This window comes from Dactylosporangium sp. NPDC049140 (genome assembly GCF_040648435.1).
This window is the reverse complement of sequence record NZ_JBEZDS010000003.1, coordinates 107486-218940: the sequence shown is the minus strand read 5'-3', so window position 1 is coordinate 218940 and position 111455 is coordinate 107486. Positions and strand designations below refer to the sequence as shown.

General features: G+C 73.1%; 105 protein-coding genes and 1 pseudogene (1 of these 106 cut by a window edge). 56 read left to right on the top strand and 50 right to left on the bottom strand.

All coding sequences use genetic code 11. The features are described 5' to 3' along the window. Nucleotides 1-368: the 5' portion of an EAL domain-containing protein gene (locus AB0B76_RS07280; RefSeq protein ID WP_360370811.1), read on the bottom strand. 286 nt of this gene lie to the left of the window's left edge; only the first 368 of its 654 coding nucleotides appear in the window; the start codon lies at nucleotides 366-368; the stop codon falls past the left edge of the window. A gap of 215 nt (nucleotides 369-583) precedes the next feature. Here AB0B76_RS07280 and AB0B76_RS07275 point away from each other — a divergent pair, with 215 nt between their 5' ends. Both AB0B76_RS07275 and AB0B76_RS07270 read left to right on the top strand, forming a co-directional pair. Then, complete coding sequence (locus AB0B76_RS07275; RefSeq protein ID WP_360370808.1) at nucleotides 584-1633, top strand: glycoside hydrolase family 11 protein; 1050 nt, start codon at nucleotides 584-586, stop codon at nucleotides 1631-1633. 113 nt (nucleotides 1634-1746) lie between these two features. Then, entirely contained in the window at nucleotides 1747-3312 is a 1566-nt protein-coding gene (locus tag AB0B76_RS07270; protein WP_360370805.1) for a DUF4118 domain-containing protein, read from the top strand. Between the two features lie 6 nt (nucleotides 3313-3318). Here the strand turns inward: AB0B76_RS07270 and AB0B76_RS07265 are convergent, their stop codons facing one another. After that, nucleotides 3319-3663 (bottom strand): STAS domain-containing protein, encoded by a 345-nt coding sequence (locus tag AB0B76_RS07265; protein WP_360370802.1) that lies wholly within the window; start codon nucleotides 3661-3663, stop codon nucleotides 3319-3321. A 285-nt stretch (nucleotides 3664-3948) separates the two neighbouring features. Here AB0B76_RS07265 and AB0B76_RS07260 point away from each other — a divergent pair, with 285 nt between their 5' ends. Beyond that, complete coding sequence (locus AB0B76_RS07260; RefSeq protein ID WP_360370799.1) at nucleotides 3949-4683, top strand: GNAT family N-acetyltransferase; 735 nt, start codon at nucleotides 3949-3951, stop codon at nucleotides 4681-4683. Next, nucleotides 4683-4907, top strand: a complete 225-nt coding sequence (infA, locus tag AB0B76_RS07255; protein ID WP_360370796.1) for a translation initiation factor IF-1 — start codon at nucleotides 4683-4685, stop codon at nucleotides 4905-4907. Before AB0B76_RS07260 ends, infA begins: the two co-directional genes overlap by 1 nt. Before the next feature lie 252 nt (nucleotides 4908-5159). Here infA and AB0B76_RS07250 read toward each other — a convergent pair whose 3' ends face one another. After that, nucleotides 5160-5624 (bottom strand): DIP1984 family protein, encoded by a 465-nt coding sequence (locus tag AB0B76_RS07250; protein ID WP_360370793.1) that lies wholly within the window; start codon nucleotides 5622-5624, stop codon nucleotides 5160-5162. Nucleotides 5625-5730: 106 nt separating this feature from the next. Here AB0B76_RS07250 and AB0B76_RS07245 point away from each other — a divergent pair, with 106 nt between their 5' ends. Continuing rightward, nucleotides 5731-6186, top strand: a complete 456-nt coding sequence (locus tag AB0B76_RS07245) for a pyridoxamine 5'-phosphate oxidase family protein (RefSeq protein ID WP_360370790.1) — start codon at nucleotides 5731-5733, stop codon at nucleotides 6184-6186. A gap of 15 nt (nucleotides 6187-6201) precedes the next feature. Here the strand turns inward: AB0B76_RS07245 and AB0B76_RS07240 are convergent, their stop codons facing one another. Continuing rightward, nucleotides 6202-6780 carry a TIGR03086 family metal-binding protein gene (locus tag AB0B76_RS07240; RefSeq protein ID WP_360370787.1) on the bottom strand — a complete coding sequence of 193 codons (579 nt, stop codon included), beginning with the start codon at nucleotides 6778-6780 and terminating at the stop codon, nucleotides 6202-6204. Nucleotides 6781-6830: 50 nt separating this feature from the next. Between AB0B76_RS07240 and AB0B76_RS07235 the strand changes: the two genes are divergently transcribed. Next, the gene (locus tag AB0B76_RS07235) at nucleotides 6831-7400 is read left to right on the top strand and encodes a TetR/AcrR family transcriptional regulator (RefSeq protein ID WP_360370784.1); all 570 of its coding nucleotides are present in this window, start codon (nucleotides 6831-6833) and stop codon (nucleotides 7398-7400) included. A 175-nt stretch (nucleotides 7401-7575) separates the two neighbouring features. Further along, complete coding sequence (locus AB0B76_RS07230; RefSeq protein ID WP_360370781.1) at nucleotides 7576-10659, top strand: ExeM/NucH family extracellular endonuclease; 3084 nt, start codon at nucleotides 7576-7578, stop codon at nucleotides 10657-10659. Between the two features lie 8 nt (nucleotides 10660-10667). Here AB0B76_RS07230 and AB0B76_RS07225 read toward each other — a convergent pair whose 3' ends face one another. The 3 genes from AB0B76_RS07225 to AB0B76_RS07215 form a co-directional block, all read right to left on the bottom strand. After that, the gene (locus AB0B76_RS07225) at nucleotides 10668-11090 is read right to left on the bottom strand and encodes a hypothetical protein (RefSeq protein WP_360370778.1); all 423 of its coding nucleotides are present in this window, start codon (nucleotides 11088-11090) and stop codon (nucleotides 10668-10670) included. Nucleotides 11091-11181: 91 nt separating this feature from the next. Next, on the bottom strand, nucleotides 11182-11823 hold the full coding sequence (locus AB0B76_RS07220) for a class I SAM-dependent methyltransferase (protein ID WP_360370775.1): 642 nt from the start codon (nucleotides 11821-11823) through the stop codon (nucleotides 11182-11184). Next, nucleotides 11820-12356 carry a GNAT family protein gene (locus AB0B76_RS07215; RefSeq protein WP_360370772.1) on the bottom strand — a complete coding sequence of 179 codons (537 nt, stop codon included), beginning with the start codon at nucleotides 12354-12356 and terminating at the stop codon, nucleotides 11820-11822. Before AB0B76_RS07215 ends, AB0B76_RS07220 begins: the two co-directional genes overlap by 4 nt. 98 nt (nucleotides 12357-12454) lie before the next feature. Here AB0B76_RS07215 and AB0B76_RS07210 point away from each other — a divergent pair, with 98 nt between their 5' ends. The 3 genes from AB0B76_RS07210 to AB0B76_RS07200 all read left to right on the top strand — a co-directional run bounded on the left by AB0B76_RS07210 (nucleotide 12455) and on the right by AB0B76_RS07200 (nucleotide 14827). Beyond that, nucleotides 12455-12973: an RNA polymerase sigma factor gene (locus AB0B76_RS07210; protein ID WP_360370769.1), complete on the top strand. Its 519-nt coding sequence runs from the start codon at nucleotides 12455-12457 to the stop codon at nucleotides 12971-12973. Continuing rightward, nucleotides 12970-13962, top strand: coding sequence for a hypothetical protein (locus AB0B76_RS07205; RefSeq protein ID WP_360370766.1), 993 nt, complete (start codon nucleotides 12970-12972; stop codon nucleotides 13960-13962). Before AB0B76_RS07210 ends, AB0B76_RS07205 begins: the two co-directional genes overlap by 4 nt. Before the next feature lie 133 nt (nucleotides 13963-14095). Continuing rightward, complete coding sequence (locus tag AB0B76_RS07200) at nucleotides 14096-14827, top strand: alpha/beta hydrolase (protein WP_360370763.1); 732 nt, start codon at nucleotides 14096-14098, stop codon at nucleotides 14825-14827. A gap of 163 nt (nucleotides 14828-14990) precedes the next feature. On the opposite strand, the gene AB0B76_RS07195 is transcribed toward AB0B76_RS07200, so the two are convergent. Beyond that, nucleotides 14991-16037: a YbhN family protein gene (locus AB0B76_RS07195; protein WP_360370760.1), complete on the bottom strand. Its 1047-nt coding sequence runs from the start codon at nucleotides 16035-16037 to the stop codon at nucleotides 14991-14993. A gap of 331 nt (nucleotides 16038-16368) precedes the next feature. On the opposite strand from AB0B76_RS07195, the gene AB0B76_RS07190 reads away from it, so the two are divergent. Further along, nucleotides 16369-17787, top strand: a complete 1419-nt coding sequence (locus tag AB0B76_RS07190) for a serine/threonine-protein kinase (protein ID WP_360370757.1) — start codon at nucleotides 16369-16371, stop codon at nucleotides 17785-17787. Between the two features lie 82 nt (nucleotides 17788-17869). On the opposite strand, the gene AB0B76_RS07185 is transcribed toward AB0B76_RS07190, so the two are convergent. From AB0B76_RS07185 to AB0B76_RS07170, 4 genes are all read right to left on the bottom strand, one after another. After that, nucleotides 17870-18439: a hypothetical protein gene (locus AB0B76_RS07185; protein WP_360370754.1), complete on the bottom strand. Its 570-nt coding sequence runs from the start codon at nucleotides 18437-18439 to the stop codon at nucleotides 17870-17872. Nucleotides 18440-18475: 36 nt separating this feature from the next. Continuing rightward, a complete protein-coding gene (locus AB0B76_RS07180; protein ID WP_360370751.1) occupies nucleotides 18476-19780 on the bottom strand; it encodes an NAD(P)/FAD-dependent oxidoreductase in 1305 nt (434 codons plus the stop codon). 1 nt (nucleotide 19781) lies between these two features. Next, on the bottom strand, nucleotides 19782-20216 hold the full coding sequence (locus AB0B76_RS07175) for a DUF6582 domain-containing protein (RefSeq protein ID WP_360370748.1): 435 nt from the start codon (nucleotides 20214-20216) through the stop codon (nucleotides 19782-19784). Between the two features lie 522 nt (nucleotides 20217-20738). Beyond that, nucleotides 20739-21194 carry a hypothetical protein gene (locus AB0B76_RS07170; protein WP_360370746.1) on the bottom strand — a complete coding sequence of 152 codons (456 nt, stop codon included), beginning with the start codon at nucleotides 21192-21194 and terminating at the stop codon, nucleotides 20739-20741. A gap of 50 nt (nucleotides 21195-21244) precedes the next feature. Between AB0B76_RS07170 and AB0B76_RS07165 the strand changes: the two genes are divergently transcribed. Together AB0B76_RS07165 and AB0B76_RS07160 are read left to right on the top strand one after the other, a co-directional pair. Then, nucleotides 21245-22216 (top strand): WYL domain-containing protein, encoded by a 972-nt coding sequence (locus tag AB0B76_RS07165; protein ID WP_360370743.1) that lies wholly within the window; start codon nucleotides 21245-21247, stop codon nucleotides 22214-22216. Between the two features lie 39 nt (nucleotides 22217-22255). Further along, nucleotides 22256-23071: an MBL fold metallo-hydrolase gene (locus tag AB0B76_RS07160; protein WP_360370740.1), complete on the top strand. Its 816-nt coding sequence runs from the start codon at nucleotides 22256-22258 to the stop codon at nucleotides 23069-23071. A 10-nt stretch (nucleotides 23072-23081) separates the two neighbouring features. Here AB0B76_RS07160 and AB0B76_RS07155 read toward each other — a convergent pair whose 3' ends face one another. Then, nucleotides 23082-23516, bottom strand: coding sequence for a MarR family transcriptional regulator (locus AB0B76_RS07155; RefSeq protein WP_360370737.1), 435 nt, complete (start codon nucleotides 23514-23516; stop codon nucleotides 23082-23084). A 140-nt stretch (nucleotides 23517-23656) separates the two neighbouring features. Between AB0B76_RS07155 and AB0B76_RS07150 the strand changes: the two genes are divergently transcribed. Continuing rightward, nucleotides 23657-24652, top strand: a complete 996-nt coding sequence (locus AB0B76_RS07150) for a LacI family DNA-binding transcriptional regulator (RefSeq protein WP_360370734.1) — start codon at nucleotides 23657-23659, stop codon at nucleotides 24650-24652. On the opposite strand, the gene gap is transcribed toward AB0B76_RS07150, so the two are convergent. Together gap and AB0B76_RS07140 are read right to left on the bottom strand one after the other, a co-directional pair. Continuing rightward, nucleotides 24649-25659, bottom strand: a complete 1011-nt coding sequence (gene gap, locus AB0B76_RS07145) for a type I glyceraldehyde-3-phosphate dehydrogenase (RefSeq protein WP_360370731.1) — start codon at nucleotides 25657-25659, stop codon at nucleotides 24649-24651. The genes AB0B76_RS07150 and gap overlap by 4 nt on opposite strands. A gap of 25 nt (nucleotides 25660-25684) precedes the next feature. Beyond that, entirely contained in the window at nucleotides 25685-26677 is a 993-nt protein-coding gene (locus AB0B76_RS07140) for a helix-turn-helix domain-containing protein (protein WP_360370728.1), read from the bottom strand. Nucleotides 26678-26905: 228 nt separating this feature from the next. Between AB0B76_RS07140 and AB0B76_RS07135 the strand changes: the two genes are divergently transcribed. From AB0B76_RS07135 to AB0B76_RS07120, 4 genes are all read left to right on the top strand, one after another. Then, nucleotides 26906-29122: a ricin-type beta-trefoil lectin domain protein gene (locus AB0B76_RS07135; protein WP_360370725.1), complete on the top strand. Its 2217-nt coding sequence runs from the start codon at nucleotides 26906-26908 to the stop codon at nucleotides 29120-29122. A gap of 65 nt (nucleotides 29123-29187) precedes the next feature. Beyond that, nucleotides 29188-29637 (top strand): YkvA family protein, encoded by a 450-nt coding sequence (locus tag AB0B76_RS07130; RefSeq protein WP_360370722.1) that lies wholly within the window; start codon nucleotides 29188-29190, stop codon nucleotides 29635-29637. Between the two features lie 141 nt (nucleotides 29638-29778). Then, a complete protein-coding gene (locus tag AB0B76_RS07125) occupies nucleotides 29779-30699 on the top strand; it encodes a DNA-processing protein DprA (protein ID WP_360370719.1) in 921 nt (306 codons plus the stop codon). A 16-nt stretch (nucleotides 30700-30715) separates the two neighbouring features. Next, on the top strand, nucleotides 30716-31474 hold the full coding sequence (locus tag AB0B76_RS07120; protein ID WP_360370716.1) for a hypothetical protein: 759 nt from the start codon (nucleotides 30716-30718) through the stop codon (nucleotides 31472-31474). Nucleotides 31475-31535: 61 nt separating this feature from the next. Here AB0B76_RS07120 and AB0B76_RS07115 read toward each other — a convergent pair whose 3' ends face one another. The 8 genes from AB0B76_RS07115 to AB0B76_RS07080 all read right to left on the bottom strand — a co-directional run bounded on the left by AB0B76_RS07115 (nucleotide 31536) and on the right by AB0B76_RS07080 (nucleotide 43040). Then, on the bottom strand, nucleotides 31536-33140 hold the full coding sequence (locus AB0B76_RS07115) for a glycoside hydrolase family 13 protein (RefSeq protein WP_360370713.1): 1605 nt from the start codon (nucleotides 33138-33140) through the stop codon (nucleotides 31536-31538). A gap of 26 nt (nucleotides 33141-33166) precedes the next feature. Then, a complete protein-coding gene (locus AB0B76_RS07110) occupies nucleotides 33167-35986 on the bottom strand; it encodes a carbohydrate-binding protein (protein ID WP_360370710.1) in 2820 nt (939 codons plus the stop codon). Nucleotides 35987-36004: 18 nt separating this feature from the next. Continuing rightward, nucleotides 36005-38296 (bottom strand): choice-of-anchor D domain-containing protein, encoded by a 2292-nt coding sequence (locus tag AB0B76_RS07105; protein WP_360370707.1) that lies wholly within the window; start codon nucleotides 38294-38296, stop codon nucleotides 36005-36007. A 50-nt stretch (nucleotides 38297-38346) separates the two neighbouring features. Further along, nucleotides 38347-39228 (bottom strand): carbohydrate ABC transporter permease, encoded by an 882-nt coding sequence (locus AB0B76_RS07100; RefSeq protein ID WP_360370704.1) that lies wholly within the window; start codon nucleotides 39226-39228, stop codon nucleotides 38347-38349. A 10-nt stretch (nucleotides 39229-39238) separates the two neighbouring features. After that, on the bottom strand, nucleotides 39239-40147 hold the full coding sequence (locus AB0B76_RS07095; protein WP_360371639.1) for a sugar ABC transporter permease: 909 nt from the start codon (nucleotides 40145-40147) through the stop codon (nucleotides 39239-39241). A gap of 30 nt (nucleotides 40148-40177) precedes the next feature. Further along, nucleotides 40178-41545 (bottom strand): extracellular solute-binding protein, encoded by a 1368-nt coding sequence (locus tag AB0B76_RS07090; protein ID WP_360370701.1) that lies wholly within the window; start codon nucleotides 41543-41545, stop codon nucleotides 40178-40180. A gap of 321 nt (nucleotides 41546-41866) precedes the next feature. Beyond that, the gene (locus AB0B76_RS07085) at nucleotides 41867-42139 is read right to left on the bottom strand and encodes a DUF4235 domain-containing protein (RefSeq protein ID WP_360370698.1); all 273 of its coding nucleotides are present in this window, start codon (nucleotides 42137-42139) and stop codon (nucleotides 41867-41869) included. A 67-nt stretch (nucleotides 42140-42206) separates the two neighbouring features. Beyond that, nucleotides 42207-43040 carry an SDR family oxidoreductase gene (locus AB0B76_RS07080; protein WP_360370695.1) on the bottom strand — a complete coding sequence of 278 codons (834 nt, stop codon included), beginning with the start codon at nucleotides 43038-43040 and terminating at the stop codon, nucleotides 42207-42209. A gap of 254 nt (nucleotides 43041-43294) precedes the next feature. Between AB0B76_RS07080 and AB0B76_RS07075 the strand changes: the two genes are divergently transcribed. After that, the gene (locus AB0B76_RS07075) at nucleotides 43295-43741 is read left to right on the top strand and encodes a hemerythrin domain-containing protein (protein ID WP_360370693.1); all 447 of its coding nucleotides are present in this window, start codon (nucleotides 43295-43297) and stop codon (nucleotides 43739-43741) included. Between the two features lie 64 nt (nucleotides 43742-43805). On the opposite strand, the gene AB0B76_RS07070 is transcribed toward AB0B76_RS07075, so the two are convergent. Continuing rightward, nucleotides 43806-44270 (bottom strand): SRPBCC family protein, encoded by a 465-nt coding sequence (locus tag AB0B76_RS07070; RefSeq protein WP_360370690.1) that lies wholly within the window; start codon nucleotides 44268-44270, stop codon nucleotides 43806-43808. A 113-nt stretch (nucleotides 44271-44383) separates the two neighbouring features. Between AB0B76_RS07070 and AB0B76_RS07065 the strand changes: the two genes are divergently transcribed. Then, nucleotides 44384-45583 (top strand): sugar efflux transporter, encoded by a 1200-nt coding sequence (locus AB0B76_RS07065; RefSeq protein WP_360370688.1) that lies wholly within the window; start codon nucleotides 44384-44386, stop codon nucleotides 45581-45583. Between the two features lie 10 nt (nucleotides 45584-45593). Here AB0B76_RS07065 and AB0B76_RS07060 read toward each other — a convergent pair whose 3' ends face one another. Then, nucleotides 45594-46637, bottom strand: a complete 1044-nt coding sequence (locus AB0B76_RS07060) for an NAD(P)-dependent alcohol dehydrogenase (RefSeq protein WP_360370685.1) — start codon at nucleotides 46635-46637, stop codon at nucleotides 45594-45596. Between the two features lie 101 nt (nucleotides 46638-46738). Here AB0B76_RS07060 and AB0B76_RS07055 point away from each other — a divergent pair, with 101 nt between their 5' ends. Continuing rightward, complete coding sequence (locus AB0B76_RS07055) at nucleotides 46739-47617, top strand: helix-turn-helix transcriptional regulator (protein WP_360370682.1); 879 nt, start codon at nucleotides 46739-46741, stop codon at nucleotides 47615-47617. A gap of 12 nt (nucleotides 47618-47629) precedes the next feature. On the opposite strand, the gene AB0B76_RS07050 is transcribed toward AB0B76_RS07055, so the two are convergent. The 3 genes from AB0B76_RS07050 to AB0B76_RS07040 form a co-directional block, all read right to left on the bottom strand. After that, nucleotides 47630-48424, bottom strand: coding sequence for a 5'/3'-nucleotidase SurE (locus tag AB0B76_RS07050; protein WP_360370679.1), 795 nt, complete (start codon nucleotides 48422-48424; stop codon nucleotides 47630-47632). A gap of 2 nt (nucleotides 48425-48426) precedes the next feature. Further along, on the bottom strand, nucleotides 48427-49359 hold the full coding sequence (locus tag AB0B76_RS07045; RefSeq protein ID WP_360370677.1) for a PfkB family carbohydrate kinase: 933 nt from the start codon (nucleotides 49357-49359) through the stop codon (nucleotides 48427-48429). A gap of 107 nt (nucleotides 49360-49466) precedes the next feature. Then, on the bottom strand, nucleotides 49467-50894 hold the full coding sequence (locus tag AB0B76_RS07040; protein ID WP_360370674.1) for an FAD-dependent monooxygenase: 1428 nt from the start codon (nucleotides 50892-50894) through the stop codon (nucleotides 49467-49469). 21 nt (nucleotides 50895-50915) lie between these two features. Here AB0B76_RS07040 and AB0B76_RS07035 point away from each other — a divergent pair, with 21 nt between their 5' ends. Together AB0B76_RS07035 and AB0B76_RS07030 are read left to right on the top strand one after the other, a co-directional pair. Next, nucleotides 50916-51509: a helix-turn-helix domain-containing protein gene (locus tag AB0B76_RS07035; protein ID WP_360370671.1), complete on the top strand. Its 594-nt coding sequence runs from the start codon at nucleotides 50916-50918 to the stop codon at nucleotides 51507-51509. Next, nucleotides 51506-52735: an MFS transporter gene (locus AB0B76_RS07030; RefSeq protein ID WP_360370668.1), complete on the top strand. Its 1230-nt coding sequence runs from the start codon at nucleotides 51506-51508 to the stop codon at nucleotides 52733-52735. The genes AB0B76_RS07035 and AB0B76_RS07030 overlap by 4 nt, the downstream gene beginning before the upstream one ends. Before the next feature lie 12 nt (nucleotides 52736-52747). On the opposite strand, the gene AB0B76_RS07025 is transcribed toward AB0B76_RS07030, so the two are convergent. The 3 genes from AB0B76_RS07025 to AB0B76_RS07015 form a co-directional block, all read right to left on the bottom strand. Continuing rightward, nucleotides 52748-54220 carry a class II fumarate hydratase gene (locus tag AB0B76_RS07025; protein ID WP_360370665.1) on the bottom strand — a complete coding sequence of 491 codons (1473 nt, stop codon included), beginning with the start codon at nucleotides 54218-54220 and terminating at the stop codon, nucleotides 52748-52750. Between the two features lie 5 nt (nucleotides 54221-54225). Next, nucleotides 54226-55923 carry an NAD-dependent malic enzyme gene (locus AB0B76_RS07020; protein WP_360370662.1) on the bottom strand — a complete coding sequence of 566 codons (1698 nt, stop codon included), beginning with the start codon at nucleotides 55921-55923 and terminating at the stop codon, nucleotides 54226-54228. A gap of 94 nt (nucleotides 55924-56017) precedes the next feature. After that, nucleotides 56018-57034 (bottom strand): hypothetical protein, encoded by a 1017-nt coding sequence (locus AB0B76_RS07015; protein WP_360370659.1) that lies wholly within the window; start codon nucleotides 57032-57034, stop codon nucleotides 56018-56020. Between the two features lie 142 nt (nucleotides 57035-57176). Here AB0B76_RS07015 and AB0B76_RS07010 point away from each other — a divergent pair, with 142 nt between their 5' ends. The 11 genes and pseudogenes from AB0B76_RS07010 to AB0B76_RS06960 all read left to right on the top strand — a co-directional run bounded on the left by AB0B76_RS07010 (nucleotide 57177) and on the right by AB0B76_RS06960 (nucleotide 66945). Next, on the top strand, nucleotides 57177-57419 hold the full coding sequence (locus AB0B76_RS07010) for a chemotaxis protein CheB (protein ID WP_360370656.1): 243 nt from the start codon (nucleotides 57177-57179) through the stop codon (nucleotides 57417-57419). Further along, nucleotides 57416-58156 (top strand): STAS domain-containing protein, encoded by a 741-nt coding sequence (locus AB0B76_RS07005; RefSeq protein ID WP_360370653.1) that lies wholly within the window; start codon nucleotides 57416-57418, stop codon nucleotides 58154-58156. Before AB0B76_RS07010 ends, AB0B76_RS07005 begins: the two co-directional genes overlap by 4 nt. Nucleotides 58157-58165: 9 nt before the next feature. Next, a complete protein-coding gene (locus AB0B76_RS07000; RefSeq protein ID WP_360370650.1) occupies nucleotides 58166-58633 on the top strand; it encodes a CheR family methyltransferase in 468 nt (155 codons plus the stop codon). Nucleotides 58634-58717: 84 nt separating this feature from the next. Then, nucleotides 58718-59851, top strand: coding sequence for a SigB/SigF/SigG family RNA polymerase sigma factor (locus AB0B76_RS06995; protein WP_360370647.1), 1134 nt, complete (start codon nucleotides 58718-58720; stop codon nucleotides 59849-59851). A 150-nt stretch (nucleotides 59852-60001) separates the two neighbouring features. After that, nucleotides 60002-61645, top strand: coding sequence for an HAD-IIIA family hydrolase (locus AB0B76_RS06990; protein ID WP_360370644.1), 1644 nt, complete (start codon nucleotides 60002-60004; stop codon nucleotides 61643-61645). A 43-nt stretch (nucleotides 61646-61688) separates the two neighbouring features. Further along, nucleotides 61689-62537 (top strand): annotated as a pseudogene (locus AB0B76_RS06985) (glycosyltransferase family 9 protein); the annotation flags it as partial. 135 nt (nucleotides 62538-62672) lie between these two features. Next, a complete protein-coding gene (locus AB0B76_RS06980; RefSeq protein WP_360371690.1) occupies nucleotides 62673-63374 on the top strand; it encodes a hypothetical protein in 702 nt (233 codons plus the stop codon). A gap of 198 nt (nucleotides 63375-63572) precedes the next feature. After that, nucleotides 63573-64442, top strand: a complete 870-nt coding sequence (locus tag AB0B76_RS06975) for a DUF72 domain-containing protein (RefSeq protein ID WP_360370641.1) — start codon at nucleotides 63573-63575, stop codon at nucleotides 64440-64442. A gap of 102 nt (nucleotides 64443-64544) precedes the next feature. Then, the gene (locus tag AB0B76_RS06970) at nucleotides 64545-66056 is read left to right on the top strand and encodes a hypothetical protein (RefSeq protein WP_360370638.1); all 1512 of its coding nucleotides are present in this window, start codon (nucleotides 64545-64547) and stop codon (nucleotides 66054-66056) included. After that, nucleotides 66053-66355, top strand: coding sequence for a hypothetical protein (locus AB0B76_RS06965; protein ID WP_360370635.1), 303 nt, complete (start codon nucleotides 66053-66055; stop codon nucleotides 66353-66355). The genes AB0B76_RS06970 and AB0B76_RS06965 overlap by 4 nt, the downstream gene beginning before the upstream one ends. Next, nucleotides 66352-66945 carry a vWA domain-containing protein gene (locus tag AB0B76_RS06960; protein WP_360370632.1) on the top strand — a complete coding sequence of 198 codons (594 nt, stop codon included), beginning with the start codon at nucleotides 66352-66354 and terminating at the stop codon, nucleotides 66943-66945. The genes AB0B76_RS06965 and AB0B76_RS06960 overlap by 4 nt, the downstream gene beginning before the upstream one ends. Here the strand turns inward: AB0B76_RS06960 and AB0B76_RS06955 are convergent. Further along, nucleotides 66928-68124, bottom strand: coding sequence for a hypothetical protein (locus tag AB0B76_RS06955; protein WP_360370629.1), 1197 nt, complete (start codon nucleotides 68122-68124; stop codon nucleotides 66928-66930). The genes AB0B76_RS06960 and AB0B76_RS06955 overlap by 18 nt on opposite strands. Nucleotides 68125-68215: 91 nt before the next feature. On the opposite strand from AB0B76_RS06955, the gene AB0B76_RS06950 reads away from it, so the two are divergent. The 5 genes from AB0B76_RS06950 to AB0B76_RS06930 are packed head-to-tail and all read left to right on the top strand — an operon-like array spanning nucleotide 68216 to nucleotide 74091. Beyond that, a complete protein-coding gene (locus AB0B76_RS06950; protein ID WP_360370626.1) occupies nucleotides 68216-68932 on the top strand; it encodes a VWA domain-containing protein in 717 nt (238 codons plus the stop codon). Then, nucleotides 68919-69965 carry a protein phosphatase 2C domain-containing protein gene (locus AB0B76_RS06945; RefSeq protein ID WP_360370623.1) on the top strand — a complete coding sequence of 349 codons (1047 nt, stop codon included), beginning with the start codon at nucleotides 68919-68921 and terminating at the stop codon, nucleotides 69963-69965. Before AB0B76_RS06950 ends, AB0B76_RS06945 begins: the two co-directional genes overlap by 14 nt. Then, the gene (locus AB0B76_RS06940) at nucleotides 69962-71095 is read left to right on the top strand and encodes a hypothetical protein (protein ID WP_360370620.1); all 1134 of its coding nucleotides are present in this window, start codon (nucleotides 69962-69964) and stop codon (nucleotides 71093-71095) included. The genes AB0B76_RS06945 and AB0B76_RS06940 overlap by 4 nt, the downstream gene beginning before the upstream one ends. Continuing rightward, nucleotides 71088-73688, top strand: a complete 2601-nt coding sequence (locus tag AB0B76_RS06935) for a hypothetical protein (protein WP_360370618.1) — start codon at nucleotides 71088-71090, stop codon at nucleotides 73686-73688. The genes AB0B76_RS06940 and AB0B76_RS06935 overlap by 8 nt, the downstream gene beginning before the upstream one ends. A gap of 13 nt (nucleotides 73689-73701) precedes the next feature. Beyond that, complete coding sequence (locus AB0B76_RS06930; RefSeq protein WP_360370615.1) at nucleotides 73702-74091, top strand: hypothetical protein; 390 nt, start codon at nucleotides 73702-73704, stop codon at nucleotides 74089-74091. A gap of 726 nt (nucleotides 74092-74817) precedes the next feature. Here the strand turns inward: AB0B76_RS06930 and AB0B76_RS06925 are convergent. Together AB0B76_RS06925 and AB0B76_RS06920 are read right to left on the bottom strand one after the other, a co-directional pair. Continuing rightward, the gene (locus AB0B76_RS06925) at nucleotides 74818-75969 is read right to left on the bottom strand and encodes a molybdopterin molybdotransferase MoeA (RefSeq protein WP_360370612.1); all 1152 of its coding nucleotides are present in this window, start codon (nucleotides 75967-75969) and stop codon (nucleotides 74818-74820) included. Between the two features lie 81 nt (nucleotides 75970-76050). Continuing rightward, nucleotides 76051-76767: an SDR family NAD(P)-dependent oxidoreductase gene (locus AB0B76_RS06920; RefSeq protein WP_360370609.1), complete on the bottom strand. Its 717-nt coding sequence runs from the start codon at nucleotides 76765-76767 to the stop codon at nucleotides 76051-76053. A 32-nt stretch (nucleotides 76768-76799) separates the two neighbouring features. Between AB0B76_RS06920 and AB0B76_RS06915 the strand changes: the two genes are divergently transcribed. From AB0B76_RS06915 to AB0B76_RS06900, 4 genes are all read left to right on the top strand, one after another. Continuing rightward, nucleotides 76800-77438 carry a helix-turn-helix domain-containing protein gene (locus AB0B76_RS06915; RefSeq protein WP_360370606.1) on the top strand — a complete coding sequence of 213 codons (639 nt, stop codon included), beginning with the start codon at nucleotides 76800-76802 and terminating at the stop codon, nucleotides 77436-77438. Beyond that, complete coding sequence (locus tag AB0B76_RS06910) at nucleotides 77438-78430, top strand: aldo/keto reductase family protein (RefSeq protein ID WP_360370603.1); 993 nt, start codon at nucleotides 77438-77440, stop codon at nucleotides 78428-78430. Before AB0B76_RS06915 ends, AB0B76_RS06910 begins: the two co-directional genes overlap by 1 nt. Before the next feature lie 77 nt (nucleotides 78431-78507). Further along, a complete protein-coding gene (locus AB0B76_RS06905) occupies nucleotides 78508-78699 on the top strand; it encodes a CsbD family protein (protein WP_360370600.1) in 192 nt (63 codons plus the stop codon). 61 nt (nucleotides 78700-78760) lie between these two features. Then, a complete protein-coding gene (locus AB0B76_RS06900) occupies nucleotides 78761-80389 on the top strand; it encodes a copper resistance protein CopC (protein WP_360370597.1) in 1629 nt (542 codons plus the stop codon). Between the two features lie 43 nt (nucleotides 80390-80432). On the opposite strand, the gene AB0B76_RS06895 is transcribed toward AB0B76_RS06900, so the two are convergent. The 7 genes from AB0B76_RS06895 to AB0B76_RS06865 form a co-directional block, all read right to left on the bottom strand. Continuing rightward, nucleotides 80433-80570, bottom strand: a complete 138-nt coding sequence (locus AB0B76_RS06895) for a hypothetical protein (RefSeq protein ID WP_360370594.1) — start codon at nucleotides 80568-80570, stop codon at nucleotides 80433-80435. Between the two features lie 64 nt (nucleotides 80571-80634). Continuing rightward, on the bottom strand, nucleotides 80635-81843 hold the full coding sequence (gene manD / locus AB0B76_RS06890; protein ID WP_360370591.1) for a D-mannonate dehydratase ManD: 1209 nt from the start codon (nucleotides 81841-81843) through the stop codon (nucleotides 80635-80637). 1 nt (nucleotide 81844) lies between these two features. Next, nucleotides 81845-82678, bottom strand: a complete 834-nt coding sequence (locus tag AB0B76_RS06885; protein WP_360370588.1) for an ABC transporter permease subunit — start codon at nucleotides 82676-82678, stop codon at nucleotides 81845-81847. After that, nucleotides 82675-83547: an ABC transporter permease subunit gene (locus AB0B76_RS06880; RefSeq protein ID WP_360370585.1), complete on the bottom strand. Its 873-nt coding sequence runs from the start codon at nucleotides 83545-83547 to the stop codon at nucleotides 82675-82677. The genes AB0B76_RS06885 and AB0B76_RS06880 overlap by 4 nt, the downstream gene beginning before the upstream one ends. After that, nucleotides 83547-84584, bottom strand: coding sequence for an ABC transporter ATP-binding protein (locus AB0B76_RS06875; protein ID WP_360370582.1), 1038 nt, complete (start codon nucleotides 84582-84584; stop codon nucleotides 83547-83549). Before AB0B76_RS06875 ends, AB0B76_RS06880 begins: the two co-directional genes overlap by 1 nt. Further along, entirely contained in the window at nucleotides 84581-85792 is a 1212-nt protein-coding gene (locus AB0B76_RS06870; protein ID WP_360370579.1) for an extracellular solute-binding protein, read from the bottom strand. The genes AB0B76_RS06875 and AB0B76_RS06870 overlap by 4 nt, the downstream gene beginning before the upstream one ends. Nucleotides 85793-85811: 19 nt before the next feature. Continuing rightward, nucleotides 85812-86795 carry a LacI family DNA-binding transcriptional regulator gene (locus tag AB0B76_RS06865; RefSeq protein WP_360370576.1) on the bottom strand — a complete coding sequence of 328 codons (984 nt, stop codon included), beginning with the start codon at nucleotides 86793-86795 and terminating at the stop codon, nucleotides 85812-85814. Between the two features lie 225 nt (nucleotides 86796-87020). Between AB0B76_RS06865 and AB0B76_RS06860 the strand changes: the two genes are divergently transcribed. From AB0B76_RS06860 to AB0B76_RS06840, 5 genes are all read left to right on the top strand, one after another. Continuing rightward, nucleotides 87021-88448 carry an MFS transporter gene (locus AB0B76_RS06860; RefSeq protein WP_360370574.1) on the top strand — a complete coding sequence of 476 codons (1428 nt, stop codon included), beginning with the start codon at nucleotides 87021-87023 and terminating at the stop codon, nucleotides 88446-88448. Next, the gene (locus AB0B76_RS06855) at nucleotides 88445-88873 is read left to right on the top strand and encodes a MarR family transcriptional regulator (protein WP_360370571.1); all 429 of its coding nucleotides are present in this window, start codon (nucleotides 88445-88447) and stop codon (nucleotides 88871-88873) included. The genes AB0B76_RS06860 and AB0B76_RS06855 overlap by 4 nt, the downstream gene beginning before the upstream one ends. Before the next feature lie 14 nt (nucleotides 88874-88887). Next, a complete protein-coding gene (locus tag AB0B76_RS06850; protein WP_360370568.1) occupies nucleotides 88888-89451 on the top strand; it encodes a YbhB/YbcL family Raf kinase inhibitor-like protein in 564 nt (187 codons plus the stop codon). Between the two features lie 185 nt (nucleotides 89452-89636). After that, nucleotides 89637-93677, top strand: coding sequence for a hypothetical protein (locus AB0B76_RS06845; RefSeq protein ID WP_360370565.1), 4041 nt, complete (start codon nucleotides 89637-89639; stop codon nucleotides 93675-93677). Nucleotides 93678-93902: 225 nt separating this feature from the next. After that, a complete protein-coding gene (locus AB0B76_RS06840) occupies nucleotides 93903-94127 on the top strand; it encodes a hypothetical protein (RefSeq protein ID WP_360370562.1) in 225 nt (74 codons plus the stop codon). Here AB0B76_RS06840 and AB0B76_RS06835 read toward each other — a convergent pair. The 3 genes from AB0B76_RS06835 to AB0B76_RS06825 form a co-directional block, all read right to left on the bottom strand. Further along, nucleotides 94058-94753 (bottom strand): hypothetical protein, encoded by a 696-nt coding sequence (locus tag AB0B76_RS06835; protein WP_360370559.1) that lies wholly within the window; start codon nucleotides 94751-94753, stop codon nucleotides 94058-94060. The genes AB0B76_RS06840 and AB0B76_RS06835 overlap by 70 nt on opposite strands. A gap of 160 nt (nucleotides 94754-94913) precedes the next feature. Next, nucleotides 94914-95249, bottom strand: coding sequence for an STAS domain-containing protein (locus AB0B76_RS06830; RefSeq protein WP_360370556.1), 336 nt, complete (start codon nucleotides 95247-95249; stop codon nucleotides 94914-94916). A 47-nt stretch (nucleotides 95250-95296) separates the two neighbouring features. Beyond that, a complete protein-coding gene (locus AB0B76_RS06825) occupies nucleotides 95297-96157 on the bottom strand; it encodes an oxidoreductase (protein ID WP_360370553.1) in 861 nt (286 codons plus the stop codon). Nucleotides 96158-96259: 102 nt separating this feature from the next. Between AB0B76_RS06825 and AB0B76_RS06820 the strand changes: the two genes are divergently transcribed. The 4 genes from AB0B76_RS06820 (at nucleotide 96260) to AB0B76_RS06805 (ending at nucleotide 99774) form a co-directional block, all read left to right on the top strand. Further along, the gene (locus AB0B76_RS06820) at nucleotides 96260-97099 is read left to right on the top strand and encodes a helix-turn-helix transcriptional regulator (RefSeq protein ID WP_360370550.1); all 840 of its coding nucleotides are present in this window, start codon (nucleotides 96260-96262) and stop codon (nucleotides 97097-97099) included. 111 nt (nucleotides 97100-97210) lie between these two features. Further along, on the top strand, nucleotides 97211-98152 hold the full coding sequence (locus AB0B76_RS06815; RefSeq protein ID WP_360370547.1) for an LLM class F420-dependent oxidoreductase: 942 nt from the start codon (nucleotides 97211-97213) through the stop codon (nucleotides 98150-98152). Next, nucleotides 98149-98898, top strand: a complete 750-nt coding sequence (locus tag AB0B76_RS06810) for an NAD-dependent deacylase (protein WP_360370544.1) — start codon at nucleotides 98149-98151, stop codon at nucleotides 98896-98898. The genes AB0B76_RS06815 and AB0B76_RS06810 overlap by 4 nt, the downstream gene beginning before the upstream one ends. Nucleotides 98899-98925: 27 nt before the next feature. Beyond that, nucleotides 98926-99774, top strand: coding sequence for an alpha/beta hydrolase (locus AB0B76_RS06805; RefSeq protein ID WP_360370541.1), 849 nt, complete (start codon nucleotides 98926-98928; stop codon nucleotides 99772-99774). Between the two features lie 316 nt (nucleotides 99775-100090). Here the strand turns inward: AB0B76_RS06805 and AB0B76_RS06800 are convergent, their stop codons facing one another. After that, nucleotides 100091-101233 carry a glutathione-independent formaldehyde dehydrogenase gene (locus tag AB0B76_RS06800; RefSeq protein ID WP_360370538.1) on the bottom strand — a complete coding sequence of 381 codons (1143 nt, stop codon included), beginning with the start codon at nucleotides 101231-101233 and terminating at the stop codon, nucleotides 100091-100093. 50 nt (nucleotides 101234-101283) lie between these two features. Between AB0B76_RS06800 and AB0B76_RS06795 the strand changes: the two genes are divergently transcribed. Together AB0B76_RS06795 and AB0B76_RS06790 are read left to right on the top strand one after the other, a co-directional pair. After that, complete coding sequence (locus tag AB0B76_RS06795; protein WP_360370535.1) at nucleotides 101284-101736, top strand: SRPBCC family protein; 453 nt, start codon at nucleotides 101284-101286, stop codon at nucleotides 101734-101736. Nucleotides 101737-101746: 10 nt separating this feature from the next. Beyond that, the gene (locus tag AB0B76_RS06790; protein WP_360370532.1) at nucleotides 101747-102520 is read left to right on the top strand and encodes a GntR family transcriptional regulator; all 774 of its coding nucleotides are present in this window, start codon (nucleotides 101747-101749) and stop codon (nucleotides 102518-102520) included. 76 nt (nucleotides 102521-102596) lie between these two features. Here the strand turns inward: AB0B76_RS06790 and AB0B76_RS06785 are convergent, their stop codons facing one another. Genes AB0B76_RS06785 through AB0B76_RS06775 form a run of 3 tightly spaced genes read right to left on the bottom strand, consistent with a single transcriptional unit; the run spans nucleotide 102597 to nucleotide 105855 of the window. Then, nucleotides 102597-103475 carry an NAD(P)H-binding protein gene (locus tag AB0B76_RS06785; RefSeq protein WP_360370529.1) on the bottom strand — a complete coding sequence of 293 codons (879 nt, stop codon included), beginning with the start codon at nucleotides 103473-103475 and terminating at the stop codon, nucleotides 102597-102599. A 52-nt stretch (nucleotides 103476-103527) separates the two neighbouring features. Next, nucleotides 103528-104766, bottom strand: a complete 1239-nt coding sequence (locus tag AB0B76_RS06780) for an MFS transporter (RefSeq protein WP_360370526.1) — start codon at nucleotides 104764-104766, stop codon at nucleotides 103528-103530. Between the two features lie 54 nt (nucleotides 104767-104820). Continuing rightward, entirely contained in the window at nucleotides 104821-105855 is a 1035-nt protein-coding gene (locus tag AB0B76_RS06775; protein WP_360370523.1) for a LysR family transcriptional regulator, read from the bottom strand. 395 nt (nucleotides 105856-106250) lie between these two features. On the opposite strand from AB0B76_RS06775, the gene AB0B76_RS06770 reads away from it, so the two are divergent. Both AB0B76_RS06770 and AB0B76_RS06765 read left to right on the top strand, forming a co-directional pair. Next, the gene (locus AB0B76_RS06770; protein ID WP_360370520.1) at nucleotides 106251-108425 is read left to right on the top strand and encodes a P-loop NTPase fold protein; all 2175 of its coding nucleotides are present in this window, start codon (nucleotides 106251-106253) and stop codon (nucleotides 108423-108425) included. Between the two features lie 26 nt (nucleotides 108426-108451). Then, nucleotides 108452-109468: a proline racemase family protein gene (locus tag AB0B76_RS06765; RefSeq protein WP_360371636.1), complete on the top strand. Its 1017-nt coding sequence runs from the start codon at nucleotides 108452-108454 to the stop codon at nucleotides 109466-109468. Between the two features lie 21 nt (nucleotides 109469-109489). Here AB0B76_RS06765 and AB0B76_RS06760 read toward each other — a convergent pair whose 3' ends face one another. Next, complete coding sequence (locus AB0B76_RS06760; protein ID WP_360370517.1) at nucleotides 109490-110680, bottom strand: right-handed parallel beta-helix repeat-containing protein; 1191 nt, start codon at nucleotides 110678-110680, stop codon at nucleotides 109490-109492. A 74-nt stretch (nucleotides 110681-110754) separates the two neighbouring features. Further along, nucleotides 110755-111183: a carboxymuconolactone decarboxylase family protein gene (locus AB0B76_RS06755; protein ID WP_360370514.1), complete on the bottom strand. Its 429-nt coding sequence runs from the start codon at nucleotides 111181-111183 to the stop codon at nucleotides 110755-110757. Between the last annotated feature and the right edge of the window lie 272 nt (nucleotides 111184-111455).

The window sequence follows — 111455 nt, the reverse complement described above, 5'->3', positions numbered from 1 at the left end:
GGGAAGGCGCGCAGCAGGCTCAGCGACGACTCGCCGGTGCCGAAGTCGTCCAGCGGCAGGACCGACGTGTCCCGGAAGCCGGCGACGGCCAGGATCGTGTACCCGGCGCCGACGGCGGCGAACGCGACGAACATGAGCCGCCAGAACCGGCGGGCCGGGCGGGAGAGCGGGGCGCGGCGCAGCAGGTCGAACACGGCGGCCGCGGCGACGGCGGCGCCGAGCGGCAGCACGAGGAACGACACGGCGGCCGGCCCCACGCCGGTGAGCAGCCAGAACACGAACCAGAGCGCGCCGGCGGCCGCGATCCCGAGCGCGGCCACGACGTAGCGCAGGGGGGCGCGGCGCCCGGCGGTCACGGTTCGTTTCATCGGCCGTCGTACCGCCGCATGAAGGCTTTCGTCGCAGGTCACAGCGATTCGAAAGTTTCACGACCGTTCCGCAATTTTCGGTGCCGTTCGCGCACGCCGAGACGCAAATCGCCTGTTCATACCCGGTGGCATCGTTCCGGAACGGATTGACAGTTTCGCGACCGGGAGCCGACACTGCCGCCATCGACGAGCGTCGACCCCGAAAGGACGCACGCATGAAGGCAAGGCTGCTCATCGGCGGCGTGTGTGCCGTCGCGCTGGCCGCGACCTCACTCGCTATGACCGGAATCGCCCACGCCGAGGCCGACCGGACGGTCACCTCGAACACGACCGGCACGCACAACGGCTACTTCTTCTCGTACTGGAAGGACAACGGCAACGTCACGATGAACCTGGGCGCCGGCGGCTCGTACAGCGTCCAGTGGAGCAACATGAACAACGCGGTGGTCGGCAAGGGCTGGAAGCCGGGCTCGAACCACACCGTCAACTACTCGGGCACCTTCAACGTCAACGGCAACGGGTACCTCGCGTTGTACGGCTGGACCACGAACCCGCTGATCGAGTACTACATCGTGGAGAACTTCGGCAGCTACAACCCGAGCACCGGCACGACGCGGCTCGGCTCGGTGACGACCGACGGCAGCACGTACGACATCTACCGCACCCAGCGGGTGAACCAGCCCTCGATCATCGGCACCGCGACGTTCTACCAGTACTGGAGCGTGCGGCAGCAGCACCGCACGGGCGGCACCATCACCACGGCGAACCACTTCAACGCCTGGGCGGCCCTGGGGCTGAACCTCGGCTCCCACGACTACCAGATCCTCGCCACCGAGGGCTACCAGAGCAGCGGCAGCTCGAGCATCACGGTCACCGAAGGCCCCGGCCCCGGCCCGACCACCACGTCGCCGCGCCCGCCCACGTCGAGCCCGCCCCCGAACAACGGCGGCTCGGGCGGCTGCCAGGTGACGAACTCGGTCAACGCCTGGAACACCGGCCTCACCGACAACATCACCATCAAGAACACCGGCAGCACCGCCATCAACGGCTGGGCGCTGAAGTTCAACCTCGCCTCCGGCCAGAACATCACCTCGGGCTGGAGCGCGACGTACTCGCCGACGAGCGGCACGGTGACGGCCACCAACGTGAACTACAACGGCTCGATCCCGCCGGGCGGCTCGACGACGATCGGCTTCCAGGCGAACCACACCGGTAACAGCGCCGCCCCGAGCGGCTTCTCCCTGAATGGCACGGCCTGCAGCTGACCGCGCCCCGCCGGGCCCTCTCACAGGGGCCCGGCGGTTCAGGTCACCCGCACCGGGTGATGATCACGCCGGACGGGCGGGCGAACGGTCGACGTGTGGACGGAGGGGACGGCGTGAGCACGGCGGTTCGCCGCCGGTTGACCGGCTGGCTGCTGCCGGAGCACCCGCCGGCCGCCCCGGTCGGCATCCTCGTCGCGTTGGCGATCATCGCCGCGGAGACCGCGACGCTGGCCCTGCTGCACGCCACCGCCCCGACGAGCACGCCCCGCGCCGCCATCTACCTGCTCGGCGTGCTGGTGGTCGCGGGCGTGTGGGGCGTACCGCTGGGGCTCGCCACCGCCGTGACCAGCGCGGCCGCCTTCAACTACTTCCACCTGCCGCCGCCCGGCCTGCACCTGAACCCGCACGAGGACATCCCGCTCACTCTGATCTTCGTCACGTCGGCGCTGCTCGCCAGCGGGCTGGCGAGCCTGGCCCGGTCCAACGCCGCGGAGGCCCGGCTCCGGGCCGAGGAGGCCGAGTCGCTGCTGGCCGAGCAGGCGGCGCTGCGCCGGGTGGCGACGATGGTCGCCGCCGGCGGGCCGCCGGCCCAGGTGTTCGCCGCCGTGACCGCCGAGCTGCACCACCTGTTCCGGGGGTTCAGCACGGCCCTGATCCGGTACGAGCGCGACGGCACCGTCATCGCCGTATCGGAGCGCGACGAGCACGGCACACTGTTCCCGGACCGCCCGAACCTTCCGATCACCGGCGAGAACGTCGTCGGCAGAATCCTGCGCACCCGCCGCCCCGCCCACATCGACTACGACAGCGCGAGCGGCCCGATCGCGGACCGGGTGCGCGCCGTCGGCGTCCACCGCGGCTTGGGCGTGCCGATCATCGTCGCCGGCGACCTGTGGGGCGTGGCGCTGGTGATGTCGTCGCGGCGGGATCCGGTGCCGCCGGACGCCGAGGCCCGCCTGAGCGCCTTCACCGGCCTCGTCGCCACCGCCATCGCCAACGCCGAGAACGGCGCCGAGCTCGTCGCCTCGCGGTCCCGCCTGGTGGCCGCCGCCGACGAGGCCCGGCGGCGCATCGAGCGCGACCTGCACGACGGCGCGCAGCAGCGCATCATCGCGCTGGCGCTGAAGCTCCGGCTCGTCGACGACGGCGCGCTGGAGGACCCGGCGGCGGTACAGCACCTGCTGTCCGACACCGTGCACAGCCTTACCGAGATCCACCAGTGCCTGTCCGACCTCGCCCGGGGCATCCACCCGGCGCTGCTCATCCAGGGCGGGATCTGCCCGATGCTGCGCACCCTGGCCCGGCGCAGCACCGTGCCCGTCGACCTCGACCTGTGCGTGGACCGGCGGCTGCCGGAGCGGGTGGAGGTGGCGGCGTACTACGTGGTGTCGGAGGCGCTCACGAACATCGCCAAGCACGCCAACGCGACCCTCGCGCGGGTCGGGATGACCGCGGACGACCGGTGCGTATGGCTGACCGTCCGCGACGACGGCACCGGCGGCGCGGACCCCGCGGGCGGCACCGGGCTCATCGGCCTGCGCGACCGCGTGGCGGCGCTGGGGGGCCGCCTGAGCGTTACCAGTTCCCCGGCCGACGGCACCACGCTGACCGCCGCGATCCCGCTCGTCGAGCCCGCGGTGGACGCCGCGACGATTTCCACCCCGACCGCGGCCGCCTAGCGGGGCTCAGGCGGCCGCCGGGCCGGCCGGCAGCGCCGAGACGATGGTGAAGACCTGGTCGAGGGCGGTCAGGCGGAACGTGCGCCGCAGCCGCTCGTGCGGGCTGACGAGCGTGAGCCGCTGGCCCCGGCCCGCCAGCCGCTGGTACACGCTGACGAGCACGCCCAGGGCGCTCGAGTCGATGAACTGCACGGCGGCCACGTCGACGTACAGCGCGGCCGCGTACTCGTCGAGCACGGCGTGCAGGTAGCGACGCAGCTCGGGCGAGGTGGCGATGTCGAGGTCGCCCACGGCGGTGACCAACGTCGCGCCCGTCCCGGGCCGCACCGACAACTCCACGAACATCCCCATCCGCATGACCGGCCCGGCTCGGACCGTGCCAGCGATCGTAGCCCCCGCGCGCCCGGAAGTCCGTAACCGGCACGACACGGTCAGCTATCGGCGCCGCGGCGGTTAATCGGTGGACGGGTGACCGGCGGCGGCGGTACCTTCCTCCCCGACCGTGGTCCGGCCCGAGGAGGTGAGCACCGTGAACGATGCAGCGAAGTGGGTGCTCCCCACCCCCGTCACGGTCGGGCGTCGGCGCTAGGTGCCGCCCGGGAGCCTCCCTCTGGGATCTCCCGAAAGGTGACACCGATGGACACACTCCTCATCACGCAGGTCGCCGAGCGGCAGTGGCATGCCCTCGCCGACGACCTCGTGGTCGGCCGCGGCGATGCGTCGCCCCGGCCCGACGGCCGCCTCTTCCTCAGCATCGACGCCTGGCACGACCCGGTCTTCGAGCGGCTCGCCGCGGTCATGCTGGCCGCACTGCCCCGGCCGCTGCACACGGTCGTGGACGAGGCCGACCTCGACCTGACCGCCCGCTGGCGGCAGGCCGGCCTGACCGTCCGGCGCCGGGAGTGGGAGTACGTCATGGCGTCCGGCGCCGCCCCCGTCCCTTCGCCGCGGGGCGTGACGACGCTGCCACCCGGCACCGCGCAGGTGCGCCCGCTGCGCCGCCTCGACCGCGCGATCCGCGCCGAGATCGAGTCCTCCGTGGGCTGGGATCAGATGCCGGCGGCGGTACTGTCGCGGCCGCTCGACCCGGCCCGGTACGTGGTCGCCACCGAGGCCGGCGCCTATGCGGGCCTGGCCCGCCTGGCGCTGCTGCCGAGGCACACCCGGATCGGCCTCATCGCCGTACGGGCCGGCCATCGCCGCCGCGGCATCGCCCGGGCGCTGCTCGCGGAGGTGCGGCGGGCGACGCACGAGCGCGGGGTGGCGACGGTCTCGGCGGAGGTCCACGAGGCCAACGCCGCCGCGATCGCCCTCGTCGAGGGGGCCGGCGCCCACCGGCAGGGCAGCAACCTCGAGCTGGTGATCCGCTGATGGCCAGGTCGACCGACGGCATCCAGGTCGAGGGCACCGTGGTGGAGTGCCTGCGCAACGCCAACTTCCGCGTCGAGCTGACCAACGGCCACGTGGTCCTGGCCCACATCAGCGGCAAGATCCGCAAGAACTACATCAAGATCCTGCCGTTCGACCGGGTGCTGGTGGAGCTCAGCCAGTACGACCTGACCAGGGGCCGGATCCTCTTCCGGTACCGCAACTGACCGCACGGCCGCCGGCCGTCGCGCCTCTCGTCTGGATCACGGAGTACCCCGTACCCGCCCTCGCCGTCGTGGATCTGCACCCGGTGGTGTGCCGTACTCCGTGCTCCGTCACTTGTGCGCCGTGCTGGGCGTGCGATGTCAGCCGGGGAGTCGAACCCCGCACCCGCCCCCGGGCGCGCCAAGAAAGGGGCCGGAATGCCCGCCGGCCTCGGGTTCGTGCACGCCTCCACGTCGGCTACCCGCTCCGCGTCCTCAGTCCAGCAGGTCGGCCTCCCAGTTCGTGCGCTGGATCAGCGTGTCGACCTCGCGCAGCTGCCGGGCCAGGTCGTCGGCCTCGCGGCGCAGCTCGGCGACCGGCAGCGCGGCGACCATCTTGAGCTCGGAGCGCAGCTGCCGGTAGCCGCGCTGCCCGTCGCCGGCCGCCGCCGCGGCCGCGGCGGTCACGATCGTGTGGCGCAGGCGCAGCACGTCGCGGCGGGCGAGGGCGTCGGTGAGCGTGCCGCCCTCGACCCGGACGGCGGCGTTGGTGCGGTTGATCCGCCGGATGAGCGTCTCGAGCTCGCCGAGCACCGCGCGGGCCTCGGCGAGCAGGGCCGCGGCGTCCTCGGCGGGCGTCTCGCCCTCCTGGTAGCGGGCCGTCGCGGTGACGCGGGCCCGGAGCTGTTCGACGCGGCGCGCCGCATCGGCACGCAGCGCGAGAGCCTCGGCAAGTTTCATGCCCGCCAGTGTCCCCGCCGAAGATCATCCCCGCACCCGGGTTTCCGGCGCCGCGGCACGGGCCGCGGCGCTGACTTTCGGCCGGCGCGGATGGAATCATGTGCGCATGACGGCATGGCAGGACGTCGAGTCGGCGGAGCCGGAGTTCGCGCGGCGCGTGCGGGCGCTGTTCGAGGCGCACCGGCACAAGACCATCGCGACCGTGCGCGCCGACGGGGCGCCGCGCATTTCCGGCATCGAGGCGTCGTTCGAGGACGGCGAGCTCGTGTTCGGCTCGATGGCCAACGCCCGCAAGGGCGCCGACCTGCGCCGCGACCCGCGGTTCGCGCTGCACAGCGCCACCGTCGACCCGATCGAGGGCGCCGAGGCCCAGTGGCCCGGCGAGGCGAAGATCGCCGGGCGGGCGGTGCCGGCCGCCGCGGCCGGCGAGCAGGCCGAGGGCGACCGGTTCCACGCCGATGTCACCGAGGTCGTGCACACCCACCTCGACCCCGAGGCGACCGTGCTGGTCGTCGAGTGGTGGACGCCGCAGCACGGCCTGCGCCGCGCCGAACGCGCCTGAGACACGCTCCCCGAGCTACGCCCGGCGGGCTGCCGCGAGCAGGTCGCGGCCCAGGTAGGCCAGCAGGCGGCGATGCGCCGGGGCGTCGGCGGGGCAGGGCCGCTCGGCGCCGAACATGCCCGTCCGGCGGAACGCGGCCATCCCCACCTCCTCCATCGTGGCCAGCAGCCACGCGCACTGCTCCTCATCCAGGTGACGCTCCTGGCCCGTGGACACGGCCAGGTCGGCGCCGTGAACGACAACCTCGGTGAGGTGGACGACCGCCGCCGCCGGCGCCGGCAGCACCCCGAAGCCCAGGCGCACCGTCCCGTCCAGGGCGCCCGGACGGCGCCAGGCCGCGCGGTCCAGCGCGGCGGCCGCGGCGTAGGCGGCCTCCGCGTCGGCGCCGAGCCAGTCGGACTCGTGCTCGCCGCCGGCGTCAGTGCCGGACAGCTCCGCGGCGAAGATGCGCATGCCGCCGACGAGGTGGTTGAGCTCGTCGCGCAGCGTCCACCCCGGGCACGGCGAGGGCGACGCCAGGGCCGGCACCACTCCGGCCACGACGGTGCCGGTCGTGACGATGGCGGTTTCGATGCGGTCGACGATCGTGGTCATCGGGCCCCCTCGGTCTTAACGCAGTCCCGTACTGCGTTAATATTATAGGCATGAAGGTTCGGCGCACCGGAGGGCGCAGCGCACGGGTGCGGGACGCGGTGCACCGGGCGGTCGCCGAGCTCGTCGCGGAGCGCGGTCACGGCGCCTTCTCCGTGGCCGACGTCGCCGCACGCGCCGGCGTGGCCGACACCAGCATCTACCGCCGCTGGGGCGGCCTCGAGGCGCTCGTCACCGACGTGGCCATGACCCGGCTGTCCGCGGACTTCCCGATGCCCGACACCGGCAGCCTCGCCGGCGACCTGCGCGCCTACGCCGAGGGCGTGGCCCGCGACGTGCGCGGCCCCGACGGGCTCGCGGTGCTGCGCCTGGTCGTGGCGCTGTCCACCGCCGGGCCGGAGGGGCTCGCGGCGCGGGACCGGTTCGTCGCCGAGCGCGGCCGGCAGTTCGAGGCCATGCTCGAGCGCGCCCGCGAGCGGGGCGAGCCGGCGCCCGAGGCCCTCGACATCGTCGATCACATCCTCGCGCCGCTGTACGTCCGCGCGCTGTTCGGCCTCGGTGACCTCACGCCCGGGCACGCCGCGGAACTGGCCGACCGGCTCGTCGCGCAGTCGCGTTCCTGACCCGTCGAGGGCCCCTACCACCAGCCCTATCATCACGTTCAGCGTCGTGGATCTGCCATAGGGTTTACACGCCGTTCAGGCTTCGTCTGCCGACCGTCGTACCGGGGCGCCTAACGTCCCGAGGTCGGCCTGCGGGCCGTCGGAAATGCAAACCGACCACTGGAGGTCCGGGTCTATGTCCCGTGCGCTCGTCCGGCGGGTCTCCGTCGCGTTATCCCTGTCCACGGCCGGGTTGGCGGTACCGCTGCTCGCCGTTCCCGCGTTCGCCAGCCCGGCGGGCACGGATCTGGTGATCAGTGAGGCCTATGTCAACGGCGGCTCGTCGGGTGCGAGCTATCTGAACAAGTTCATCGAGTTGTACAACCCGACCGCGAGCCCGATCGCGCTGAGTGGGGACACGCTGCAGTACCGGGCGCCCACCAGCACCGTCGTGCCCAGCGGATCTCAGGTGTTCGCGCTGTCCGGGACGGTGGCCGCACACGGTCACTTCCTGATTCAGCTGCCCAGCAACGGGGCGAGCACCAACCCCGGTGCGCCGCTGCCCGCGGCGGACCTCAACACCGGCACCAGCATCAACCCGGGCGCGGGCGGCGGCACGCTCTACGTCGCCGCGAGCGCCGCGGGTGTGCTGCCGACCGACAGCTCGGTCATCGACAAGATCGGCTGGGGTACCAGCAACTCCCCCGAGGGGTCCGTGACGTCCGGGAACTCGCTGGTGCTGAGCTACCAGCGGAACGCGGCCGGGGCGGACACCGACAACAACGCCGCCGATTTCCACACGGCGACGCCGGAGCCGCAGAACGCGGCCTCGGACGGGGGCACCAGCACGCTCGCGGTGACCAACCCCGGTGCGCAGAGCGCCACCGTGGGCACCGCGATCGCGCCGCTGGCCCTGGCGGCCTCGGGGGGCACCGCGCCGTACACCTGGACGGCCGACGGTCTGCCCGCCGGGCTTTCGATCTCGTCGGAGGGGGTCGTCACCGGCACGCCCAGCGCGGCCGGCTCGTCGTCGGTCTCGGTCACCGCGACCGACGCCGCCGGCGGCAGCGCCTCGGCGACGTTCACCTTCACGGTGAACGCCGCGGCCGAGGTGCTGGCGATCGCCGCGATCCAGGGCACGGACACGGACACGTCGCCGTACGCGGGCAAGCCCGTGACGACCGAGGGCGTTGTGACGGCGGTGTACACCACCGGCGGTTTCAACGGCTTCTTCGTGCAGACCGGGGGCGCCGACACGACGCCGGGGGCGTCGGACGCCGTGTTCGTGTTCGGCTCGATCTCGGCCGGGCAGGTGAGCATCGGCGACAGCGTGCGGGTCAGCGGTACCGTCCAGGAGTTCCAGGGCGAGACCGAGATCTCCTCGCCGTCGGTGACCAAGCTCGCGACCGCGCTGCCGGCGGTCGTGCCGGGCTCGATCCCGTGGACGAGCCTCGACACGGACGCGGAGAAGGAGGCGCACGAGGGTGAGCTGATCGCGCCGCAGGGCACGTTCACCGTCGCGGACAACTACGACGCGAACTGGTACGGCTCCTTCACCCTCGCCGCCGGGGACACCCCGCTGCGCCAGCCCACCGACGCGGGCAAGGCGGGCAGTCCCGAGGCCCAGGCCGTGGTCGCCGACAACGCGGCCCGGACGGTGACCCTCGACGACGGTGCGAGCGTCAACTACAGCTCCGCCGCCAACGCCGGCACGCCGCTGCCGTGGCTGACGCCGACCAACCCGGTCAGCATCGGCTCGAAGGTCGCGTTCCACCAGCCGGTGATCCTGGAGTACCGCTTCTCGCTCTGGAACTTCCAGCCGACGCGCCAGGTCACCGACGACGGCCACGCGGTCGCGACCTTCAGCGACACCCGCACGGCCAACGCGCAGCCCGCCAACGTCGGCGGCAACCTGCGCCTGGCCACGTTCAACGTCGAGAACTTCTTCCCGATGACGGGCGAGCGGTACGTCGCGGCGGGCCTGGGCACCTGCACCTACTACGACGACCGGGCCGGCAACCACATCGCCGTGCGCACCTGCACCGGTCCGAACAACAGCGCCGGCCCGCGCGGGGCCGCGAACGACGCCAGCTTCCAGCGGCAGCAGGCGAAGATCGTGACCGGCATCAACCGGCTCGGCGCGAGCATCGTTTCGCTCGAAGAGGTCGAGAACTCGGCGAAGTTCGGGGAGAGCCGCGACGCGGCCCTGGCCCAGCTCGTCGACGCGCTCAACGCGGCGGCCGGCGCGAACGTGTGGGCGTACGTGCCCTCGCCGAGCGCCGACAAGCTGCCGGCTCTGGCCGACGAGGACGTGATCCGCTCGGCGTTCATCTACAAGCCGGCGGACGTGGCGCTGGTCGGCGACGCGACGATCCTGTTGACGTCGTCGGGCCCGGGCCAGCCGTTCTCGATCGCGCGGGAGCCGCTCGCGCAGGGCTTCAAGAAGGCGGGCGCCCAGAACGCGGACGCGTTCCTGGTCGTCACGAACCACTGGAAGTCCAAGGGCGCCGGCGACCCGCTGTACGACGGTGACGCCGAGGACACCTCGTCCCCCGCGGTGGACCAGGGCGCGTACAACGCGACCCGGGTCCGGGAGGCGCAGGACACCGTGGCGTTCGCCTCGTCGGCGGCGTCGGTCATCGGCACGAACCGGATCTTCCTGGTGGGCGACCTCAACTCGTACACCCAGGAAGACCCGCTGCAGGTGCTGTACCAGGCCGGGTACACCGACCTGGGCTCGACCCTCGACCCGTCGGAGGCGACGTACTCCTTCAACGGGCTGCAGGGCTCGCTGGACCACGTGATGGCCAACGCGGGCGCACGCGCCCTCGTGACCGGCGCGGACGTCTGGCAGATCAACGCGCAGGAGGCGATCGCGTACGCCTACAGCCGGTACAACTACAACGCCACGCTGCTGTTCAACGGCTCCGACCCGTTCGCGGCCTCGGACCACGATCCGGTCGTCGTCGGGCTCAACGCCCCGGTGACGCCGCTCGTGCCGGCCTGGAACCCGTCGAAGGTGTACAACAATGGCGACACGGTGTCGTACAACGGCTCCGAGTGGAAAGCGCTGTGGTGGACGCAGAACCAGGTGCCGGGCGACCCCTACGGCCCGTGGCAGCAGATGGCCACGACGCCGGACGGAACCGCCCTGTGGACGCCGTCGCGCGTCTTCAACACCGGTGACGTCGTCGTGTACCAGGGCAAGAAGTACGTCGCCAAGTGGTGGACGCGCAACCAGACCCCGGGCGACCCGTGGGGCCCCTGGAAGCTCGTCTGACCGCGTAGTTAAGGGGTCGTCCTCTTCGGACTTCGAGGAGGGCGGCCCCGCCACGCGGCCACCGCCGCGAACCCGGCCAGCGCCGCGCCCGCGGCCATCGCCAGGCCCACCCCGGGCGCCGGGAACGAGCCCGCGTCGATGATGTCGTGGCGGCCCGAGGCCAGCCGGGCCAGGTCCCGCCCGGCCAGGACGGCCGCGCCGAGCCCGGCCAGCGCCGCGGCGACCGCGCACCAGGCCCACCCGCGGAAATGTGCGGCGGCGAGCAGCCCCGCCGCGAGCAGCGCCAGGGGCAGCGTCACCGCCCCGCCGTGCTCCAGCCCCGACACGTCATGCGCGCCGGCGATCGTGATGGCGCTCTCCCAGGGCAGCGCCGACGCGATCGCGAGCACGGCCGCGGCCCCGACGCCACCGGCACTCAACCTGGCCGTCACTGACCACCCCCCGCGCCGCTCACACGAGAACCCCGGTCAGGCAATCATAGGTGTTGGTAGTTCGTGCGGACCGGTGGCGGCGAGGTGAACCTCAACCGGCGGCCGGCTTGCGGGCGTGCACGCGCTCGACGGTGCCCGCCTTGCGCCGCTCCGCCTCGACGACCTCGAACCCGGCGGCCCGCACGAGCGGCAGCTGCCGCCGGGTGAAATGCTCGCCGGCGGCCCGGATGGTGAACCGCTCGACCAGCCACTGCGCGGCGCGGATCGGCGGCCAGTGGCTGCCGATGTGGTCGAGCAGGAGCAGCCGCCCGCCAGGCCTGAGCACGCGGCGCATCTCGCCGACGGCGGCGCCCGGCCGCGGAATGGTGCACAGCGACAGCGCACACACGACCGTGTCGAAGCTGTCGTCCGCGAACGGCAGCGCCTCGGCGTCGCCCCGCAGCAGGTGTACCGCACCGCCGAGCCCGGCCGCCCGCTCCCGCGCGATCGCGAGCATCGCGGGGCTCAGCTCGACCCCGGTCACGGCGACCCCGGCCGGGTAGTGCGGCAGGTTCAGCCCGGTCCCGACGGCGACCTCGAGCACTCGCCCCTGCGCGCGGGCGCCGAGCCACTCCCGCCCGCCGCCGAACCAGTGGCGCTCGAAGAACGCCAGCTGCCGGTCGTACTGCGCGGCCTGCTGGTTCCAGGCCCGCAGCACCTTCGCGGTCTCGCCGTCGCGGGGCGGAACCGTCATGCGGTGAGCTCGCCGGGCAGCAGGCTGTACACCACCGTGTCGCGGCGGGAGTCCTTGAAGAGCATGTGCGAGCGCAGCACGCCCTCGCGCGTGAAGCCGCAGCGCTCGGCGACGCGGGCCGAGGCGGGGTTGTCCGGGCCGCAGGTGAGCTCGAGCCGCTCCAGGCCGAGCGCCGCGAACGTCCAGCCGGCCAGCAGGCGCAGCGAGCGCGTGGCCACGCCGCGGCCGCGCGCCCACGGGGCGACCCAGTAGCCGATGGCCGCGCGGTGCTGGGCGTCGCTGAGGTCGTACACCGACATCGCACCCCAGATCCGGTCGGGCCGCGCCGCGTCGGCGATCGCGAGGTTCAGGTCGTCGCCCGGCCGCGCGAACGCCTCGTCGACCTCGGCCCGGGTCGGGGGCTCGACGCGTGGCCACGAGTGGCGCTGGCACAGCTCGTCGGCGAAGCCCTCGTACCGCTGCGGCAGGTCGCCGGCGCGCCACGGGCGCAGCAGCACGAACCCGTCGGCGAGGGATTCCGGAAGGGGCGGCACGGGCGCCATTCTAGGCGGAGCCCAGGAGTCGGGAACCATCCGGCGGCCGGCGGGAACACGGGCCGGGGGTGCGGGCAGTCATCGGTATGTTGCACTACATGGCCGACCCGCGGGAGAGTCCGCCCGACGTGGCCGACCTCTTCGACCGGTACGGCGCCGAGCTGCGGCACTACTGCGCGGGCCGGGTCGGGGCGCACCTCGCCGAGGACATCGTCGCCGAGACGTTCCTCATCGCGTACCAGCGCCGGGACCGGCTGCTCGACGGGCCGGTCCGGGCGTGGCTGTACGGCATCGCCTCGAACCTGCTGCGCCGCCACCGCCGCACCGAGACCCGCGCGCTGCGGACGCTCGCCCGGACCGGCCGGGATCCGTTCGTACCCGACGTCGCCGACCGCGCCGTGGACCGCGCGCACGCGGCCGCGGTGAGCCGGAACCTGGCCGCGGTGCTCGCCCGGCTGCCGGCCCGCCAGCGCGACGTCCTGCTGCTGTACGCCCTGGCCGACCTCGACTACGACACCATCGCGCGCACGCTCGGCATCCCGCTCGGGTCCGTGCAGTCGGCGCTGTTCCGCGCGCGCAGGAAGCTGCGCGCCGCATTGCCCGAGGGGGAGCTGTGAGCACCGACGACCGGTCCGACCTCAACGCGGTGCGCGCGCTGGCCGCGCCCCGCACCGTCACCTCCCCGGAGGAGCTCGCGCGGCTGCGGTACCGCGTCATGCGCGGCGACGCCCCGGCCCGCCGGCGCTCCTGGCTCGCGCCCGCCACCGCCGCCCTCGTCGCGCTCGCCGTGCTCGCGGGCATCGGCGTCGCGCTCAACCGCAAGGTCAGCGAGCAGCCCGGCCTGGGCCCGGCGCCGGCCGGCCACGTCGAGATCGGCGCGCCGATCCCGGAGCCGTGGCCGGACCTGCAGCACGCGGCCCAGGGCACGCAGCCGGTCCCGGCGAGCGGCGAGGACCAGCTGCACGTGCGCGCCACCATGCTCGTGCCCGCCGGCGGCCCCGGCGGCGGCCTGGTTCCGCAGGTGCGCGACACCTGGTACGAGGTGCAGGGCATGATCACCGTCCGCGAGCTCTACGACGGCCGGCCGGCCGGCCCCGGCCCGAAGGGCGAGGACGTGACCGAGCTCGACCGGCAGAGCTTCGCCGAGGATGGGCCCGGCCTGCGGCACCCCACGCCGGAGTGGCTGGCCGGGCTGCCCGGCGAGACGATGCTCCTGCTGCAGGATCTCGGCCTGGTGCGGCCGGCGGGTCCCGATCCCGGGCCGGCGGTCTGGAACACCTGCACCGGCCTCATCGAGCGGGTCGACCCGCTGCTGTCCAGCCGGGCCCGGGTCGCGCTGCTGGCGACGCTGGGCCTGCTGCCGGACCTGGTCTACCGGGACGTGACGATCGACGGCCGGCACGTGTTCGGCATCGGCCGGCAGGAGGGCCAGGACGTCGCCATGTTGCTCTTCGACCGGCAGACCGCGCACGTCCTCGGCCGGCTGCAGCTGATCGCCGGCGGCGGCCCGGCACCCACCCCGGGCGTCGTCGACACGCGGCCCTCCGCGGGCACGATGCGGATCGGACAGCAGCTCCTGTACGACTACGAGGTCGTCCATCCGTGATAGGTTCGGCGGCGCCGTGCACCACTGCGACTTCGGGAGGTGAGACCCATCAACGCTGTGACCGATGATCGGGGCTCCCTCCCTCGCATGGTCTGAGGGAGCGCCCGAGCAGGCATCCGAAAGGCCTGAACGCATGCGCTTCACCTCATCGACGTCGTCCGACGGCGTCGCCGAACAGTCCTTCACCCTCGACGGGATCCCGGGCGTGCTGTGGACGCCGGAGGGTGCCACCGGCCCGCGGCCCCTCGTCGTGCTCGGGCACGGCGGCGGGCAGCACAAACGCGCCCCCGGCGTCGCCGGCCCGGCGCGCCGGTTCGTGACCGGGGGCGGCTTCGCGGTCGTCGCCGTGGACGCGCCCGGCCACGGCGACCGGCCGCAGGACGAGACCGTCGCCCGGATGGCGGCCGAGAACCGGGCCGCGATGGCCTCCGGGGACGAGGTCGCCCCGCGGCTGGCGGCCCTGCACACGTACCTGGCCCGGCAGGCGGTGCCCGAGTGGAGCGCCGTCGTGACGGCGGTACAGGAGCTCGACCACGTCGGCGCGGGCCCGGTCGGCTACCGGGGGCTGTCGATGGGCTGCGGCCTCGGCCTGCCCTTCGTCGCCGCCGAGCCCCGCGTCCGCGCGGCGGTGCTGGGCCTGTGCGGGCCGCTCGGCCTGGCCGGCGCGGCGAGCCGGATCACGGCCCCCGTGCTGTTCCTGCTGCAGTGGGACGACGCGCTCGTACCGCGGGAAGCCGCCCTCGCGCTCTTCGACGCCCTCGCCTCGCCGGCCAGGACGCTGCACGCCAACCCGGGCAACCACGGTGACGTGCCGCGCTTCGAGACCGACTCGGCGCTGCACTTCTTCGGGCGCCACCTCGTCTGATCCCTCGCGGCGGCCTAGGCTCGGGTGCTGATCACCTGCGTCGTCGAGTACGTCATCGACCCGGCGAAGATCGAGGCGTTCGAGGCCTTCGCCGGGTCGTGGATGGAGCTGGTCGACCGGCACGGCGGGCACTTCCTGCCGTTCGAGGGCGCCAGTGAGGCCTCTACCCTGCGGCTTTCTCGCGCTGTCGTCGCAGGATCACGGCCGCGATGCCCCCGATCGGGATGAGGGCCCAGCAGGAGAGCACCCGGTACACGAGGACGGCGGCGGTGGCGCCGGCGGCGGTGGCGCCCGCGGTCGTCAGGCCGGCGACGAGGGCGGTCTCGACCACGCCGACGCCGCCCGGGGTCAGCGGGACCTGGCGGACGATCTGCACGGTCAGGTACACGGTCGCCATCGTGGCCACGCCGACCGGCAGGTGCAGCGCCTCGGCCACCGCGATCAGGCAGAAGAGGTCGGCGAGCCACTTCACGGTGGCGTACACCAGCGCGAACACCCAGTCGAGGGCCCGCAGCCCGGCCCCGGCCCGCCACGCGTCGCCGGCCGCGCGCAGCAGCGACTGCAGCACGCGGGTCACGCGGTTGCCGGCGACCGGGCCCACCCCCGGCTCCGGCGGCGGGCGGCGGGCGAAGCGGCGGCCGGCCACGACCAGCGCCGTGGTGAGCGCGGCCATGGCCACGACGACCAGGAGCGGCTGCCAGCTCAGCAGGCCGTCGGGGTGGCGGGCGAGGACGGCGAGGGCCAGACCCGCGTACAGCAGCGCGAGGCCGCCGATGGAGGCCAGGCCGGACACGATCGCGGACGCGGCGGAGGCCTCGCGGGTCGCGCCGCCGCGCTGGTACTCCCGGATCGTGAACGCGGTCGACACGGCCGGCCCGGCGGGCATGGAGATGGACAGCGCCGTGCCCGCGAGCGTGATCGCCATCACGTGGCCGCGGGTCAGGCGGGCGCCGAGGCTGTTGAGCAGCCGGCGCTGCTGGAGCGCGAACGACTCGATGGAGGCCACCTGCAGCACGACGGCAAGAGCGATCCAGGTGTACTTCGCGCCGCCCAGCGCGTCCAGGACGTCCCCCGGCGCGGGGAGCCGCCCGCGCAGCCCGATCGCGGCGAGCACGAGCGCGATGACGCCGAGGACCGCGAGCCGCACCCACGGCCGACGGCGCCGCGGCGGGGCCGGGGGCGCAAGCTGGGGCGTGGTGGTCGCGGACACGGTCCGATTATCCCCAACCCCACCCGCACCTTCGCGTCCTGGCGGCGTGGGCAGGATCTCAGGCCGTCCCACCACGGATTACCGATTATTGAATTACCGGTAATCGTAATGCCGGTAATTCGGCGCCGGTGACGCAGCGTGATCGGCGGCGACGATCACGGGCCGGGCTGAGCGCCGCGCACCGGGGGCCACAGGTGGTGATGCCGGCGATGCCGGCAATCCGGGCCGGGACGCCGCCGCTGTAGCGGTCAGCATGCTCGCGAACACCCACGGTGAGTTCACGATCGGGGCGGATCGCGAAGATCAGGTATCGATGTGTACCGTGCTGCCGATGGACGGCGAGCCCCGGGTGCTGGGTGGGCGGTACCGATTGGACGACATCCTCGGCGTCGGGGGGATGTCGGTCGTCTGGCTCGGCCATGATGCCGTGCTCGGGCGGGCCGTCGCGGTGAAGCTGCTCTCCGGGCGGTACGCCGCCGACGAGCGCTCCCGGCGGCGCATCCGGGACGAGGCCCGGGCCGCGGCCACGCTGTCGCATCCGAACATCGCCCAGGTGTACGACTTCGGTGAGGCCGAGGCCGGGGCGGAGGCCGAGGCGGCCGGGGACGGCGGGCCCGTGCCGTACATCGTGATGGAGCTGGTGCCCGGCCCGACCCTGGCCGAGCGGGCGGCGGAAGGGCCGCTGGCGGCCGAGGAGGCGCTGCGGATCTGCGCCGAGGTCGCCGCCGGGCTGGCCGCCGCGCACGCCGACGGGCTCGTGCACCGCGACGTGAAGCCGGCGAACGTGATCCTGTCCCCCTCGGGCGCCAAGCTCGTCGACTTCGGCATCGCGGCCGTCGCCGGGCCGGCCGCGCTCACCGACACCGACGCGAGCGGGCGTCCCGTGTTCGGCACCCCGCAGTACCTGGCGCCGGAGCGTCTCGCGGCCGGGCCGGTCACCGCGGCCTCCGACGTGTACTCGCTCGGCGTGATGCTCTACAAGCTGCTCGCCGGCACTCTGCCCTGGCCCGACGCGGACGGGGCCGGGTCGTTCGACGCCCACCGGCACCGGGTGGCGGCGCCGCTGCCCGAGCTGCCCGGCGTGCCACCCGCCGTCGCCGGGCTCTGCCGACGCTGCCTGGCCAAGTACCCGGCGTCGCGGCCCAGCGCCGAGGAGGTCGCCGCGGTCCTGCGCGCTCCGGCCGCGCCCCCGCGGTCGGGCCTGCGCCACACGGCGGGGCTGGTGCTGGCGGCGGCTGCGGGCGGTACCGCCGCCGTCGTTCTGGCTTGGATTCTGGCCTCGGCCGCGAACCGTGCGACGCCCGCGGAGGCCCAGCCCCGCACCGCCGACCCGATCGCCTCCCTCGTCGTGCAGCCGCCGTCGTCCGCCGGGGCCGCAACCACCTCGGCCGCCGGCGCCCCGGCCACCACGCCGTCGGGCGGGACGACCGTGGGCGGGACGCCGCCGCCGGGCGGGGTGGTGCCGGGCCCGACCGCCGGCGCGACCGCGACCGGGACCCCGCCTCCGACGCCCGCGGCGACCACCGGCGCGCCGCCGGCCACCTTCACCTCGGCGGGCGGCTCGGTGACGGCCGAGTGCCGCGACGGCCGGGCGATGATCACGGCGTCGACGCCGACCAAGCCGTACAGGCTCGACGAGGAGCATCCGGGGCCGGCCGCCGCGGCGAGCGTGCGGTTCCGCCACGGCAACGACGTCGTCATGATGACGGTGACGTGCGCGGGCGGTACACCCGCGGTCGAGGTCGATTAGTCCCGGCGCAACGGCCGGCCGCCGGACGACTCGGCGCAACGGCCGGCCGCCGGACGACTCGGCCGGCGGCCGTCACGCCGGCTCAGCCGTGGCCGGTGGCCGGGCGGCCGCCGCGGCCCGCGTCGCCCAGCAGGTCGGCGAAGAGCGCGCGGTAGTGCATCAGGGCCTGGCGCAGCTGCTCGGTCGAGGCGAGGCCGCGCTCGTTGTACTCGCTGATCTCGTGCGCCTCGCGGTAGTGGCCGATGGTCTCGGCGTGCTCGACGCTCAGGTCCTCCACCTTGGTGTTGAAGTCCTTCACCGGGTACCCGCGGTCGGACATCACCCTGGTCACGAGCTCGTCGGCCTCCCGGGTCGCGGCCTGCGGCTCCTCGGCGAAGTGGGCCTGGGTGCGCTGCCACTGCTCGGAGTACAACTGCCGCTGTCCCGGGTCGAGATCGTGCAACTCCAGGTTGTCGTGGCGCTGCTCCCGGTGTTGCAGGTTGCGCTCGGCGGCGCGGCGCGACGGCTGGTCCGCGACCGCGCGGTCGTACTCGGGGCCGAACCGGCTCCGCAGCTCCTGGGTGCGGCGGTGCCGGCTCACGCCCGCGACCACCGCGGCGACGACGATGAGCACCAGCACGATGACGGCGAGAGTGGTGGCGGTCGTTGACATACCGTCGACGCTAATCCGGCCCGGGTGGGCCCGGCCTCACCCGGGATGGTGGGCGGGCTCGGGCGCGCCCGTGTCCAGCGGTACGGCCGATCCGGGCACGAGCCCGAGCTGGATGCCCGGGCGCGATGAGGCCGCGGTGAACAGCCAGTCGGCCGCGGTGCGCAGCCGGTTCGCGGGCAGCGCGGAGAGGTGGTAGGCGCGGGTGACCGCCCGCGCGATCGGTCCGGACAGCGGGATGTGCAATGGGTTGGCCACGGCCTGCCAGCCACCGAGGTCGACGACGAAACCGAGGTCGCGGTGGCGGTACCGCCGCAGCCGCCCGATCCCGTAGGAAGCGGCGATGTTGTCCGCCACGAACTTGCCCTGGCGCACGGCGTGCTGGGCGGTCGTCGGCGTGTAACGGCCCGGGTTGTACAGGTCCGGGACCGCGGCACCGTCGCCGCACGCGTACACGTCGGGGAAGCCCAGCACCCGCAGGTGCGCGTCGACGCAGACGCGGCCGTGCTCGGTGGGCAGCCCGGCGTCCTCGACGAGCGGGTCGGGCCGCACGCCCACGCACCAGACGAGCGTGCGCGAGCACACGTCGCGCCCGTCGGTGAGCGTCACGCCCTCGGCCGTCGCCTCCCGGACCGAGGTACCGAGCCGCACGTCGATGCCGCGGCGGCGCAGCACCCGCTCGGCGGAGGACGCCATGCCCACGTCCATGCCGGGCAGTACCTGCGGGGCGGTGTCCAGCAGCAGCCAGCACGGCGGCGTGTCGCGCACCCGCGGGTGCCGCCCCGCGATGTCGGCGGTGAGCAGCTGCCCCTGGGCGGCGACCTCGACACCGGTGTACCCGGCGCCGACGACCACGAACGTCATCCGCGCCTGCCGCTCGGCCTGGTCCTCGGCGGCGTCGGCGAGCTCGACCTGGCGGATGAGGTGGTCGCGCAGGTACAGCGCCTCGGGGATGCCGCGGAAGCCGTGCGCGTGGTCGGCGACGCCCGGGATGGGCAGCAGCTTCGTGACGCTGCCGGCGGCGAGGACGAGCCGGTGGTACCCGAGCGTGCCCCCGTCGCCCTCCGGGCCGGTGTAGTGGATCGTGCGCGCGTGCGGGTCGATACCGTCGGCCTGGCCGAGCACCAGCCGCACGCCGGGGAGAGTGTCCTGCAGCGGTACGCTCACGTCCCGCGGGTCGAGGGCGCCGCCGGCCACCTCGGGCAACAACGGCAGGTACAGGAAGTAGTCGGTCGGGTTGACCACCACGACCTCGGCCGCGTCACCGGCCCGGCGCAGCAACGTCCGGGCCGCGTGGTACCCGGCGAACCCCGCCCCGACGACGACGATGCGGGGGCGCGCCACGTCAGCGGCCCCCGAGCGCCTGGGCCAGCTCCGCCTTGTTCATCGCCGAGCGCCCCTTGATGTCGCGGCGCTGGGCCTCGGCGTAGAGCTCGTCGCGCGAGCGCTCGGCCCGCGGCTGGTTGCGCACCGACTTGGTCGCGGTGCGCGGCTTGTTGGAGGACTTCATGGTCCGGGTCGGCTTGCCCAGCTCCTGCCAGCTCGTCTCGGTCATCTCCACGCCGTGACGCTTCGCGGCCCGCTTGATGCGCTTGAACGCCTCGGCACGCTCCTCGTCACTGGCGTCGCGCACCTGGTCGAACCGCGCGATCGCGTTGCGCACGTGGGAGGCGTCGTTGAGCGGCTCCTTGCGCAGCCGCGGAAACGCGAACGTGCTGTCGGACATCGAGTTCCGCTCACCGGCGTCAAGCTGGCCGGAACGCTTCCTGTTTGCAGCCATGCGTATCGCTTACCCGCGTTGCGCCCGACTATTCGGCCGCACCACCGTGCACGGTCCGTGCATTGTCATGCGCACACCGTGCACTCGTACGCGCGAGCCGAACACTCCGGTGCGCGAGCAGTGCAGCCCCGCGCGCGCTTGTGCGCGACCCCGTGCAGTCTCGTGCGCGACCTGTGCGGACTCGTGTGCGACCTGCGCAGCATTGTGTCCGAGCACGCAGCGTTGTGTCCGAGCCGCGCAGTTTTGCCGCCGCGGGGTGTGTGTTGGCCGGCGGCGGCGAACGGCCGCCTGGGCCTAGCGGTGTGTGTGCACCGTTTCGGCCCGGCTCGGCGCGTTCGAGTCGCCGGCCTTGTTCTACCAAGGGGTTGAGGTCAGGTTTCCCGGTGGCCGGGGTGGCCGTCGTGAGGCTTGTCCGCCTCGGACGCGGGCTGCTTCGGGTGCGGATCGGACGGCGGCGCCGAGCCGGGGCGGCGTGGCTGCTGAGGTCCCATGACTGGGCCGACTACCCCGTTGTCGATATCGTCAAGCATTCTGCCGGCTGAACTCCATCACCCAGTTTGACTCCCAGGTCGCCCCGCCGTCGGCCGAGAACTCCTGCTCCCACCGGGCCGAGTCCGGCGTGATGTCCGACCAGATGAAGTGGGCGCGGATCGGCCGGCCCTCGTGGGTGTCGTCGCCGTAGAAGTCGCCCCGGCCGTCCTTGAAGGTGCCGACAACCGGCGGGAACAGCGTGCCCGTGCGGCTGCTCGCCCAGTATATCGACCACGTCTTGCGCTCCACGTCGAACAGGCGCAGCGTCAGGCCGCTGCTGCCCAGCGTCGGGAACGCGATCTCGTCGATGTTGCCGCCGTGGTCCAGGGCCGGGCGGCACGTCGCAACGCCGGGGAACTCGTGCCAGTCGTCGGCGCCGGCGAACAGGGTGCCCAGGCGGCGGTTGGTGACGTGCCAGGAGCCGAAGAGGAAGTCGAAGTCGTTCATGACGTCATCCTCGCCGCGTACCCCTGACATCTTCTGTCAGACTCTGCTGCGTGCGCGCGAGCCGGCTCGTCTCCCTGTTGTTGCTGCTGCAGAACCGCGGCCGGATGAGCGCCACCCGGCTCGCCGCCGAGCTCGGGGTCACGCCCCGGACCGTGTACCGCGACGTCGACGCGCTGGCCGCGGCCGGCGTGCCGATCTACGCCGAGCACGGGCCCGACGGCGGGTACGCGCTCATGGACGGGTACCGCACCCGCCTCACGGGTCTGACCGCCGACGAGGCCGAGTCGCTGTTCCTGACGGGCATGCGCGGGCCGGCGGCCGAGCTCGGCCTGGGCGCACAGGTCGCCGCGGCCGAGCTCAAGCTCATGGCGGCGCTGCCCACACCGTACCGCGACGCCTCCCTGCGCATCCGCCAGCGTTTCCATCTCGACGCGCCCGGGTGGTACCGCGAGCCCGACGCCGTACCGCACCTCACGGCGGTCGCGGAGGCGCTGTGGCAGGACCGGCGCATCGAGATCCGGTACCGCCGCTGGAGCCCCGAGCCGGCCGAGGTGACCCGCCGCCTGCGCCCGCTCGGCCTGGTACTCAAGGCCGGCGTCTGGTACCTGGTCGCGATCAGTAAGAGGCCGCAGACGTACCGTGTCGCCTCGATCCGTTCCCTGCGCACGCTGCCGGACACGTTCACCCGCCCCGACGGCTTCGAACTCGCCGAGTTCTGGCGCACGCACGTCGAGCGCTACGAGCGCGCCGACGCCGCCGACGCGGCCGTGGTGCGCCTCTCCCCCGCCGGCCTCGCGGCCCTGCCCGAGGTCCTCGGCCCGCGCGCCACCCGTCAGGCCCGCGCAAGCCTGGGCGCGCCGGGCCCGGACGGCTGGCGGGAGGCGACGGTACCGCTGGAAAGCCTCGCCCACGCCGCCGCCGGCCTGCTGCGGCTGGGCCCCGAGGCACGGGTCGTGGGGCCGCCGGAGCTGGTCGAGCACATGGCCGGGACCATCGCCGCGATGGCCGAGCTGTACCGCTGAGGCCCGTTTCGGCGCGGTCGAGGGGGTACTGGACGGGCCATGGAGACTTCCGCGACGTTCATCGGCACCGCGACCGTCCTGCTCCGGCTCGGCTCGTTCACGCTGCTCACCGACCCCAACTTCCTGCACCGGGGGCAGCGCGCCTATCTCGGGCACGGGCTGTGGAGCCGCCGGCTGACCGAGCCCGCGCTCGGCCCCGGCGACCTGCCCCCGCTGGACGGCATCGTGCTGTCGCACCTGCACGGCGACCACTTCGACCGTGTCGCCCGGCGGCGGCTCCCCCGCGACGTGCCGGTGCTGACCACGGTCGCGGCCGCGCGGCAACTGCGCCGGTGGCACTTCGACGACGCCGTCGGGCTGAGCCCGTGGACCGACGTGGTGCTGCACCGCGGCGATGAGACGCTGCGCATCACCGCGGTCCCGGCCCGCCACGGGCCGACGGGCCTGCACCTGGCGCTGCCGCCGACCATCGGCACCATCCTGGACTGGGAGGTCGGCGGGGCGCGCCGGCTGCGGCTGTACGTCAGCGGCGACACCCGCTTCAACCGGCGCGTCCTGCGCGACATCCCCCGCCGCTTCCCCGGCGTCGACACGGCGCTGCTGCACCTGGGCGGCACCCGCATCCTGGGCGCGCTGGTCACCATGGACGCCCGCGACGGCGTGGCGCTGGCGAACCTGATCCAGCCCGACCGCGTTATCCCGATCCACTACGACGACTACGGCGTGTTCCGCGACCCGCTGTCGAACTTCCTGCAGCCGACCGTCACGGCGCACATGGCGGCCACGGTGACCCCGATCCTGCGCGGCGAGACGGTGAGCCTCGCCCCGGCCGAGGCCCTGACCCACATCAGCTGATCAGAAGACCTCAGCGACGGTCGCGGGCCAGACGCTCGAGCGCCGGCAGCGCGGCGGCGATCAGCGCCTCGTCGTCCGCGCTCATGTCGCTCATCAGGGCCGCCAGGTGCCCGGCCCGCACCGCGCGGCGGTTCTCGAGCAGGGCGACGCCGGCCGGCGTGACCTCGATCAGCACGACGCGGCGGTCGGTCGGCTCGGCGGCCCGCACGACCATGCCCTCCCGCTCTAGGCGCTGGACGAGCTGGGTCATGGCGGGCTGGCTCACTCCCTCGGCGGCGGCGAGGTCGGTCAGCTTGCGCGGGCCCTCCTGCTGCAGCCGCCAGATGGTGGAGGCGGCGGTCAGGCTGATGTCGTTGGGCGGGTTGCCCTGCCGCAGCACGCTGAAGACGCGCTCGACGGCCACCGTCAAACGCGCGGGGTCGAGGCCGGTTCGCGACGCCATCATCCCCACATTGGAACACGCCGAGGTCAGGCCGGTTCGCGAAGCTCCCGCACGGCGCGCTCGGAGCCGGCGGTACTCCCGCAAAGCGCGCAAGTTCTTGCGCCGCCAGCGACGGTTCTTGCTGGACCAGGTACGCTGAGCCCGTGGCGACGAGGCTCTCCGAGGTGGCGAAGTACGCGGGGTACAGCGAGGCGACGGTCAGCCGCGTGCTGCGCGACGTGCCGGGCATCGGGGCGGACACGCGCAACGCGGTGCTCACCGCGCTCGACGTGCTGGGCTACCAGCGCCCGACCCGGCACCGGCGGGAGCTGGGCAGCCTGGTCGGCATGGTGCTGCCCGACCTGCACAACCCGATCTTCCCGGCCTACGCGGAGGCGATGGCCGGGGCCCTGGTCCGCCAGAAGCTGATCCCCGTGTTGTGTACCCGTACCGCCGACGGCGTGTCCGAGGCGCACTACATCGAGATGCTGCTGGCCCGCAAGGTCGCCGGGATCATCTTCGTCGGGGCCAGCTACGTCGACGCCGGGCTCGAGCAGACCAAGGCGCTGCGGGCCCGCCGGCTGCCGATCGTGCTCATCAACGAGGCCGACGAGAACCTCGGGGTACCGCGGGTCGCCGTCGACGACGCGGTCGCGGTCGACCTCGCCGTGACCCACCTGCGCGACCTGGGCCACCAGCGGATCGGGCTGATCGTCGGGCCGCGCGGCCACGTGCCGTCGGAGCGCAAGCTCGCCGAGTTCCGCCGGCTGGCCGGGGACGGCGGCCTCGTGTCGCACACCATGTTCTCCATCGCCGGCGGCCAGACCGCGGTCGCCCCGCTGCTCGAGGCCGGCGCCACCGCCGTGGTCTGCGCCAGCGACACCCTCGCGCTCGGCGCCATCCGCGGCGCCCGCAAGCAGGGGCTGAAGGTGCCCGGGCAGCTGTCCGTGGTCGGGTTCGACGACTCGGTGTACATGCCGATGATGGACCCGCCGCTGACCACCGTCCGCCAACCGATCGGCGCGATCGGCGTGGCGGCGGTGAACTCCCTGGTCGCGCAGATCGAGCGCCGGCCCGTGCCCCTCGACGAGGAGCTGTTCGAGCCCGAGCTGATCGTCCGGTCGTCCACCGCCGCCGCCCCGCAACCGCTTGCGATCTAGACGATCTTTTTTGCGCTCATCAGGGTCAGCGTGTCGACGACCCGGTTGGCGAAGCCCCACTCGTTGTCGTACCAGCCGACGACCTTCACATGCCGCCCGTCGACCCTGGTCAGCGCCGAGTCGAAGATGCACGACGCCGGATCGCCGACGATGTCGCTGCTGACGATCGGCTCGGAACAGTACGACAGGATGCCCTTCAGCGGTCCCTCGGCCGCCTCCCGGTAGGCGTCGAGCACCGCGTCGCGCGTCACCTCGAGCTCGACGGTCGCGTTGAGCTCGACCAGCGAGCCGACCGGCACCGGCACCCGGATCGAGTCGCCGGAGAGCCGCCCGGCCAGGCCCGGCAGGACGAGGCCGATCGCCTTCGCGGCGCCGGTCGTGGTCGGCACGATGTTGACCCCGGCGGCGCGGGCCCGGCGCGGGTCGCGGTGCGGGCCGTCCTGCAGGTTCTGTTCCTGGGTGTACGCGTGCACGGTGGTCATGAACCCGTGTTCGATCCCGGCCAGCCCGTCGAGCACGGCGGCCAGCGGGGCGAGCGCGTTGGTGGTGCAGGAGGCGTTCGAGACGATCGTGTGGCGGTACGGGTCGTACGTCTCGGTGTTCACGCCGTACGCGAGGGTCACGTCCGCCCCGGCCGACGGCGCCCCCACGAGGACCCGCTCGGCGCCGGCGTCCAGGTGCGCGCGCGCCGCGTCGGCGGCGGTGAACCGGCCGGTGGACTCGAGCACGATGTCGACCCCGAGCTCGGCCCAGGGCAGCTTGCCCGGCTCGCGCTCGGCGAGCGCCCGGATGCGCCGGCCGTCGACGACCAGCTCGTCCCCCTCGGCCGCGACGGGGCGCCCGAGCCGCCCGAGAGTGGTGTCGTACTTCAGCAGCTGCGCGAGGGCCGCCGGCGCGGCGAGGTCGTTGACGGCGACGACCTCGAGCTCGCTGCCCCGCTCGACGATCGCGCGCAGCACGCTCCGCCCGATGCGACCGAACCCGTTAATGGCAATTCGTCCAGACATGCGACAATCGTCCCCGTTCGCCCGATCAGGCGACAGCGGACGGCTCGCCAGTCTCCGCAAGCATCGCGCCATTCGGGCGGGCGAACGTCTTGCGGTACTCGCTCGGCGACGTGCCCAGGATCCGCTGGAAGTGCAGCCGCAGGTTCGACCCGGTGCCGAGCCCGACCTGCGCCGCGACCTGCTCGACGCCGAGCCCGCTGCGCTCGAGCAGCTCCCGCGCCCGGTCGACGCGGGCGCGCAGGATCCACTGCGTCGGGGTGTACCCGGTCTCCTCCACGAACCGCCGCGAGAGCGTCCGCGCCGACACGTTCGCGTTGCGGGCCAGGTCCTCGAGCGCGAGCGGCTCGCCGAGGCGTTCGAGGGCCCACTGGCGGGTGGCCGCGAAGTGCTCGCCGACCGCCTCGGGCACGCTGCGCGGGATGTACTGCACCTGGCCCCCGCTGCGGTACGGCGCCGCGACGAGCCGCCGGGCCACGACGTTGGCGAGCGCCACCCCGTGGTCGCGGCGCACCAGGTGCAGGCAGAGGTCGATCCCGCTGGCGGCCCCGGCCGACGTGAGCACCTCCCCCTCGTCCACGAAGAGCACGTCCTCGTCGACGAGGATCGCGGGATGGCGGCGGGCCAGCTCCCGCGTGTAGTGCCAGTGCGTCGTGGCCCGCTGCCCGTCGAGCAGCCCGGTCGCGGCGAGCGCGAACGCCCCGGTCGAGATCGCGGCGAGCCGGACCCCGCGCGCGTGGGCCGCGCGCAGGGCGGCCACCACCTCGCCCGGCGGCTCCTCGCGGTCGGGATGGCGGTACCCCGGAATGAAGATCGTGTCGGCGGCGTCGAACGCGTCGAGCCCCTCGGCCACGTGGTACGCGAGCCCGTCCCCGCCGGCCACGAGCCCGGGCGCGGCGCCGCAGACATGCACCTCGTACGGCATGCCCGGCCGGTTGGTGAACACCTGCGCCGGAATGCCGACATCGAGCGGCTTGGCCCCGTCGAGCACGAGCACCACGACGCGGTGGATCCCTCTCACCGGTGCAGCGTCACACGGCCCGTGGCCGCTCCGGAAGTGGCGGGAAAGCCACGGACCGCAAGTTTCTCGCCACGGCCTGCCGTTCCATCGACACACGTCAGCGGAAAGCGCTCTCCCAGGGCGGCCCTTGACGACTGTTCACATCGAAGTAACACTGCTTCTACTTGCTGAGAGCGCTCTCACCGCCCTCGATGCGCCCGGCGAGATCACCCCGAAGGCAGGCAGCCCATGCGCTTAACACCACGTACCGTCCGTCGCCTACTCCCGGCCGCGACGGCATTGACCGTCGTCGCGTTCGGCCTGGCGGGACCCCTCGGGTCGGCCAACGCCGCCGTCACCGGCAACCCGATCACCGGCCCCGGTGGCAAATGCGTCGACATCTCGGGTGACGACACCGGCGTCAACGGCACCGCCGCCCAGTTGTGGGACTGCCAGGCCGCGGCCGCGGACCAGCACTGGACCTGGAGCGGCACCGCGCTGACCACGATCGGCCGGTGTCTCGACGTCACCAGCGGCGGCACCGCGAACGGCACCAAGCTGCAGTTGTGGGACTGCAACGGCACCGGCGCCCAGCAGTGGGCGGCGCAGGCCGACGGCTCGATCAAGAACCCGCAGTCCGGCCGGTGTATCGACTCGCCGAGCGGCGCCACCGCCAACGGGACCCGCCTGCAGATCTGGGACTGCAACGGCACCGGCGCCCAGAAGTTCTCGATCACCACGACGACGCCGCCCACGACGCCGCCCGCGGGGACCTGCCCGACGTACTCGGACACCCCGGACTTCGGCGCGAACGTGCACATCTACGACCACTCGATGAGCGACGCGGCCATCCAGGCGTCGCTGGACTCGGTCTTCAACGCGCAGAAGGACACCCAGACCGCCCAGTTCGCGACCCGCCGCGACGCCCTGGTGTTCAAGCCGAGCACCACTCCGTACGCGGTCGGCGCGAACATCGGCTTCAACACCTCGATCCTCGGCCTCGGCCAGAACCCCGACGATGTGCGCATCAACGGCGCCGTCACGGTCGACGCCTTCAACGCGAGCGACGCCGGCAACGCCACCCAGAACTTCTGGCGCTCCGCCGAGAACCTGTCGGTCAACACCCTCGGCGGCACCAACCGCTGGGCCGTCGCGCAGGCCGCCCCGTACCGGCGCATCCACGTCATCGGCGGGCTCAACCTGTTCCCGGCCAGCTACGGCTGGGCCAGCGGCGGCTACATCTCCGACTCCAAGGTGGACGGCAACGTCGAGTCCGCGTCCCAGCAGCAGTGGTACACCAAGGACAGCACCCTGGGCAGTTGGAGCGGGTCCAACTGGAACATGGTCTTCTCCGGCACCAACGGCGCCCCGGCGAACAACTTCAACACCGCCGCGGCCGGCCCGCGCTTCACGACGCTCGGCACGACACCCGTCTCCCGCGACGTGCCCTACCTCTACATCGACGGCGCCGGCAAGTACCGCGTGTTCCTGCCCTCCCTGCGCACGAACGCCTCCGGGCCGAGCTGGGCCGGCGGGTCGACGCCGGGCACCTCGCTGCCGATGAGCACCTTCTACGTCGCCAAGCCCGGTGACTCCGCCGCGACCATCAACACCGCCCTCGCGAACGGCTGCAACGTCTTCTTCACCCCGGGCGTCTACCACGTCAGCCAGACGCTGCACGTGACCAAGGCCAACACGGTCGTGCTCGGCATCGGCTACCCGACGATCATCCCCGACGGCGGCGTCAACGCGATGGACGTCGCCGACGTCGACGGCGTGCGGCTCAAGGGCCTGCTCTTCGACGCCGGTACCACCAACAGTGACACGCTGCTCAAGGTCGGCCCGGCGAAGACGGCGGTGGCCCACGCGAGCAACCCGACCACGGTCCAGGACGTGTTCTTCCGCATCGGCGGCATGGTTGCCGGCAAGGCCACCAACAGCCTGGTGGTCAACGCCAACAACACGATCATCGACCACACCTGGGCCTGGCGCGCCGACCACGGCAGCGGCATCGGCTGGACGGTGAACACCGCGGACAACGGCCTCACCGTCAACGGCGACAACGTCCTGGCGACGGGTCTGTTCGTCGAGCATTACCAGAAGAACGAGGTGGTCTGGAACGGCGCCAACGGCCGGATCATCTTCTTCCAGAACGAGATGCCCTACGACCCGCCGAACCAGGCGGCCTGGATGAACGGCACGACGCAGGGCTACCCGGCCATCAAGGTGGCCTCGGGGGTCACCACCTTCGAGGCGTGGGGCCTGGGCAGCTACTGCTACTTCAACGTCAACCCGGCCGTCGTCTCGGCCCGGGCGTTCGAGGTTCCCGCGGTCGCCGGCGTCAAGTTCCACGACATGGCGGTCGTCTCCCTCGGCGGCGTCGGCACCATCAGCCACGTCATCAACAACACCGGCGCGGCCGCGAACTCCGGCAACAACAACGTCTACCTGGTCAACTTCCCGTAACCCGCACCCGGCAACGGCGGCCGGCCCGGCGCATCGGGCCGGCCGTCCGCCGGCGCTGTATCGTCGTGGGAACGCACCCGACGACGAGGGAGATCCCGGCCGTGCCGTGGTGGCTGCAAACCCTGATCGGTGTCGGGTTCGCGCTGGTCGTCGTGTGGCTCGCGCTCATCGCCGCGCTGCTCGCCGCCAAGCCGGGCAAGCTCGAGCTGCGCGAGGCGGTACGGCTCCTGCCCGACCTCCTGCGGCTGCTGCGCCGCCTCGCGGGCGACCGCACCCTGCCCCGCGGCGTGCGCGTCCGCCTGTGGCTGCTGCTGGTGTACCTGGCCGTGCCGATCGACCTGATCCCGGACTTCATCCCGGTCCTCGGCTACGCCGACGACGCCATCATCGTGACCGCGGTGCTGCGCTCCACCGTCCGCCGCGCGGGCCTCGACGCCGTTCGCGCGCACTGGCCGGGCACCGACGACGGCTTCGCCGCCATGTGCCGCCTGACGGGCCTGCGCAGCCCCGCCTGACCAAGCCGCAACTCGTCTGAGTCGAGTGTGGGATTCGGCGCGACGCGCTGTGTCCATGTCCGAGCGGCCCCCGTGGCGAGGCACTACCGTACTGCACGACGACCGACTAGCATTGTCGAACGTGCGTTCGAGGGAGGTGAGATGGGCGACCACGCCGCAGAGCAGGCCGCCGTGCTCGCGCTGACGAAGGCGTCTCCTCGCGAGTGGTACCGGACGGCAGCTGTGATCTCGGAGGCCGGCAGCGCACTTCGGCTCCTCGACGGGCACACCAAGACATTGGCCGCACCGAACCAGAAGCTTGCCGACGAACTGCTGGCACGAATCGAGCCCGGCGATCTGGCCTGGGCCCGAGAGCTGATCGAGAGTACGACGGTCAACGGAGTCAAGCTCCTCACCGTCCTCGATCCGCAGTATCCCGTGAACCTTCAGATGATCTACAACAAGCCGCCGTTCATCTGGGTCAAGGGCGACTTGCGCGAGAGCGACTTCCGCGCGATCGCCGTGGTCGGCACGCGAGACGCGTCACCGGACGGCCTGCGCCGATCCGCACGCCTGTCCCGCGATCTCGCGAGTGCCGGGGTGACCGTTCTGTCCGGCCTGGCCCGAGGGATCGATACTGCCGCCCACTCGGCGGCGCTCGAGGTCGATCGCGGCAGAACCGTCGCGGTGGTGGGGCACGGCATCCTGAAGCCCACCTACCCCGGTGAGAATCGCCGCCTGGCCGAGGAGATCAGCGGCCGGGGGGCGCTGGTGTCGCAGTTCTGGCCGGACGCGCCGCCCCGTCAGGTCCACTTTCCCATGCGCAACGTCGTCATGAGCGGAATGGCAATGGGAACCGTCGTCATCGAGGCCTCGTCGACCAGCGGCGCCAAGATGCAGGCTCGGCTGGCCTTGGAGCACGGGAAGCGCCTCTTCCTGCTGGAGTCGCTGGTCGACTCCCAGGAGTGGGCAAGGCGCTATGCCGAGCGGCCGGGAGTCCTGGTGGTACGACGGCTCGATGATGTCCTGGACGTGCTGGTGAAGCTCGCGTCTGAGCCGGAGCAGCTGACCCTGCGTTTCTAGACCTCACGGATGAGGTATGACCGCCGCCGAGGACTTCACAGACCCCTACATCGCCGCCTTCCGGCGGGTGCCGCCGGCAGGCACCGGCATATGCTCGGTGTGCCAGCGCGGCGTCCACTCGTATGACCAGCTGTGTTACAGCTGCAAGGTGACGACTCGCCAGGTGGTCTTCCCCGTGGCCGAGACCCTGCCGATCTCGTTCTACGAGGTGCCCGACCAGCTCTGGAGCGTCCTGCGGAACTACAAGGACGGCAGGCATCCTCAAGTCAGGCGGCACCTCGGGGCCGTTGTCGCGGCAACGCTCGCGCGTTTCCTGGCCTCCCACTGGGCCTGCGTCACCGGGTTGGTCAATGGCGAGCCCACGGTCGTGACCACGGTGCCGAGCACCAGCGGCCGAACCGGGGTGCACCCACTCGTGACGGCCGTACACCGGGTAGCGATCCTCAGGCCGCTGTACCGCGAGCTGCTCGCGGTCGGTGACGCGCGGATCGAGCGCCTCCGCGCCACCGACCGCGGCTTCGTCACCGTCGACGACCTCTCGGACCAACGCGTCCTCCTGGTCGAGGACACGTTCACCAGTGGTGCGCGAACGCAAAGTGCCGCGTCGGCCCTGCGACGCGGCGGCGCGCAGTCGGTGGGCGTCCTGGCGGTGGGGCGAGTGGTCGACCAGACCCATTGCGGTGACTGCGAGCGTGTCTGGCGCTATGCCATCGCGGAGCCGTTCCGGTTCGACGCATGCTGCCGATGCACCACCGACGAGTGCCCGGCGGCCTGACTCGTGCGGGACGTGGAGACGCCGCGGCGCCGGCAACCTGGGCCGCCGGCGCCGTCGGCGTTCAGAGGGCGAGCCAGGCGCACCCGTCCGCCGGGAGCAGCCCGCCCACGAGCGGCTCGCTCGTCAGCAGGAGCTCCGTGTGGGCCGGCAGGCGCGCCGGGGTCGTGGTGAAGTTCGCGACGCACGCGAAGTCTTCGCCGCGGCGGAAGGACAGGACGCCGTCGTCGCTCGTGAGCCACGTGATGGACTCCGGCAGGGTGACCAGGCGCTCGCCGCGGATGGCCAGCGCCTCGCGGTACAGCCGCAGCATCGAGGACGCGTCGGGCTCCTGGGACTCGACCGTCCGGGTCGACCAGGCCGGCGGCTGTGGCAGCCACGGCGGTGCGGAGCCCGGCGGGGAGAAGCCGAACGGCGGCTCGGCGCCCGACCAGGGCAGCGGCACGCGGCAGCCGTCGCGGCCGCGGTCGGTGTGCTCCGAGCGTTCCCACGTCGGGTCCTGGATGCGGTCCTGGGGGATGTCCTCCACCTCGGCCAGACCCAGCTCGTCGCCCTGGTAGACGTACACGCCGCCGGGCAGGGACAGGGTCAGCAGGGCCGCGGCTCGGGCCCGGCGGTAACCCAGGGCCGGGTCGGTGAACGCGCCGTGGCGGCGGTTGCCCAGGTCGAACGTCGTGTCCTCGCGGCCGTAGCGGGTCACGTGGCGGATCGTGTCGTGGTTGGACAGGACCCAGGTGGGCGGGGCGCCGACCAGGCGGTGGGTGTCGAGGGTGTCGTCGATCGTCTTGCGGATCGCGTTGGGCTCCCAGGCGCAGCACAGGAACTCGAAGTTGAACGCCGAGTGCAGCTCGTCCGGGCGCAGGTACCGCACGAACTGCGCCGTCGTCGGCAGCCAGACCTCCCCCACGAAGACGCGCGGGTCTTCGTACGAGTCGGCGATGCGCCGCCACGCGCGGTAGATCTCGTGGACGCCCTCGTGGTCCTGGTAGGGCAGGTCGGCCGGGTCCGGGACGGCGCCCACGTCGGGCAGGCCCGGGGTCTTCATGAGGCCGTGGGCGACGTCGATGCGGAAGCCGTCCACGCCGCGGTCGAACCAGAACCGCAGCACGTCCTCGAACTCGGCCCGCACGCCGGCGTGCTCCCAGTTGAGCTCCGGCTGCTGCGGGGCGAACATGTGCAGGTACCACTCGCCGTCGGCGACCCGGGTCCAGGCCGGGCCGCCGAAGTACGAGCGCCAGTCGTTCGGCGGCCGCTCCCCCGACGGGCCGCGGCCGGGGCGGAACCAGAAGCGCTCCCGGGCCGGGTCGCCGGGCGGCGCGGCCAGCGCCGCCCGGAACCACGGATGCGCGTCCGAGCAGTGGTTCGGCACGAGGTCGACGAGCACCCGCAGGCCCTGCTCGTGCGCCTCGGCCAGGAACCGCTCGGCGTCGGCGAGGGTGCCGAAGAGCGGGTCGATGTCGCGGTAGTCGGCGACGTCGTAGCCGCCGTCGGCCATCGGGGAGACGTTCCACGGCGTCAGCCAGAGCGCGTCGACGCCCAGGTCCCGCAGGTACGGCAGCCGCGACCGGAGGCCGGCGAGGTCGCCGACGCCGTCTCCGTCCCCGTCGGCGAAGCTGCGCAGGTAGATCTGGTAGATGGCGGCGGTCCGCCACCAGCCGTTGCCAGCCATGGAAGTGCACTCCCCAGAGTTGTGATTTACCAGCCCGAGTTGCCCGGGCCGCGGGTGATCGGGTAACCGCCCGGGTTGTTGAGGCCGCCCGATGCGGCTCCGGTGACGGTCACGTAGTTGGCGGTCATGGCGCCGGTGACGTTGTAGACGTCGATGCCCCAGGTGCCGGCGCCGGCGATGGTGACGTGGTCCAGCAGCAGGTTGCCGATGCGGTGGCCGTAGCTGAGCAGCACCGCCTGGTAGGTGCTGTCGGCGATGGTGTTGTTCGAGACGGTCACCGGGGTGGTGATGTCGGACTGGTCGGCGAAGACCCACAGCGCGCCGAGGTTCGTCGCCCAGTTCGGCTCGTAGCCGCCGGTGCGGGTGAGGGTGTTGCGGGTGACGGTGGTCGGGCCGCTGAACGGGATGCCGAAGCGGCTGCTGACGGCGATCCCGGCCGAGCCGGTCACGGTGTCCGACAGGAGGTTGTCGGCGACGACGTTGCCGTTGCCGCCGTAGACGCCGACCGCGTTGGCCAGCAGCGGCGTCTGCACCGTGTCGAACGTGAACGACGAGTTCGTCACGGCCGTGCCCTCGGAGAACATGGCCAGGGCGTCGTCGCCGGTGTTGCGCACGGCCGACTGGTCGACCCGGGTGTTCTGCACGTTGGCGTGCAGGTTGACGCCGTCGGCGAACGTGCCGGCGATGCGGATCCCGGCGGCGTAGAGCCCGTTGGTGCCGGAGTCGATCCACATGCCGACCTTGGTGTGCTCGATGCGCACGTCGAACAGCAGCGAGCCGGTGCCGAAGTTGCCCTCGATGCCGGTGTCGAAGTTCGCGTCGTCGCGGTACGTGACGTCGCCGGCGATGGTCAGGTCGGCGACGGTGACCCCGGAGCCGGTGGCGAAGAGCCCGCCCTTGCCGTTGCGGCCCTTCACGGTGGTGTACCACTGCCCGGCGCCCCGCACGGCGACGCCCGCGAGGTTGATCCGGCTCGTGATGTCGAAGGTGCCGGCCGGGATCCACACGCCCTTGCCGGCCGACCGGGCGGCCGAGACCGCGCTGTTGAAAGCATTTGTGTCGTCGGTACCGTCGCCGGAGGTCGCCCCGTAGTTGCCGATCGGCACGAAGTTCGCCGGCATGGTGTAGGCGGCCGCGGCCTGCTCGGCGTCGACGACGTCGATGGTGTACGAGCTCGCCGTGTCGGTCGCGTCCTTCTGCAGCTTCAGGACGGTGCCGGCGGGCCAGTCGCCGATGGTGGCGCGGACCTCGTCGAAGAAATGGTGCGCGGAGCCCTGCGCCGGGTCGTTCGTGTAGGGGTAGGCGCCGTACACCCACGAGTACCGCGCGGTGAGCGTGATGTCCTTGACGTGCGTGCCGTTCGCGTACAGCGAGATCGGCGCGGCGCCGCCGTCCGGGATGGAGTACCGGACCGTGAGGGCGTTGGCCGGCTTCGTCAGCGTGAACTGCACGTACTGGCCGGTGCCGGTGAGCTGGACGGCCTGGCGGCCGGTGGCCTCGCTCGCCATCGTGAGATAGGTGCGGCTGGCGGCGAGCTTCGTGCCGTTGGTGGTGGCGTCGGCGGCGCGGTACTCGGTGTAGGGCAGCGTCGCCCCGCGCGCGGCGAGGGCCACGCCGCCGGTGACGCCGACCGAGTCGATGTCGACCCCGCCGGTGTCGCCGCTGTCGACCTGCCAGCCGATCAGGTTGAGCCCGGCCCGCAGGGTCACCGTCTGGGTGGCGGTGAGCGCGCCCGACCCGGCCGGCAGGCTCACCTGGGCGGCCTTGATGCCGTTGATGTACTGCGAGAGCGTCCGCGCCGCCCCGGTCGTGTTGCGGTATTGCAGCGAGACCGTGCGCGAGCCGGCGGCCGGAGCGTTCACGGACACGATGACGCGGGCGCCGACGGTCGTGAAGCCGGTGAGGTACCCGCCCGTGACGCTCGGGCCGCCGGAGAAGAAGGCGGTCTCGGCCTCGAAGGCGCCGGGCGTCGGCGGGGTGGGCGCCTCTGCGACGGTCAGATTGTCCAGGTTGACGTTGCCGGAGTCGGTGGAGTCGAACCTGTACGCCACGGTGTTGCTCGCGGCCGTCAGCGACACGGACTCGGTCGCCGTCGCCCACGTGTCCCAGTTCGCGGTCGCCGGCAGGGAGATCTGGCGCAGCCTGGCCCCGTTGACGTACAGCGACAGGGTCATCGCCGCACCGGTGCCGTTGGCGTACCGCAGCGTCAGCGACGACGTCGCCGGCACCGTGAACGTGGTCGCCGCGTTGCCCTTGTTGGCGTCGGTGTACCCGCCGACGAACCCGGTACCGGTGTATCCGCTGTGGTCGGTGGCCACGGCGGCCCCGCCGGACAGGGCCGCGGACTCGGCCTCCAGCCCGCTCGAGGCCGCGCTCGACACCGTGACGCTGTCGAGGTTGACGTTGCCGGAGTCGGTGCTGTCGAAGCGGTACGCCACCGCGTTGCTCGCCCCGGTGAGCGAAACGGGCTCGGTGGCCGTCGCCCAGGTGTCCCAGTTCGCGGTGGCGGCGAGGGTGATCTGGCGCAGCTTCACGCCGCCGACGTACAGCGACAGGGTCTTGGCGGAGCCCGTGCCGTTGGCGTACCGCAGCGCGAGCTGGTTGCCGGCGGCGACGGTGAACGTGGTGGCGGCGTTGCCCTTGTTGCCGTCGGTGTACCCGCCGACGAACCCGGTGCCGGTGTATCCACTGTGGTCGGTGGCGACGGCGGCACCGCCGGCCAGGGCCGCGGACTCGGCCTGGTAGGTGGCGGTGGCCGCGTCGGCGGGGCGGGCGACGAGGGCGATGGCGGCGCCCACGATGACGGTGGCGGTGGCGGCCGCCACGGCGATCAGTCGTCGTTGCATGGGGTGTCCTCCCTTCGGTTAGTGCGCGTAGACCTCGAGCTCGGACAGCTGCGCGGCCGGCCAGCCGGTGTTGCCGGTGAAGGTCAGCGTGATGGTGCGCAGCGTGGTGGGCGGGAAGGTGATGGTGACCGCGTTGCCGGTGGCGGGGTCGAGCGTGTAGCCGGCGGCCGGCACCACGCCGTCGACGGCGATCGTCTCCGTGCGGGCGCCCCAGTTCGCGGGCAGCTTGAGCACGAGCCGGTCGACGGTGCGGGAGTCGCCGAGGTCGAGCGTGACGGTCTGCGGGAAGGCATTGTTGGCCGACTCGAAGTAGGTGCCGGGGTCGCCGTCGACCAGGTTGGCCGGGGTGAGCCAGGACAGCGCCTGCGAGCTCGACGTGATCTGCTGGCCGAGCGCGAGGTTGCCGTCGGGGTCGAAGCCGACACCGCGGACGGCGACCACGTAGGGCCCGGCCGGCGAGGTGCTGTCGATGGTCAGCCGGTCCGCGTAGACGCCGGCGTGGCCGGGGTCGAAGGTGACGGTCACCGTGCACGAGCCGCCGACGGGAATGCTCTGGCAAGGGCCGGTCGCGGTGTACCCGGCCGGAGCCCGCAGCGCGCGGACGGCGATCGGGTCCGGGCCGGGGTTGGTGATGGTGAACGTCCTCGACCCGGCGGTGTGCAGGGCCTGGTTGCCGAAGTCGAGGCGGTCGGCGCTCAGCCGCAGTGCCCCGGCGGGCGGGAAGCCGCAGCGGGTGGCGGTCCAGCCGAGGTTCCCGGGGCCGCGGTCGAGGACGAAGCCGCTCCCGCAGTCGTAGGACCCGGCGGTCGCGACGACCCACGACAGGCGGGCCGAGCCGGGCGCCTGCAGCTGCAGGGCGAACGTGCCGGGCCGCACGATGGCGACCCGGTCGAGGCGCACGTTGTCGATGCGCTGCCCGAAGAACTGCACGGCGGCGAACGGGCTGTCCACGATGGACACGTCGTGCACGTCGATCGCGCCGGTCATCGGGGCGTCCGCGGCGTAGAACCACAGCGCCGCGACCTCCTCCGGCGGGTTCGGCACCAGGTTCCCGGTGCGCAGCAGCACATTGCGGGCGATGGTGGTGGTGCCGGCGAGCGGGACGGCGCCGAAGCGGTTGCCGACGTGGATGCCGCCGCCCTGGGTCACGGTGTCGGCGGCGACGCTGTCGGTGACCGCGTTGTCCCGGCCGCCGTAGATCGCGAACCCGTTGGCCAGCAGGGGCGCGATCACGGTGTCGTGCACGAACGCGTTGTCGTGGTCGGCGTTGGCGTCGGACCACATGGCGAGCCCGTCGTCGCCGGTGTTGCGCACGAACGTGTCGCGGATGACGGTGTGCGCGACACCGTTGTGCAGGTTCACGCCGTCCGCCATGGTGTCCTGGATGCGGGCGTGGCTGACGGTGAGCCCGTCGCTGGGGCCGTCGAACCACATGCCGACCTTGGTGTGCTCGATCCAGACGTCGTCCACCGTGGACCCGCCGCCCATCGTGCCGCCGAGCCCGCTGTCCGAGGTGGAGTCGTCGCGGACCGTGGTGTCCCCGGCGATCGCGAAGCCGGCCAGGTGCACGGCCGCGCTACCGGTGCCGAAGATCCCGGCGCCGGCGCCGCGCAGCACGGTGTGCCACGGCCCGGCCCCGCGGACGGTCACGTTGTTCACGGTCAGGTGCTGCTGGACGCGGTAGGAGCCGGCCGGGATCCACACGCCCCGGCCCTGCTGCGAGCCGGCGTCGAGGGCGGCCTGGATTGCGGGGCCGGCGTCGGCGGCGCCGCTCGGGTCGGCGCCGAAGTCGGCGGCGCTGAGGAAGCCGGCCGGGGCCGCGGCGGGCGGGCCGGCGAGCTCGAAGTCGGCGAGGTCGACGACGACCGGCGCGGTGGCGGTGAACCGGACGCGAGAGCCGGCGGGCAGGGTGCGGCCGAGCCGGGCGTGGACGTCGTCGAAGTAGTGGTGCTCGCCGCCGTCGGCCGGGTTGTTCGTGAACGGGTAGTTGCCGTACACGTGCGAGTAGCGGGCGGTCAGGCCCAGCTCGGCCCCGGTCGACACGCGCAGCTTCGAGTCGGCGCTGCCGTCGGGGACCGAGTAGCGCACGTTCACCGCGTCGGCGCGGGCCCTGAGCGTGAACTCGACCCACTGCCCGGCGCGCAGGGCGACCGCGCGGCGGCCCGAGGCCTCGGCGGCGAGCTGGGTGAAGGCGACCGAGGGGCCGACGCGAGCGCCGTCGGTGGCCGCGGACTCGGCCTCGTAGGTGGTGAACGGAACCTCGGCGCCCGGCGGGCTGACCGCGGCGGAGGCCGGGACGGGGTACAGCATGACGGCAGCGAAGATCGCCGCCGCAACCAAGCGACGTGACATGGGAGACTTCAGCCCTTCAGGCTGCCGGTGGTGAGGCCGGACATGATGTTCTTCTGGAAGATGAGGAAGAACACGACGGTCGGGACGGCGGCGATGACGGCGCCGGCGATGACGACGTTCTGGGTGAGCCCTTGCGAGAAGGCGTAGATGCCGACGTTGACGGTCCGGTGGTCGGCCGAGGGCTCCACCAGCAGCGGCCACAGGAAGTCCTTCCAGATGGCCGTGACCGAGAAGATGGACACGACGCCGAGGATCGGCCGGGAGATCGGCAGCACGATCGACCACAGCGTGCGCAGCGGGCCGGCGCCGTCGATGGCGGCCGCGGCCATGAGGTCCTGCGGGATCGAGTCGAAGAACCGCTTGAGCAGGAAGATGTTGAAGGCGTTGGTGACCGCGGGCAGCCAGATCGCCCACGGCGAGTCGACCATGTTCCAGTGCACCAGCGGCAGGTCGATGACGGTGACGTACTGCGGGATCACCAGCACCGTCGAGGGGATCATGAGCGTGGCCAGCATGAGCCCCAGCAGGCCGTTGCCGAACACCGGGCGCAGCTTGGAGAACGCGTAGGCGGCGGCCACGTCGAAGACCAGCTGGAAGGCGAGGGCTCCGAACGCGTACCAGACCGTGTTGAGCAGCAGCCGGCCGAGGCTCAGGGCGGTCCAGGCCTCGGCGTAGTTGCCGGGCCGCGGGTCCTGCGGGAACAGCGTCGGCGGGACCTGGGCCACCTCCGGGCCGGACTTCAGCGCGCCGGTCACCATCCAGTACAGCGGGCCGGTGAACACGACGGTGAAGAGCACCACGACGAGCACGACGATCGCCCAGTAGGCGCGGCGCGCGGCCGGGCGCCGCAGCCGGGCCGGGGAGATCAGGGTGCGGGCGGCGGTGTCCATGGGGTACCCCTCAATCCTGCTTCGGGCTCAGCCGCGCGTAGGCGACCGAGAAGCCGGCCAGGACGACCATCAGCATGACGCCGAGGGCGGCGGCGCCGTTGAGGTCGTTCTGCTTGAACGCGTGCTGGTACATCAGGTAGACCACCGACGTCGCCGAGTCCTCGACGCCGGCCCCGCCGGCCAGGATCAACGGCTCGATGAACACCTGCATGGTCGCCACGACCTGCAGCAGGAACATCAGCGACAGGATGAGCCGGGTCTGCGGCACGGTGACGTGCCACAGCCGCCGCAGCACGCCGGCCCCGTCGAGCTCGGCCGCCTCGTACAGCTCCCCGGGGATGCTCTGCAGCGCCGCGAGGTACACCAGGATCGAGCTGCCGACGTTCATCCAGGTGGAGGCGATGACCAGCGACGGCTGGGTCATCGTGGTCGACTGCACCCACTGCGAGGTGGGCAGGTGCACGGCCTGCAGCAGGTAGTTGAAGATGCCGCCGGCGCCCGGATCGTAGGCGTAGCGGAACAGCAGCAGGGCCGACGCGGGCGGGAGCATCACCGGCAGGTACACCAGGGCCCGCAGGTAGCCGCGGGCGTGGCGCAGCTCGTTGAGCAGCACGGCGATGAAGAACGGCAGCGCGTACCCCACGATCAGGGCCAGCACGGTGAACATCGCGGTGTTGCGCCACGCCGCGGCGAAGCTGGGATCGTGCCAGAGGCGCACGTAGTTGTCCGTGCCGACCCAGGTGGTGACCCCGCGCCGGGTGCGCTGGAAGCTCATCACGAACTCGCGGACCATCGGGTACCACGAGAAGAACGCGAAGCACACCACCGCCCCGGCGAGGAAGCCGTGCCCGGTCAGGTTGTGCACGAGGCGCCGTTGCCAGAGCCCCTGGGCCTTCGGGATGGCGCGGGCCGGTCGCACCGCGCCTTCGAGCCGGACCGCGCCGTCCACTCAGGCCTCCTGGGACAGGATCGTGTTGACCTTCTGCTCGGCCGTGGCCAGCAGGCCGTTGATGTCGGCGCCGGGCTGGGTGAGCACGGCGGACATGGCGGCGTCGAGCACGGCGTAGATCGCCTGCGCCCGGCCCGGTTCGGCCTTGATGGTCACCGGGCTGTTGGCGTACGGCGCGTAGTCGGCCAGGTTCAGGTTGCTGTTGGCCTTCTTGAGCTCGTCGTCCTGCTTCTGCACGTCGCTGCCGGGCGTCCAGATGAGCGGCTCGGGCAGGCCGACGGGCACCCCCATGCCCTTCTGGGCGACGTAGTTGAAGTCGCCCTGGCCGGGCGTGAGCTTCTCGAACGTCACCCACTGCAGGCCGGCCTTGATCTGGGCCGGGGTGAGGCCCTTCTTGAAGAAGTACCCGGAGCCGCCGCCGAGCGTGGACTTGGCCGGCCCGCCGTCGCCGGGCATCGGGCCGATCGCCCAGTCCTCGTACGTGCCCTTGAACTGGGTGACGATGGCCTTGATCGTGTCGGGGGCGCCGATGTACATGCCGACCTTGCCGGCGCCGGCGTTGGTGAGCAGGTCGGCCCACTGCAGCAGCTGCTTCTCCCCGACGCTGTTGTCGGTGAACCGCATGTCGTGGAGGTTCTGCAGCACCGCCTTGCCCTCGGCGGTGTTGAACGCGGCCTTCTTGCCGTCGGCGCTGACGACCGAGCCGCCGCGGGAGTACAGCGCCGCCGAGAAGTGCCAGCCGCCGGTGTTGCCCGCGCTGTACTCCTGGTAGCCCGCGATGCCGTTGCCCAGCGCGCTGATCTTCCTGGCCGCCGCGGCGACCTCCTGCCAGGTCGCCGGCGGCTTGCTCGGGTCGAGGCCGGCCTGCTGGAACAGCTTCTTGTTGACGACGAGGCCGAGGCCGTAGCCGGCGTAGCCGAGGCCGTAGGCCTTCCCGTTCTCGACGAACGGGTCCTTGATGGCCGGCAGCAGCTTGTCCCAGTTCGGCACCGTGTCGGCGGTGATGTACTTCGTGATGTCCTCGGCCGCGTCGGCGTCCAGGACCTGGTCCAGGTCGGTCATGTACCCGTAGAACAGGTCGGCCTGCGTGCCGCCCTGCAGCCGCGCGGTGAAGTCCGCCGGGTTGTTGCACTGGCTGCCGACGGAGACGGTCTTCACGGTGACGCCGGGGTGGGCCTTCTGGAACGCGGCGACGTCGTCGTTCCACAGCTGCAACGACTTGCCGCCGTTGTCGGTCTTCTGGGGCGGGCAGTCCACGACGATCGTCGTCGGACCCCCGGCGGAGGCGTCGTCCTTGCTGTCACCGCACGCGGCGAGCGAGGCCGCGAGCGCGACGACGAGCGCCACGCGGAGTGCTTTTATCGACATCTATCAATCCCTTCAGGCGGACGGGATGCGGGGAAGGATTGTGTTTCGTTTCGGTGTCGCAGACAGTACGACCGCCCGCGCTAGAAGTCCAGAGTTTGTTGCAAAAACTCGACAAGGACGGCGGGCCGTCAATGCGGCTTTCCATTGCCCTGGGCCAGCGTTTGTGCAGGTAGTTCGCGCGCCATCCGGCCTCGCCGCAACCATTCCCGATGGCAAGCGCCGTCGCCTTCTTGCGCAATTTTTGCGGCCATGATCGCAAGCCATTGCACACGAAAAACGGCGGCGAGGTTGACCCTCGCCGCCGTTTCCTGACAACCGTGCTCAGCCGGGCCAGTAGCCCGTCGCGCGCCGCACGCCGACCGCGCCGGCCCGGTCCACCGCGGCCCTCACGACCGCGAAGATGGCACCCTGCAGCGCCGCCGCGAGCAGGATCTCGCCCCAGCCGCGCTCCTCGTCGGTGGCGTTGGGCACGTCGTCGTCGTGCCCGGCGGCCTTCCACACCTGCTTGAAGACCAGCCCGGCGGCGGCCCCGGCCGCGGCGCCGAGCAGGATCCCGACCGGCTTGTAGGCCAGCTTCGCCATCTTTCCACTCATCGATGCCTCCCACAGGGTCCCGGGGACCGGTTGCCCGGCCCGTGACCCGGCCAAACGCGGCGGCCGCTCAGAGGATCGGCTTGCCCCCCGTGACCGGGACGACCGCGCCGGAGATGTAGCTGCCCGCGTCGGCGGCGAGCAGCACGTAGACCGGCGCCACCTCGGCGGGCTGGCCCGGCCGGCCGAGCGGGGTGTTCTCCCCGAACTCCGCGACCTGCTCCGGCGGCATCGTCGACGGGATGAGCGGGGTCCAGATCGGCCCCGGCGCGACCGCGTTCACGCGGATGCCGCGCCCGCCCAGCATCTGGGCCAGGCCCGCGGTGAAGTTCGCGATGGCCCCCTTCGTGGTGGCGTACGGCAGCAGCGCCGGCTTCGGCATGTCGTAGTTCACCGAGCTCGTGTTGATGATGGCCGCCCCCTCCGCCAGGTTCGGCAGCGCGGCCTTCACGAGCCGGAACATGGCGTGGATGTTGATGTCGAAGGTCCGCGTCCACTCCTCGTCGCTGATCTCCTCGACGCTCTCGTGGCTCATCTGGTATGCCGCGTTGTTGACCAGCACGTCGATGCGCCCGAACTCCTGCACGGCCGCGCTCACCACGGCCTCGCACGTCGCCCGGTCGGCAAGGTCGCCCGGCACCAGGACGGCCTTGCGGCCCTCGGCCTCGACGTACCTCGCCGTGTCGCGCGCGTCGTCGTGCTCGTCGAGGTAGGAGATGAGCACGTCGGCGCCCTCGCGCGCGTAGGCGATCGCGACCGCGCGGCCGATACCGCTGTCGCCACCGGTGATGACGGCCGCCTTGCCGTTGAGCCGGCCGCTGCCGCGGTAGGTCTCCTCGCCGTGGTCGGGCTTGTTGACCATCGCGCCGAGGGTGCCCGGTGGCTGTTGCTGAGGTTCGGACATGCCGCGACCGTTACCCGGCGCCCCCGGCGCGAAACGGAACCTCCTCGCGGGTCCGCGCGCTGAGCTTCCTGCGCCGCCGCCTGGCCTGACCCCCGTCTCCGGTCACGGCTTCAGCAGCACCTTGACCGTGCCGTCCTTCTCCGGACCACCGCTTTCACGCCGGGCCGAATGCCCCGGTGGATCACCCGAAAACAAAGACGCCGTCGGCGGGTTCGCGGGTATTGGAGGGCCGAGGACGACAAGGAGGGATCACCGTGACGCAGGTACATCAGCGGGATGTCGTCGACGTCCTACTGGCCCAGCACAGTGACATCAAGGCCCTGTTCAACCAGGTCGCCACGGCGCAGGGCGAGCAGAAGCGCGAGCGGTTCCAGGAGCTCGTGCGGCTGCTGACGATCCACGAGAGCGCCGAGGAGCAGGTCGTCCACCCGGCCGCACGCCAGGCCCTCGGCGACGACGGTCACCGGGTCGTCGACACGCGCCTGGAGGAGGAGACGGAGATCATGCGGGCGCTGGCCGAGCTGAACGACGTCGGCGTCGGGCACCCCGGGTTCGACGATCGGCTCGCGGCGCTGGCCGCGGACATCTTCGAGCACGTGGCGCACGAGGAGGCCGAGGAGCTCACGCGGCTGCGGGCGACCGTGGGGTCCGAGGAACTGCAGCGGATGACGGCGGTGTTCGAGGCGGCCGAGAACCGCTAGCTTGTGTCGTTTACACACGAAGGCCCCGCCACGCGGCGGGGCCTTCGTCCATGTTTCGATCCGATCAGAGGCCGGGCCGGGGCACGTCACCGCGCCACGTGCCGGTGGCCTGACCGCGCTCCTCGATGAACTGCTTGAAGCGCTTGGTGTCGGCCTTCACCTGCATCGAGTCGGCGCCGATGGCGCTGCCTGCCTTCTCGGTGAGGTTCTGCGGCTGCCAGTCGAGCTGGACGGTGACCCGCGTGTCGGTGTCGCCGAGGCGGTGGAACGTCACGACGCCCGCGTGCCGGGTGTCGCCGTCGGTGCTCTTCCAGGCGATCCGCTCGTCCGCGTGCTGCTCGGTGATCTCGGCGTCGAACTCGCGCCGTACGCCGGCGACCTTCGTCACCCAGTGGGTGTGCCGGTCGTCGATCTGGCGGATGGACTCGACGCCACTCATGAACTGCGGGAAGGACTCGAACTGGGTCCACTGCTCATAGGCCGTGTTCACCGGGACGTGTACGTCGATGGACTCGGTGACCGTGCTCATGTCTACCTCCTTGCCGGTGTCCCTTTCACCTTTCGAGTGCCCGGCACAGCACGGCGAAAACGTAAGCGCGGTCACGAAACCACCCGAGCCTCATGACCGGTAAAGTGCCGGCCATGACCACCACGCTCCGGCCGCCCCGCGCCGGTCTGCGGGGCCTGACCCCGGCCCTGATCCCGCTCGGGCTGATGTTCCTGGCCGTCGGCATGTCCACGGCGGTGGTCTACCCGTTCCTCGCGCTGTTCCTCAACACCGACGTGCACGCCGGGCCGGCCCAGGTGACCGCGTTCCTCGTCGCCGCGCCGCTGGCCGGGGTGCTCGTCACGACCCTCGTCGGCCGGCTGTCGGACCGCGGCCCGTACCGCCGCCGGATCCTCGTCGGCGCGGCCCTCGCGGGCATGGCCGGCACCGGGGTCACCGCGTTCGTGCGCGACTACTGGGTGCTGCTGGGGCTCACGGTGACCGCGACCGCGCTGTCCGGCTCGCTGTTCCCGCAGACGTTCGCGTACGCCCGGCAGGTCCTCGAGCGCGACAGCCCGGGCCGCGCGGCACTGGGCATCAGCGCGATGCGCACGGTGTTCTCGCTCGCCTGGGTCGGCGGCCCGGCCCTCGCCGCGGTGCTGCTTGACGCCGGCGGCTTCGGGCTGCTGTACGGCACCGCCGCCGCCCTGTACGGCATCGCGGCCCTGGTGGCCACGCTGCGCCTCGAGGACCTCGCGCCGCCGCGGCGGGAGAACACCGAGGAGGACGCGTCGCCGCTCGCCGTGCCCCGCCTGGTGCTCGCGCTCACCGTGGCCGCGTTCGTGCTGCTCCAGGTGCCGATGACGCTCGGCGTGCAGGCGCTGCCGTTGTTCATCGACCGGGACCTGCACCGGGACGCGTCGGCGGCGGGCCTGGTGCTGGGCCTGTGCGCGGCGCTGGAGATCCCGCTCATGCTCGGCCTGGGCGCCCTGACCACCCGGTTCAAGGTACGCACCCTGATCCTGATGGGCGCCGTGGCCGGGATCGCCTACGAGGCGGTCGCGTGGTCGGCCTCGAGCCTGTGGGTGCTCATCGCGGCCCAGCCGCTCAACGCCGTCTTCATCTCCGCGATCTCGGGCGTCGGGATCACCTACGTGCAGGACATGATGCCGGGCCGGCCCGGGCACGCCACGACGCTGTACACCAACACGTTCCCGGTCGGCGCGATGTTCGCCGGCTCGATCCTGGGCATCGCGGCGCACTTCGGGTACCGCAGCGCGTACGCCATCGGCACCGCACTGTGCGCGGGCGGTCTGCTGCTGCTCGCGGTCCGCAGCTCCCGCCCGCGCACGTGACGGGACGGGCTCAGCGCAGGCTGTCGACGTCGATGACGAACCGGTAGCGCACGTCGGACCGCAGGACCCGCTCGTACGCCTCGTTCACCGCGTCGGCGCCGATGACCTCGACGTCGGGGGCGATCCCGCGCTCGGCGCAGAAGTCCAGCATCTGCTGGGTCTCGGCGATGCCGCCGATGCTCGAGCCGGCGAAGGACCGCCGGTTGCCGAACAGCGCGAACACCGGCACCGGCAGCGGCTGCGGCGGGGCGCCGACGCTGACGAGCGTGCCGTCCAGGCGCAGCAGGCCCAGGTAGGCCGCCATGTCGATCGGGGCGCTGACCGTGTTGATGATCAGGTCGAAGCTGTTCCTGAGCGCCTCGAACGTGGCCGGGTCGCCGGTGGCCTGGTAGTCCCGGGCGCCGAACGCGAGACCGTCGTCCTTCTTGCCCAGCGTCTGCGACAGTACGGTCACGTCGGCGCCCATCGCCACGGCGATCTTGACCGCCATGTGGCCCAGGCCGCCGAGGCCGACCACCGCGACCTTCTTGCCGGGTCCGGCGTTCCAGTGCACGAGCGGCGAGTAGGTGGTGATGCCCGCGCAGAGCAGGGGCGCCGCCTTCTCGTAGGGAATGTTCTCGGGCACCCGCAGGACGAAGTCGGCGTCGACCACGATATGGGTCGAGTAGCCACCCTGCGTGATGGTGCCGTCACGGTCGACGCTCGCGTAGGTCCCGGTGTTGCCGTTGAGGCAGTACTGCTCCTGCCCGGCCCGGCAGTTCTCGCACTCGCGGCACGAGTTGACCATGCAGCCGACGCCGACCCGGTCGCCGACCGCGTGCCCGGTGACCTCGCGGCCGACCTCGGCGACCTGGCCGACGATCTCGTGGCCGACGGTGAGCGGGTACGCCACGTCGCCCCACTCCCCACGCACCGTGTGGATGTCGGAGTGGCAGATGCCGGCGTAGCGGATCTCGATGAGAACATCGTGCGGCCCGAGGTCGCGCCGCTCGATCGTGGTTCGCACGAGCGGGTCGGTGGCCGAGGTCGCGGCGATGGCGTTGACTGTGCGCATGGTTCCAGGTAACCGCACCCGCGGCACCGGTGGGAGGTTCTGGTGAAACGTGTACCACCAGTACACCCCAGTTCGGCACGGCCGGTCGTACCGTCGGAACCGTGAACAACCGAGTCGAGGTGCGCGAGTTCCTCACCTCACGCCGCGCCAAGCTGACCCCGGACGCGGCCGGAATCCCGGCCGCCGGCCTGCGCCGCGTCCCCGGGCTGCGCCGCAGCGAGGTCGCCGCCCTGGCCGGGGTGAGCGTCGAGTACTACGCCAAGCTCGAACGCGGCCAGCTCGCGGGCGTCTCCGCCGGGGTGCTCGAGGCCATCGCCCGCGCCCTGCAGCTCGACGACGCCGAACGCGCCCACCTGATGCGCCTGGCCCAGGAGGCCAACGGCAGCAACGCGCTGCTGCGCCCGAGCCGCCGCCCGAAGCAGTGGACCGTCCGGCCGAGCCTGCAGTGGTCCCTCGACGCGATCACCGCCCCCGCGACCGTGGTGAACGGGCGGCAGGACCTGCTCGCGACCAACCTGCTCGGCCGGGCCATGTTCCACGACCTGTACGGCGACCCGTCCCGTCCCCCGAACTTCGGCCGGTTCACGTTCCTCGACAGCGCCGCCCACCGCTTCTACCCCGACTGGAACCTGTTCGCCGACATGACCGTGGCGAACCTGCGCACCGCCGCCGGCGTCGACCCGCACGACAAGGGCCTGCACGACCTGGTCGGCGAGCTGTCCACCCGCAGCGACGACTTCCGCCGCCGCTGGGGCTCGCACAACGTGCGCATCCACGGCACCGGCGTCAAGCATTTCCACCACGGCGTCGTCGGCGACCTCGCCCTGGCCTACGAGAGCACGGCGCTGATCGCCGAGCCCGGGCTCGTCCTGACCATCTACGCGGCCGAGCCCGACTCGCCGACCGCGCACGCCCTCACGCTGCTGGCCTCCTGGGCCGTCACCAGCGACACCGGACTGTCCGCGGCACCGGCCCGCTAGGCCGCGGCCGGGTCAGGAGCGCCGCCAGTCCTCCGGGGGCGCCACGGTCGGATGGCGTACCGGGGGCAGGACCGCCGTCACCGTCGCGTAGCCCTCGGCCAGCAGGGCGACGTCGGAGCCCGGGACCCGCTCGGCGCCGCGCTCCCTCAGGGCGGTGCGCACGAACCCGGTACCGCTCTCCACGAGCGTCATCTGCACCTGCCCGAACGGGGCCAGGGTCGCCGGGCGCAGGCCGGCGACGGCCCCCAGCGGGCGGTCGGGCACGTTGAGGTTGAGGGCGGTGCCCTCCGGGGCCGCGGCCAGCCAGTCCAGCAGGCCGCTCGCGATCGCCGCGGCGGTGGGCCAGCAGCGGCGGGCGTCGTCCGCGGCGGGCAGGGCGTTCAGCGCCGGGTCGCCGAGGATGTCGAGGGAGACCGCGAGGCCGCGCAGCCCGTCGGTGGCCCCGGTAAGCACGGCGCCGACGGTGCCGGAGTGCAGCACCGCGTGGCCCGCGTTCGCGCCGCGGTTGATCCCGGACAGCAGCGCGTCGGGGCGCCCGCCGAACGCGCCGAGGCCGGCGAGCACGGCGATGTACGCGGGCGAGGCCGGCACGGAGTACACCGGCACGCCGGCCAGCCCGTCGAGCTCGACGGCCTCGTAGAGCAGCCGGCCCCCCTCGACCGTCGCGCTCAGCGCGGCCCCGGCCCCGCTGACCTCGGCGTGCGGCGCGGCCACCACCACGTCGTGCCCGCCCGCGCGCACGAGCCGGGCCAGGTGCCGTATCCCGGGCGCGCCGACCCCGTCGTCGTTCGTGACCACGATCCGCACGGCTACCGCTCCCAGGGCTCGAGGCGGGTCCGGCCGATGAGCTCCCGGACGGCTTCGCCGCGGCCGGAGCCGAGGCCGTGCCGGGTGACGTTGAGCGCGCCCGCGGCCGCGCCGGTGCGCACGGCCTCCTCGACGCCGCCGCCGTGGGCGAGCACGGCGGCCACCCCGGCGGTCATCGAGTCCCCGGCCCCGCGGTGGTCGACCACCTCGAGCTTCGGCCCGTGTACGGTCGCCACCCGGCCGTCGTCGTAGACCGCCAGCGCCGGCTCGCCCGCGCGGCTGACGAGCACCGTGCCGGCGCCCTCCGCGCGCAGCGTGCGGGCGGCGTCCACGAGCGCGGGCACGTCGTCGGCGGTGGCCCGGCCGTCGTCGAGGAGCTCCTCGTGGCTGACCTTCACGAACGCGGCCCCGCCGGCCACCGCCGCGGCGAGCAGGTCCCCGGAGAGGTCGGCGACCACGGTGCTGCCGTTGGACCCGAGGTCGGCGGCGAGGCGCCGGTACGTGTCGGCGTTCACGATCGCCGGGTCGGCCGGCCCGCTCAGGACGCTGACGTCGGCGCGCAGCCCCGCCACGAGCGAGGTGTTGTACAGCTCGTCGAGGTCGTGGCGGGTCAGCGGCGGGCCGGGATGGTCCGCGATCTGGGTGCGCTCGCCCTCGCGGCGGTCGTGCACGTACCAGCCGCTGCCCGCGCCCCGGTCGACCGTGTGCAGCGCGATGCCTGGGTCCAGGTGGCCGAGCAGGTCGCTCAGCACCGAGCCGATCTCGCCGCCGACGCCGACGCACAGGTCGACCTCGCACCCGAGCGAGGCGAGCATGCGGGCCTGCCACACGCCCTGCCCGCCCGGGTGCACGTGCAGCTCCTCGTGGCCGGCCTGTCGTTCGATCGTCACCGTCAGGACCGGGGCGGGGGCGAACACCATCACGCGGCCGCTCATGCCGACGCCTCCGCAAGCTCCGGCGCCGGCCTGAGCTCCACCCTGTGCCCCTGATGAGCGGCCACTCCGCTCCGCTCCGTACCGCTCATGCCCCGGTATTGCCCGCCTCAGGGACGCCCGAACCAGGTTTCGAGGGCCTTGTCGAGCCCGTCGAGCGCCGGGCCGCCCCAGGCGACGACGCCGTCCGGGCGGACGAGCAGGTTCTCCGGGCCGGGCACGGCGGTGACGCGCCCGGCCCAGCCGGCGGCGAGGCGGGTCGCGGCGCCGTCGGGGGTGGCGTCGAGCAGGAGGCCGCCCGGCGTGCGCAGCAGCTCGTAGAGGCGGGCGGCGCCGACCGGCCGGTCCGCCGCGACGCGACCGGCCTCCGGGTGCTCGCCCGGGATCGGGTACGGCCGGTCGACGCCGGTCATGAGCCGGGACACGTGCGCGTTGGGCTCGTCGTAGGCGAGCAGCTCGGTGAAGAGCTCACGCAGGGCCGACGTCTGCGGGTCGGGGCGCATGAGGGCGATCTGGGCGCGGGTGTTGGCCAGCGCGGTCGCGGCAACCGGGGCGCGCTCCTCGTGGTACGTGTCCAGCAGCCCCTCGGGCGCCCACCCGGCGATGGTGGCGGCGAGCTTCCAGCCGAGGTTTGCCGCGTCCTGGAACCCGAGGTTGAGGCCCTGGCCGCCGAACGGCGGGTGCACGTGCGCCGCGTCGCCGGCCAGAAGCACACTGCCTTCGCGGTACCGTGTCGCCTGCCGCGTGTTGTCCGTCCACCGGGTGCCGGCGATCAGGGCGTTCACGACCACGTCGGTGCCCGAGACCCGGCGCAGGCTCGCCTCGATCTCCGCGCGGTCCAGCGGGCGGTCGCGGTCGGTGGGCGGCCCGTCGAACTCGACGGTCAGCACGCGCTGCGGGCCGGGGCCGTACACCACCATGCCGGTACCGGTGCGGTGCCAGCCCTTCTCCAGCGGGTTGGGCCCGGCGATGTCGACGAGCGCCTGGCGGCCGGTGATGGTGGCCTGGGTGCCCTCGAACCCGAAGCCGGCCAGGCGGCGCACGGTGCTGCGGCCGCCGTCGCAGCCGACCACGAACCGCCCCGTGACGGTCGTGGTCCCGCCGGCGTGCGCCACCTCGACGCGCTCGCCGTCCAGGCCCGTCACCTCGCAACCGCGCACCACCGGCACGCCGAGCTCGCGCGCGTACGCCTCCAGGACCGCCTCGACCTGCGGCTGCGGCGCGAAGATGGGCATCGTGCGCAGCTCGGGCGCGCCGCGCAGCAGCCACAGGCCGGCGAAGTGCCCGAGGGGCCGGCCGGTGCCCAGGGCGGCCAGGACGCCCGGGTCCGGCGCCGGAAACCGTTCGAGCAGGCCCCGCTGGTCGAAGACCTCCGCGGACGACGGGCCGACCGAGCCGGCCTTGATCTGCTGTGACGGCTCGGACAGCCGCTCCAGCACGACCACGTCCACCCCGTAGCGGCGCAGTTCGGCGGCGAGGAACAGCCCGACCGGCCCGGCACCGACTACCATCACGTCGTACGAATTCTTGAGTTCCACAAACATTAGGGTAACCCAAAAATGCTCCGAGAGGAAAAGAAGGCCCGCGCCCGGGCCGCCATGGCCGACGCGGCCGCCGCGCTCTTCGCCGAGCACGGCTACGACGGCGTGGCGATGACGCAGGTCGCGCGGGCCGCCGGGGTGTCCGAACAGACGCTGTACAACTACTTCCCGACCAAGGAGTCGCTCGTCTTCGACCAGGCCGACGCGTTCGAGGCGACGATGCTGGCCACGCTCGCGGGGCGCGGGCCGGACGGGGACCTGCTGGACGCGTACCGACGCTGGCTCGACGCTTTTCTGCTGGGCCCGGCCGCCCGCCGCGCGGTCGAGAACCCCGGCGGCATGGTCCGCCTCGTCGCCGGCAGCGACGCCCTGCGCCGGGCGCTGCTCGACCTCGCCCACCACGTGGCCGGCGCGCTGGGCCCCGAGCTGGAGCGGACCGCCGGATACGCGCCGGCCGCCGCCACCGCCCTCGCCGACGGCCTGGTCGCCGTGTTCGTGCGCACCGTCGAGCGCCTCGGCGCGGCCCCGAACCGCCGCGCCGTCCCGGCCGTGACCCGCCGTGCCCACGAGGCCCTCGACGCGCTGCGCCCGCTGGTACATTCGCGATCATGAAGGGGACCGCGCTCTGGACCGGCAACTTCACGCGGTACTTCCTCGCCCGCACCGTGTCCGTCTTCGGCGACGCGATGCTCATCGTCGCCTCGGCCCTGGCCGTCGGCCACCACTACGGCGCCACGGGCGTCGGCCTGGTGCTGGCCGCGTTCTCGATCCCGTTCCTGGCGAGCATCCTCTTCGGCGGCGTCTTCGCCGACCGGATCGGCGCCCGCCCGCTGATGCTCGGCGCCGATCTGGTCCGGCTGGTCGCCCAGGGCAGCGTGGCCGCGGCCTTCTTCCTGGGCACCCCGGCGCTGTGGCTGCTGCTCGTGTGCTCGGCGGTTCACGGCGCCGCCTCGGCCGCGTTCCAGCCCGGCGTCAACGGCATGGTGCCGCTGGTCGCCACCGACCTGCACCGCGCCAACGCCACCATCAAGGTGTCCCAGTCCATCGCGCAGCTGCTCGGCCCGGCCACCGCCGGCGTGGTCTTCGGCCTCCTCGGCGCCGGGCCGCTGTACGCCACCGACGCCGCCACGTTCGCGGTGAGCGCGGCCTGCCTGGCGGGCCTGCGCCTCGGCGCCGTGCCGCCCCCCGACGCCGCTACGTCCCCGCTGCGCGACCTCGCCGCCGGCTGGCACGAGTTCCGCTCCCGCACGTGGATCTGGAGCGTCATCCTGGTCTGGGTGGTGTACGGCGTCCTGCTCTTCGGCCCGCTCATCCCCCTCGGCTCGGTGCTCATCAGCGGCCGCCTGGGCGCGCCCGCCTACGGCTGGACCGAGTCGGGCCTCGCCGCGGGCGCGATCGCCGGCGGCCTGCTCGCCCTGCGCCTGCGCCCCCACCGCCCCCTGGCGGCCGGCGCGGTCGCCATGTTCGGCTACGGCCTGCTACCGCTGGCGATCGCCCTGCACGCACCCCTGGGCCTGCTGCTGACCGCGGCGGCGGCCAACGGCGCCGCGTGGTCGTTCTGGTCGGTGATGTGGCAGACGAGCGTGCAGACCCACGTGCCGCCGGAGATGCTCAACCGCATCACGTCGTACGAGGTCTTCGGCTCGGACGGCAGCCTGCCCATCGGCCAGGCCCTGGCGGGGCCGGTGGCGGCCCTGGTCGGCGCCGAGGCGGTCCTGGGCTTCTCGGTGGGGGTGAGCGCCCTGGGCTGCGTGGCCCTGCTCCTCATCCCGGCGGTGCGCGCCCTGCAGCGCAGCGAGCCCCACGTGCCCGCCGCCGACACCCGAGTCAGCCCGTGACGGCTCGGGCGGCTAGTCTCCGGCGGCGACGCCTGCGCGGGTCAGGTCCTCGGGCACGACGATCCGCTCGTACAGCTCGTCGCTCACCCCCCGGCGCAGCGCCGCCTCCTTGAGGGTCAGGTTCTCGTCGATCGCCAGGTGGGCGATCGACGACGCCTTGTCGTAGCCGATGACCGGGGACAGGGCGGTGACCATCATGACCGAGCGCTCGACATCCCGCCGCAACTGGCCGTGGTCCAGCTGGACGCCCTCGACGAGGAACTCGCGGAAGTGGTCGGCGGCGTCGCCGAGGATCCGTACCGAGTGCAGGACGTTGTTGATGATCACCGGGCGGAAGGCGTTGAGCTCGAAGTTGCCCTCGTTGCCGGCGACGGCCACCGCGGTGTCCGAGCCGAGTACCTGGATGCAGACCATGAGCATGGCCTCGGCCTGGGTCGGGTTCACCTTGCCGGGCATGATCGAGGAGCCCGGCTCGTTGGCGGGCAGGATCAGCTCGTGCAGCCCGGCGCGCGGGCCGGAGCCGAGCCAGCGCATGTCGTTGGCGAACTTGAACAGCGCCGTGGCCACGCCGCGCAGGGCGGCCGAGACCCGGACCAGGGTGTCCAGCGAGCCCTGGGCGGCGAACTTGTTCGGTACCGTCACGAACGGCCGGCCCGTCAGCTCGGCGATCGTCCGGGCGCTGTCCGCATCGAAGCCGGGCGGCGCGTTGAGACCGGTGCCGACGGCGGTGCCGCCCATGGCGAGGCGGTACAGGCCGGCCATTGTCGCGGTGAGGTGCGCGGTCGCGTCCTCGATCTGGGCGGCGTAGCCGGACCACTCCTGGCCGACGGTGAGCGGCGTCGCGTCCTCCAGGTGGGTCCGGCCGATCTTGACGACGTGCGCCCACTCCCGGCTCTTGCGCTCGGTGGCGTCGTGCAGCCGGGCGAGCGCCGGCAGCAGGTGCTCCTCGATCGCGGTGACCGCGGCGATGTGCATGGCGGTCGGGAAGGTGTCGTTGGACGACTGGCCCATGTTCACGTCGTCGTTGGGGTGCACCGGGGTCTTGGACCCGAGCCGCCCGCCGACGAGCTGGATCGCCCGGTTGGAGATCACCTCGTTGACGTTCATGTTCGACTGGGTGCCGGAGCCGGTCTGCCACACGTACAACGGGAACTCGCGGTCGAGCTCGCCCGCGATCACCTCGTCGGCCACCCGCGAGATCAGGCCGGCCTTCCACTCCGGCATCCGCCCGGCGTTCGCGTTGATGCGCGCGGCGGCCTTCTTGACGTAGCCGTAGGCGTGGTAGACCGCCTTCGGCATGCGGTCTTCGCCGATATCGAAGTGCACCAGCGAGCGCTGCGTCTGCGCGCCCCAGTAGTGGTCGGCCGGGACGGCGACCGTGCCGAGGGAGTCGGTCTCGTCGCGGGTGCCGATGGTGTCGAGGCCGATCGGCACGTCGAGCACGGCGGGTCCGCCCCGTCCGCCGGCCGGGTTGCGTGCGGCCATCGCCGTCACCCGGCCTTGACCGGGCGGTACTCGGGCCGCCACATCGCGTCCTGCACCTGCTGGACCGGGTCGGTCAGCTCGGCCCGGGCCAGGCCCTCCGCGGCGGCCTGCTTCGCGACCGCGACGGCGACCGTGGCCGACACCGCGCGCAGGTTCTCCACGTGCGGCAGCAGCGACGCGCCGGGGGTGCTCACGTCGACCAGGCCGGCGACGGCCTCGGCGGCGGCGGCGAACATGCCGTCGCTGACCCGCTTCGCCCGGGCCACGATGGCGCCGAGGCCCAGCCCGGGGTACAACAGGGCGTTGTTCGCCTGTCCGATGCCGAAGGTGACGCCCTTGTACGTGACCGGCGCGACCGGGATGCCGGTGGCGATCAGGCCGCGCCCGTCGGTCCAGGCGATGAGCTGCTCCGGCATCGCCTCGATGCGCTCGGTCGGGTTGGACAGCGGGAAGATGATCGGCCGGTCCGCCTGCGCGGCCATCTGCCGGATCACCGCCTCGGTGAAGGCGCCGTGCACGGTCGAGGTACCGATCAGCATGGTCGGGCGGACCCGGGCGACGACCTCGGTCAGCCCGATCCCGCCGTCGCGCCGCCAGCCCGCGACCTCGGCGGCCGGCCGGGCGTACGGGGTCTGGTAGTCGCGCAGGGCGGTCATGTCGTCGGTGAGCAGGCCCGGCCGGTCGAGGCACCAGATCTGCCGGGTGGCGGTCGCCCGGTCCGCCCCGTCGCGGATCATCGCGTCGCGCAGCTGGTCGGCGATGCCCACGCCGGCGGTACCGGCGCCGAAGACGACGATCCGCTGCTCGCGCATCCGGGTGCCGGTCACGCGCCCGGCCCCGAGCGCCGCGGCGAGCACGATCGCGCCGGTGCCCTGCATGTCGTCGTTGAACGTGCACACCCGGTCGCGGTAGCGCTCCAGGATCCGCCGGCCGTTGCCGGGCCCGAAGTCCTCCCAGTGCAGCAGGGCGTTCGGGAACAGCTTGGTCGCCGCCCGGACGTACGCGTCGATGAACTCGTCGTAGCGCGGCCCCCGCACCCGGGCGTGCCGGTTGCCGAGATAGTCCGGATCATTGAGCAGTTCTTCGTTGTTGGTACCGACGTCGAGCGCGATCGGGATCACCCGCCCGGGGTCGACGCCGGCCGCCGCGGTGTAGACGGCGAGCTTCCCGATCGCGATGCCGATCCCGCCGGCGCCCCAGTCCCCGATGCCGAGGATCTCCTCGGCGTCGGAGGCGACGATCAGGTCCACGTCGTCCGCCCCCAGCCCGGAGTCGGCGAGCGCCGCCTCCACCCGCTCGGGCTCGTTGATCGACAGGTACACCCCGCGCGGGCGGCGGTACTCGTGGCTGTACCGCTTGATCGCCTGGCCCACCGTCGGGTCGTACACGACGGGCAGCATCTCGCGCAGGTGCTCGGCGAGCAGCCGGTAGAACAGCACCTCGTCGTTGTCCTGCAGCATGGCCAGGAACGTGTTCTTGTGCAGGTCGGACGGCTGGCGGTGGTACTGCTCGTACACCCGCCGCACCTGCTCGTCCAGGGACAGCACGGTCGGCGGCAGCAGCCCCTCCAGGCCGAGCGCCGCACGCTCCTCCCGGGTGAACGCCGTACCCTTGTTGAGCAGCGGCGTCTCGAGCACCTCCGCCCCGCGTGCCGTGGTGACGAACACACCGTTCTCGGATCGGAACTTCCGCCTCGCGGCCACCCGCGTCGCCGTAGCCATCGAACCGCCTCCCGCTTGTCGTCGGTACCGCGGGTGCACTACCCAGCCCCGGCCGCTTACTCCCGGGCCGTGCCACTCAGTCGCTGTCGAACCAGACCCAGAAGTCCGGCTTGGCCGGCACCCCCGCGGCGGTGAGCAGCCCGGTCACCGCGTCGCGGTTCGACTCGATGGGCCGCCCGTCGCCGAGCGCGCCGCGGGCCACCAGGTCGGTGAAGCACGCCGCCAGCCGGTCCTCCGCCGGGGCGCCGTCCGGGGTACGGCCGAGCCGGGCCTCCAGGTCGGCGGTCAGCGGCTCCAGGGAGTCGTACGGGGTGACGACGCTGTAGCCGTACTCGCGCCCGGGATCGCCGGGGCGGGCGCCGTAGTCGTAGAACTCGCTGAACGAGATCCGGTTCTCGATGGAGGAGACGAGCAGGGTCAGGGAGAACAGGCAGTCGGTGTCCGCGCGGTTGGTGTGCAGCAGCCGGTACCGCCGCTCGAACCGCTCCTCGAACTCGAGGCCGAGCTCCTCGTAGAGCGCGGCGACCGGGCCGGCGTGCGCGCCGGAAGCGTCCGCGAACGCGGTGAAGACCGCGATGAACCGGCCGATCCGGTCGCCCGCCGCGATGTCCACAATGGACGCGGGATGGGCCGCGGCGAGGTGCCCGGTCAGGCGGTCGATGTCGTCGTACTCGGTCACGACGTGCCGCCGCCCGTCGTGACCGCCGTACTCGGCGAACGTGATCGCCGGCGGGCGGCCGTCGGGGGCGACCGTGAGCGTGGCGTGGCGGGACAGGTGCACCCACGGGACGGTGCTGTCACGGCGCACCAGCAGCCCGGCCGCGGCGAGCAGGTCGGCGACCCGTTCCCGGGCGGCCATCGGCGGCAGGTCGAGCTTGCCCCGCGCGGCGAGGTCGGCCACGGCGGCGACGAGCGGCCCGGGGTCGGCGTCCACGCGCGCCTCGGCCCGGAACGACGTGAAACGCCCCATCCAGCCGGATCCGTCGCCCGTGTACTTCTCCGTGAACACCAGCGCGTCGCGCACGGCGACGGCGAGCGTGCGCTGATGGCCGGTCGGCGTCGTGGAGGTGTGGAGGACCTGCTCCGCGCTCATGCCAACACGGTAGACAGCGTCCGCCAATGGACGTGACGGCACGGGCATCGCACTCGTGAGGTAAAGAACGGTTTGACACGCCCCTCGCGAGGGTAAGCGGCGAATCCATGGACAGCCCGTGTACGGCGTAGGATCTGTGAGCATGGCCGAGCCCCGGGGGGTCGTCGTAGTCGGCGCCTCCGCTGGTGGTGTGGAAGCGCTGCGCACGTTCGTGGGTGGGCTTCCCGCCGACCTGCCCGGCGCGTTGTGCGTGGTGCTGCACGTCCCCCGCACCGGGACGAGCGCGCTCCCGCAGATCCTGAGCCGGTCGGGGCCGCTGCCGGCCGTGCACGGCACGGACGGCGCCGCGCTGGAGAACGATGTCCCGGAGGACGCGCTGCCATGAATGCCGAGGCCGGCGAGCTGACCTGCACGCACGAGCCGGACTTCCCGGTGGCGGTGCTGCACGCGAGGGGACGGCTGACCTTCGCCACCGTGCCCGAACTGCGCAGCTGCGCCCAGAAGGCGCTCACCGACCAGCCCGAGGTGCTGGTCGTCGACGTGTCCGGGCTCGAGGCCCGCGACGACATCACCCTGACCGTCCTGCCCATGCTGGCCCGGCAGGGCGCGGAGACCGGCACCGACGTGATGATCGTCGGGCCGCGGCCGCACCTGCGCGAGCAGCTGGACCGGCTCCGCGTCGCGCGCCAGGTGCCGGTGCACGCCGAGCTCGCCGGCGCCTTGAGCGCCCACGCGCGCCTGCCCGGGCCGCGGCGGCTGGAGCTCGACCTGCCGGCCGAGCCGCACTCGACAAGCGCGGCCCGCGAGCTCGTCGACCGGGCCTGCGTCCAGTGGAAGGTGGGGCACCTGGCCGACACCGCGGCGCTGATCGTCACCGAGCTGGTCGCCAACGCGGTCGAGCACGCCGGCACGCCGATCGGGGTCCGCGTCGCGCTGCGCACCCGGCACCTGCACGTGGCCGTGCGCGACGAGAGCCCACTGCCGCTGGAGCGCTCCGCCGACGACGAGGAGCCCGGGCGGGGGCTGCTGATCGTGGAGGGCATGTCCTCGGCGTGGGGATGCGTACACACCGCGGGCGGGAAGGTTGTGTGGGCGACGCTGCGCCTGCCGATCAAGCGGTAGCGCGGCGCGGTGACCCAACCCGACCCCGACTTCGAGGCGCTGTTGGTCTACCTCAAGGAGGCCCGCGGCTTCGACTTCACCGGGCTACGAGCGGTCGAGCCTGATGCGGCGCGTCGAGCGGCGGATGGCCCAGGTCCCGCCGAACGACTCGCGGAGTACCTCGACTACCTCCAGGTCCACCCGGACGAGTTCACGGCGCTGTTCAACACCATCCTGATCAACGTGACCGGGTTCTTCCGCGACCCGGACGCGTGGGCGACGCTCAGCCGCGAGGTGCTGCCGCGCCCGACCGACGAGCACGACGGGCCGCTGCGCGTGTGGAGCGCCGGCTGCGCGTCCGGCGAGGAGGCGTACACGCTGGCCGTCGTCCTGGCCGAGGCGATGGGCCCGGAGCAGTTCCGGGAACGGGTAAAGATCTACGCGACCGACGTCGACGAGGAGAGCCTCGCCCACGCGCGGCAGGCCACCTACGCGTGATGGAGGTGGCGGGCGGTACGAATCCGGCCGCTAGCGGTGCGCCGCCGCCGACATCGGCATAGCGTTGGGGGCTAGGGGGCGGCCATGGAGTTGACGATCACGATGTCACAGCGCCCGGATGCAGCCCTGCTCGAGTGCGCCGGGGTTCTCGACTACGCCTCGGCGCCGTACCTGCGGCAGATCGTGTTCGAGCAGTTCGACGCGCGGACCGCGCACGTGGCGGTCGATGTGACCCAGGTCCGGCTGGTCGACGCGGCCGCCATCAAGATTCTGCTGTACCTGAACCGGCGGGGCGAGCAGCTCGACGCCGACCTGCAGGTCACCGGGGCGGCCGGCGTGGCGCTCTCGGCACTGGAGATCGCCGGGGCGGCGAAGCAGCTCGGCGTGTACGAGCAGCTGGACTGGCCCGTCGAGGAGCGCGGGCGCCGCCCCGTCGACCTCGACGCGGTCGATCTCGGGCACGGGCAATGGCCGGCCGGGGTCACCGAGTCGCTGCTGCGCATGGCCCAGCTCCCCGCCGGCGACCGCGGCCGGGCCCGGGTCCGCAACCAGGTGATCGAGCAGTGCCTGCCGGCCGCGCACCGCCTCGCCCGCCGCTACGACAGCGGCAGCGAGCCCGCCGCCGACCTGGCCCAGGTCGCCGCGCTCGGCCTGGTCAAGGCGGTCGACGGCTTCGACCCGCAGCACGGCACCGAGTTCGGGCCGTACGCGACGCCCACGATCACCGGCGAGCTCAAGCGCCACTTCCGCGACCGGGCCACCGGCATCCGGCTGCCGCGCCGGCTGCAGGAGCTGCGGATGGCCGTCAACCAGGCCCGCGACGGGCTCGCCCAGCAGCTCGGGCGGTCGCCGACGGTGAACGACATCGCGCACGAGACCGGGCTCACCGACGAGCAGGTCATCGAGGCGATGGGGGCGACCCGCGCGTACCGGCCGCTGTCCCTCGACGTGCCGACGCCCGGCATGGACGACGACAGCACCATGCTCGACACGATCGGCGGCGACTCGCCCGAGTTCAGCCTGGTGGAGTACCGCGAGTCGCTCAAGCGCCTGATCTGCCGGCTGCCCGGGCGCGAGCAGCGCATCCTGTCGCTGCGCTTCTACGGCAACCTCTCCCAGCTGGAGATCGCCAAGCAGGTCGGGCTGTCGCAGATGCACGTCTCGCGGCTGCTCGCCCACTCCCTCGACTTCCTGCGCCGCCACCTGCAGGACGACTAGCCGGTCACCATCCGCCGGGCGGCGCCTCCAGCGTGCCAGGCGTCAACGACGCGGCGGGAGAACCGTTTTGGTTGATCACCGGGGCGCGGAGGTAACGGGACCCGGCATGAGCGTCCTCGGGATCAACGCGATGTTCCACCGGCGGGCGGTATGAACCTCTTCGACGCCGTACTGTTCGACCGGGACGGGACCCTGGTCGAGGACGTGCCGTACAACAACGATCCCGCCCTGGTCCGCCCGCTGCCCGGCACCCGGGCCGCCCTCGACCGCCTGCGCGCCACCGGCCTGCGCCTCGGCGTCGCCACCAACCAGTCCGGGCTGGCCCGCGGGCTCATCACCGCCGAGCAGCTGCACCGGGTCAACGCCCGCATCGAGGAGCTGCTCGGCCCGTTCGACATCTGGCAGGTCTGCCCGCACGACGATGCCGCCGGCTGCCCCTGCCGCAAGCCGCGTCCGGGTCTCGTCCGGGCCGCGGCACGCGACCTGCACACCACGCCGGAGCGCTGCGTCGTGGTCGGCGCCGCCGGCCGCGACATGGAGGCCGCCCTCGCCGCCGGGGCCGCCGGCATCCTGGTCCCGACGGGGCTGACGCGGCGCCCGGAGGTGGCCGCCGCCCCGGCCGTCGCCGCCGACCTGCGCGGCGCCGCCGAGATGATCCTGCAGCGCGACGAGCTGCACCCGTCGGGCCCGCGGACCCCGCACACGGCCGGCACGGTCCTCGTGGTGCGCCCCGACTCGGCCGGCGGCGTGCTCGTCACCGGCCCGGCGATCCGCGCGGTCGCGGCCGGCGCGGCGCGGGTGGTGCTGCTGTGCGGGCCGCGCGGGCGGGCCGCGGCCGGGCTGCTGCCCGGCGTCGACGAGGTGATCGAGTGGCGGCTGCCGTGGATCGACCCCGAGCCCGACCCGGTCGCCACCGACGCGATTGACGCGCTGGTCGCCCGGCTCGCCGCGGCCGGCGCCGACGAGGCCGTCGTCTTCACCTCGTCAGACCAGTCGCCGCTGCCGACCGCGCTGCTGCTGCGGCTGGCCGGGGTCGGGCGGATCAGCGCGATCAGCACCGACTACCCGGGCTCGCTGCTCGACGTGCGCCACCGCGTGCCGGGCGGCATCCCCGAGGCCGAGCGGGCGCTGTCGCTCGCGATGGCGGCCGGGTTCCCGCCGCCACCGGGCGACGACCTGCGCCTGCGCGTCAAAGAACAGCCGCCACCGGGCAACGACCTGCGCCTGCGCGTCAAAGAACAGCCGCCACCGGGCGACGACCGACCCCTGCACACCGGCGAGCTGCCGCCGGTACACCAGGCCGGCCCTTATGTCGTGGTGCATCCAGGCGCCTCCGGGGCGGCCCGGGCCGCCCCGGCCGACGTGCAGCGGCGCATCGTGAAGGTGCTCACCGCCGCCGGCTGGAACGTGCTCGTCACCGGCTCGACCGGCGAGAAGGCGCTCACCGCCGAGGTCGCCGGCGACTTCGGCACCGACCTCGGCGGCGCCACCGGCCTCGCCGAGCTCGCCACCCTCCTGGCCGGCGCCGGCTGCCTCGTCGTGGGCAACACCGGCCCGGCGCACCTGGCCGCCGCCGTCGGCACCCCGGTCGTGAGCCTCTTCGCCCCGACCGTCCACTTCGGACAGTGGGCGCCGTTCCGGGTGCCGGTGGTGCGCCTGGGCGACGCCGCGGCCCCGTGCCGCGACACGCGCGCCGTGGCCTGCCCGATCGGCGGCCACCCGTGCCTGGCGGGCGTCGACCCGGCCGCGGTGGTCGCCGCCGCCGAACTGCTCGGCAGCCGGAGACGACCGTGAACACCAAACGGGTGTCCACGGGCCGCGCCGGGGCGCCGGAGACGTGATCCTGGTGCTGCGGGCCCTGGGCGTCGGCGACCTCGCCACCGGCGTGCCGGCGCTGCGGGGCCTGCGCCGGGCCTTCCCCGGCGAGCCGATCGTGCTCGCCGCCCCGGCGTGGCTGGCCCCGCTCGCGGCGCTCACCGGCGCGGTCGACCGGCTGCTGCCCGGCGACGGCCTCGACGAGCGGCTGCCCGAGCTGCACCCGGCCGTCGCCGTCGACCTGCACGGCCGCGACCCGCAGTCGCAGAGCCTGCTGCGGGCCACCCTCCCCTGGCGGCTGCTGGTTCGACGAGCATGAGGTCGTCCGCTGGTGCCGGATGCTGCGGTGGTACGGCCTGAGCTGCGACGAGGACGACCTGGCCCTCACCCACCCCGACCCGCCGCGCCCGGGCGTCACGATCGTGCGCCCGGGCGCCGGGTCCGGCCTGCGCCGCCGGCCGCCGGACCGGTTCGCCGCCGTCGCCCGGGCCCTGGCCGGCGGCGGGCACGACGTCGTCGTCACCGGCTCCCCGGCCGAGGCGCCGCTGGCCCGCCGCATCGTCGAGGAGGCGGGCCTGCCCCGCGCCGCGATGCTCGCCGGTGTGATGGGGCTGTGGGACCTGGCCGGGCTCGTCGGCCATGCACTGCTGCTCGTCAGCGGCGACACCGGCATCGCCCACCTCGCCACCGCGTACGGCACGCCGTCGGTCGTCCTGTTCGGCCCGGTGCCGCCCCGGCTGGGGGCCCGCCGCCGGACCGGCCGCAGCACGTGGCCATCCGGCGCGGCCGCACCGCCGAGCCCGGCGACACCCCCGGCAACGCCCCGCACCCGGCGCTGCTGGCCGTCGGCGTCGACGAGGTCGTGGCGGCCGCCCGCCGGATCGCCGGGGCGCCCGTCGGCGTCGACGAGGTCGTAGCCGGTCACTTTCCGTGGCGACCTTCCCAGGTCCGCGACACGTGGAGATCCGGGGCAGAAGCGCCGTGCGGCTTCTGGCAAACTGCCCGAATGCAACCACCGGCGAACGGCTGGACCGTCGGACCTCTGCCGCCCTCCGTGTACTGGCGCCGCCGGGCCATGGTGGCCGTCGTCGTCGTGGGCGCCCTGCTCATCGTGTGGATCTTCCTGCGCGGCGGGGGCGGCGACGGCAAGCCGTCCGCGGTGACCAGCGGGGCCGCGTCGGGCGCCGCGGGCACGCCGGGCCCGGTGGCGGCGACGACCCCGGGCGCCGAGTCGTCCGCGCCCCAGATCGTGCCGGCCAGCCCCGAGTCGAGCTCGCCCCCGCCGGTCGAGCGCAGCGCGCCCCCGGCCAACGTCGCGCCCTGCGGCGACGACCAGATCGCCGTCACCGTGACCGCGACCCCGTCCCCCGGCGTCGTCGGCGGCACGTTCACGTTCAACATCAACGTCGCGAGCAAGGCCGCCGACTGGTGCTCGCGCGACCTCGGCCCGGGCGCGCAGGAGGTGCAGGTGCTGCACGACGGCGCCCTGCTGTTCTCCTCCGACGACTGCGACGCCAAGAAGACCAGCGACGTGCGCGCCTTCGCGGCGGGCGACGCGGTGCGGTACCGCTTCGTATGGAGCAGCTACCGGACCACCCCGCACGCCTGCGCGCCGGCGCAGAACCCGGCCCCGGCCGGCACCTACCAGGTCGTGGCGCGGGTCGGCACGAAGGTCAGCGGCCCGACCGACTTCACCATCAACCGCTGATCCGCCGCAGCGCCAAGGGCAACAGGCAGAGCCCGATGCCGTACGCCACGATCAGCGCAAATCCGCCTCAGCCCGTACATCGACACCCCGAGGCGGCCGATCGCCGTCGTTGCGAAGAACGCGGCGGCGCCGGGGATGCGCAGCACGGAGAGGTACGACACAGGTTTGATTTTTCCCGGCCCGGAAATGGGGCGCATTGTGGGCGATGTGAAAGTCGGCACAGCGTCGTGGACGGACAAGACCCTGCTCGAGTCGGGCTGGTACCCGCCGGAGGCCGACTCGCCCGAACGGCGCCTCGGCTACTACGCGGAGCACTTCCCGCTGGTGGAGGTCGACTCGACGTACTACGCCCCGCCCGCCGAGCAGACGACGCGCCTGTGGGCCGGGCGCACCCCGCCCGGCTTCACCTTCAACATCAAGGCGTTCAGCCTCATGACGGGCCACCCGACGAAGGTGTCGGCGCTGCCGAAGGACCTGCGCCCCGACGTCGCGAAGGCGAACGTGTACCCGAAGGACCTGCCGGCCCAGACGTACGAGGACGTGTGGTCGCGCTTCCTGACCGCCCTCGACCCCCTGGCCGACGCGGGCAAGCTGGGCCTGCTGCTGTTCCAGTTCCCGCCGTGGTTCACCATCCGCCGCGCGAACAAGCAGGCCCTGCTGGAGGTGGCGGCGCGCTGCAAGCCCCTGCGCGTGGCGATCGAGTTCCGCCACGCGTCCTGGTTCGAGGACGACAACCGCGCCGAGACCCTGGACTTCCTGCGCACGCACGACCTGCCGTACGTGGTCGTCGACATGCCGCAGGGCCACCGCTCGTCGGTCCCCCCGGTCGTGGAGGCGACGTCGGACGTGGCGGTGGTGCGCTTCCACGGGCACAGCGAGCACTGGACGAGCAAGGACATCCACGAGAAGTTCGGCTACCTGTACTCCACGCCGGAACTGCGCGAGTGGGCCCCGAAGATCTCGGCCCTGGCCGCGACCACGGGCCGGACCCACGTGCTCATGAACAACTGCTACGCCGACTACGCCCAGCGCAACGCGGCCGAGCTGGACGAGCTCCTCCGGTCCTGATGCACCGGGTGTCAGCAATCCGTCACGACTTGCGTAGCTCGGTGGAGTCGATCCCGTAATCGCGCCATTTACATGACGTGATGTTGCGACGCAGAATCAGGCATGTCCAGCGCCGCCGCCACCGCCGCTGCCGCGAGCCGGGCCGCGCACCGGGCGCCCGGCGTCGACCGGTACCTGTGCGCCTGGACCTGGCTCGAGCCCGTCTTCGCGCGGTACGTCTACGGGGAGCTGCTCCGCCCCGGGCTGCGCGCCATCGCCCCCGCGTACGGCGTCGACCTCGTCGCGCTCGCCCGGCACGCGAGCGCAGCGCGCCGGCACCGGCGGCTCGTCATCGCGCTCGCCGCGCTCGACCTCGTCCTCGTCGTCGCGGCCGTCGTGGTCACCGTGCTGGTCGGCGTGCGGGCCGGGCACCTGGGCCGGGCGCTGCTCGTGGCCCTGCTCGTCCCCGTCGCCGGGGCGCTGCTGCTCGTGATCCTGGTCGGATGGCACCTGTACGCGACCCGGTCCCGCGCGCACCGCATCCTCGAGGCCCCCGGCGACCCCCGCGAGTCCGCGCCCGCGATCGGCGACGGGGCCGAGCGGCGGCTGGCCGCGAGCGCCGAGGCCAACGTCGTCCCGTTCGGCGGGGGCATCCCGTTCGTCGGGGCCGGGTACCGCCTCGAACGGTGGAAGGTGCGCATCGACACCACCAAGCCGGGGCGCGACAGCGGCGGGCGGCTCAAGACCGTCACGCCGGTGCGCGCCGAGGAGCTGCAGAAGGCGCTGTCGATCGAGGTGCGCCGGGCCGGGATCCCCGACATCCAGGTCCACAACCGGCTGTTCGTCGCCGGGCGGGCCACGTACCAGGTCGCGGGCCTGCAGCCGGACCGGGAGCAGGCGCCGAGCGCCGCCGTCGAGCGCTCGGAGATCCGCAAGGCGATCGAGGGCTCGACCGAGTACGCGCGGACGTACCTGTGCGTGGAGAAGGACTCCTGGCAGGGCGAGCTGGTCGTCACCATGTTCCTGCGGGCGGTGCTGTTCGGCACGGACCTGTTCGTCGAGTTCCACGCGTACGTGCTGCTGCCGCTGCACCCGGCCATCCACGCCGCCGACGACCTGCCGGCGACCGTGACCGGGCGGCTGATCGCGGTCGTGCGGGCCGCGGTGCCCGACACCGTGCGGCTGGTCCGGGCGGCGCCCGGGACGGTGGCCACGATGCTGCGCTGGCGGTGGCTGGTGGCCCGCCGGCTGGTGCGGGAGCGGCGGCGGGCCCGGCGGGTGTCGAGCTTCAACTACGGCGCGGCCGGCGGCCTGCGCGCCCTGCTGGCCGCCAAGCAGCGGGAGTGGCTGTTCGCCTACGAGGACGAGGACATGCACGTCCAGGCGGTACGCACCCGCGTGCTGAAGGTCATCACGAGGTACGTCGAGGAGCACGGCATCGACACGTCCGACCTCGAACGCCAGCAGACCCGGATCACCACCAAGGTGTTCAAGATCGGCGACATCCGGGGCCGCAACGTCGTCATCGGCGACAACACCATCTTCCAGCAGCTCAGCAGCGGCGGCGCGGACCCGGCGGACGACGAGCCGGACGACGACGACCACGATGACGACGAGGAGTCCGGGAAGCCATGAGTACCTTCCACATCGGCAGTGTGCAGAGCACGAACCTGGTCATGGGTGACCACGGGACCGTCATCGCCGGCTCGGACGCCGCCCTGCAGGCCCTCTCGCGCGAGGTGGACGCGAGCGCCGCCGACATCGGCCGGGTCGGCGAGACGATCGAGGCCCTGCGCGCCGAGCTGGCCCGGCGGCCGGTCGACGCCGAGCGGGTCCGGGAGCTGATGGCCCGCCTGGCCCGGCACGCCGCCACGCTCAACACGGTCGTGGAGCACTTCGAACGCATTCGCGACGCGCCCGGAACCTCGCGGTGACCCACCCGGCCGCGGTCGTCCAGCGGTCGCTGTACCTGCTCGCGGACACCTCCGGCTCGACGACCCGCGGCGGCTTCAGCGGCGGCTGGCACCTCGCGCTGCCCCGCCTGGTCGCACTGGCCGAGAGCCTCGGGCCGGGCCACCGCATCAGCCTGCTGACGTACGGCGACGACGCGAGCCTGCGCGTGCCGCTGACCGGCGCGTCCCAGCTGGCGATGATCCCGCTGATGCCGCCGGCCGGGCTCAGCTCGCTGGCGGCCGGGCTCCGGCTGCTCGCCCGGGTGGTCCGCCAGGACCGGCAGCAGCTGCGCTCCGACGGCATCGCCGACGCCAAGGTGGCCCTGATCGTCGCGGACGGCCTGCCCACCGACGCCGACGAGGTGCTCCTGGAGGCGCGGGCCGGGCTCGACCCGCACGCCGTCGGGCTGCACCTCGTCGCGCCGCCGGGCGAGGACCGCGAGGACCGGCTGGCCCTGGCCGCATTACGGGCGACGTTGTACCCGCTGAGGACCGGCGACGCCGGCCGGATCGCCGACTCGATCGTCGCGGCCGCCGGGGCCGCCCTGACGGGCTCAGGCGGGCCACAGTGACAGCGACACCCGCCGCTGCGAGTCCGGGACGATGTTCGTGAGCGCCCCGATGCCGCCGACCCGCATCGCGATCCACAGCACGCCCGCCGGGTCGAACGCGGCGGCGAGCGACTCCACCCGGTCGCCGGACCGCCCGCTCGCCGGCGGCGGCGCAACCGCCTGGCGGGCGAACGCGCTCGCGCTGTCGAACATCAGCGGCTGCCCGGAGTCGGTGGCCACGAGCATCGAGCCGCCGACCGCGGCCACGTCCAGCACGCGCATCGGCAGCGGCACGGGCACCCACGCGGCGACGGTGTCGCGGCCGAGGTCCCACCGCGAGATCAGCAGCCGGCCCTGGTCGGTGGCGACCGCGAGCCAGGCGACGTCCGCCCCGCCCCGGCCGACGGCGACACGGCGCAGCTCCTCGCCGGCACCGCAGGCCGGCGGCAGGTCCAGCGTGACGGCCTCGGCGGACCAGGACCGCCACATCCCGCGGCGCAGCCGCCGCCCGTCCGCGGACCAGAACACGTCGAGCGACCCGTCCTCGACGGCCAGCGCGCCGAGCGGCCGCCGCGCCTGCTCGCCCGGGCCGGCGGGCACGATGAGCCGGGCCCGGCCGATGCCGTCCGGGCGTACCTCGGCCGCGAACACCCCGGCGCGGTCCGACCACACGATGGTGGCGCCGCCCCCGGTCACGGCGACGGCCGCGTCCCGCGAGCCGGGCTCGGCCGGGGCCGCGACCCGCTGCCAGCGCGGCGGCGCCGGCCGGGGATCGCCGAGGCCGACCCGGCCCGCGTGCACACCGCCGGTGCCCCGGGTGAGCAGCAGCGCGGTACCGTCCGCCAGCAGCGCCATCGACACCGCCTCCGGCGCGCCCGGCCCGTCGCCGGCACCCGGGGCGGCCCGGGGCGGCTCGCTCGCGTCGAGGCCGGCCGTCCACACCGCGACGACCCAGTCCGCGTCGCCGGGCCGCAGCCCGGCCCCGTCGACGAGGGCCTGCCGGGCCTGCGCCGCGGCGCCGAACTTCAGCAGCGCGGGTACGCCCGCCTCGGCCCCCGCGGCCAGCAGCCGGACCGCCTCGTCCTCGTCGGGCAGCAGGTCGGTCAGGCCGCGGCGGAGCCGGCGCGGCTCGTCGGCGAAGGTCCGGTCGACGTGCAGCAGCCGGCGGATCGCCCGGCTCGGCCGATCGGTGTCCAGCACGAGACCTCCAGTACCCGAGACGTACCCCCCATCCTGGTACGCCGACCGCGCACGATCCATCGCCTGAACGCCTGGCCGGAAGGGAAGCACGGTGACCGAGAACCGAAGAGCAACGGAGGACAACCGGATCCTCGTCCTCGCGTTCTACGTCGTGGTCGACGTCTCGCAGTCGATGCAGTTCTCGGGCGCGATCGAGGAGGTCAACAAGATCCTGCCCCAGGTCGCCGACGCGATCGACGGCAGCCCCATGCTCGGCGACCTGGTGCGGTTCGGCGCCATGGACTTCGCCGACGACGCGCGGGTGCTGCTGCGCCTGGGCGACCTGCGTGACGTACAAACCGCCCTGCCGACCTTCACCACCCGCGGCCGCACCTCCTATGCGGCGGCGTTCCGGCTGCTGCGGCAGGAGATCGAGCGGGACCTCGCCCAGCTGCGCAGCGACAACCTGCGGGTGTACCGGCCGGCCGTCTTCTTCATCACCGACGGCGAGCCCACCGACGAGGAGTTCGAGGTCCAGGCGGCGTTCGACGAGCTCACCGACCCGTCGTTCCCGGCGCGGCCCAACATCCTGCCGTTCGGGGTGGGCACGGCGACCAAGGAGGCGCTCGACCGCTGGATCTTCCCGAAGACCGGCGGCAAGGCGATGCGCAGCTACCTGTCCGTCGACGTCGATCCGCGGACCGCCATCGCGCGCGTCACCGAGGCGCTGCTGGCGAGCATCATCGCCTCCGCCGCGTCCGTGAGCTCGGCCGGGCAGAGCGGTGGCTTCATGCCGCCGGACGACGAGGACCTCGATGACTGGATCTGAGGCCCCGGCGACCGCGGCCGCCCCGGAGCGCGGCGACGCCGGGCCGGCCGGCTGGTGGCGGCACGAGAACGGCCGCTGGGTGGTCGGCGACGCGGGCCGGCAGCCCGAGATCATGCCCGCCCCGCCCGCCGGCCGGGCCGGGACCCGCCCGGACACCGTCATCGACGGCGGGCACCTCGGCGGCCTGGCCTACCGGGCGTCGAGCCAGCGCGGCCTCGGCCACCAGCAGCTCGGCGCGCCCCGGCAGGACGCCTACCTGCTGCGGCCCACCCCGGACCGGCGCTGGCTGGTCGGCTGCGTCGCCGACGGCGTGTCGGAGGGCCCGCTCTCCCACGAGGCCGCGGACCTGGTGTGCCAGGAGACCACGGCGCGGCTGGCCCGCGCGCTGTCCGCGCTGCCGGCCGCGGCCGCCGGCGACTGGGCCCGGGTCGTCGCGACCGTGCTGCCGTGGGCGGAGCTGGTCGACGAGGCGAACGCGGCCGTGTCGAAGAAGGCCCGCGCGGCCGTCCGCGAGTCGCTCACCCGCGAGGGCGACGCCGCGAAGCTCGCCCGGTTCGAGGAGTCCGTGTGGACCGACGGCGACGCGCGCAAGGTCATGTCCTCGACCGCCGTCGTCTTCGCGGTCAGCACGGCGCCGGATGCGGACGGCGCGTACCCGGCCGCGATCGCGGTCCTCGCCGGCGACTCGACCGCGCTGCTGCTCGACGGCGACGAGTGGACGCCGCTCGCCGCGGTGAAGAACGACGGCGCGGCGGTGGCGTCCTCGGCCGTGGAGCCGCTGCCGGGCGCGGTCCGGGTCGTGCCGCTGGCGCGGGTCCTGCGCACCGGCCAGGCCATCGTGGTGATCACCGACGGCCTCGGCGACCCGCTCGGCTCGGGCGGCGGCGTGGTCGGGCGGTTCCTGGCCGAGCAGTGGCGCACCCCGCCCGACCTGCTCGGGTTCGCCCAGCAGCTGGGGTTCTACCGCAAGTCGTTCACGGACGACCGCACGGCCGTCGTCATCTGGGCGGACGCGGCGGAGGGCGGATCATGACGGACACGCTGACCCTGCACCGCAAGGACCTGGGCACCCTGGAGCCGCTCGGCCGGGGCGGCACCGCGTTCGTCTACGGGCTGCCCGACCTGCCCCCGGTCCGGCTCGGCGCCGGCTCCGCGGACGGACTGGTCTACAAGGAGTACAAGCGCAAGACCTTGCTCAAGGCCGGCGAGGCCCTGACCCCCGGGCTGCGGTCCCTGGTCGCCTTCCGGCAGCACAGGCTTCCGCACGAGCTGCACGCGCGGTGGGACGAGCGGATCGTCTGGCCGCTGCGCGTGGTGGTCAACGACGACGGGGCGGCCGTCGGGATCGTCATGCCGCTGATCCCGTACCGATACTTCCAGCGCGTCATCCGGCGCTCCGGCCCGCCGACGCTGGTGACGCGCGAGGCCGAGAAGCTCTTCGGCGACGACGAGACCATGCGCCGCATCGGCATCGTGCCGATCGCGGAGGAGATCCGGCTGCAGCTGATCAGCCGCATCGTCGCCACCTACGCGATGATGCACCGCCAGGCCATCGTGATCGGCGACATCTCCGGAAAGAACCTGGTCTACGACCCGGTGCCGAGGCCGGTCGGCGTGCTGGTGCTCGACGCCGACAGCGCGCGGGTCGAGGGCACGCGCTCCGCCTTCAGCAGCCAGCCGCACACGCCGCAGTGGGAGCCGCCCGAGGCGCTGGCCGCGCTCCACCGCTTCCATGCCTCGGGCGGGTCGGTCCACCCGGACGCGGTGACGGCCCAGAGCAAGCGCACCGACGTGTACAAGCTCGGGCTCCTGGTGGTGCGGATCCTCGACCACGGCCGGGGCCGCTCGCTCAACCGGGACCCGGCGGCGGCCCAGCGCGTCCTGCGGCGGCGGCTCGGCCCGGACGCCGCGGACCTGCTGCGGCACTCGCTCGCCGACGACCCGGACGACCGCCCCACCCTGCGCGCCTGGTACGAGGCGTTCCACCCCCGCGACTCGCTCGACGACCTCACCGCCCGCCCGGCCGGCGCCGCCCCGGCCGCGGCCCGCGCGGGCTCGAGCGGAGCCCGCGCGCCCGCGTCCACCGACGGCCCGGTCGACGGGCAGGTGGTCGGCGACTGGGTCTTCGTCGCGGGCAGCGGCTGGCATCGTCGCCATGGCTGACGACCGGTGGTGCCGCGCCTGCGGAGCCGATCCGGTCCCGCCCGGCCCGGCCTGCCCCGAATGCGCCACCGCGCTCGATCCGCCGGACTTCGGCGCCGCCCGCGTGGGCCGGGTGGTCCTGCGCGGGAGCCGGCTGCTGGCCCGGCCCGCGGTCGCGGTCGAGGAGCGCGACGGCACCGTGCTGATCCGGGACAAAGAGCCGGAGTTGGTACCCCTCCGAGCCGGCGAGTTCGACCGGCTGCCGACGGTACCGATCGATGATGCCGGCGCCGCCGGAGCCCCCGGACGCCTCTGGGCCGTCGCCCTCGCCCGCGGCACCGGCGCGCTCAAGGCCCGCTGGACCGCCGACGAGGTGAGCGCGATCGCGGACCGGCTGGCCGGCGCCGGCCTCGGGACCCGCCGCGGCGCCGCCGTCGACGTCGCCGTGATGGGGCGCCCGCGCCGGCCCGGGCTGCGGCTGTCCGGGAGCGAGTGGGCCTGGTACGAGGCGCGGGCGGCGGCGCTGACCGGCGACCTGGCGACGCTGCTCGCGCGGCTGCGGGCGCTGCCGGCGCAGGGCTACCGCGCGCGCGTCGGGCTGCTGCTGTTCCGCGTCGCCGACCTGCGCCGGGACCCGGCCGCGGCGGCGGAGGCGATGGCCCTGCTGGACCCGTTCGCGGCGGCCTCGCCGGACGCCCGCGCCCTGCTCGCCGTGCTGGGCCCCGACCACGCCCGGGCGCTGCCGGTCCTGCGCGAGTACGCCCGGCGGGCCGGCACCGGCGCCGCCGTCGCCGACGCGATCCACGCGGCCGCGCCGCCGCTCGACGCCGGCGCCGGGGCCGGGCCGCGGGTCCGGGCCCTGGCCGCCTACCTGCACGGCGTCCACGACCGCACGGCGGTCGACCCGGCGATCCTGCGCCTGCTGCCGCTCGCGCTGATCGACCGGCTCGTCACCACGGGCGCGGTCACCGCCGTGCCACCGGACGTGCCCCTGCCCGATACGGTCCGGGCCCACCTGCGCTCCCGGCTGCAACCCGGCGACGCCGACGATGCAACCCTGGCGCGGGCCGGGTTCACCGCCGAGCGCGCCCGCCGGGCCTACGTGCGCGGCGACGACGAGACCCTCGGCCGGCTGCCCGGCGACCACGAGGCGGTCCGGCACTACCGCGCGCTGCGCGCCTACGCCCGCACCGGCCACCTGCACGAGGAGGAGCTGCGGCCGTCCACGCAGCGGGCCCTCGGGCTGGCCGACGGGCTCTCGCTGAACTTCCCGGTCACCCGGCCGGCGCCCGCCGAGGTCGCCGCCGACCCGTCGACCTGGCCCCGGTTCCAGGCCAACGTCATCGCCGGCAAGGTCGTCGTACCCGACGACGTCCGGGCCCGCCACCCGCAGTTCGGGCTGTGGGCCGACCTGTGCCGGATGCACGCCCTGCTGCAGGCCGGCCGCTGGAACGACACCGTCACCGCCGGCGGCCCGGTGGCCCGCGACGCCGCCGACGCGCGGACCCGGGCCGCCGCGCTCAACCTCATGGCGTACGCGGAGTGGCAGCGGGGCCGGGCCGACCGCGCCGCCGCCCTGCTCGACGAGGCGCTGGCGCTGCACCCGGCCGCCGGCCTGGCGGTGAACGCGGCCCTGGTCGCCGAGGACCGGGGCGCCCCGGCGGCGCTGCCGCTGCTGGCCCGGGTCATGCAGCTGACCGGCGACGCCCGGCTGCGCCGCGCCGCCCTGGTGCGGGCGCTGGAGCTGGGGCGCGCGGCCGACGCCGGCGAGCAGGCCCCGGCGACGCTGACCGCGATGGTGCGCGGCGCGCTGGCCCTGCCCGGCCTCGACGACGACCTGCGCTACGAGCTGCTGCACCTGACCCTGGCCGGGGACCGCGGCTGGCTGCTGGAGCAGCGTCCCTCGCCGCAGCCGATGGTGCGCTACTTCCAGCTGCGGGCCGCGCTCGAGCCGCGGCGCACCACCCGCGCGCTGGCCGACGCCGCGGCCGGGCTGGCCGCGGCGTGGCCCGCCGGCGCCCGCCCGCCCTGGCTCGTCGCCGAGCGGTCCTGGCTGCAGGGCGTGCTCATCGAGCTGGTCGAGCAGGACCTGGACCCCGCGGCCGACCCCCTCCCGGCCATCGCCACCATCACGGAACGCGACGTGCTGGAGCCGAACCTGCGCATCCAGCTCGCCGCGGCGGCCGGCCGGCAGCGCATCTCCGCGTCCGGGCGGCTCCCCCGCGACCTGGAGGAGCTCGTCGTCTTCACCCCGGTCCGGCGGTACCGCCAGGGCCTGGCCTCGGACCCCACGACGGCGGCGGTGCTCGCCAACTGCCTCGCCAAGGCGATGGCGGCCGGCATCAACGAGGGCGAGGACTTCCTCGGCCTCGTCGCCCGCGAGTGGAAGGAGCTGGACCGGACCACGCCCATGACCTGGACGGAGAACCAGGCGTACGTCGCCCGGCGGCTGGCCCTGCTCGACGAGTTCGAGCGCCGGCACCTGCAGCGCTGCCGCCGCTACCCCGGACTCGCCGCGGGCCTCCCGGTCGACGAGCGCCTGCTCGGGCAGGTCGGCGAGCGACTGGAGCACTGGGCCTTCATGATCAAACGGCTGCGGGGGTACCTGGCATGAGCGGAGCGGCCTGATGGAGCGGCGCAACCCGTACCTCGTGCTGGGCATCATGTTCGGGGCGACCCCGGACGAGGCCCGGGAGGCACTCGCCCGGCGGCTCAAGGCGGTCCGGGCCGACGACGACAGCGCGGCCCGGCAGGACGGCCTCCGCGCGGCCCTGCGCCAGATCGAGGAGGGCCCGCAGCCGGCGGCCGCCGGCCTGACGCCCTACCGGGTGCCGGCCGACCCGGACGCCCTCGCGGTGACCGGCTCGGGGCTGTTCGCGCCGCCGGTCGAGCCGTCGTTCGTCACCGACACGGACGTGGCCACGGCGCTGCGGAGCCTGCAGGCCGCCGCGGCGCACGAACACCTGCGGCGGCTCGTCGAGACCCGCGCGGAGCGGCTCGGCCCGCCGCCGCCGTAGGGTCCCCGGACGGGAGACCCTACGGTACGTCGGGCCCGGCCCTGGGTGCTGTTCCGATCGCGCCGTTCGACCTGGTCGACGAGGTCGCCCGGTCCGGCCGCGGCGCCTTCACCGACGCGCACGACGCCCCTGCCGGCCCCGTTCCGCGCGTGGCCGGCCTGGTACATCGCTCGCGCTGTTCGACTGAGTCGCGGCTGCTTACCTGGACGGGGGGCTGACAAACGACGCTCGGCCGATGGTGCGCGGGGGCCTCCGGCTCCCGCAACGGGTAAGCGTGGTCCCTGTTCGTTGTTGCTTGCGGTTATGCCTCTTGGCCGTTGTTTGCCGCGGGTTCGTGCGGGTCGTCATTCGGTGGTTCCTGTCTCGCGCTATTTGAAACGGGATCCTGTTTGCTTCCGTTCTTTGGGATAATCGATATGTGTTCGGGCAGCGGGGGTTGTTCAGTCGGGCCGAGATTACTGCTATGTATGACGCTACTCGGCGGCGTAATTATTCGCCTGCTGGTGAGAAGTTTCGGAAGGAACACCGGCGGCGTCGCGATTGGGGGCTTGAAGAGCGGCATCGGAAGAAGCTTTGCGACAAGTTCGGCAGCGTTGAAGCGGCGGACGCGTATTTTGCGCAGCGGGCCCGCGACGCTCTCGCGCCGACGCCCTCGGAATCGCCGGGCGAACCGGCCGAATGCCCGGTCCCGCCGGTTGAGCCCGGCGCCTGTCGTGTGGAAATCGGTCACGGGAGCATGAGCAGCGGGGCGGCGGCGCCCGTCGTCCAGCCGCCGTCGAGAACGGCCAAGGCGTCGGCGGTCGCGGCCGCCCGCAGGCTCGCCGAGCGCGCGCCCGGCACGATCCGCACGCCATCCCCCGTGGTCGCGACCGGCACGATCCGGGACCGCGCGGCGTGGACCGCGGCGGTGCCGTGCACCGGTGCCGACGGCAGTGGGCGGCGGGGGCGGCCCGCTTGGGTGGACAGCAGCGGCTCGAGCAACGTGAGGGCGGCGACCAGGCCCGCGTACGGGTTGCCGGGCAGGCCCGCGACCCACCGGCCGTCCGGCGTGCTCGCGAGCGCCTGCGGGTGGCCGGGGCGGCAGGCTACGCCGTCGACGTGCCAGGTCGACGCGCCCGCGTCCAGCACCGCGCGGAGGTGGTCGGCGGCGCCGGCCGAGGACGATCCGGTGACCACGACCACGTCGGCGGCCGACGTGGACAGGGCTGCGCTCAGCGCCGCCGGGTCGTCGCGCACGGACCGGTACGCGCCCAGCTCGCCACCCGCCCGCGCTACCACCGCGCCCAGCAGCGGCTCGAACGCGTCGCGTACCTGGCCGGCGCCGGGCACGCCGCGCAGCACCACCTCGTCGCCGGTCACGAGCACGTCGACGACCGGGCGCGGATGCACCCAGACGCGCTCGACGCCCGTCTGCGCGGCCAGGCCCGCGGCCGCCGCCGTCACCGGGCGGCCCGAAGGCACGAGCACGTCACCGCGGGCCGCGTCCTCGCCCGCGCGGCGGATGTGCGCGCCGGCCAGCGCGCCGGCCACGGTCTCGCCGTCGCGGCGGCAGTCCTCGTACGGCACCACGCCCTCGCACCCGGCCGGCACCCGCGCCCCGGTCGCGATCTCGACCGCCGAGCCCGGAAAGAGCCGGGCGAGCTGCGGCCCGCCGGCCCGCACCTGCCCGACTACCCGCCATGGGGGCGGCCCGGACACCGCGTAGCCGTCCATCGCCGCCGCGTCGAACGCCGGTGCCGGGGTGGCCGCGACGATCGGGGCGGCCAGGATCTGCCCGGCCGCGCACCGGATCGCCGTCAGCGCCGGCGCGAGCGGGCCGGCCGCGCCCCAGGCCGTGGCGTGGGCGTCGGACCAGGCGGTGGTGCGCGTCGTCGACATTGCCCGCACTGCACCACACCAGGGTGTCGCCGCCGCTACCAAGGCCTCTCGACCGTCGTTGCGGCGCTGTGAGGACCCCGGTCAGGGCAGCAGGAGCTCGGACCGGTCGCGGGTGGCGAGCAGGTCCCACAGGGCCGTGGCGATGTCGGCCGGGTCCACCTGGGGGATCTTCGACACGTCGATGCCGTCGCCGAGGGCGCCCGACGTCATCGCCCGGTGGCCCGCGCTGCCCGTGACCATCGCGCCGACGTGTACGACCCCCGCGTAGACGCCGGCGCCGGCGAGCTCGGCGTTGAGGGCGAGGACCCAGTTGCGCGCGGCCGCCATCGCCGGGCCGAGGCCGCCCAGGCGTGGCATCGGGTTGAGCGCGGAGATGCCCTGCACGAGCAGGATGCCGCCGTCGCCGCGTGCTCGCAGGCCCGGCAGGGCGGCGCGGACGAGCTCGATCGGGGTCAGCAGGTGCAGGTTCAGGTGGTGCTGCATGCCGGCCGCGTCCAGGGCGGCCGTCGAGGCGAACAGGTCGGTGGTGATCGGGGCGTACTCCAGCACGTCCACGGGGCCGAGGCGGTCCTCGATCCGGGCGAGCAGGTCCGGTACCGCCGCCGGGTCGGAAAGATCCGCCGGGAACGCCGCGGACTCGATGCCCTGCGCCGCCAGCTCGCCGGCAAGCGTGTCGAGGCGGGAGGCGGTGCGGGCCACGAGCGCGACGCGATACCCGGCGCGGCCGAAGCGGTGCGCTACGGCGGTGCCGAGGCCGGTCCCGGCGCCGAACACGGCGATCGTCCTGGAAGTTGACATAGCCCTCAACTTACGCCCCGTAGGCTTGGGGCGTGACGGAGGGGGTACGGCTGCGCCGTGACGCGCAGCGCAACCTGGAGCGGCTGATGGTGGCCGCGGCCGAGGCGTTCCGCGAGCGCGGCCTGCAGGTGCCGCTCGAGGAGATCGCGCAGCGGGCGGGAGTGAGCCCGGGCACGCTGTACAACCGGTTCCGGGGCCGCGACGCGCTCATCGACGCCGTGATGCCCGCCCTGGTCGAGGCCGGGGTCCGCGACGCGCTCGCCCGCGCCGAGACGGTCGAGGACCCGTGGGAGGCGCTGACGTTGTACGTCACGCTGGTCTGCGAGCTCCAGGCCGGCAACCCGGCCCTCAACGACGCCGTCAGCCGCCGCTTCCCCGACGCCGAGGCGCTCACCGCGATCTGCGACGCGCAGATGGACCAGGCCCGCGGGCTGCTGGAGCGGGCCCAGCGCGCCGGGGCGGTGCGGCCCGACTGCACGGCCGAGGACCTGGCGTACCTGTTCTGGTCGACGGCCACGATCGTGCGCGCGACCGCGGCCGCCGCCCCGCGCACCTGGCGCCGGGCCCTGGCCATCAACCTCGACGGCCTGCGGGCCCGGGCGGCCGGCGCCCCGCTGCCGGAGCCCCCGATGACGGCCGCGCAAGTACACCGATCGATGCTGGAGATGTGATGCGATTTCGTAAGCTCGGCAGTTCCGACCTCGAGGTGTCGGAGATCTCGCTCGGCTCGTGGCTGACGTACGCCGGGGGGATCGAGGCCGACCAGACCCGCGCCTGCACCGAGGCCGCGTTCGACGCCGGCATCAACTTCTTCGACACGGCGAACGTGTACGGGCGCGGCGCGGCCGAGGAGGCGTGGGGCGCGATCCTGTCCGGGCACCCGCGCGACTCGTACATCCTCGCCACCAAGGTGTGGGGCCAGATGTCCGACACCGACCAGGGGCTCTCGGCGGACCAGATCGCCAAGCAGATCGACGCCTCGCTGCGCCGGCTGCGCACCGACCACGTCGACCTGTACCAGGCCCACCGGTTCGACACGAGCGTGCCGATCGAGGAGACCGTCGAGGCGCTGCAGCTCGTGGTGAGCCAGGGCAAGGCGCGGTACCTCGGCTTCAGCGAGTGGACGCCCGAGCAGATCCGGGCCGCGATCGACATCGCCGGGCCCGACCTGTTCGTGTCGTCGCAGCCGCAGTACTCCATGCTGTGGCAGGCCCCGGAGGCCGAGGTCTTCGGGCTGAGCGCGGGCAACGGCATCTCCCAGATCGTCTGGTCGCCGCTGGCCCAGGGCGTGCTCACCGGCAAGTACAAGCCCGGGCAGCCGATCCCGGCCGGATCGCGGTTCGCCAGTGACTCGATGAACGCGTCGAAGGACCTCGTGCTGCGCGACGAGTTCCTCGAGGCCGTCCAGCGGCTCGTGCCGATCGCCGAGGGGCTGGGCGTCACGCTGCCGACCCTCGCGCTGGCCTGGGTGCTGCGGCGCACCGAGGTCGCCTCGGCCATCACCGGCGCGTCGCGCCCCGAGCAGGTCCACGCGAACGCGGCCGCGGCCGGCGTGAACCTCGACGACGACGTGCTCGCCCGCATCGACGCCGCGCTCGGCGACGTGCCGATCACCGAGCCGACCCTGGCCCCGTTCGCCCAGGAGGGTGTACTGCACCGCTGAACCCTTGGCCGTTTGACCCAGGTCGATTCGGGCACCCATATCAGCGGGAGACTTCGCAATCACACTGGGAGACGACTATGAGCTTCGGTGACAAGGTCGAGCACAAGGCGGAAGAGGCCAAGGGCCAGGCGAAGGAGAGCTGGGGCACGGCCACCGGCGACCCGGACCTGCGCGCCGAGGGGCGTGCGGACCAGGACGAGGCCAACGTCAAGCAGGCCGGTGACAAGGTCAAGGACGCCGCTCACGACGTCAAGGACGCGCTCAGCTGAGCGTCCGAAATTCGCGAACGGCCCCGTTGAACCTCGGCGGGGCCGTTTCCGTACCCTCCCCGTGAGCGGGCGGACGACGTGGTGGCTGCTGGCGGTGCTGGCCGGTGTCCTGGGCGTGCTCGTCGCGCCCGCGCGGCCCGCCGCCGCGCACGCCGTCCTGACGACGTCCAGCCCCGCGCCGGGCGCGCTCGTCGCCTCCGCGCCCGCCGAGATCCGGCTCACCTTCAACGAGCCCGTCCGCGTTGTGCCCGGCCGCTCGCAGGTGGTCGCCCCGGACGGCAAGCGCATCGACGACGGCGATCCCGCGCCCGCCGGCGACGGCCTGACCATCCGGCTGCGCGCCGTCGACCGGCCCACCGGCACCTACGTGGTCAGCTACCGGGTCATCTCCGGCGACAGCCACCCGGTGTCGGGGTCGTTCACGTTCTCCGTCGGCGCCCCGTCCACGCCCGCGGCGGGCACCGAGCCGATCGGCACCGACCCGATCGTGCGGGTGGCGGTGCCGGTCGCGAAGTACGCCGGCTACGCCGGCCTCGTCCTGCTCGTCGGCTCCGCGGCGATGCTGGCGCTGTGGTACCCGCGCCGCCTCCCCCGCCGCCCGCTGCTGCGCCTGGCCCGGGCCGGGGTGGCCGCGATCGCCGGCGGCACCGTCGCCGGGCTGTGGCTGCAGGCCCCGGCCGCGTCCGGGGCGGCGCTGCTGGACGTCTCCCCCGCCGAGCTGCGCGAGGTGGTGCTCAGCCCGTTCGGCCTGGCGATGCTGGGCCGGCTGGCCGCCCTGGCCGTCGCCGCGATCCTCGTGGCCCGGCTGCGCCGCCGCCCGGGCCGGCGCCTCGGCCTCGCGCTGCTCGTGACGGCCGCGGCCGGCCTGGTGACGTGGCCGCTGGCCGGGCACCCGGTGGCGTCGCCGTTCGCGGGGCTGCTGGTCGGCGCGGATGTGGTGCACCTGGGTGCCATGGGGCTGTGGCTGGGCGGGCTGGCCGGCCTGCGGGCGGTCGTGCTGCGCCGCGCCGACCCGCGGGAGCTGCGCCTGATCCTGCCGTCCTGGTCGCGGTGGGCGATGGCGTCGGTGTACTGGCTCGTCGCCGCCGGCACGCTGCAGGCGGTCGTGCAGATGGGCGGATGGGCGGCGATCGGCTCCAGCGCGTACGGCCGGACGCTGCTCGTGAAGGTCGGCCTCGTGGCCGCCGTGCTCGCGGTGGCGGCCTGGTCGCGGCGGATGGTCCAGCGCGGCCGGCCCGGGCGGCTGCGCCGGGCCGTGGGCGTCGAGGCGGGCATCGCGGCCGTGGTGCTCGCCGCGAGCGCGGTGCTGGTGCAGCTCGCTCCGGGGCGCACGGCCGGGGTCGAGGCGCAGGCCGCGGCGCAGGCGCAGGGGTTCGCGACCACGCTGACGAGCCCGCTCTATGCGGTGCAGTTCGAGGTGTACCCGGCGGAGGTGAGCGAGTACAACAGCTTCCACGCGTTCGTCTACTCGCCCGAGGGCAAGCCGCTGCCGGTCGTGGAGTGGACGGTCACCGCGTCGCTGCCCGAGCGCGGCATCGAGCCGATGCCCAACCCGGTCTTCACCGTCACCGGCAACCAGGGCCTCGGCAACATCACGTTCCCGATGGCGGGACGGTGGCGGCTCAGCATCACGCTGCGGGTGTCCGACTTCGATCAGGCCACGGTCACCGCCGACGTACCGGTCCGCTGAGCTCGGTCCCGGCGCGGCGGGATGCCCTCGAGGACCTCCACCGTCACCTGGTAGCCGTCGACCTGACCTGGCTGAGGCGCAGGGACGCGACGGCGCTGCCGGCGAGCGCGACCACGCCCAGGACGGCGACCACGAGCAGGATCCTCGTGCGCACGGTCCGGTTCGCCAGCCACCCCGACATGCCGCTCACCCCTCAAGGCACCCGCCCCATCGGTTGCAGGACGGGTGCCTTGAGGGTTACCGGGTCACCAAGAGTGCATCGTGCCGTCCAGCAGCCGGTTCACGGGCAGGGCGGCCGGCCGGTAGGGGTACTCGGCGGCCAGCGACTCGTCGATGTCGACGCCGAGGCCGGGCTCCTCCGACGGGTGCAGGTAGCCGCCCTCGAAGCGGTACCCGTGCGGGAACACGGCGTCGGTCTCGGCCGTGTGGCGCATGTACTCCTGCAGCCCGAAGTTCGGCACGGCCAGGTCGAGATGCAGGGCCGCGGACATGCACACCGGGGACAGGTCGGTGGCGCCGTGGCTGCCGGTGCGCACGTGGTAGAGCCCGGCGAGGTCGAAGATGCGGCGCAGGTGGGTGATGCCGCCGGCGTGCACGACCGTGGCCCGGATGTAGTCGATGAGCTGCTCGCGGACGAGCGTCTCGCAGTCCCAGACGGTGTTGAACACCTCGCCGACGGCGATCGGGGTGGTGGTGTGCCGCCGGATGAGCCGGAAGCCCTCCTGCAGCTCGGCCGGGACCGGGTCCTCCATCCAGGTCAGCGCGTAGGGCTCGAGGCTCTTGCCGAGCCGGGCCGCCTCGATCGGGGTGAGCCGGTGGTGCACGTCGTGCAGCAGCTTCAGCCCCGGCCCGAACTCGGCGCGGACCTGCGCGAAGACGCTCGGGACGTGGTTGAGGTACGCCTCCGTCGACCACGTCGCCTCCGAGGCGATGGCGGCGTCGGCCGGCTCGTAGAACAGCTTGTCCTTGCTCACCCCGTAGGTGGTGCCGAGGCCGGGCACGCCGGTCTGCACGCGCACGGCCCGGTAGCCGAGGTCGGCGTAGCGGGCGATCTCGGCGAGCACGTCGTCGACGGTCTCGGCGTTGGCGTGGCCGTACACCGTGACGCCCTCGCGGCTGCGCCCGCCCAGCAGCTGGTAGACGGGCAGCCCGGCGACCTTGCCCTTGATGTCCCACAGGGCGGTGTCGACGGCGGCGATGGCGGACATGGTGACCGGGCCGCGCCGCCAGTACGCGCCCTTGTACAGGTACTGCCAGGTGTCCTCGATCCGGGCCGGGTCCCGGCCGATGAGCGCCGGGATCACGTGCTCGGTGAGGTAGGCGGCCACGGCGAGCTCGCGGCCGTTGAGGGTGGCGTCGCCGACCCCGGTGACACCGTCGTCGGTGACGATCTTCAGGGTGACGAAGTTCCGGCCGGGGCAGGTGACAATCACCCGGGCGTCGGCGATGCGCACGTCAGTCGACCTCTTCCTTGACTCGGGCAACGAGCTGGGTCGGGTTGACGATCCGCAGCGCCAGCACGAGCAGCACGAGCATGGTCGCGGTGTACACGACCGCCATCGCGTCGATGGACTGCTGGGCGCGGATGCCGGGCGAGGCCATCTCGGCGTAGAGCTTCACGACCAAGGTGGACGACTCCTCGTCGGCGGTGAGGAACGTCAGCTCGAACATGCCGATCGTACGCACCAGCACGAGGATCGAGGCGGCGAGGATGCCGGGCACGAGCAGCGGGGCCAGGATGCGCGTGAACACCTGGCGGGTGCCGGCGCCGCACATGCGGGCCGCGCGCTCGATGCCCGGGTCGATCTGCTCGATGAACGGGGTCATGGTGAGGATGACGAACGGCACCGAGGGCACCAGGTTGGCCAGGATGACGCCCGACAGGTGACCGGCGAGGTCGTACTTGTACAGCACCGTCGCCAGCGGGATCCCGTACGTCATCGGCGGCATGAGGATCGGCAGCAGGAACGCGAGGTACACCACCCGCTGCCCCGGGAAGCGGCGCCGGGCGAGCACGTAGGCGGCGGGAACGCCCACGAGCAGGGAGACCACGACGACGGCGAGGGACACCTCCAGGGTCACCAGCAGCACGTGCAGCAGGTCGAACTCGTCCCAGGCCTGGCTGTACCACTGCGTGGTGAACCCCTGCGGCAGCCAGGTGTCGAACCACTGCTTGCCGAACGAGCTCACCAGCACCGAGCCGACGACCCCGGCCAGGTTGAGCATGAAGAAGATGACGGCGCCCCACACCAGCCAGGCCGCGGGGCGGGCGACGATCCGGCGGCTCATCCCTTGCCTCCCGTCGGTCCGGTGTACAGCAGGGAGCGGCCGCCCAGCACGATCCCGATCACGATCAGCTCGACGAGGCCCATGACGATGGCGATGGCGGAGCCCTGGGCGTAGTCGTAGTGCTGGTAGCGGGCCTGCCAGGCGGCGTATGCGATGACCCGGGTCTCCCCCGCCGGGTCACCCACGAGCACCGCGGACGGGAAGACGCTGTAGGCCAGCACGAACGTCAGGCAGAACGTGGTCGCCAGGCCCGGTGCGAGCAGCGGCAGCGTGATGCGCCGGAACCGTTGCCACCAGCCGGCGCCGAGGGTGGCCGCGGCGCGCTCCAGGGTCGGGTCGATGCCGGACAGGTACGACAGCACCAGCAGGAACGCGAACGGGAACCCGGTGATGACGAGGGACAGGAACACGCCCCAGGAGTTGTGCACGAGCCGGATCGGGGTGTCGATGACCCCGGCGTCGAGCAGCGTCCGGTTGAGCCAGCCGGTCGGGCCGAGGTAGTTGAGCAGGCCCTGGGCGGTCAGCACGGTGCCGAGCGTGATGGGCACGACGAGCAGGGTGGTGACGGCCCGCTTGCCGCGGAAGCGGCCGCGCATCCGGTACGCGATCGGCACCGACGCGGCGACGTTGAGCACGGCGGCGGGCAGCGCGATGCGCAGCGTCGTCCAGATCGTGTCGCGGTCGTAGGCGTCGGCGAAGAAGCTGCGGTACGCCTCGAACGGCCCGCCCTTGTCCGGCTGGAACGACAGCCCGACGCCGTAGGCGAACGGGTAGATGAACAGCAGCACCACGAACGCGGCGGCCGGGGCGAGCAGCCACAGCTGCCGGTCGACGCCGCGTTCGGCGAGCCGGTGGCGGAGCGCGACCATCAGCCCTCCCCCTCCGCCGGGTAGACCAGGATGTGCTTGGAGGTCACGGCGATCGGGTCCTCGGGCGCGAGCCGGGCGGTGGTGCGCAGGTGCAGCAGGAGCCCGTCGCCGGTGCGCGCCTCGACGGCCATTTCCCGGCCCTGGTACTCCACGACGTCCACGACGCAGCGGAGCCCCTCCTCGCCCGGGACGAGATGCTCGGGCCGGACGGCCGCGACCACCGCGTCGCCGGGGCGGATGTCGCCCACCGCGGTGCCCGTGAACGACACGCCCTCGACGCTGATGCCGACCTGGTCGCCCGCGACGTGCTCGGCCCGGGCCCGCAGCAGGTTGCGGAAGCCCATGAAGTCGGCGACGTGCGCGTTGGCCGGCCGGTCGTGCAGTTCCTCCGGCGTGCCGATCTGCTGCACCTCCCCGGCGCGCAGCACCACGAGGCGGTCGGCGAGCGACAGCGCCTCCTCCTGGTCGTGGGTGACGTACACGGTGGTGAGGCCGAGGCGCTGGTGCAGCCGCCGGATCTCGGTGCGCATCTCCAGCCGCAGCTTGGCGTCCAGATTGGACAGTGGCTCGTCCATGAGCACCAGCGACGGGGACACGACGATGGCGCGGGCGATCGCGACCCGCTGCTGCTGGCCGCCGGAGAGCTGGCCGGGCAGCTTCGCCGCGTGCTCCTCCAGGCGCACCAGCCGGAGCGCCTCGTCGGTGCGGGTGCGCACCTCGGCCCGGGGCAGGCGGCGCATCTGCAGCCCGAACGCGATGTTGCTGCGCACGCTCAGGTGCGGGAAGAGCGCGTAGTTCTGGAACACCATGCCGAAGCCGCGCCGCTCCGGCGGGAGCGTGTCGAGGCGCCGGTCGTCGAGCCAGATGCGCCCCTCCGACAACGGCAGCAGCCCGGCCAGGCAGTTGAGCGCCGTGGTCTTGCCGCAGCCGGACGGCCCGAGCAGCGCGATGAACTCCCCGCGCTCGATCTCGAGGTCGAGGTTCGCCAGTGCGGCGTGACCCGCGAACCTGCGGGTCACGCCGTCCAGACGGATCATTTGTTCACCTTCGCGCCACCGATCTCACGGTCCCACTTGTCGAAGGCGGCCACCAGCGCCTTGGCGTCCAGCGGCGTCTCCAGCGGGTTGTTCGCGATCAGCGCGTCGTACTCCGGCCGGCCGTAGTCGGCGATCGCCTTCTGGCTGTCGGCGGGCGCCATCGACAGCGGCACGTCCTTGACCGCCGGGCCCGGGTAGAAGTACCCCTTGTCGTACGCCTTGGCCTGCTGCTCCTTGGTGAGCATGGACTTGAGCAGCAGCAGGATCGCGGACTGCTTGTCGGCCGAGACGCCCTTGGGCACGGTCACGTAGTGCGCGTCGGTGACCCAGTGGAAGCCCTGCAGCGAGCCGATCGCGGCCTCCTTGGGCACCTGGCCGAGCACGCGCGGGTTGATGTCCCAGCCGGTGGTGCTGACGATGATCTTCGCCGAGCCGTTGGCGATGCTCTTCATCGTCTCGCTGGTCGCCGACGGGTACAGCGTCACGTACTTGTTCAGCTCGGCGAGGTAGGCCCAGGTCTTCTCCCAGCCGGCGACCGGGTCCTTGGGGTCCTTGTCGCCGAGCAGGTACGGCAGGCCCATGAGGAACGTGCGGCCGGGCCCGGAGTTGGCGGGCCGCGCGTACTGCACCGTGCCCGGGTTCGCCTTGGCGTAGGCCAGCAGGTCCGCCGCGGTCTTCGGCGGGTTGGGGACCTTCGCCGGCAGGTACTCGATCAGCGGCCCGGACGGGTAGTAGGTGACGGTGACGCCGAACTCGCCGGCCAGCTTCTGCATCGCCTGGGCGCCCGGCAGGTAGTCGGCCGTCACCTTGCCCGAGATCGGCAGCCACAGGTTCTGGTCGATGCCGGCGGCGAGGCCGTCGACCCCGGTGAGCACGACGTCGATGTCGACGCGGCCGGCGTCCTGCTGCGCCTTGATCTTCCCGGCCAGCTCGGGGGCGGTCGCCTTGGAGTACGTCACCTTGGAGATGACCTTCGGGTTCTTCTGCGTGAACTCGTCGATCATGCCCTGGGTGAGCTGCAGGTCGCCGGCAACATCGAGGATGTTGAGGCTGACCGGCGCGCTCGGGGTGTCGGGCACGGTGCCGCCGCTCTCGGCGGTGGTACCGGCGGGCTTGTCGGGCGCACCGCAGGCGGCGACGAAGGCGAGGGTGGCGAGCAGGACGGTGGCGCGTTTCGGCAGGACGCTGGCGCGTTTCGGGAGGAACATGGCGGATTCCCTTCTGGCGCTAGGGATTCGCTGGTCCGGTGCTGTCGCGGACCATGAGATGGGACTCGAGCTCCCGGCGCTGGATCGGGTGCGCCGGGTTCTCGAGCAGCTGCAGGAGCAGGTCCACGCCGGCGCGGCCGGTCTGCTCCTTGGGCTGGGCGAGCGTGGTCAGCGCGGGGCTGACCATCTCGGAGAGCACGATGTCGTCGAAGCCCATGACGCTGATCCGCCCGGGCACGGCGACGCCGCGCGCCGCGAACCGGCTGAGCATGCCGATCGCGACCAGGTCGTTGTAGCCGAGGACCGCGGTGACCCCGGTGGCGAGCACCTGGTCGGCCGCGGCGACCCCACCGGCGAAGCGCGGCACCACGTTGCCGGTCTCGACGAGCTCGACGGCGGCCTCCGTGCAGGCCTGGCGCAGCGCCCGCAGGCGTTCCCGGTTGGACCAGGACGCCTTCGGCCCGGGCACGTACGCCACGCGGCGGTGCCCGAGCGCGGTCAGGTGCCCGACCGCGTGCCGCAGCCCGTCGGCGCTGTTGGTGGTGACCGACGGGACCCGCCCGACGCGCCGGTTGAGCAGCACGATCGGCGTGTCGCCGGTCAGCGCGCGCACCTCGTCCTCGCTCATGCGCGGCGAGCACAGGATCAGCCCGTCGACCTGCTTGCTGAGGTTGCGCACCAGGCCGGCCTCGGCGGCGGGGTCCTCGTCGGTGTCGGCGAGGAAGACCGCGTAGTCGAACTCGCGGGCGCGGGCCTGCACGCCCTTGACGACGCCGGGGAAGAAGGGGTTGGCCAGGTCGGGCACGAGCAGCCCGAGGTTGCCGGTGCGCCCGGTGATCAGCCCGCGGGCGGCCCGGTTGGGGTGATAGCCGAGCGCGGCGACGGCCTGCTGCACGCGCAGGCGGGTGTCTTCACGCACGAGATCGGGCGAGGCGAGCGACCGGCTGACAGTGGACGCCGAAACCCCGGCGACACGCGCCACGTCCTTGATCGTCACCACCATCGAAGCCTCCCATCGATCACCGTGAAGTCTGCAAACCTTTTCATAATCTTGTCAATCCCCTGGCTCGCTTCGCTCGCGTTGGGGGAGCAAGCTCCACCCAAACCCCCTCAAGATCTTCGCCAGCGCATTCAGGCCGACCGGAGTCGCGCCGGGATGCGCCCTCCGCACGGCCGCCGGCACACGGCAGGGCTTGGCGAATAGTAGTTGATGAGCTACAACTACTATATGAACAGTTCCCCGGGGACGACCCGCGGGCCGGCCGTTGTCCTGCTGACCTGCTGTCTGAGTGTCTTCGTCGCCGGGCTCGACGTCACGATCGCCAACGTCGCCCTCCCCTCCATCCGGCGGGCGCTGGACGCACAGGTCAGCGGCCTGCAGTGGGTGATCGACGCCTACACGCTGGTCATCGCCGGCCTGCTCCTGCTCTCCGGCTCCCTGGCCGACCGGTTCGGGCGCCGGCGCGTGTTCCAGGCCGGGCTCGCGCTGTTCTCGCTCGGCTCCCTGCTGTGCAGCGTCGCGCCCACCCTCGGGCTGCTGGTCGCCTTCCGCGCCCTGCAGGCGGTCGGCGGATCGATGCTCAACCCCGTCGCCATGTCGATCATCGCCAACACGTTCACCGAGCCGGCCGCGCGCGCCCGGGCGGTCGGGGCCTGGGGCGCGGTGGCGGGCCTGAGCCTGGCCGGTGGTCCGGTGCTCGGCGGTCTGCTGGTCTCCGGCCTCGGCTGGCGCTCGATCTTCTGGGTCAACGTCCCGATCGGGGCGCTGGCCATCTACCTGACCCAGCGGTTCGTCCCCGAGTCCAGGGCCGCCCGCGGCCGGCGGTTCGACCCGCTCGGGCAGCTGCTGGTCGTCGCCGTCATCGGACCGGTCACCGCCGCGATAATCGAAGGGCCCCGCCACGGCTGGGGCTCGCCGCTGATCGTCGGGCTGCTCGCCCTCGCCGCGGTCTCGGCGGCCGGGCTGGTCGGGGCCGAACGCCGGCGGTCCGAGCCGCTCGTCGACATCCGGTTCTTCCGCTCCCCCGCCTTCTCCGGGGCCGCGGTCATCTCGGTGGTGGCGCTGATGACGCTCGGCGGGTTCCTGTTCCTGAACACGCTCTACCTGCAGGAGATCCGCGGGTACAGCCCGTTGCAGGCGGGCCTGCTGACCATTCCGATGGCCGCCGCGCTCGCGGCGTTCTCGCTCGTCTCCGGTCGCGTCGTGGCCGCGCGCGGCCCCCGCCCCGCGCTCGTACTGGCCGGGCTGCTGCTCGCGGCGGGAACGGGACTGCTGATCGGCGCCACCGAGACGACGAGGCTGTGGTACCTCGTCCTGGCCTACCTGCTCTTCGGCGCCGGTTCCGGCCTGGTCAGCACCCCGATCACGCACACCGCCCTGTCCGGCCTGCCCCGCGATCAGGCCGGGGTCGCCGGCGCGATCGCCTCGACCTGCCGCCAGACCGGGGCCGCGATCGGCGTCGCCGTCTGCGGGGCCATCGTGGCCGGCGGCTCGGCCGGCTTCGTCACCGCCGGCCACACCGCCTGGGCCGTCCTCGCCGGCTGCGGCATCGCGACCGTGCCGCTCGGCCTGCTCTCGACCGGACGCTGGGCCCGGACCCGGGCGCAACGCGGCGGCCCGCGGCTCAATCCCCCTGTTGTGGAGGCGATCCGATGAGTTCCGACAACGACCTGGCCCGCGCGGCGTGGGCCGCCATGCAGGCCTTCGTGCAGGGCGCGGACCGGCGGCGGGCCCTGCACGCCGAGCTCGACATCGGCAACGACAAGGCCGAACTGCTGATCAGTCTGGCCCGGGCGCCGATGACCCTGCGCGAGATCTCGCGGGCGTTCGACGTCGACCCGTCCGCCGCCACCGTCGCCGTCGACCGGCTCGAGCGCCGCGGCTTCGTGCGCCGGGAAGCCCACCCCGACGACAAACGCAGCAAGCTCGTCAGCCTGACCGACAAGGGACGACAGGCCGCGGCGACCGCGCACCGCATCATCACCGACCCGCCGGCCGCGCTCCTCGCCCTCGACGCCGACCGCCTGGCCGCCCTCACCCGGATCCTCACGGACCTGACCGCCGAGAACCCTCGGCCCTGACGAAGGTGACCACCATGCGCAACCCCATCGGACACGCACTCCGCCATCGCCGCGCCGGGCACGACACCCTGCTCTGGGCCGATCCCGGCCTGCGGGCCCCGGAGACGTTCACGCTCACCAGCCCCGCCTTCGACCACGGCGCCCCCATCCCGCAACGGCACCGCGGCCGGCTCTTCGGCGCGAACGTCTCGCCGGCGCTCACGTGGACGGCGCCGCCCCCACGGACCGCGGAACTCGTCCTCGTCGTGCAGGATCCCGACGTACCCATGAAGAAACCCGCGACCCATGCCCTCACCCTGGGCATCGACCCGTCGCTCACCGGGATCCCGGAGAACGGCCTCGCCGAGCCCAGCCCCGTTCCCGGCCTCAGGCACGGCAAGGGCGGCCTCGGCCGCCGGGGCTGGTCCGGCCCGATGCCGCCGCGCTCGCACGGACCGCACGCCTACGTCTTCCAGCTCTTCGCCCTGGACCACCGCCCCAGCCTGCCCGGCCCCTTCACCCTCGACCAGGCGCTCACCGCCATGACCGGCCACGTCATCGCCCGCGCCCGCCTGGACGGCACGTACGAGGTCCGGTGACTACGGCCGGGCGGCGGCCTCCAGGCGCGCGAGCAACGTAGGCATGCCGACCGGTTGCCCGCTCGCGGGCCGGTGAAGCGAAACGGGTACGCCGTGCTCGCGCGGAACGGGTCGGCCGAACGGTAGCGCGGTACGCGATCAACGGCTGAAGCTGGCGGTTGCTCGCATCCACGACAATCACAGCCGTGGGGCGGCCGACTCGGGAACGTTCGCGGCGGCGGCGGGCGCTGCTGCGGCTGTCGCTGTTCGCGGTGCTGGCGGCCTCGCTCGCCACGCTCGCCTGGACAGCGCTCACCGGGCTCGCCCGCGGCGCGGCGCTGTCCGGGCTCGTCGCCACGTTCGCCGCGCTCGCCACGCTGGCGCTCGAGCTCGTCGTGCGGCTGTGGGCGCCCCGCGAGCCGGCGCCGTCCGCCGGGGAGCTCGCCGACGACCTCTCGCGCACCGTCCTGGAGCAGTGGCTGGAGGAGGCCCACGCGCGGCGGCTGCGCGACCCCGGCGTCCTGCCGTTGAAGTGGTCGGCGACCGACCTGCCCACCGACGACCTGACCGCGGTCGTCGAGTCGCCGTCCGTCGGTACCGTCACGATCCACCTGCGCGGCCAGGTCGAGGGCGAGCTCGACGCCGCGACCGGGCACATCGGCGCCGAGTTCGGCAAGATCCCCAACGGCCGGCTCGTCGTGCTCGGCGAGCCCGGAGCGGGCAAGAGCGTCCTGGCGCTCCTGCTCGCGCTCGGGCTGCTGCGCCGGCGCAGCTCCGGCACGGCGGTCCCGGTGCTGCTCAGCGCCGCCTCGTGGGACCCGACGTCCGGCGGGCTCGACGAGTGGATCGTGCAGAGCGTCGCGCAGTCGTATTACCAGGGACAGGTCGAGGTACCGAAGCTGCTGATGCGGGACGGTCTGCTGCTGCCGATCATCGACGGGCTCGACGAGATCCTGGAGTCGGCGCGCCGCACCGCGGTCGAGCACATCAACCGGGCCATCGGCGTGCACCGGCCGGTCGTGGTGACCTGTCGTGTCCGCGAGTACAAGGAGCTGATCACCGACGGGGCGCCGGTCCTGCGCAAGGCACCGACGGTGGAGGTCGCGCCGGTCGCGGCCGAGGATCTGATCGGCCACTTCGAGGGCATGGACTGGCCGCCGGGTACCGACTGGTCGCCGGTCTTCGCCGAGCTGCGCGGCGACCCCGAGGCGCCGGTGTCCAAGGCGCTGACCACGCCGCTGATGGTGTCGTTCGCGCGGATCGTGTACCAGCGCCTCGGCGGCACCCCCGCGGCGCTGCTCGACCGCGACCGCTTCCCGGGCCGCCACGCGGTCGAGGACCACCTCGCGGACAAGGTCGTCGACGCCGCGTACGCCGGCGACGGCTCCGACGGCCCCGCCTGGGACGCGGCCGACGCGCGGCGCTGGCTCACCTTCCTGGCCACCTACCTGCACCGCAACCACGAACGCGACCTGGCCTGGTGGACGCTGAGCCAGCGTCTGCTGTCACGCTGGTGGGCGCCGGCGATCGGGGTCATCTCGGGCGTCGCCGTCCTCGTCGCCATGACCGTGTGGGTCGCCCTCCTCGACCCGGACGAGAAGGTCGGTCTCGACTCCACGCTGTGGTACGGCTGGATGATCGCCACGGGATTCGGCGGCCTGGTCACCGTCATGTGGTACGCGGCGGCGGGCCGTCCACCCGGCCGCCTGTCGCTCGCCTCGACCGGCACGGCCGCCCGCCTGCGCTCGGGCTTCCGCGTGGGTGTAGCCGCCGTCGCCATTCCCGCAGGCCTGCCGCTGGCCTTCATGGCGGGCGCCATCAGCCTCGGTATCGGCTGGTCCACGGCGGTGGTGGACATGTACGCCGAGTTCGTCTTCGCGGCGGTCACCCTCGCGCTGAGCGCCGGCGCCGCGATGGCGGTGCACAGCTGGCTGGAGGCGCCGCCGGTCTACTCGGCCAGCGTCGGCCCCCTGGAACAGGTACACCAGGATCGCACCCTGACCTGGTGGGGCGCCGCCGCGGTGGCCGTGGTCGTCTCCGTCCTGAACCTGCCGGCCGCGACCCTCGGCTCCGGCGTCGGCTCGCTGCTGGTGCAGGCGTCGACCGATTGGTCCGGCTGGCCCGGCCGCCCGGCGGTGGCGCAGCTGTTCGCGGCCCGGTTCCGTGACCTCACCGACCTGCTGTTCCCCGTCACCGCCGTCACCGTCGGCGCCATGGTGGTCCTCCCGGGCGTCCTCGTCGGCATGACGACGCTGCTGACCCGGGCGTGGCCCCGGTTCGTGTTGACCCGCGCCTGGCTCGCCGCGCGCGGGCACCTGCCGCGGGACCTGCTGGCGTTCCTGGCCGACGCGCGCCGGCGGGAGATCCTGCGCCAGCGCGGCGGGGTGTACCAGTTCCGGCACATCCGTCTGCAGGAGCAGCTCGCCACCCGCCAGGGCATCCGTCGTGAGGACACCGCCGCTTCCTCCCGAGCCGGGCGCCGCCGGCGCGGGCAGGTCGCCGTCGCGGCCGTGGCCGCTGTGCTGATCGTGGCGGCGGTGACCGGTCTCATCATCGCGCCCCCGGACACCTCGAGCGTCCGGTTCGCGACCGCATATGGCGACGGTGCGGCGGCACTGGTGCCCGACGAGCACAGCAATCGCCTGGCGGCCTTCACGGCCACAGATCCGGCGCTGCATGTTTACGACGTGGCCGCCCGGCGTGAGATCGCTTCGTTGCCGGGCAACGCCGGCGGGATCCGCTTCGCCCAGTTCGCGCCGGGTGGACGGATCATCGCGGTTGGGGCGGGTGACAATACGGTCGAGACGTCCGACGATTTCGTACGCCTTTGGAGCCTTGAGTATCCGCATCCGAGCCGGCCCTTGGCGACGATCGGGCCTGCGGCGGTCGCACAGACCACGATCACGTTCAACTCGCGCGGCGACACCGCACTCGTCTACATGTACGAGTCTGACCACAGTTTCGGGACCGCGTGGCTTTGGGCGCAGGGACAGGTCGTGCACACCTTCAGCCGGGCCGCCGGCTTCGTCAGCGTCGAAGCGAGCCCGGACCTCACCAGCGTCTTGACGATCAGTACCAAGAACCTTGCCCAGGTCTGGCCGTCCACGCCCGCCGAGAAGCCCCTGTACGAGTGGCCCGACCAGAGCAGCGGGGCCAGTGCGGCCGCGTACTCCAACGACGGCCAGACGATTCTGGTGAAGTCGCACCGTGGTGAGAAGGTCGAGAACCGCCTGTACGGCACCCAGAAGCACGACGACGGTGTTCCGGTCGATTGCGACGACCCCGAATTCGTAGGCGACGGCCCGTATCTGCTGTGCAGCCACGCCGGAGATGGCCACGTCGAGTTCCATGACTCCCGTGGCCTTACCGTCCGGACAACTTCCAAGACCCAGATCGAGGTCGCGAACCGCTCGGCGATCATCGTCTCGACCGAGGACCGGAACGGCATCGAGATATGGAACCCGACAACGGCGCAGAAGGTGGCCGACGTTCCCGGCAACCTCCGCAACGTCAACGTCGATCTCGACGATGCGCTGCCGGTTCTGTACCTCAGCGCCAACGGCAGTTACCGCATGCTCGACACGCGAACAGGCGAGGTGCTGGCGGAACTGCATGGCAACTACCAGTTGACCTCGCACCGGAGGGGAAATGTCGGCCTGACGGCTTCGGAAGAGCCCGATCGGCAGCTCATCTGGAACCAGTGGCTTCGACAGCCCGTCGAGCTGGACAACCTCGCCGAGCGCAACAGCCCGAAGTACGGGCCGGGCGGCTTCCTGCTCGCCGACGAGGGCCGTGACGGGCGGGTCCGGGTCCGGGACCTCGCCACCGGGCACACCCTGACGACCGTCGAGCACCCGCCTTGGCCGCTCGACGGTGAGGTGAACTTTTCCAATGACACCCAATCGTTCTTCGTCTTCAAAACCGAGTCCAGCATCGAACTGCGTTCCCGCTGCAATCCCCAGCACACCTACATCGGCGACCTCGCGGCCGGCGGATACCGGGCGGCGTTCGACAACCACGGCCGGGTGCTCGCCACGATCGGTACGGACGGCACCGTTGAACTGTGGGATGCAGCGTACGGAACGCCGCTGCGCACGCTCGTCGGGCACGGCGGGACCGTCATCAACATGGTGTTCACCGCGGACGACACGGCCCTGGTGACGAGCGCTCGGGACCACACGGTGCGGATCTGGGATCTCCACGGCCTGCCCCTGGAGCCCCGCAACAGCGCCGACGGCACGTGCTGAGCCGATGCCGACCCGGCGAGCCGGACTGGACCGGGCGCCCCGCGTGAAGCAGGGACCGCGGGAGCGGCGGCCGGCCCCGTCGTCGCGCGCCGGTTGGCCGCAGGAGCGCGCCGGCAGGGATCTTGACGGGGTGTGGGTGGAGCGGAGCTGCCCCACCGCGAGCGCAGCGAGCCAGGAATGCGGCAAGCATGTTTGCCTCGAACCCGGGCCGGGCAGGCACTGCGCATGACGACCATCACCGCTGACGACATCCGGGCGCTCGCGCAGTCCAACGACGCCGACCCCGCGCTCGCCGTGGCGCCGGACGGGGTCATCCTCGTACCCGAGGCTGCCGCGGCCGACGGCCACATCGTGTACACCAAGACCGAGCTCCGCCAGGACTACGGCGAGGAGATCACCGACGTGCAGGCCGAGGTGCTCGCCGCCGGGCTCACGTCCCAGCTTCCCTGATCGCTGCCGATGTCCTGAACCGCGGCGCGGGCGCGTCCGGCGCCCGCGCGCGCCAGCGGGGCGGACAGGCCCAGGTGCCGGGTCGGGTCGAGCAGGGCCACCAGGTCGCCCGCGGTCAGGTACGTCGTGACGCGCGGGTCGCTCTCCAGCAGTCCTGCGAACGTGGACTCGCCGGCCGCCGCGCGGTGGGCCGCCTCCGACACCACGCTGTGTGCCTCCTGGCGGCCGATCACCTTGCCCAGGGCCAGCATCACCGCCTCGGAGACGATAAGGCCGACGTCGCCCGGGGCGGCGGGCTCGAGAACCTCGCCGTACTCGGTCTGCATCAGCGAGTACAACTCCCGCCCTATTTTTCCCCCGCTGCCGGCCAGCAGCGCCAGCAGGGCCAGCAGACGCCGGTGGGCGTCGCGCAGCAGCAGCGCGTCGCCGGTCTGGGTGATGTTCTGGGTGGTGGCGCCCCAGTGCACCCAGCCGCCGTAGTCCTCCCCCACCACCCGGGTCAGCTCGGTGATGAGGGGCATCAGCGGGTGCCCGGTGGCGGCGATCCCGGCCCGGATCCGGCCCTTGTCGAGCCCCTCCAGGCGGGCCGCGGCGGCGATGGCCGCGGCGGCATCCGGCGGTACCACGCCCGCGTCCGCCTCGGCCAGGGCGAGCGCCCCCTCGACGTCCAGCCATCGCTGCCAGTGCCCGGCCCTCGTGAACAGCTTGCGGATGCCGGTCTCGGGAACGCTGTCATCGGTGAATCTGGACGGGGTCGTTACCCGTGCATGCCCACAAAGATCGCGGTCAATCCTCGCCGCAGAGCACCTTGAGCACGCCGGTGATGTCCAGGACGCGCAGCACCATGCCTGCGGCGCCGACCGCGCGGAGCCGGACGTCGCCGGCGGCGCCGCGGCGGTACGCGTGCAGGAGCGTCGCGATGCCGGTCGAGTCGAGCAGCGTCAGGCCCCCGAGGTCGACCACGATCTCGCGGACGCCCCGCACCGCGAGGGCGTCGTCGAGGGCCAGTTCCAGGATCGGCTGGGTGCCGAGGTCGACCAGGCCGTGCAGCTGGATGTCCACCCGCACGTGCCCGGATAAGTCGCGGACGACCTGCCGGTCCGCCGTCAGGTCGCTGCCCACCGCGACAATATACCGTTGCCCGACGACAACCGATTTCGGTCGATCGGTCAGATCGCGTCGAGCTCGGCGAGGGCGTCCGCGGGCAGCTGCAGGCCCGCGCCGGCGACGTTCTCGCGCAGGTGGGCCACGGACGAGGTACCCGGGATCAGCAGCATGTTCGGCGAGCGCCGCAGCAGCCACGCCAGGGCCACCGACAGCGGCGTGCTCTCCAGGCGCTTGGCCACCGTGGCGAGCGTCTCGGACTGCAGCGGCGAGAACCCGCCGAGCGGGAAGTAGGGCACGTAGGCGATGCCCTGCGCCGCGGTGAGGTCCACGAGCGCGTCGTCCTCGCGGCGGGCGATGTTGTACATATTCTGCACGCACACCACCGGGGCGATCGCCTGCGCCTCGGCGAGCTGTACGGCATCGACGGTGCTCAGCCCCAGGTGCCGGATGAGGCCCTGCTCGCGCAGCTCGGCCAGCGCCCCGAACTGCTCGGCGAGGGAGCCGGGCTCGGGCGCGTCGAAGCCGCCGACGCGCAGGTTGACCACGTCGAGCGCGTCGAGGCCGAGGTTGCGCAGGTTGTCGTGGACCTGGGCGCGCAGCTCGTCCGGGGTGCGCGCGTGCGGCCAGCCGCCCTGCTCGTCCCGGCGGGCGCCGACCTTGGTGACGAGGTGGAGCTGCTGCGGGTACGGGCTCAGCGCCTCGCGGATGATCTCGTTTGTCACGTGCGGGCCGTAGAAGTCGGCCGTGTCGATGTGGGTGATGCCGAGCTCGACCGCCGCACGCAGCACGGCGACGGCGGCCGCGCGGTCCTTCGGCGGGCCGAACACGCCGGGGCCGGCCAGCTGCATGGCGCCGTAGCCGAAGCGGGTCAGGTCGAGGTCGCCGACGCGGTACACGCCGCCCGGAAGGTTGTTCGTTGTCATGTCTCCAGCCTGCGCCGTGCGCGCCGGTTCAGGCAGTTCCTTCGGGTTCCTGGGAGTGACAGGACCAGGATGGCGGTACCACCCCGGCCGTAGGCTGGTCCGGTGAGTACGAACGCGCTCGGCGCATACCTGCGGGCGCGGCGCGAGCTCGTCGACCCCGCCGACGCCGGACTGCGCGTGGTGGGCGTCCGGCGCACGCCCGGGCTGCGCCGCGAGGAGGTCGCCACCCTCGCCGGCATCAGCGCCGACTACTACCTGCGCCTCGAGCAGGGCCGCGACCGCAACCCGTCGGTGCCGGTGCTGGAGGCGATCGCGCGGGTCTTCGGGCTGGACGCGGAGGCGACACAGTACCTGCTGAGCCTCACCGCGGCCCGCCCGCGCGCCCCGCGCCGGCCCCGCCGCGAGACCGTCCCGGCCGGCGTGCGCCAGCTGCTGGACGTGCTGGACCTGCCCGCGTTCGTGGAGAGCCGCATGTTCGAGGTGCTCGCCACCAACCGCCTCGCCACCGCGCTCTCGCCCCGGATCCGGCCTGGCACCAACCGGCTGCGCGACGTCTTCCTCGACCCCGACGAGCGCGACCTGCTGCCCGACTGGGAGCAGGCCCTGGGCGGCATGGTGGCGGCGTTCCGCACCTCGGTCGCGGCCGACGCCGGCGACCCGCGGGTCGAGCAGCTCGTCGGCGAGCTGTCCCTGGCCAGCGAGCCCTTCCGCCGCCTGTGGGCGCGCCACGACGTGAAGCCCCTCGCGGGCGCGCCGATGCGGCTGCGCCACCCGGACGTCGGCCTGCTGGAGCTGCGCCGGGAGAAGCTCTCGATCGGCGACTCGGGAGGGCAGCTGCTGGTGGTGTACCACGCCGAGCCCGGCTCGGACAGCGCGCGCGCCCTGGCCCTGCTCGGCTCGCTCGCGGCCCCGATCGCCACCGGGAACCGCCCGGCGACATAGACCGCGCTCCGCGTGGTCGACGTTGTTCGCCGTCCCGGTTACCCGCCCGGGATGCGCTCGACCGTCGATGCCATAGGGTCGGCGGATCACGAGCGTGGAAAGGATGCCACGGTGGCGTTACGAGTCGGGATCGGCCTGCCCCAGCTCAAGGACTTCGACCCGCGCACGGCGGTCACGCGCGCCGCACGCGCGGTGGAGGAGATGGGGTACGACAGCGTCTGGGTCTTCGAGCGGTTCCTGCTCCCCCAGGACCAGAGCGGCCCCCACGGGCTCTACAACGTGCCCGATGCGCCCTGGCCGGTGCGGTACGGCGGGGTGCTCGACCCGCTCGTCGCGCTCACCCTCGCCGCCGCCGTCACCGAGCGGGTCGAGCTCGGCACGTGCGTGCTCGTCGCGCCGCTGCACGTGCCGGCGCGCCTGGCCCGCACGCTGTCCAGCATCGACGCGGTCAGCGGCGGGCGCGTCGTCGCCGGGCTCGGCGCGGGCTGGAGCATCGACGAGTTCGCGGCGCTCGCCCCGCGCCCGTTCGCGGAGCGGGGCGCGGCGCTGGACGAGCTCCTCGACGTGTCCGAGGCCCTCTGGAAGCCGGACCCGGTGTCGTACCGCAACGAGCGCTGGACGATCGCCCCGGCCGAGGTGGGCCCGAAGCCGGCCCGGCGCATCCCGGTGTACCTCGGCGGGTTCTCGGACGCGGCCCTGCGCCGCATCGCCCGGCGCGGCGACGGCTGGCTGCCCACCGGTATGCCGCCCGCGGCCGCCGGCGCGACCCTGGCCCGGCTGCGGGAGATGGCCGCCGCGAACGGTCGCGAGCCGTCCTCGATCGGGTGCACGTTCCAGGTCGGGCTCGGCGGCACCCTGCGGGAGGTGCCGGCGGAGGGGCGCCGGCCGTACACCGGCAGCATCGAGCAGATCGTGGACGACATCGCGGCGCTGGCGGACGCGGGCATCGACCATGTGTTCCTCACGGTGTCGAACCTCGTGACCGACCTGGACGCGTATGTCGAGGTCGCCGGCGAGTTCCACGCCGCCCTGCGCACGGCGGGCCTGACGTGACCGGCGCGGTCGAGGCGGCCGCGGCGCTCGTCGCCGGCGCGCACAGCGTCGTCGTGTTCACCGGGGCCGGGATGTCGGCCGAGAGCGGCGTGCCCACGTTCCGCGACGACCTGACCGGGCTGTGGGCCCGCTTCGACGCGGAGCGGCTCGCCACGCCCGAGGCCTTCCACGCCGACCCCGACCTCGTGTGGGGCTGGTACGAGTGGCGCCGGTCCCGGGCCCGGCGGGCCGAGCCGAACGCGGGGCACCGCGCGGTCGCCGCGCTCGAGGCGGCCGTCCCGGGCACCACGGTCGTCACGCAGAACGTCGACGACCTGCACGAGCGGGCCGGCAGTACCGCCCCCAACCACCTGCACGGCAGCCTGTTCGCGCCGCGGTGCATCGGCGCCGGGGCGCACCCGGCCGTGTTCCCGGACGCCGAGGAGCCGCAGGAGGGCCGCCGCCTCGCCCCGCCGCGGTGCGACGCGTGCGGGGCGCTGGTGCGTCCGGGCGTCGTGTGGTTCGGCGAGGCGCTGCCGGAGGAGGCCCTCCGCGCGGCGGTGGCGGCCGCCGCGAGCTGCGACGTGCTGCTGACGGTGGGCACGTCCGGCGTGGTGTACCCGGCCGCGGAGATTCCGCGTATCGCGGCCCGCGCGGGTGCCGCGGTCGTCCAGGTGAACCCGGACCCGACCCCGCTCGACGCGGTGAGCACGCTGAACCTGCGCGGTACCGCGGCCACGATCCTGCCCGCCCTCGTCCCCGTTTGAGGCGCGCCCGGCGGGTAGGGCCCCGGCATGGTGGACGTACAGCATCACCGTGCCGAGACCAACGGCGTCCGGCTGCACTATGTCACCGCCGGGCACGGGCCCGTCGTGCTCGGCCTGCACGGCTGGCCCGAGTCGCACCGGCAGTACCTGCGCCTCATCGAGCGCTTCGCCGACCGGTACCGGTTCATCGCCCCCGACCTGCGCGGGTGCGGCGACAGCGACAAACCGTTCGGCGGCTACGAGCCCAACACCATCGCGGCCGACCTGCTCGGGCTGCTCGAGGCCGAGGGCGTCGAGCAGTTCCACATCGTCGGCCACGACCTCGGCGGGCCGCCGGCCGTCGCGCTCGCCTACGCGGCGGGCGAGCGGGCGCTGTCGCTGTCCACGATCGAGACGCCCTTCTTCGGCCTGGACTACCCGGGCTACGTCGATCCGATGGTGAACTACTGGCACCTCGGCATGCACGCGCACATGGACATCACGCGGATGCTGCTCGAGGGGCGCGAGGAGCAGTACCTGCGCCACTTCTTCCGCGACTTCGCCTACAACCCCGACGCGGTGGCCGAGGACGAGGTGCAGGCGTACGCCGCGCTGATGCGCCAGCCCGGCACGCTGCGCGGGAGCCTGAACCTGTACGGGTGCATCCCGCAGATGACCGAGCAGACCCGGGAACTGGCGGCCCGGAAGCTGCCGGTGCCCATGATGGCCTGGGGCGGCGAGGCGTCGTTCGGCTCCCACTGCATCGACAGCGCCCGGGCCATCGCCGAGGAGGCGCACGGCGGGGTGATCGAGCGGTGCGGGCACTGGGTGTTCCAGGAGCGGCCCGGCTTCATCTGCGACAAGCTCGACCGGTTCTGGGCCGGCAAGGAGGTGTGAGGCCCGCCGGGGCGGGGTGTGTGAACAGAGCGTCCGGCGGGCATAGACAGGCCATGCGGGCGTCGAGGTGCCACCCGAGGAGCTGGTGTTGCCCGGGCAGCTTCTCCAACTCCTCGCCCGGGCCGGTGAGGTCTTCGTCCTCGCCACCAGAGTGTTCGAAGACCCGCACGACCTGCAGGACGCTGGAGCCGGGGCTCCCGTCGATCTGGTCGAGCTCGGCGGCCAGCTCACCGATCCGGTCGGCGTGTGCGTGCAAGCGATCAAGAGGGGACCTTCGCGCTCGCGAAGGTCCCCACGGCCGGTCAGCCTCGCGCGGCTACGAGCCGGGGCGCAGCAGGACCTTGGTCCAGCCTCCGTCGCGGCGGTCGAAGTGGTCGTACCCCTCGGCCGCGCGGGCCAGTGGCAGTTCGTGCGAGACCAGGAACGACGGCTGCGCGCGGCCGGTGGTGATGAGGTCGCGCAGGTGCCGGTTGTACCGCATGACCGGGCACTGCCCCGTGCCCATCCGCTGGCCCTTGGCGAAGAACGTGCCGTAGTCGAACGCGACCCGGCCCTGCTTCGCCGCGTCGGTGGCGGCGCCGGGGTCCTGCGGCACGTACGCGCCGACGACGCCGATCCCGCCGGTCGAGCGCACCACCTTCACGAGGTTGTCCAGCACCAGCTCGGGGTGTTCCTCGCCGCTCGGGTCGTGGGCCTGGTAGCCGACCGCCTCGACCCCGCAGTCCGCGCCGCGGCCGTCCGTCGAGTCGAGGATCTGCTCGACCGGGTCGCCGCGGCCGAAGTCGACCGGTGTCGCCCCGATCTTCACCGCCAGGTCGAGCCGGTCGCGCTCCTTGTCCACGACGAACACCTCGGACGCGCCGCGGATCATCGCGCTGTGCGCGGCGAGCAGGCCCACCGGCCCCGCGCCGAACACCGCCACGCGGTCCCCGGGCTGCATTCCGGCGAGTTCGGTACCGTGCCAGCCGGTCGGGAAGATGTCCGACAACATCGTGTAGTCGTTCTCGTGCTGGGTTCCCGGCGGCAGCTCCAGCAGGTTGAAGTCCGCGTACGGCACGCGCAGGAGCTCCGCTTGGCCGCCGTCGTACGGCCCCATGTTCGCGTAGCCGTAGGCTGCCCCGTCCATCCCGTCGATCGGGTTGGTGCGCAGGCAGAAGCTGGTCCATCCGGAGTTGCAGTTCCGGCAGGTGCCGCACGCGATGTTGAGCGGCACCGAGACCCGGTCGCCGACCTTGATGCGGCTCACCCCGGGCCCGGTGGCCTCGACGATGCCCATGTTCTCGTGGCCGAGGATCTTGCCCTCCTCGACGGAGGTGCGGCCCTCGTACATGTGCAGGTCGGAACCGCAGATGTTGGTGGTCGTGATGCGCACGATCGCGTCGGTCGGCGCCTGGATCGATGGGTCCCGCACGTCGACGACCTCGACCTGGCGCGGACCCCGATAAACGACAGCCTTCATGGTGTACCGCTACCCGGCCCCGCGGCCCCGTAACGGCTATCGTCGGGCGGGTGGCCCGCTTCACCGTCTCCGTCGAGGTCCGCGCCCCCGCCGCGAAGGTCTGGGCCGCGCTCACCGACTGGCGCAACCACGCCCGCTGGGCGCCGCTCACCACCGTGCGCCTGACCACCGAGCGGATGGACGGGCTCGGGGCCGGCTTCGTCGCGCGCTCCGGGCTCGGCCCGCTCGGCTTCGACGACCCGATGACCGTGGTGCGCTGGGAGCCGCCGCAGGGCGATGCGCCGGGCCGGTGCGACGTCGACAAGCACGGCCGGGTGATCCGGGGCAAGGCGTGGTTCGTGGTGGTACCGCGGCCGGACGACCGTTGCCGGGTGGACTGGTTCGAGGACGTGACGGTCGTGCCGCACCGCCTGGACCGGGTGACCGGCGGCCTCGTCGCGCTGGCCGGCCGGGCCGGTTTCGGGCAGGCCCTGCGCAAGATGGCCCGCGAGGCGGAGCGCTAGACTCTCGCCCGTGACCCGGTTTGCCGCCGACATCGTCGCGGATCTGCGCCGGCGCATCCTCGCCGGCGACCTGCGGCCGGGCCACGACATCCCCAGCGCCAAGGACATCATGGCCGAGTGGGACGCGACAATGGCGACCGCGTACAAGGCGATGACGCTCCTGCGCGAGGAGGGGCTCGCGGCCAAGCACCGCGGCCCGGGTCTCATCGTCACCGCCGACGCGCCCGCCGTCGCCGCCGCGTGGCAGCCGCCGCCCGCCCACGGCGACGTGACCCGGGCCCGCATCGTCAACGCCGCGATCGAGCTCGCCGACGCCGACGGGCTGGGCAACCTGTCGCTGCGCCTCATCGGCCAGCGCGCGGGCGGCCTCGTCACCGGCACGTTCTACAAATGGGTGCAGGACCGGGCCGAGCTCGAGGTGCTCATGGCCGACGCGGTGTTCGCCAAGCATCCGCCGCCGAAGCCGGCCGGGGGCTGGCGGGTGCAGCTGGAGCGGCTGAGCCGGCTGCAGTGGCGGCTGTACCGCCAGCACCCGTGGCTGGCGCTGACCGTCTCGTTCGCGGACCCGTCGCTCAGCGCGAACGTGGCCGCGCACCTCGCGTGGGCGGAGCGGGCGCTGACGGACCGGCCGGACGCCGCCCCGCTGGCCGCGGCGGTGGCGAACTTCGTGCGCGGCAGCGCGATGCACCTCGAGCAGGAGGACCGCAAGGCGCGCAAGGCCGAGGCGGAGGCGGACGCTCCGCTGTTCGAATTCGGTCTGAAACACCTGCTCGACGGCTTCTAGCGCGCCGCAGGCTATCACCTGCACTGAATCGACGCACGAATCGACCCAACAGTGGACGCCGGCCGCGCGTACCGCACTACCGGAAGGCGGGGATGTGGTCCTGGAACCAGTCGGCGAAGGTGCGTGGTGCCCGGCCGAGTACCTGCTCGACGGCGGGGCTGATCTGCCGCTCGGCGACGGTCGGCTCCTCGAGGACGGCGAGGGTGGTGTCCACCGCCCACTCGGGCATGAACTGCAGCATCTGTGCGCGGGCCTCGTCCCGGGTCTGTTCGATGAACCGGACGGGTTCGCCGAGTGCGTCGCTGATGGCCTCGGTGCGTTGTCTGGGTGTGATGAGCGTGGGCCCGGTCAGCTCGTAGATCTGTCCGGCGTGGCTGCCCTCGCGCAGCGCCGCGGCCGCTACGCCGGCGATGTCGGCGGGATCGATCGTGGGTATGCCGACGTGACCGAACGGCGCTACGACGGTCCGCTCGGTACGGATCGAATCGGCCCAGGCGTACGTGTTGGAGTTGAAGCCACCCGGCCGCAGGATTGTCCAGTCCAGACCGGACTGCCGCACGGCGTCTTCGATCGAGCGCAGCAGTACGCCGTGGGACTGGGACTCCGGTCGGGTGCGGACTCCTTGCGAGGACAGCAGCACCACCCTACGCACCCCGGCGGCGCCGGCCGCGTCGAGAATGTCTCGTGGTCGCAGCATGTGGGCACTGGCGCCACCGTCGTGGAGGAACAGCGCATCGGCGCCGTCGAAGACGGGCCGCAAGCCCTGCGGATCAGTCAGATCCGCCGCCGCGGTCATGACCCCCGCCGGTACCGCCGCGTCCGCGATCCGGCGCGACACCGCCGTCACCTTTTCACCGGTTGCGGCGAGTGCCTGGAGAAGTGGTCGGCCAACGTTTCCGGTCGCCCCGGTAACGATGATCATCGTGGAATGCCCCCTGGTCAGGTCCTGGAGCACCGGCCTGGCGCCGGTGACATCGGGACGCTAACACCGCCGCGATAGTAGGTACCTACAGGAAAGTGACTATGCTCGGCAGCCCGCGCGACTGCCCGCCATCGGAATCCTCCCGCGCTGCCCATGGTCTCTCGGTGGTCAGAGCGGCAAGCACCCGCGGCGCGATGACGGTGACCACGGCCACCAGGGCCGCCGGGATCGCCATCGCGGCCGGCAGCGAAGCCCGCGACGCCACCCCGCCGATGACCGCGGGCCCGATCAGGCCGCCACCATAGCTGAGCGTCGTCACCATCGAGAGGTCCTTGGCCCGCCCCGGAAAGGCGGCGCCGACCATGCTCGACACGACGGGCCAGATGAGTGCCATGCCGGCGCCGGCCAATGCCCACCCGCTCAGCACCACCGCCAGCGCTGCGCCGCCGGTGGCCGGCGCAAGCAGCACCGTGGCATAGCCCGCCGTGGCGGTCAGTCCGGCCAGCAGCACCACCCGGTCGGCCCGGACACGGGATCGCACCGCGTCGCCGAACAACCGGACGGCGGTCATCGACGCGACGAACATCGTGTACGCCAGCGACGCGGTGGCGGGGGCGGCGCCGAGCACCTCGCGGGCGTACACGCCCGCCCAGTCGGTCGCGGCTCCCTCGGTCAGGAACGCGGCGGCGCCGATCAGGCCGAGCACCAGCACCAGCGCCAGCCCTGCGCGGCGCCTGGGGGCTGGCTGTCCGTCGGCCATTCCGGCGGCTGGTGGCACCGGGACGGGCAGGCGTCGCCCGAGATCAGCAGCGGCCAGCCCCGCCGCTGCCGCACCGATGAGCATGATCAACCTCACGTCGGCACCGGCTCGCAGCACCACCGCCGTCACCACCCCGCCGCCCAAAGCTCCGAGGGCCCATACCCCGTGCAGCGTCGACATGGCCGGCCGCCGCTCGGCGCGTTCGAGGTCGACGGCCTGGACAGTGAGCGCCACGTTCACCATGCCGAGCAGCACGCCGAAGACCAGGATCGCCGCCACCAGCGTCCCGAAGGAGCGCATCGCCGCCGGCCCCGCCAGCGACGCGGCGTACAGCGGGGTCACCACCCGAAGCAGGCCGCCCCCGGTGAACCGCTCAGCCAGGACACCGGCCAGCGGCATGGAGACCAGGGCTCCGAATCCGAGCACGAGCAGCGCCACGCCCAGTCTGGCGGGTCCGAGGTCCAGCCGCGCGTCGGTGGCCGGCAGGGTGGCGCCCCACAGGGCATTGAGAACCCCGGTCAAGCCGTAGCAGCCGGCGACCGCAAGTCGGGCGGGTGTCCACATGGCCTCACTCTGACGGGGCCCGCTCACGGCGGTCCAACACCCGCTGAGACCGGATCAACTCGGTTCCGTTGTCAATCGCTCGTCCGGACGCCACGCCGGCTCGGGCACGGTCAGCCAGCCCTCGGCGGCGGCCAGCTTCGCCGCCGACTCCAGCAGCGCCCGCAACCCGGGACGGTGCTGCTCCCCGGCTCGCCAGACCAGACTCCACGGGTACACGGCGCCGGGCTCCACCAGCGGCCGCAGCACCGCACCAGGCACCGGCGGCTGGTCCAGCAACGTCAGTACGGGCGACTCCCGCGCCTGTACGTGATGCGCCAGTTCCTCAATGCTGCGCACGTGCGGATGCGCACTGCCGACGTCCGCGGGGGCACCGCACGACTGCAACAGCCGCCGAGCCGCGTCCTCCCACTCCGGGGTGACGTGGTCACCGGCCAGCCAGCACACCTGAGCGTCGCGTAGCGCGGACAGCGGCACCGCGGACTGCTGGGCCAGTGGGCTGCGGACCGGCACCAGCAACGCCATCGGCTCCCAGCGGACCAGCCGATGGGCGAGGCCGCTCGCCGTTGGGCCCCGGCGGCCGAACGTCGCATCGAGGCGATGCTCGCCGAGCAGCAAGGTCGCGCGGCTCATCCCGCCTTCGAAGCGGGCGAAGAACTCCGTCACCGGATCCCGCGACCGGGCGGCAGCCAGCACGCGCGCAGGGGTCAGGCCTGGTGCCACGACGTTCACCAGCAACGCCTGCTCGTCACCGCGCAGCTCGCGCACCGCCTCGTCGTGCAGGATCAGCAGTCGCCGCGCTCGGGGCAGCAGCATCTCACCGGCTGCGGTCAGCGCGACCCGGCGGCTCGTCCGGTCGAACAACGCGATCCCGACGCGTTCCTCGAGGCGCTGCACATCCCGGCTGAGCGCCTGCTGGGCAATGAAAAGCCGCGCCGCGGCACGACCGAAGTGCAGTTCCTCGGCCACCGCGACGAAGCGCCGCAGCAGTCGCACATCGAGGTCGGGCCACGTTCCGGAAGTCATCATCACCATGCTCAATCGCGCCTGAACGCCCTTCGATCCCCAACCTGAAGTGGCGACGTCCGACATGCCGACGGTACGCCAAACGCAGTCGGGCTTCGCGCACCGCTCGGGCCGCCGATTCCGGATCCGGCGGCACGGATCGCATTCCTGTCTGGCCGCCCGGAGGTTGCATACCGGCTCCGGACAAGGATGGATGGACTCCTGACCTGTACCCGTTAGGAGTCCCCACCCTGAACGAGGACGTCCCGACCCCGGAACGGCTCGCCGCCATCACCACCCTGGCCGAGTTCGGCGCCGCCCTGCAGTCCGTCCGCCGCGACTCCGGCCTCTCGTACGACGCGATCACCCGGCACGCCGCGCGGAAAGGCCATCCGGTCGCGAGGGCTTCCCTGGCCAACGCGCTGCGCGGCGACCGGCTACCGCGATGGCAGACCGTTCACGCCTTGCTGAGCGGTGTCGGTGTGCCGCCCGATCGCATCCCGCTGTGGCAGCAGGCGTACGAGCGCGTCCGGCCCACCGTGCCGCTGTTCGCCGCCACGAGCCCGCCGGCTCGGCGGCCGCGGTACCCCGGCTACAGCGCCGACTTCTGGGACGGGCCGGATCTGCTGGGCCGGGCCGAAGCGGCGACCGCGCTGGCCATGCTCATCAGCTCCCGGCACACCCGGCCGCCGCTGTCGATCGGGGTGTTCGGCGACTGGGGTACCGGCAAGTCGTTCTTCATGGAGTGCCTGCAGCGCGAGATCCGCCTGCTCAACCGGCTCTCCGCGGCCTCACCGCCGGACGCGCCCAACGCGATGTGCCGCGAGGTCCGGCAGATCGTGTTCAACGCCTGGCACTACACCGACGCGAACCTGTGGCCGAGCCTCGTCGCCGAGATCTTCGCCGAGCTGGCCGAGCCGCGCACCGGTGAGAGCCGCGAGGACGCCGCCGTACGCTGGCAGGCCGAGCGTGAGCGGCTCGTCGGCGAGCTCGAGACCACCCGGTCCGAGCTCGTCGCGGCCGAGCAGCGGCTCGAGGCGGCCGAGATCGAGGCGGAGCGGCTTCAGGCCACCCTCGCGGACCTGGAGGAGCGCCGCACCGAGGGTCGCGACGCGCTCGCCGCCCTCACCGTCGTCGCCGAGACGGTGCTCGACGATCCCGCCGTCCACCGGTCGCTCGACGAGGCCCGGCGGCAGGTGGAGCTGGCGGCGGGACACGAGCTTGAGCAGCTGGGCGCGCTCACCGACGACGGTGTGTCGGTGTCGCGGCGGGTCCTGCGCCTGTGGCGGATGCTGGTGCCGGGGAACCGCGACGCGATCCGGTGGCGGCTGTGGGCGTACGGCATCGCGGCCGCGCTGCTGTGCCTCGGGCTGCCGATCGCCATGGCTGCGGTGACGCCCGGTGCGGTACAACTCCTGTCCGGTCTTCTCGGGCTGTTCGTCCCGCTCGTGCTGGCCGGTCGGGCCGTGCTGGCGGTGCTCGGCCGGGCGCTCGGCGCGGCGGAGCGGGCGGCCCACCTGGCCGGTGAGGTCCGCCGGCGGCTGGCCGAGCAGCGCTCCGCGCAGGAGCGGGCGGTGCTGGATGAGCTGGAGCGCCTCGCCGAGCAGGAGGCGGCGCTGCGGCACGAGATCCTCGCCGCGCAGGCCCGCGTCGACGAGGCCGAGCGGGCACTGGACGAGGTACGCTCCGGACGGCAGCTGACCGAGTTCGTCCAGGAGCGCAGCGCCTCGGCCGACTACCGCTCCCAGCTGGGCACGATCGCCATGATCCGGCGCGACTTCCAGCGCCTCGACGAGCTGCTCGAGCGCACCGCCCAGGACGGCCAGGAGGCCGCCATCGACCGGATCGTGCTCTACATCGACGATCTCGACCGATGCCCGCCCGACCGGGTCGTCGACGTGCTCCAGGCCGTCCACCTCCTGCTCGGCCTGCGCCTCTTCGTGGTCGTCGTCGCCGTCGACCCGCGGTGGCTGCTCAGCTCCCTGGAGCTGCACTTCGAGCGCGTCCTGGGCCACCGGCGCGGCACGGCCGCCGAGCACTGGGCGGCGACGCCGACGAACTACCTGGAGAAGATCTTCCAGATTCCGTACCGCCTGACGCCCATGGACGACGCCGGTTTCGGCCGCCTCGTCGACCATCTCGCGGCGCCCGGGCCTGCCGCGACGCCGGCGACGGGGCCCGGGCCCGACGCCGCGGACCCGCCCGCGATCGAGGCGCCGGACCCCGAGCCGGTGCCCGCGGACCAGTCGCGGCTGGACCCGGGCTGGCTGACGCTGTCCCCGCCGGAGGTCGCGTTCGTGCGGCGGCTGCGCCGGATCGTCGCCACCCCGCGGGCCGCCAAGCGCGTGCTCAACCTGTACCGCCTCATCCGCACCACCCTCCCCGCCGTCGACGACCACCGCGGCGTCCTGCTCCTGCTCGGCATCATCGTCGGCGCGCCGACCCAGGCCCAGGCGGTGTTCTCCGCGCTGCTGGGCGCGCCGGACCCGGAGCCCTGGTACGACGTCGTCGCGCGGACTCTGCCGGACGCGCCGCTGCTGCGGGCGTTCGGACCGCTGCGCGAGGACTCCGGCGCTGCCATCGCCGCGGGGGCGCTCAAGCCGCTGGTGCCGATCGTGGCCCAGTACTCGTTCCACACCGCGCCGCGGCACGACTAGGACGGTTGCGCCAGGATGGACCCGTGATGCCACTCGCCGTGTCGACGGCCGACTACCACACCGCCGGGGAACCGTTCCGGATCGTCGCCGCTCCGCCCGTGCCGTTGCCCGGCGCCACCGTGGCCGAGCGGCGGATGCGCGCGCTGGACAGCCCCGACGCGCAGGCGCTGCGCGAGCTGCTGTGCTTCGAGCCGCGCGGGCACGCCGACATGTACGGCGGGTTCGTGGTGCCGCCCGACGACGACGGCGCGCATCTGGGTGTGTTGTTCTGGCACAAGGACGGCTTCTCCACCGCCTGCGGGCACGGCACCATCGCCCTCGGCGCGTGGGCGGTGGACACCGGGCTCGTCGCGGCCCCCGCTGACGGCTCGGTCGATGTCGTCATCGACGTGCCGTCGGGCCGGGTCACCGCTCGGGTGCACCGCGCCGGTGGACGTACCGTGGCCGTGGACTTCGTCAACGTGCCCAGCTACGTCATCGCCCGCGACGTCGCGCTCGGCACGTCCCGCGGCGACGTCGCCGTGACCGTCAGCTACGGCGGGGCGATCTACGCGAGCGTCGACGCCGCGAGCGTGGGCCTGGCGGTGCACCCGTCGGACTATCGGGACCTCATCGCGCTCGGTCGCGAGGTCAAGTGGGCGTTGAACGACAGCGAGCACGCGGTGCACCCCGGCGATCCGCGGCTGAGCGGGGTGTACGGCACGATCCTGTTCGAGGATCTCGGCGAGGTCGACGGCCAGGTGTACCAGCGCAACGTCACGGTCTTCGCCGACGGGGAGGTCGACCGTTCGCCGTGCGGGTCCGGCACGTGCGCCCGGCTCGCCGTGCTCGCCGGCGAGGGCCGCGTGACGGCCGGCGGCGCGGCGCTGCGCCACGAGTCGATCGTCGGTTCGCGGTTCACCGGCACCGTCGTGGCCGCGGTCGAGGCGGCCGGGCGCCCGGCCGTCGTGCCGCAGGTCACCGGCATGGCGTACCCGACCGGCGAGCACACCTTCGTCGTCGACCCCGCCGACCCGCTCGTCCCCGGCTTCGTGCTGCGGTGAGCGCCCCGCCGGGGCGGGACGTCAGATCTTCGCGCCCACCGCCTGGCCGTTGGCCGGGACCAGGAAGTTCGACGACGCGATGGAGCCGTCGGCGGTACGCGGGCCGGTGATCGTGGACTGGTCGGTGCTCTGCAGCGGCCACGATCCGCCGATGTTCCACGAGTTGCCCGACGCCGTCGACTTGCCCAGCGCGACCGTGGTCTTGTTCCCCACGGCCAGGTTGGCGGTCAGCTTGGAGGTGGAGCCGCCGTCGAAGTCGAAGCCGGTCTTCGCGTTGTTCCAGGCGGTGTCGCGGCTGACGGTGATGGTGCCGGTGTTGCCGTTGTCGGTGAAGCCGTGCGCGGCGTTGGCGAAGGAGAAGCTGTTCGTGACCGAATGGTTCGCGGCCGGGCCGGTGCCGCCGCTGCCGCCGAGCTTGAAGCCGTTGCCGTCGCCGGAGAAGTTCGGGATGTTCCAGCGGTTGTAGCCGTTGCCGTAGGCGATCGTGTTCTGGATCGTCACCGGCGAGGTGAACATCCACAGGTCGAGGCCGTCGTCGATGTTGTTCCACAGGCGGGTGCCGCGCACCACGTTGCCGCTGCCGCTGCCCTCCTTGATGCCCAGGCCGTCGGCGCTCTCGCCGTTCTTGCGCGGGTCGCGGTTGTTGTAGCTGTCCAGGTTGAGGATCTGGTTGTTGGCCGAGGTGCCCTGCAGCTGGAAGCCGGTCTCGTAGTTGTCGTGGGTGGACAGTCGCTCGAACGTGTTGTTGTTGCAGTTGTTGCAGTAGACGGCGTACGGGCCGTGCACGATCTCCAGGCCGGTGATGCGCCAGTACGACGCCTCCATGTGGATGGCGCCGCGCTGTCCACTGGGGATGGTCGAGCCGACGGCGCCCGGGGTGTAGCCCAGCGCCTCGCCGTCGACGGTCACCTTCTCGCCGTTGTACGCGGTCAGGGTGATCGGGGCCGACGCGGTGCCGCTCTTGGTGATCTGGACGTTGGTGGTCAGCGCGTACGTGCCGCCGCGCACGGCGATCGTGCCGCCCGCGGTGACGAGGCCGACCGCCTTCTGGATCGTGGCGAGCGGGGCGGCGAGGGTACCGGCGTTGGCGTCGGAGCCGTTGGGGGCGACGTAGAGCGTGGCCGCGGCCGCGCCGGCGGGGGCGGCGGCGGCCAGGGTGCCCGCGGCCGTCGCCAGGGCGGCGGCCGCGAGCACGCGAAGGTACCGATGCATGGTCTCCTCCTGAGGAAAACGCTTTCCCCGCGAGGCTAGGCCAGGCATCGACCCGGGTCAACGGATGGCGAAACTTACAGCGGCGGGGTCGCCCGGCGGGCGGCCACGCTGATGCGGTTCCACACGTTGATGATGCCGATGGCCAGGACGAGGTTCGCGACCTCCTCCTCCGACCAGTGCTTGCGGGCCGCCGCCCACACCTCGTCGCCGACCCCGTCCTCGCCGAGCCGGGTCAGCGCGTCGGTCAGCGCGAACGCGGCCCGCTCCCGCTCGTCGAACAGCGTCGACTCCCGCCACGCGGCGACCGCGAACAGCCGGCGCTGGTGGTCGCCGTCGGCGAGCGCCTCCGCCGTGTGCATGTCGAGGCAGAACGCGCAGCCGTTGAGGATCGACGCACGGATCTTGATCAGATGGAGCAGACCGGGCTCGACCGTCTTGCGGCCGTACCGCTCCAGCTGCGACATGACCGCGTACCCGTCGGGGACGACCTTCGCCCATTCCATTCGTTGTTCCATGCTTCGACGACGGGAATCCGCGCCGCGAGCGTGACAGTCCCCGCTGTGACGACGCTCACGCGACAACACTGAGCCCATGGTGAGCGGCCCCTCCGCTCCGCTCCGGACCGCTCACGCCGCCACCTCCGCAAGCTCCGGCGACGGCGCGACAACACTGAGCCCACGGTGAGCGGCCCCTCCGCTCCGCTCCGGACCGCTCACGCCGCCACCTCCGCAAGCTCCGGCGACGGCGCGACAACACTGAGCCCACGGTGAGCGGC

What these genes read in the sequence shown, in the direction of transcription:
- AB0B76_RS07275 (WP_360370808.1), top strand. Translation starts at nt 584, where the DNA reads ATGAAGGCAAGGCTGCTCATCGGCGGCGTGTGTGCCGTCGCGCTGGCC.
- AB0B76_RS07265 (WP_360370802.1), bottom strand. Translation starts at nt 3,663, where the DNA reads ATGGGGATGTTCGTGGAGTTGTCGGTGCGGCCCGGGACGGGCGCGACG.
- AB0B76_RS07260 (WP_360370799.1), top strand. Translation starts at nt 3,949, where the DNA reads ATGGACACACTCCTCATCACGCAGGTCGCCGAGCGGCAGTGGCATGCC.
- infA (WP_360370796.1), top strand. Translation starts at nt 4,683, where the DNA reads ATGGCCAGGTCGACCGACGGCATCCAGGTCGAGGGCACCGTGGTGGAG.
- AB0B76_RS07250 (WP_360370793.1), bottom strand. Translation starts at nt 5,624, where the DNA reads ATGAAACTTGCCGAGGCTCTCGCGCTGCGTGCCGATGCGGCGCGCCGC.
- AB0B76_RS07245 (WP_360370790.1), top strand. Translation starts at nt 5,731, where the DNA reads ATGACGGCATGGCAGGACGTCGAGTCGGCGGAGCCGGAGTTCGCGCGG.
- AB0B76_RS07240 (WP_360370787.1), bottom strand. Translation starts at nt 6,780, where the DNA reads ATGACCACGATCGTCGACCGCATCGAAACCGCCATCGTCACGACCGGC.
- AB0B76_RS07235 (WP_360370784.1), top strand. Translation starts at nt 6,831, where the DNA reads ATGAAGGTTCGGCGCACCGGAGGGCGCAGCGCACGGGTGCGGGACGCG.
- AB0B76_RS07230 (WP_360370781.1), top strand. Translation starts at nt 7,576, where the DNA reads ATGTCCCGTGCGCTCGTCCGGCGGGTCTCCGTCGCGTTATCCCTGTCC.
- AB0B76_RS07220 (WP_360370775.1), bottom strand. Translation starts at nt 11,823, where the DNA reads ATGACGGTTCCGCCCCGCGACGGCGAGACCGCGAAGGTGCTGCGGGCC.
- AB0B76_RS07210 (WP_360370769.1), top strand. Translation starts at nt 12,455, where the DNA reads ATGGCCGACCCGCGGGAGAGTCCGCCCGACGTGGCCGACCTCTTCGAC.
- AB0B76_RS07200 (WP_360370763.1), top strand. Translation starts at nt 14,096, where the DNA reads ATGCGCTTCACCTCATCGACGTCGTCCGACGGCGTCGCCGAACAGTCC.
- AB0B76_RS07190 (WP_360370757.1), top strand. Translation starts at nt 16,369, where the DNA reads ATGGACGGCGAGCCCCGGGTGCTGGGTGGGCGGTACCGATTGGACGAC.
- AB0B76_RS07185 (WP_360370754.1), bottom strand. Translation starts at nt 18,439, where the DNA reads ATGTCAACGACCGCCACCACTCTCGCCGTCATCGTGCTGGTGCTCATC.
- AB0B76_RS07175 (WP_360370748.1), bottom strand. Translation starts at nt 20,216, where the DNA reads ATGGCTGCAAACAGGAAGCGTTCCGGCCAGCTTGACGCCGGTGAGCGG.
- AB0B76_RS07170 (WP_360370746.1), bottom strand. Translation starts at nt 21,194, where the DNA reads ATGAACGACTTCGACTTCCTCTTCGGCTCCTGGCACGTCACCAACCGC.
- AB0B76_RS07160 (WP_360370740.1), top strand. Translation starts at nt 22,256, where the DNA reads ATGGAGACTTCCGCGACGTTCATCGGCACCGCGACCGTCCTGCTCCGG.
- AB0B76_RS07155 (WP_360370737.1), bottom strand. Translation starts at nt 23,516, where the DNA reads ATGATGGCGTCGCGAACCGGCCTCGACCCCGCGCGTTTGACGGTGGCC.
- gap (WP_360370731.1), bottom strand. Translation starts at nt 25,659, where the DNA reads ATGTCTGGACGAATTGCCATTAACGGGTTCGGTCGCATCGGGCGGAGC.
- AB0B76_RS07135 (WP_360370725.1), top strand. Translation starts at nt 26,906, where the DNA reads ATGCGCTTAACACCACGTACCGTCCGTCGCCTACTCCCGGCCGCGACG.
- AB0B76_RS07125 (WP_360370719.1), top strand. Translation starts at nt 29,779, where the DNA reads ATGGGCGACCACGCCGCAGAGCAGGCCGCCGTGCTCGCGCTGACGAAG.
- AB0B76_RS07120 (WP_360370716.1), top strand. Translation starts at nt 30,716, where the DNA reads ATGACCGCCGCCGAGGACTTCACAGACCCCTACATCGCCGCCTTCCGG.
- AB0B76_RS07115 (WP_360370713.1), bottom strand. Translation starts at nt 33,140, where the DNA reads ATGGCTGGCAACGGCTGGTGGCGGACCGCCGCCATCTACCAGATCTAC.
- AB0B76_RS07110 (WP_360370710.1), bottom strand. Translation starts at nt 35,986, where the DNA reads ATGCAACGACGACTGATCGCCGTGGCGGCCGCCACCGCCACCGTCATC.
- AB0B76_RS07105 (WP_360370707.1), bottom strand. Translation starts at nt 38,296, where the DNA reads ATGCTGTACCCCGTCCCGGCCTCCGCCGCGGTCAGCCCGCCGGGCGCC.
- AB0B76_RS07100 (WP_360370704.1), bottom strand. Translation starts at nt 39,228, where the DNA reads ATGGACACCGCCGCCCGCACCCTGATCTCCCCGGCCCGGCTGCGGCGC.
- AB0B76_RS07090 (WP_360370701.1), bottom strand. Translation starts at nt 41,545, where the DNA reads ATGTCGATAAAAGCACTCCGCGTGGCGCTCGTCGTCGCGCTCGCGGCC.
- AB0B76_RS07085 (WP_360370698.1), bottom strand. Translation starts at nt 42,139, where the DNA reads ATGAGTGGAAAGATGGCGAAGCTGGCCTACAAGCCGGTCGGGATCCTG.
- AB0B76_RS07080 (WP_360370695.1), bottom strand. Translation starts at nt 43,040, where the DNA reads ATGTCCGAACCTCAGCAACAGCCACCGGGCACCCTCGGCGCGATGGTC.
- AB0B76_RS07070 (WP_360370690.1), bottom strand. Translation starts at nt 44,270, where the DNA reads ATGAGCACGGTCACCGAGTCCATCGACGTACACGTCCCGGTGAACACG.
- AB0B76_RS07065 (WP_360370688.1), top strand. Translation starts at nt 44,384, where the DNA reads ATGACCACCACGCTCCGGCCGCCCCGCGCCGGTCTGCGGGGCCTGACC.
- AB0B76_RS07060 (WP_360370685.1), bottom strand. Translation starts at nt 46,637, where the DNA reads ATGCGCACAGTCAACGCCATCGCCGCGACCTCGGCCACCGACCCGCTC.
- AB0B76_RS07045 (WP_360370677.1), bottom strand. Translation starts at nt 49,359, where the DNA reads ATGAGCGGCCGCGTGATGGTGTTCGCCCCCGCCCCGGTCCTGACGGTG.
- AB0B76_RS07035 (WP_360370671.1), top strand. Translation starts at nt 50,916, where the DNA reads ATGCTCCGAGAGGAAAAGAAGGCCCGCGCCCGGGCCGCCATGGCCGAC.
- AB0B76_RS07030 (WP_360370668.1), top strand. Translation starts at nt 51,506, where the DNA reads ATGAAGGGGACCGCGCTCTGGACCGGCAACTTCACGCGGTACTTCCTC.
- AB0B76_RS07025 (WP_360370665.1), bottom strand. Translation starts at nt 54,220, where the DNA reads ATGGCCGCACGCAACCCGGCCGGCGGACGGGGCGGACCCGCCGTGCTC.
- AB0B76_RS07015 (WP_360370659.1), bottom strand. Translation starts at nt 57,034, where the DNA reads ATGAGCGCGGAGCAGGTCCTCCACACCTCCACGACGCCGACCGGCCAT.
- AB0B76_RS07010 (WP_360370656.1), top strand. Translation starts at nt 57,177, where the DNA reads ATGGCCGAGCCCCGGGGGGTCGTCGTAGTCGGCGCCTCCGCTGGTGGT.
- AB0B76_RS07005 (WP_360370653.1), top strand. Translation starts at nt 57,416, where the DNA reads ATGAATGCCGAGGCCGGCGAGCTGACCTGCACGCACGAGCCGGACTTC.
- AB0B76_RS06995 (WP_360370647.1), top strand. Translation starts at nt 58,718, where the DNA reads ATGGAGTTGACGATCACGATGTCACAGCGCCCGGATGCAGCCCTGCTC.
- AB0B76_RS06990 (WP_360370644.1), top strand. Translation starts at nt 60,002, where the DNA reads ATGAACCTCTTCGACGCCGTACTGTTCGACCGGGACGGGACCCTGGTC.
- AB0B76_RS06980 (WP_360371690.1), top strand. Translation starts at nt 62,673, where the DNA reads ATGCAACCACCGGCGAACGGCTGGACCGTCGGACCTCTGCCGCCCTCC.
- AB0B76_RS06970 (WP_360370638.1), top strand. Translation starts at nt 64,545, where the DNA reads ATGTCCAGCGCCGCCGCCACCGCCGCTGCCGCGAGCCGGGCCGCGCAC.
- AB0B76_RS06965 (WP_360370635.1), top strand. Translation starts at nt 66,053, where the DNA reads ATGAGTACCTTCCACATCGGCAGTGTGCAGAGCACGAACCTGGTCATG.
- AB0B76_RS06945 (WP_360370623.1), top strand. Translation starts at nt 68,919, where the DNA reads ATGACTGGATCTGAGGCCCCGGCGACCGCGGCCGCCCCGGAGCGCGGC.
- AB0B76_RS06940 (WP_360370620.1), top strand. Translation starts at nt 69,962, where the DNA reads ATGACGGACACGCTGACCCTGCACCGCAAGGACCTGGGCACCCTGGAG.
- AB0B76_RS06935 (WP_360370618.1), top strand. Translation starts at nt 71,088, where the DNA reads ATGGCTGACGACCGGTGGTGCCGCGCCTGCGGAGCCGATCCGGTCCCG.
- AB0B76_RS06930 (WP_360370615.1), top strand. Translation starts at nt 73,702, where the DNA reads ATGGAGCGGCGCAACCCGTACCTCGTGCTGGGCATCATGTTCGGGGCG.
- AB0B76_RS06925 (WP_360370612.1), bottom strand. Translation starts at nt 75,969, where the DNA reads ATGTCGACGACGCGCACCACCGCCTGGTCCGACGCCCACGCCACGGCC.
- AB0B76_RS06920 (WP_360370609.1), bottom strand. Translation starts at nt 76,767, where the DNA reads ATGTCAACTTCCAGGACGATCGCCGTGTTCGGCGCCGGGACCGGCCTC.
- AB0B76_RS06910 (WP_360370603.1), top strand. Translation starts at nt 77,438, where the DNA reads ATGCGATTTCGTAAGCTCGGCAGTTCCGACCTCGAGGTGTCGGAGATC.
- AB0B76_RS06905 (WP_360370600.1), top strand. Translation starts at nt 78,508, where the DNA reads ATGAGCTTCGGTGACAAGGTCGAGCACAAGGCGGAAGAGGCCAAGGGC.
- AB0B76_RS06895 (WP_360370594.1), bottom strand. Translation starts at nt 80,570, where the DNA reads ATGTCGGGGTGGCTGGCGAACCGGACCGTGCGCACGAGGATCCTGCTC.
- AB0B76_RS06885 (WP_360370588.1), bottom strand. Translation starts at nt 82,678, where the DNA reads ATGAGCCGCCGGATCGTCGCCCGCCCCGCGGCCTGGCTGGTGTGGGGC.
- AB0B76_RS06880 (WP_360370585.1), bottom strand. Translation starts at nt 83,547, where the DNA reads ATGGTCGCGCTCCGCCACCGGCTCGCCGAACGCGGCGTCGACCGGCAG.
- AB0B76_RS06875 (WP_360370582.1), bottom strand. Translation starts at nt 84,584, where the DNA reads ATGATCCGTCTGGACGGCGTGACCCGCAGGTTCGCGGGTCACGCCGCA.
- AB0B76_RS06870 (WP_360370579.1), bottom strand. Translation starts at nt 85,792, where the DNA reads ATGTTCCTCCCGAAACGCGCCAGCGTCCTGCCGAAACGCGCCACCGTC.
- AB0B76_RS06865 (WP_360370576.1), bottom strand. Translation starts at nt 86,795, where the DNA reads ATGGTGGTGACGATCAAGGACGTGGCGCGTGTCGCCGGGGTTTCGGCG.
- AB0B76_RS06860 (WP_360370574.1), top strand. Translation starts at nt 87,021, where the DNA reads ATGAACAGTTCCCCGGGGACGACCCGCGGGCCGGCCGTTGTCCTGCTG.
- AB0B76_RS06855 (WP_360370571.1), top strand. Translation starts at nt 88,445, where the DNA reads ATGAGTTCCGACAACGACCTGGCCCGCGCGGCGTGGGCCGCCATGCAG.
- AB0B76_RS06850 (WP_360370568.1), top strand. Translation starts at nt 88,888, where the DNA reads ATGCGCAACCCCATCGGACACGCACTCCGCCATCGCCGCGCCGGGCAC.
- AB0B76_RS06840 (WP_360370562.1), top strand. Translation starts at nt 93,903, where the DNA reads ATGACGACCATCACCGCTGACGACATCCGGGCGCTCGCGCAGTCCAAC.
- AB0B76_RS06825 (WP_360370553.1), bottom strand. Translation starts at nt 96,157, where the DNA reads ATGACAACGAACAACCTTCCGGGCGGCGTGTACCGCGTCGGCGACCTC.
- AB0B76_RS06805 (WP_360370541.1), top strand. Translation starts at nt 98,926, where the DNA reads ATGGTGGACGTACAGCATCACCGTGCCGAGACCAACGGCGTCCGGCTG.
- AB0B76_RS06800 (WP_360370538.1), bottom strand. Translation starts at nt 101,233, where the DNA reads ATGAAGGCTGTCGTTTATCGGGGTCCGCGCCAGGTCGAGGTCGTCGAC.
- AB0B76_RS06780 (WP_360370526.1), bottom strand. Translation starts at nt 104,766, where the DNA reads ATGTGGACACCCGCCCGACTTGCGGTCGCCGGCTGCTACGGCTTGACC.
- AB0B76_RS06775 (WP_360370523.1), bottom strand. Translation starts at nt 105,855, where the DNA reads ATGTCGGACGTCGCCACTTCAGGTTGGGGATCGAAGGGCGTTCAGGCG.
- AB0B76_RS06765 (WP_360371636.1), top strand. Translation starts at nt 108,452, where the DNA reads ATGCCACTCGCCGTGTCGACGGCCGACTACCACACCGCCGGGGAACCG.
- AB0B76_RS06760 (WP_360370517.1), bottom strand. Translation starts at nt 110,680, where the DNA reads ATGCATCGGTACCTTCGCGTGCTCGCGGCCGCCGCCCTGGCGACGGCC.
- AB0B76_RS06755 (WP_360370514.1), bottom strand. Translation starts at nt 111,183, where the DNA reads ATGGAATGGGCGAAGGTCGTCCCCGACGGGTACGCGGTCATGTCGCAG.